This is a genomic window from Azospirillum sp. Sh1, from assembly GCF_008365135.1.
In the GTDB taxonomy this organism is placed as follows: Bacteria; Pseudomonadota; Alphaproteobacteria; order Azospirillales; family Azospirillaceae; genus Azospirillum; species Azospirillum oryzae.
Map to the genome: position 1 here is coordinate 1 of NZ_VTTK01000018.1, position 115,343 is coordinate 115,343.

Annotated in this window: 79 protein-coding genes, 2 tRNA genes and 2 pseudogenes (1 of these 83 running past the window's edge); 48 read left to right on the top strand and 35 right to left on the bottom strand. The window is 66.1% G+C overall.

The window, feature by feature from the left end:
- On the top strand, positions 1-250 hold a 250-nt coding region (locus tag FZ029_RS18445), incomplete at its 5' end, for an integrase core domain-containing protein (RefSeq protein ID WP_149270809.1).
- A gap of 212 nt (positions 251-462) precedes the next feature.
- On the opposite strand, the gene FZ029_RS18450 is transcribed toward FZ029_RS18445, so the two are convergent.
- The 3 genes from FZ029_RS18450 to cas5c are packed head-to-tail and all read right to left on the bottom strand — an operon-like array spanning position 463 to position 4,014.
- A complete protein-coding gene (locus tag FZ029_RS18450) occupies positions 463-1,488 on the bottom strand; it encodes a type I CRISPR-associated protein Cas7 (protein WP_149270811.1) in 1,026 nt (341 codons plus the stop codon).
- Between the two features lie 4 nt (positions 1,489-1,492).
- A complete protein-coding gene (gene cas8c, locus FZ029_RS18455) occupies positions 1,493-3,337 on the bottom strand; it encodes a type I-C CRISPR-associated protein Cas8c/Csd1 (protein ID WP_149270813.1) in 1,845 nt (614 codons plus the stop codon).
- Positions 3,334-4,014: a type I-C CRISPR-associated protein Cas5c gene (cas5c, locus tag FZ029_RS18460; RefSeq protein WP_247892379.1), complete on the bottom strand. Its 681-nt coding sequence runs from the start codon at positions 4,012-4,014 to the stop codon at positions 3,334-3,336. The genes cas8c and cas5c overlap by 4 nt, the downstream gene beginning before the upstream one ends.
- A 611-nt stretch (positions 4,015-4,625) precedes the next feature.
- On the opposite strand from cas5c, the gene FZ029_RS18465 reads away from it, so the two are divergent.
- Positions 4,626-5,525 (top strand): LysR family transcriptional regulator, encoded by a 900-nt coding sequence (locus FZ029_RS18465; protein WP_149270815.1) that lies wholly within the window; start codon positions 4,626-4,628, stop codon positions 5,523-5,525.
- Between the two features lie 346 nt (positions 5,526-5,871).
- On the opposite strand, the gene FZ029_RS18470 is transcribed toward FZ029_RS18465, so the two are convergent.
- On the bottom strand, positions 5,872-6,396 hold the full coding sequence (locus FZ029_RS18470) for a hypothetical protein (protein WP_149270817.1): 525 nt from the start codon (positions 6,394-6,396) through the stop codon (positions 5,872-5,874).
- 260 nt (positions 6,397-6,656) lie between these two features.
- Between FZ029_RS18470 and FZ029_RS18475 the strand changes: the two genes are divergently transcribed.
- Both FZ029_RS18475 and FZ029_RS18480 read left to right on the top strand, forming a co-directional pair.
- Positions 6,657-6,785 (top strand) — tRNA-OTHER (locus FZ029_RS18475).
- Complete coding sequence (locus FZ029_RS18480) at positions 6,751-10,758, top strand: NAD-glutamate dehydrogenase (RefSeq protein WP_149270819.1); 4,008 nt, start codon at positions 6,751-6,753, stop codon at positions 10,756-10,758. The genes FZ029_RS18475 and FZ029_RS18480 overlap by 35 nt, the downstream gene beginning before the upstream one ends.
- Positions 10,759-11,134: 376 nt before the next feature.
- On the opposite strand, the gene FZ029_RS18485 is transcribed toward FZ029_RS18480, so the two are convergent.
- The 3 genes from FZ029_RS18485 to FZ029_RS18495 form a co-directional block, all read right to left on the bottom strand.
- The gene (locus FZ029_RS18485) at positions 11,135-12,262 is read right to left on the bottom strand and encodes a glycosyltransferase family 9 protein (protein WP_149270821.1); all 1,128 of its coding nucleotides are present in this window, start codon (positions 12,260-12,262) and stop codon (positions 11,135-11,137) included.
- Entirely contained in the window at positions 12,259-14,958 is a 2,700-nt protein-coding gene (locus FZ029_RS18490) for a tetratricopeptide repeat protein (protein WP_247892380.1), read from the bottom strand. Before FZ029_RS18490 ends, FZ029_RS18485 begins: the two co-directional genes overlap by 4 nt.
- A 518-nt stretch (positions 14,959-15,476) precedes the next feature.
- Complete coding sequence (locus FZ029_RS18495) at positions 15,477-16,298, bottom strand: helix-turn-helix domain-containing protein (RefSeq protein WP_149270823.1); 822 nt, start codon at positions 16,296-16,298, stop codon at positions 15,477-15,479.
- 1,065 nt (positions 16,299-17,363) lie between these two features.
- Here FZ029_RS18495 and FZ029_RS18500 point away from each other — a divergent pair.
- The 4 genes from FZ029_RS18500 to FZ029_RS18520 all read left to right on the top strand — a co-directional run bounded on the left by FZ029_RS18500 (position 17,364) and on the right by FZ029_RS18520 (position 22,381).
- Positions 17,364-18,311, top strand: coding sequence for a replication initiator protein A (locus tag FZ029_RS18500; RefSeq protein WP_109153386.1), 948 nt, complete (start codon positions 17,364-17,366; stop codon positions 18,309-18,311).
- A 266-nt stretch (positions 18,312-18,577) separates the two neighbouring features.
- Positions 18,578-19,600, top strand: a complete 1,023-nt coding sequence (locus FZ029_RS18505; protein WP_109075141.1) for an AAA family ATPase — start codon at positions 18,578-18,580, stop codon at positions 19,598-19,600.
- Positions 19,590-20,444 carry a ParB/RepB/Spo0J family partition protein gene (locus tag FZ029_RS18510; protein ID WP_149270825.1) on the top strand — a complete coding sequence of 285 codons (855 nt, stop codon included), beginning with the start codon at positions 19,590-19,592 and terminating at the stop codon, positions 20,442-20,444. The genes FZ029_RS18505 and FZ029_RS18510 overlap by 11 nt, the downstream gene beginning before the upstream one ends.
- A gap of 416 nt (positions 20,445-20,860) precedes the next feature.
- On the top strand, positions 20,861-22,381 hold the full coding sequence (locus tag FZ029_RS18520; RefSeq protein ID WP_247892381.1) for an ABC transporter substrate-binding protein: 1,521 nt from the start codon (positions 20,861-20,863) through the stop codon (positions 22,379-22,381).
- An 87-nt stretch (positions 22,382-22,468) separates the two neighbouring features.
- Here the strand turns inward: FZ029_RS18520 and FZ029_RS18525 are convergent, their stop codons facing one another.
- Entirely contained in the window at positions 22,469-23,056 is a 588-nt protein-coding gene (locus FZ029_RS18525; protein ID WP_149270829.1) for a hypothetical protein, read from the bottom strand.
- 141 nt (positions 23,057-23,197) lie between these two features.
- Positions 23,198-25,138 (bottom strand): ATP-binding protein, encoded by a 1,941-nt coding sequence (locus FZ029_RS18530; RefSeq protein ID WP_149270831.1) that lies wholly within the window; start codon positions 25,136-25,138, stop codon positions 23,198-23,200.
- Between the two features lie 256 nt (positions 25,139-25,394).
- Here FZ029_RS18530 and FZ029_RS18535 point away from each other — a divergent pair, with 256 nt between their 5' ends.
- The 11 genes from FZ029_RS18535 to FZ029_RS18585 all read left to right on the top strand — a co-directional run bounded on the left by FZ029_RS18535 (position 25,395) and on the right by FZ029_RS18585 (position 42,437).
- A complete protein-coding gene (locus tag FZ029_RS18535) occupies positions 25,395-28,562 on the top strand; it encodes a response regulator (protein WP_149270833.1) in 3,168 nt (1,055 codons plus the stop codon).
- Positions 28,563-28,845: 283 nt separating this feature from the next.
- Positions 28,846-31,209, top strand: a complete 2,364-nt coding sequence (locus FZ029_RS18540) for an AAA family ATPase (protein WP_247892385.1) — start codon at positions 28,846-28,848, stop codon at positions 31,207-31,209.
- A gap of 20 nt (positions 31,210-31,229) precedes the next feature.
- On the top strand, positions 31,230-33,116 hold the full coding sequence (locus FZ029_RS18545; protein ID WP_149270835.1) for a UvrD-helicase domain-containing protein: 1,887 nt from the start codon (positions 31,230-31,232) through the stop codon (positions 33,114-33,116).
- 258 nt (positions 33,117-33,374) lie between these two features.
- Positions 33,375-34,118 carry a hypothetical protein gene (locus tag FZ029_RS33960; protein WP_149270837.1) on the top strand — a complete coding sequence of 248 codons (744 nt, stop codon included), beginning with the start codon at positions 33,375-33,377 and terminating at the stop codon, positions 34,116-34,118.
- Between the two features lie 140 nt (positions 34,119-34,258).
- Positions 34,259-35,164, top strand: a complete 906-nt coding sequence (locus FZ029_RS18555) for an SMP-30/gluconolactonase/LRE family protein (protein WP_149270839.1) — start codon at positions 34,259-34,261, stop codon at positions 35,162-35,164.
- A gap of 19 nt (positions 35,165-35,183) precedes the next feature.
- Complete coding sequence (locus FZ029_RS18560; protein ID WP_149270841.1) at positions 35,184-36,134, top strand: LysR family transcriptional regulator; 951 nt, start codon at positions 35,184-35,186, stop codon at positions 36,132-36,134.
- A gap of 194 nt (positions 36,135-36,328) precedes the next feature.
- Positions 36,329-36,859, top strand: a complete 531-nt coding sequence (locus FZ029_RS18565; protein WP_149270843.1) for a formate dehydrogenase subunit gamma — start codon at positions 36,329-36,331, stop codon at positions 36,857-36,859.
- A complete protein-coding gene (locus tag FZ029_RS18570) occupies positions 36,856-38,436 on the top strand; it encodes an NADH-quinone oxidoreductase subunit NuoF (RefSeq protein WP_149270845.1) in 1,581 nt (526 codons plus the stop codon). The genes FZ029_RS18565 and FZ029_RS18570 overlap by 4 nt, the downstream gene beginning before the upstream one ends.
- Before the next feature lie 23 nt (positions 38,437-38,459).
- Positions 38,460-41,315 carry a formate dehydrogenase subunit alpha gene (fdhF, locus tag FZ029_RS18575; RefSeq protein WP_149270847.1) on the top strand — a complete coding sequence of 952 codons (2,856 nt, stop codon included), beginning with the start codon at positions 38,460-38,462 and terminating at the stop codon, positions 41,313-41,315.
- Positions 41,316-41,350: 35 nt separating this feature from the next.
- Positions 41,351-42,178, top strand: coding sequence for a formate dehydrogenase accessory sulfurtransferase FdhD (fdhD, locus tag FZ029_RS18580; protein WP_149270849.1), 828 nt, complete (start codon positions 41,351-41,353; stop codon positions 42,176-42,178).
- A gap of 31 nt (positions 42,179-42,209) precedes the next feature.
- Positions 42,210-42,437 carry a formate dehydrogenase subunit delta gene (locus FZ029_RS18585; protein ID WP_149270851.1) on the top strand — a complete coding sequence of 76 codons (228 nt, stop codon included), beginning with the start codon at positions 42,210-42,212 and terminating at the stop codon, positions 42,435-42,437.
- A 26-nt stretch (positions 42,438-42,463) separates the two neighbouring features.
- On the opposite strand, the gene FZ029_RS18590 is transcribed toward FZ029_RS18585, so the two are convergent.
- From FZ029_RS18590 to FZ029_RS18600, 3 genes are read right to left on the bottom strand one after another with little or no spacing between them, the layout of a single operon-like run.
- Positions 42,464-43,225 (bottom strand): class I SAM-dependent methyltransferase, encoded by a 762-nt coding sequence (locus FZ029_RS18590; RefSeq protein ID WP_149270853.1) that lies wholly within the window; start codon positions 43,223-43,225, stop codon positions 42,464-42,466.
- A 39-nt stretch (positions 43,226-43,264) separates the two neighbouring features.
- A complete protein-coding gene (locus tag FZ029_RS18595) occupies positions 43,265-43,645 on the bottom strand; it encodes a VOC family protein (RefSeq protein ID WP_149270855.1) in 381 nt (126 codons plus the stop codon).
- Between the two features lie 7 nt (positions 43,646-43,652).
- Positions 43,653-45,146 (bottom strand): L,D-transpeptidase family protein, encoded by a 1,494-nt coding sequence (locus FZ029_RS18600; protein WP_149270857.1) that lies wholly within the window; start codon positions 45,144-45,146, stop codon positions 43,653-43,655.
- 412 nt (positions 45,147-45,558) lie between these two features.
- On the opposite strand from FZ029_RS18600, the gene urtA reads away from it, so the two are divergent.
- The 7 genes from urtA to FZ029_RS33050 all read left to right on the top strand — a co-directional run bounded on the left by urtA (position 45,559) and on the right by FZ029_RS33050 (position 52,039).
- A complete protein-coding gene (urtA, locus tag FZ029_RS18605; protein ID WP_246458160.1) occupies positions 45,559-46,812 on the top strand; it encodes an urea ABC transporter substrate-binding protein in 1,254 nt (417 codons plus the stop codon).
- A gap of 157 nt (positions 46,813-46,969) precedes the next feature.
- Positions 46,970-48,592, top strand: a complete 1,623-nt coding sequence (urtB, locus tag FZ029_RS18610; RefSeq protein ID WP_149270859.1) for an urea ABC transporter permease subunit UrtB — start codon at positions 46,970-46,972, stop codon at positions 48,590-48,592.
- Positions 48,593-48,596: 4 nt separating this feature from the next.
- Positions 48,597-49,748 carry an urea ABC transporter permease subunit UrtC gene (gene urtC / locus FZ029_RS18615; RefSeq protein WP_149270861.1) on the top strand — a complete coding sequence of 384 codons (1,152 nt, stop codon included), beginning with the start codon at positions 48,597-48,599 and terminating at the stop codon, positions 49,746-49,748.
- 3 nt (positions 49,749-49,751) lie between these two features.
- Positions 49,752-50,498, top strand: coding sequence for an urea ABC transporter ATP-binding protein UrtD (gene urtD / locus FZ029_RS18620; protein ID WP_085084212.1), 747 nt, complete (start codon positions 49,752-49,754; stop codon positions 50,496-50,498).
- A 14-nt stretch (positions 50,499-50,512) separates the two neighbouring features.
- A complete protein-coding gene (urtE, locus tag FZ029_RS18625; RefSeq protein WP_109075161.1) occupies positions 50,513-51,208 on the top strand; it encodes an urea ABC transporter ATP-binding subunit UrtE in 696 nt (231 codons plus the stop codon).
- A gap of 101 nt (positions 51,209-51,309) precedes the next feature.
- Positions 51,310-51,705: a hypothetical protein gene (locus tag FZ029_RS18630; RefSeq protein ID WP_149270863.1), complete on the top strand. Its 396-nt coding sequence runs from the start codon at positions 51,310-51,312 to the stop codon at positions 51,703-51,705.
- Positions 51,706-51,886: 181 nt separating this feature from the next.
- Complete coding sequence (locus FZ029_RS33050) at positions 51,887-52,039, top strand: hypothetical protein (RefSeq protein WP_174757506.1); 153 nt, start codon at positions 51,887-51,889, stop codon at positions 52,037-52,039.
- A 40-nt stretch (positions 52,040-52,079) separates the two neighbouring features.
- On the opposite strand, the gene FZ029_RS18635 is transcribed toward FZ029_RS33050, so the two are convergent.
- The 3 genes from FZ029_RS18635 to FZ029_RS18645 form a co-directional block, all read right to left on the bottom strand.
- Entirely contained in the window at positions 52,080-52,961 is an 882-nt protein-coding gene (locus FZ029_RS18635; protein WP_149270865.1) for an HAD family acid phosphatase, read from the bottom strand.
- 83 nt (positions 52,962-53,044) lie between these two features.
- The gene (locus FZ029_RS18640; RefSeq protein ID WP_149270867.1) at positions 53,045-53,956 is read right to left on the bottom strand and encodes a pyridoxamine 5'-phosphate oxidase family protein; all 912 of its coding nucleotides are present in this window, start codon (positions 53,954-53,956) and stop codon (positions 53,045-53,047) included.
- A 32-nt stretch (positions 53,957-53,988) separates the two neighbouring features.
- The gene (locus FZ029_RS18645) at positions 53,989-54,621 is read right to left on the bottom strand and encodes a glutathione S-transferase (RefSeq protein WP_149270869.1); all 633 of its coding nucleotides are present in this window, start codon (positions 54,619-54,621) and stop codon (positions 53,989-53,991) included.
- A gap of 111 nt (positions 54,622-54,732) precedes the next feature.
- Here FZ029_RS18645 and FZ029_RS18650 point away from each other — a divergent pair, with 111 nt between their 5' ends.
- Entirely contained in the window at positions 54,733-55,632 is a 900-nt protein-coding gene (locus FZ029_RS18650; protein ID WP_149270871.1) for a LysR family transcriptional regulator, read from the top strand.
- Positions 55,633-55,664: 32 nt separating this feature from the next.
- Here FZ029_RS18650 and FZ029_RS18655 read toward each other — a convergent pair whose 3' ends face one another.
- A complete protein-coding gene (locus FZ029_RS18655) occupies positions 55,665-56,615 on the bottom strand; it encodes a formylglycine-generating enzyme family protein (protein WP_149270873.1) in 951 nt (316 codons plus the stop codon).
- A 315-nt stretch (positions 56,616-56,930) separates the two neighbouring features.
- Here FZ029_RS18655 and FZ029_RS18660 point away from each other — a divergent pair, with 315 nt between their 5' ends.
- The 7 genes from FZ029_RS18660 (at position 56,931) to FZ029_RS18690 (ending at position 62,097) form a co-directional block, all read left to right on the top strand.
- Positions 56,931-57,680 (top strand): hypothetical protein, encoded by a 750-nt coding sequence (locus FZ029_RS18660; protein ID WP_149270875.1) that lies wholly within the window; start codon positions 56,931-56,933, stop codon positions 57,678-57,680.
- A gap of 75 nt (positions 57,681-57,755) precedes the next feature.
- Positions 57,756-58,268, top strand: coding sequence for a PaaI family thioesterase (locus FZ029_RS18665; protein WP_149270877.1), 513 nt, complete (start codon positions 57,756-57,758; stop codon positions 58,266-58,268).
- A 182-nt stretch (positions 58,269-58,450) separates the two neighbouring features.
- Positions 58,451-58,915, top strand: coding sequence for a 50S ribosomal protein L13 (gene rplM, locus FZ029_RS18670; RefSeq protein WP_109075170.1), 465 nt, complete (start codon positions 58,451-58,453; stop codon positions 58,913-58,915).
- 2 nt (positions 58,916-58,917) lie between these two features.
- Positions 58,918-59,406, top strand: coding sequence for a 30S ribosomal protein S9 (gene rpsI, locus FZ029_RS18675; protein WP_042698563.1), 489 nt, complete (start codon positions 58,918-58,920; stop codon positions 59,404-59,406).
- A 133-nt stretch (positions 59,407-59,539) separates the two neighbouring features.
- Complete coding sequence (argC, locus tag FZ029_RS18680) at positions 59,540-60,616, top strand: N-acetyl-gamma-glutamyl-phosphate reductase (protein WP_149270879.1); 1,077 nt, start codon at positions 59,540-59,542, stop codon at positions 60,614-60,616.
- A gap of 177 nt (positions 60,617-60,793) precedes the next feature.
- Positions 60,794-61,330: a gamma carbonic anhydrase family protein gene (locus FZ029_RS18685; protein WP_149270881.1), complete on the top strand. Its 537-nt coding sequence runs from the start codon at positions 60,794-60,796 to the stop codon at positions 61,328-61,330.
- A 170-nt stretch (positions 61,331-61,500) separates the two neighbouring features.
- Positions 61,501-62,097: an OmpA family protein gene (locus FZ029_RS18690; protein WP_149200235.1), complete on the top strand. Its 597-nt coding sequence runs from the start codon at positions 61,501-61,503 to the stop codon at positions 62,095-62,097.
- A gap of 138 nt (positions 62,098-62,235) precedes the next feature.
- Here the strand turns inward: FZ029_RS18690 and FZ029_RS18695 are convergent, their stop codons facing one another.
- Positions 62,236-62,925, bottom strand: coding sequence for a pyridoxamine 5'-phosphate oxidase family protein (locus FZ029_RS18695; RefSeq protein WP_149270883.1), 690 nt, complete (start codon positions 62,923-62,925; stop codon positions 62,236-62,238).
- Between the two features lie 121 nt (positions 62,926-63,046).
- Between FZ029_RS18695 and FZ029_RS18700 the strand changes: the two genes are divergently transcribed.
- Positions 63,047-64,555, top strand: a complete 1,509-nt coding sequence (locus tag FZ029_RS18700) for a PLP-dependent aminotransferase family protein (RefSeq protein WP_149270885.1) — start codon at positions 63,047-63,049, stop codon at positions 64,553-64,555.
- On the opposite strand, the gene FZ029_RS18705 is transcribed toward FZ029_RS18700, so the two are convergent.
- On the bottom strand, positions 64,552-65,481 hold the full coding sequence (locus FZ029_RS18705; protein ID WP_149270888.1) for a glycosyltransferase: 930 nt from the start codon (positions 65,479-65,481) through the stop codon (positions 64,552-64,554). The genes FZ029_RS18700 and FZ029_RS18705 overlap by 4 nt on opposite strands.
- A gap of 292 nt (positions 65,482-65,773) precedes the next feature.
- Between FZ029_RS18705 and treS the strand changes: the two genes are divergently transcribed.
- The 9 genes and pseudogenes from treS to FZ029_RS18750 all read left to right on the top strand — a co-directional run.
- On the top strand, positions 65,774-69,124 hold the full coding sequence (gene treS, locus FZ029_RS18710) for a maltose alpha-D-glucosyltransferase (protein WP_149270890.1): 3,351 nt from the start codon (positions 65,774-65,776) through the stop codon (positions 69,122-69,124).
- Between the two features lie 342 nt (positions 69,125-69,466).
- On the top strand, positions 69,467-71,671 hold the full coding sequence (glgB, locus tag FZ029_RS18715; protein ID WP_211104176.1) for a 1,4-alpha-glucan branching protein GlgB: 2,205 nt from the start codon (positions 69,467-69,469) through the stop codon (positions 71,669-71,671).
- A 276-nt stretch (positions 71,672-71,947) separates the two neighbouring features.
- Positions 71,948-73,408 carry a hypothetical protein gene (locus FZ029_RS18720; RefSeq protein WP_149270894.1) on the top strand — a complete coding sequence of 487 codons (1,461 nt, stop codon included), beginning with the start codon at positions 71,948-71,950 and terminating at the stop codon, positions 73,406-73,408.
- Positions 73,409-73,546: 138 nt separating this feature from the next.
- Positions 73,547-75,685, top strand: coding sequence for a glycogen debranching protein GlgX (glgX, locus tag FZ029_RS18725; protein WP_149270896.1), 2,139 nt, complete (start codon positions 73,547-73,549; stop codon positions 75,683-75,685).
- A gap of 154 nt (positions 75,686-75,839) precedes the next feature.
- Positions 75,840-76,937 carry a response regulator gene (locus FZ029_RS18730; RefSeq protein ID WP_149270898.1) on the top strand — a complete coding sequence of 366 codons (1,098 nt, stop codon included), beginning with the start codon at positions 75,840-75,842 and terminating at the stop codon, positions 76,935-76,937.
- A gap of 132 nt (positions 76,938-77,069) precedes the next feature.
- Positions 77,070-79,262 (top strand): 4-alpha-glucanotransferase, encoded by a 2,193-nt coding sequence (gene malQ, locus FZ029_RS18735; protein WP_149270900.1) that lies wholly within the window; start codon positions 77,070-77,072, stop codon positions 79,260-79,262.
- Between the two features lie 161 nt (positions 79,263-79,423).
- Positions 79,424-79,497, top strand: a tRNA-Gln gene (locus FZ029_RS18740).
- A 122-nt stretch (positions 79,498-79,619) separates the two neighbouring features.
- Positions 79,620-81,692 (top strand): site-specific integrase, encoded by a 2,073-nt coding sequence (locus tag FZ029_RS18745; protein ID WP_149270902.1) that lies wholly within the window; start codon positions 79,620-79,622, stop codon positions 81,690-81,692.
- 305 nt (positions 81,693-81,997) lie between these two features.
- Positions 81,998-82,191, top strand: a pseudogene (locus FZ029_RS18750) (IS5/IS1182 family transposase); the annotation flags it as partial.
- Here FZ029_RS18750 and FZ029_RS33645 read toward each other — a convergent pair.
- The 5 genes from FZ029_RS33645 to FZ029_RS18770 form a co-directional block, all read right to left on the bottom strand.
- Complete coding sequence (locus FZ029_RS33645; RefSeq protein ID WP_247892383.1) at positions 82,172-82,354, bottom strand: hypothetical protein; 183 nt, start codon at positions 82,352-82,354, stop codon at positions 82,172-82,174. The pseudogene FZ029_RS18750 and the gene FZ029_RS33645 overlap by 20 nt on opposite strands.
- The gene (locus tag FZ029_RS33650) at positions 82,351-82,521 is read right to left on the bottom strand and encodes a hypothetical protein (RefSeq protein ID WP_247892384.1); all 171 of its coding nucleotides are present in this window, start codon (positions 82,519-82,521) and stop codon (positions 82,351-82,353) included. Before FZ029_RS33650 ends, FZ029_RS33645 begins: the two co-directional genes overlap by 4 nt.
- A 1,820-nt stretch (positions 82,522-84,341) precedes the next feature.
- Positions 84,342-86,369 (bottom strand): MobA/MobL family protein, encoded by a 2,028-nt coding sequence (locus FZ029_RS18760; RefSeq protein WP_188051977.1) that lies wholly within the window; start codon positions 86,367-86,369, stop codon positions 84,342-84,344.
- 672 nt (positions 86,370-87,041) lie between these two features.
- Positions 87,042-87,821: a hypothetical protein gene (locus tag FZ029_RS18765; RefSeq protein WP_149270908.1), complete on the bottom strand. Its 780-nt coding sequence runs from the start codon at positions 87,819-87,821 to the stop codon at positions 87,042-87,044.
- Positions 87,814-88,218: a hypothetical protein gene (locus tag FZ029_RS18770; protein WP_149270910.1), complete on the bottom strand. Its 405-nt coding sequence runs from the start codon at positions 88,216-88,218 to the stop codon at positions 87,814-87,816. Before FZ029_RS18770 ends, FZ029_RS18765 begins: the two co-directional genes overlap by 8 nt.
- Positions 88,219-88,520: 302 nt before the next feature.
- Between FZ029_RS18770 and FZ029_RS18775 the strand changes: the two genes are divergently transcribed.
- The 3 genes from FZ029_RS18775 to FZ029_RS18785 all read left to right on the top strand — a co-directional run bounded on the left by FZ029_RS18775 (position 88,521) and on the right by FZ029_RS18785 (position 91,456).
- The gene (locus FZ029_RS18775; RefSeq protein ID WP_188051978.1) at positions 88,521-90,233 is read left to right on the top strand and encodes a virulence-associated E family protein; all 1,713 of its coding nucleotides are present in this window, start codon (positions 88,521-88,523) and stop codon (positions 90,231-90,233) included.
- Positions 90,234-90,350: 117 nt separating this feature from the next.
- Positions 90,351-91,238 (top strand): hypothetical protein, encoded by an 888-nt coding sequence (locus tag FZ029_RS18780; RefSeq protein ID WP_149270914.1) that lies wholly within the window; start codon positions 90,351-90,353, stop codon positions 91,236-91,238.
- Between the two features lie 11 nt (positions 91,239-91,249).
- Positions 91,250-91,456, top strand: coding sequence for a hypothetical protein (locus tag FZ029_RS18785; protein WP_149270916.1), 207 nt, complete (start codon positions 91,250-91,252; stop codon positions 91,454-91,456).
- A gap of 654 nt (positions 91,457-92,110) precedes the next feature.
- Here FZ029_RS18785 and FZ029_RS18790 read toward each other — a convergent pair.
- A pseudogene (locus FZ029_RS18790) lies at positions 92,111-93,598 on the bottom strand (IS3 family transposase).
- 239 nt (positions 93,599-93,837) lie between these two features.
- On the opposite strand from FZ029_RS18790, the gene FZ029_RS18800 reads away from it, so the two are divergent.
- Positions 93,838-95,010, top strand: coding sequence for a DNA-binding protein (locus FZ029_RS18800; protein ID WP_149270918.1), 1,173 nt, complete (start codon positions 93,838-93,840; stop codon positions 95,008-95,010).
- Between the two features lie 77 nt (positions 95,011-95,087).
- Here FZ029_RS18800 and FZ029_RS18805 read toward each other — a convergent pair whose 3' ends face one another.
- From FZ029_RS18805 to brxC, 11 genes are all read right to left on the bottom strand, one after another.
- A complete protein-coding gene (locus FZ029_RS18805) occupies positions 95,088-95,819 on the bottom strand; it encodes a response regulator transcription factor (protein ID WP_149270920.1) in 732 nt (243 codons plus the stop codon).
- A gap of 77 nt (positions 95,820-95,896) precedes the next feature.
- On the bottom strand, positions 95,897-96,268 hold the full coding sequence (locus FZ029_RS18810) for a hypothetical protein (RefSeq protein WP_149270922.1): 372 nt from the start codon (positions 96,266-96,268) through the stop codon (positions 95,897-95,899).
- A gap of 388 nt (positions 96,269-96,656) precedes the next feature.
- Positions 96,657-98,285 (bottom strand): nuclease domain-containing protein, encoded by a 1,629-nt coding sequence (locus FZ029_RS18815; RefSeq protein ID WP_149270924.1) that lies wholly within the window; start codon positions 98,283-98,285, stop codon positions 96,657-96,659.
- A gap of 1 nt (position 98,286) precedes the next feature.
- A complete protein-coding gene (locus FZ029_RS18820; protein WP_149270926.1) occupies positions 98,287-100,602 on the bottom strand; it encodes a hypothetical protein in 2,316 nt (771 codons plus the stop codon).
- A gap of 216 nt (positions 100,603-100,818) precedes the next feature.
- Positions 100,819-102,942 (bottom strand): DEAD/DEAH box helicase, encoded by a 2,124-nt coding sequence (locus FZ029_RS18825; RefSeq protein WP_211104173.1) that lies wholly within the window; start codon positions 102,940-102,942, stop codon positions 100,819-100,821.
- Between the two features lie 3 nt (positions 102,943-102,945).
- On the bottom strand, positions 102,946-104,262 hold the full coding sequence (gene brxD / locus FZ029_RS18830; RefSeq protein WP_149270930.1) for a BREX system ATP-binding protein BrxD: 1,317 nt from the start codon (positions 104,260-104,262) through the stop codon (positions 102,946-102,948).
- A gap of 3 nt (positions 104,263-104,265) precedes the next feature.
- A complete protein-coding gene (gene pglZ, locus FZ029_RS18835; RefSeq protein ID WP_188051979.1) occupies positions 104,266-107,136 on the bottom strand; it encodes a BREX-6 system phosphatase PglZ in 2,871 nt (956 codons plus the stop codon).
- 22 nt (positions 107,137-107,158) lie between these two features.
- On the bottom strand, positions 107,159-108,514 hold the full coding sequence (locus FZ029_RS18840; protein WP_188051980.1) for an MBL fold metallo-hydrolase: 1,356 nt from the start codon (positions 108,512-108,514) through the stop codon (positions 107,159-107,161).
- Between the two features lie 47 nt (positions 108,515-108,561).
- A complete protein-coding gene (gene pglX / locus FZ029_RS18845; RefSeq protein ID WP_149270936.1) occupies positions 108,562-112,431 on the bottom strand; it encodes a BREX-6 system adenine-specific DNA-methyltransferase PglX in 3,870 nt (1,289 codons plus the stop codon).
- 4 nt (positions 112,432-112,435) lie between these two features.
- A complete protein-coding gene (locus FZ029_RS18850) occupies positions 112,436-113,356 on the bottom strand; it encodes a hypothetical protein (protein WP_149270938.1) in 921 nt (306 codons plus the stop codon).
- Positions 113,357-113,383: 27 nt separating this feature from the next.
- Positions 113,384-115,343, bottom strand: the 3' portion of a protein-coding gene (brxC, locus tag FZ029_RS18855) for a BREX system P-loop protein BrxC (protein ID WP_149270940.1). Its footprint extends 1,667 nt past the window's final position; only the last 1,960 of its 3,627 coding nucleotides appear in the window; the start codon falls outside the window, past its right edge — the gene reads right to left on this strand; it ends in the stop codon at positions 113,384-113,386.

Consider the following 115,343-nt stretch of genomic DNA (forward strand, 5'->3'; position numbering starts at 1 on the left):
GGCCGGCATCCGGGTATCGATGGACGGGCGCGGCCGTTGGATGGACAACGTCTTCATCGAACGGCTGTGGCGATCGATGAAGTACGAGTGCGTCTATCTCCACGCCTTTGAGACCGGTAGCGAGGCCAGAGCCGGGATCGACCGCTGGATCGATTACTACAACGCCGACCGCCCCCACTCGGCGCTCGGCGGCAGAACCCCGGCAGAGGCCTACGAGCGCTCTCCGGACCAAATCAGAATGGCGGCATAACACGAACCGGAACCAAGCTTATTTTAGCCGCAAATCTGTCCGGGAAATGGGGACCAGCTCAGAGGACTCGGCGCCTAGAAGTCCAATCGCTTCATGACATCCCTTAAAACACAGATGTTCAGCACTTTCGACCATTTACGAACCTTCTGACATTCGGTTGTGCGCATAAGGTTCGCGCGGAAGAAAGACAAGCGGCTAAACTACTTTCTTCGTCAAAGCCGGACGATCGTTTCTACACCGGCCGGCATGTTGGTGAGATCAAGGTCGATCTCGTAATCCTCGAACCTGCGGGCCGGCGGTAGAGTATCCAGTTCGGAGGCGGCAAGGTCATACGATACCCCCTTTCCCCGGCGCCGAACTGTGACACGCTGAAATAGGCTGGCGGGAGATGCATTGCCGAGGGCGCTATCGTGACGGAAGACGATCAACCGCCGGCTGGCCATTTCCCCACGCGCAGCCGAGTGGTCATGGTCGAACATCCGCTCCAACGCCGTCCACAGCAACTCGAGGTCACTCTCGTCGAAACCGATGCACTCTGCTTGTTTGGCCGAGATATAGCCATGGACACGATAAAGCGCATAAGGCACCCGGTACTTGCGTCCCATTGTCCGGTTTTCAATGCGCTCGTCGTCAGAAGCCACCTCTCCCTCCTGCAGCGGCATGAGGCTATTCAAGGTGGTGTTTTGGCCGTGATTGGGCCGCTTTGCTCTCTGCGCTTTCCGGCTTCGCTCCTCCGGTTCTACGGTGGCCGCCATGCGGGTGATCGTGATCTCTTGCGGCAGGATCGGCTCGACCGATTCGGCGAAGCACAGCTGTACCGGGCCGAGAACCTGACCGCAGTTCACCCCGAAGCCCATCACAGCGCCAAAGGTGCGCACGTCGAAGAAGTGATCGCACATAAACCGACGCAGAGCTGCCGCCTCGTCGTCGTCCCGCGGCGACAGCCGGGCGGCCGTTGCCACCGCTGCTTCGCCGGGACGCACCGCCCGATAGGCGTCACGGTGCGTCCGATTGAGAATGGCACCATCGCGCAGGTAGATGCCGAAGCGAGGATCATCGCCATGGAACAGGCTGACATAATTGCGGGTTTTGCGCTTCAGGCAAACATCGGTCACCAGCCCATGACTGGTTTCCGGATCAAGGCGCGGCTGGTTGCCAAGGTCAGGGTCGCCGTTGGGGTTGCCGTTCTTCACCTCGAAAAACAGGACGCACTCGTAGCGGTTTGAGACAGCAGGCATGGGCTCATTCCTCCGGTTGGGCAACCGTATCGGTGCCCTCTGAATCGGGTTTGCGAGCGTGGCGTTGGTGGTAATAGCCGACAGCGAAGCGGCCCTGTGCCATGGGCTGCAGTTGGCGCGGAAGATGCATGTCCAGATCGCGCATGATCTCGTCGATTTCGCGCTCGAACCAGACAGCGAGGCCGCGGGTCACGCGCTCCCTGTGCAGCACCTTCAAATGATGGGGAGTGGTGCGCAGCAGCAGAGGAAAGACGCTGGCCGGCGTGGCCGAGGCCGCACCGTAATAGCGATCGCGGACACTGGCGTTGAGCCGCCCCAAGGCGGCGCGCTGGACGTTCTCAAGAACAGCGAACAGCCGTCCGAGCCGGTAGGCTTGGTCGAACTCCGTACGATCGAGGCTCACTGGCACCTCCATGGCCGGATCGGTGTGTTGATTGGCGCTGCCACGCCGGTGCCGGTGGGCAGCACGCAGAAGGATCGCTTTGCACAGGGCAGCACGCGGGCCATCGACCGGTTCGCCGGCACGCAAACGCTGAAGGACCGCCGCCAAAAGGGTCAATGGATAACGCTCTCCCGTCAGGATCGCCCGCATCAGGTCGCCGGCGAGTTGCTGCGGAACCGACCCGGAGCGTCCCTGCCGTGCCATGGCATAGAGCAGCGCCGCCGGTGAGGGAGGTATTTTCCAAGCTGGTGGCTCGATCCGCAGATCGTGCCAGTGAGTGGTCAGTCGCTCGATCAGCGCCCCCGCCGTCACCTCCTGCCAGAACCGTACCGACAGGCGCGGGCCGTTCGGCATGAGGCCGAGGATAGACACGCGGACGCTGGGCTCTACGCCAAGAGCGGTGGCTTGCGCAGCGGCAGGCTTATCCAGCCATTCCCAGCTACGGCGAAAAACCGGGCACCCCTCTTCATTGATGGCATGATCGGGTGATCCGGTCGGCGCCAACAGGCTGCCCACCAGTGCCTCGGTCCGACGAGCCGCCGCCTCACCATGGACGGCGGCGTCAGCCCAGAATACCATGGTGATGTCCCCGACCCGGAGTTTGGATCGGCTGCCCGGTGTCAGCAGCGCGTTGAGCGCCGCGCCGTACTGAAAGGCTGCGGCCTCAGAAACAGGAGCGTTGTCACCCTGGACCTTGCCATGGGATCTGAAAGCAGGCTGGTGGAAAGACACCAGTGATGCGCCGGTCGTCGGGGCTCCCCACACACCCTTGATCGCAGGGTGCAGGCGAGCAACCGGGGCAACCTGGCCAGTGACCAAGCACACTGCCTTGGGTCGGTCACCCTCGATGGCATGGGGTTCCCACGCGGCCTGGGCCGCCGGCCGATCATGCAGAAAGCGCGGCCGACCGGCGGCATCGACATCGTCGAGCAGGCGAAAAACAAGTGTGCGATCGAGCAGCGCCGGCGAGAATGGCGCTCGCCGGAAGCGACTTGGCGTCCAGCTGCGCAGAAAGCGCAAAAACGCGAGGAGGCCAGGATCCTCTGTGCCATCCAGCAGCCGCTCGTGCCAATCACGGAAGGCATCGGCACGGGCGGGGTGAGCGGATGGTTCCGTGCCCTCCGGCGGGCTGCCGAGTCCGAGAACGAAGTGACTGTTGTCCCAGAGGAAGAAGGGCCGGGGCTTGATGCCGGATCGCGTGAACGACCGCGGAACCGCCATCGACTGCCCACCGCCGCGGTTCCGTCCGTCAGTGGAAAGGCGGAGGTCGTCACAGGCGACGGGCTCGCCGTCTGCCGACAGCACCAGCCCGAAGGCAATGCGCTCACGCGTGAAACCGAAGGACGGGACATCGCGGCGACGTTCCAGCCGACCATAATGGGAGGTGAGAGCGGCGAGGACCGTCATGGCCGCACCGCCGTAACAAGGGGTGGAACGCTGATGACGCCGTCGCGCAGAATGGCGTGGAAAAACCGGGCGGCGTGATTGTCGGCATAGTCGATATCGAGCAGCATCGGACCGAGATCGCGGTCGCGCTGGTCATCGGGCAATTGATGCTCAGGCACCCGCCCCTCCCACAGCACAACATCGGCTGGAAATTCGCGTGTGCCAAGATAAGGTGAGCGGAAATACTGGCCACGCCGGGCTCTGCGACGAAAGATGGTAAGGGGTTCATCGAGCCTGTCACCGCTTGGCGCATCATCCGTCAGACGAAGGCGAGCGGAAATCAAGTAGTCTACATCGACCAGAATGGTGGCCGCGCGGCGCTGCCGCATGTCGGCAGCATTCCGTGACAGGCGTTGAAGGTCGCCGTCTCGCATGGCATGGCGTACGGAGGTAGCCGAGATACGATCACCGATCTCGTTGCGCGTCAGGGATTGGAAGCGAATAGGCTTGAGCACGTGGATTTGGTGGATGACCCAACGCAGGCGAGGGCGCCAATAAACAGCTTCGAAAATTCCACGCGCTGCAGATGGAGTGATGACCGGATAGGAGGCGCGTTCAGTTTTGAACTCCACGGACGAGAAACAGGCCCGAGCACCAGAGACACGTATTGTTACATCATGCCTCATAGGATTCTCCATCAATAACCATTCATCGCCAGGTTACTGGTTTTCCGCCTATGGGATTTTATCTTACATAAATTTTTTGATCAAAAACACCATTTTATGAGAACGAGTTTTCTCTCGAAAAGGAAACCATGCTTTCCTTTTTTAGGCATCATAGAATAACATCCAAATATAATAAAAAAAGAAAATAACTTATTGTTTTCGCGTATTACACTATTATGAATATACGTATTAAATTTAGAGATTTAATTTGACGTATGAGATTCGACCGATAATATTCTCCAAATAAATCTCCGAATATTTCCACCATCTTTTGCGCCGATTAATACAGCAGCACACGGAGATCATAGATCATTCGGTCATTTCCAAACGCGGTTGTGACGAAGCATTTTATGTTTCCTGCGTGTGCAGTATATGGGTGCTCTCACAACACTTTATGGTTGCATTAATATGGGATATCGGTTGATTTTCACTGCTCTTGTATGTTAATTTAATGTTTAATCACATAGAGGTTATCGCTTGGTCAGCCATTTTCAAACACGGTTGTGGCGAACCATTTTATGGTTCCCGCGAGTGCAGTATATGGGTGCTGTCGTAACACTTTATGGTTCCTTCCAGAAATCGCCATGCGCTTCGACCTGACCGACCTGCGGCTGTTCCTGCACATCGTGGAGACCGGCAGCATCACCGCCGGGGCGGAGCGCAGCGCCATGGCGCTCGCGTCGGCCAGCGCGCGGGTGCGAGGGATGGAGGATGCACTGGGCGTCCCGCTGCTGGAACGCTTCCGCCGCGGCGTCCGCCCCACCCCGGCCGGCCGCGCGGTGGTGCATCACGCCCGCCTCGTCCTGCACCAGCTGGAGCGGATGCGCGGCGAGCTGGCGGAATACGCCAAGGGACTGAAGGGCCATGTCCGGCTGCTGTCCAACACCGCGGCGATCAATGAATTCCTTCCCGACGCGCTCGCCGGCTTCCTGGCCGACAATCCCAGCATCGACATAGACCTCGAAGAACGGCCCAGCCACGCCATCGTCGAGGCGGTGGCCGCCGGGCTGGCAGACCTGGGCGTGGTCGCCGACATGGTCGATCTCGGCGGGCTGGAAACCCGGCCCTTCCGCAGCGACCGGCTGGTCGCCGTGCTGCCGCTGTCCCACCGGCTGGCCGGGCGCGACGGCGTCGCCTTCGCCGAGCTGCTGGACGAGCCCTTCGTCGGCCTCAGCGCCGGCAGCGCCTTGCAGGAGTATCTGAACAGCCACGCCACCCGCGCCGGGCGCAGCCTGTCCTTCCGCGTGCGGGTGCGTGGCCCGGTGGCGCTGTGCCGGCTGGTCGAACGGGGCGTCGGGGTCGGCATTGTGCCGGAAACGGCGGCACTGCGCGCGCTCGACAGCGGGGGCCTGCGCGTCATGCCGCTGACCGACCCGTGGGCGCCCCGTCTGCTGGTGCTGTGCGCCCGCAATTTTGCCGATCTTTCCGCCCATGCCCGCCGGCTTGTCGATAGCTTGTCCGAAAACACCCCGACGCCGATCTGAAACGCCGTTCGGTCAGTAGGACTTACCCAATCTCGCGGCCGATTTCCTGAATTTCCGTTGATTTGCCGGCGCGGTGGCCATCCCGCCGAATCGAGTCGGCCTTCCCCCGCCCCGCCCTGCCGCCGGACCACCGCCGGACCACCGCCGGATGCGGCGGATGGGCGCTGTGCGCCTTTGCCGCGGTATCTCCTGTGCCGGGGATGTGAACGCGCTATGGATAAATTTGGCGGACATGTCACTGGATTGTCCGAATCTTTGGAGAAATACCCCGAAAGGGGGGCAGATCGCCGCTTGGTCAGAACTCCTGCCGTTTATTTGCCGTCGAAATGTTGTTTGTGGGGTGGTACTACCAATCCAAAGAAAATCCCGACCAATGAAAACCCAAGAGGAGACATCCACCATCATGCGGACGGCGACGAAGGATCTGGCGGGCGACTTGCGGCAACAGCTGGCCGAGCTGGTGCGCAGCCGGGTTCCGAACGCGCGGGCTGAACGCTTCGTGAAGCGCTTCTATGCCAACGTGCCCCCCGACGACCTGCTGCGCGGTACGCCGGAACAGCTTTACGGCGCCGCTCTCGCCATGTGGCAGTGGGGCCAGCAGCGTGTGCCCGGCCTGCCCAAGGTGCGTGTCTATGCCCCGCGGCTGGACGAGCATGGCTGGCAGACCGAACGCTCGGTGGTGGAGATCGTCAACGACGACATGCCTTTCCTGGTCGATTCCGTCACGGCGGAGCTGAACCGGCAGGGCGTAACCGTCCACCTCATCATCCATCCCGTCACCCGCGTCGTCCGCGATGCCGAGGGCCGCATCGTCGAGCTTCTCGAACCGGGTGAAGAGAAGGACGGCGCCCGCGACGAATCCTTCATGCACTGCTCGATCGACCCGCTGTCGGACCCGGCCGCCCAGGCCCGTCTGCGCGAGGGGATCGAGCGGGTGCTGGCCGACGTCCGCGCCGCGGTGGAGGACTGGACGCCGATGCGCGAGCGCGTGCGCAGCGCCCGCACCGACATCGCAAACGCCCCCGACGCCGAGGAATCGAAGGAGGCAGCCGACTTCCTGAGCTGGGTCGACGACGGCAACATGACCCTGCTGGGCAGCCGCCTCTACATCGCCACCATCGGCGAGGAGGGGCAGGAGCCGTGGCTGGAGCTGGTGGACGGCAGCGGCCTGGGCGTGCTGCGCAACCCCGAGATCACCGTGTTCGACGAGCATGGCCACGCCGCCGTGCTGCCGGAGGAAATCCGCGCCTTCCTGCGCCAACCGCGCGCGCTGCTGGTGACCAAGGGCACCCGGCACGCCACCGTGCACCGCTCGGTGCCGCTGGACGCCATCCTGGTCAAGCGTTTCGACGACCAGGGCAAGGTGGTCGGCGTCACGCTGGCGGTCGGCCTGTTCACCTCCGTCGCCTACAACCGCAGCCCGCGCGAGATCCCGTTCCTGCGCCGCAAGGTCGCCCGCGTCATGGCCCGCGCCGGCTTCGACCCGGCCGGCCACGATGGCAAGGCGCTGCTGAACATCCTGGAGACCTACCCGCGCGACGAACTGTTCCAGACCCCGTCGGACGAGCTGTTCGAAACGGCGGTCGGCATCCTGCACCTGCAGGAACGCCAGCGGCTCGCCCTGTTCGTCCGCCGCGACCCGTTCGAACGCTTCGTCTCCGCCCTGGTCTTCGTGCCGCGCGACCGCTACGACACCGCGCTGCGCCGCAAGATCCAGTCGGTGCTGGAAACCGCCTTCCACGGCACCTGCGCTTCCTACTTCACCCAGCTGTCGGACAGCGCGCTCGCCCGCCTGCACCTGATGGTGAAGACGGAGCCGGGCAAGATCCCCGCCGTCGACATCAGCGAGATCGAATCGCGGCTGGTCCAGGTCTCCCGCAGCTGGGCCGACCGGCTGCGCGACGCGCTGGTCGAAGCGATGGGCGAGGAGACCGGCAACGCCCGGCTGCGCCGCTACGCCGACGCCTTCCCGGTCGGCTACCGCGAGACCTTCACGGCGGAAACCGCCGTCCACGACATCGACCGCATCGAACGCGCGCTTTCCGAACAGCGGCTGGGCATCGTGCTGTTCCACCCGCTGGAGGCCGACGGCGACGAGCTGCACGTCAAGATCTACCACCAGGGCCGGCCGGTGCCGCTGTCCGACGTGCTGCCGATGCTGGAGCACATGGACCTGAAGGTCATCACCGAACAGCCCTACGAGGTGCGGCCCGCCGGCGGCGCCCCGTCGGTCTGGATCCATGATTTCGCCGCCCGCACCCAGACCGGCCAGCCGGTCGACTGCGTCAAGGTCAAGCAGACCTTCCAGGATGCCTTCGCCGACGTCTGGGACGGCCGGATGGAGGATGACGGCTTCAACCGCCTGGTCCTGCGCGCCGGGCTGGCGGGCCGCGAGGTCACGGTGCTGCGCGCCTATGCCAAGTACCTGAAGCAGGCCCGCTTCGCCTACGCCCAGGACACCATCGAGGCGACGCTGTCGGCCCATCCGCAGACCGCCCGCCTGCTGGCCCGGCTGTTCGCCGCCCGCTTCGACCCGAAGAACCTGTCCGCCCCCGATCAAACGGACGAAACGCCGATCATGGAGCAGATCGAGGATGCGCTGGACGCCGTCACCAATCTGGACGACGACCGCATCCTGCGCCGCTTCGTCAACCTGATCCGCGCCACGCTGCGCACCAACGCCTACCAGACCGCCCCGGACGGCACGCCGAAGCCGCATCTGTCCTTCAAGCTGGACAGCGGCTCCATCGAGGAGCTGCCGCTGCCGCGTCCGTGGGTGGAGGTCTTCGTCTACAGCCCGCGCATGGAAGGCGTCCATCTGCGCGGCGGCAAGGTCGCCCGCGGCGGCATCCGCTGGTCCGACCGCCGCGAGGATTTCCGCACCGAGATCCTGGGCCTGATGAAGGCGCAGATGGTGAAGAACACCGTCATCGTGCCCGTCGGGTCCAAGGGCGGTTTCGTCGTCAAGCGTCCCCCCGCCCCCAGCGCCGGCCGTGAAGCCGCTCTGGCCGAAGGCATCGAGTGCTACAAGACGCTGATGCGCGGCCTGCTGGACATCACCGACAATCTGGCCGCCGACGGCTCCGTCGTGCCACCGAAGGACGTGGTGCGCCATGACGCCGACGATCCCTATCTGGTGGTCGCCGCCGACAAGGGCACGGCCACCTTCTCCGACATCGCCAACGGCGTGTCGGTCGATCATGGCTTCTGGCTGGGCGACGCCTTCGCCTCGGGCGGCTCGGCCGGCTACGACCACAAGGTGATGGGCATCACCGCCCGCGGCGCCTGGGAATCGGTGAAGCGCCATTTCCGCGAAATGGGCACCGACATCCAGACCACCGACTTCACCGTGGTCGGCGTCGGCGACATGTCGGGCGACGTGTTCGGCAACGGCATGCTGCTGTCTCGCCACATCCGCCTGCTGGCCGCCTTCGACCACCGCCACATCTTCCTCGACCCCGATCCCGACCCCGCGATCAGCTGGGAGGAGCGCAACCGGCTGTTCGCCCTGCCCCGCTCCTCCTGGGCCGATTACGACCGCTCCAAGCTGTCGAAGGGCGCCATGATCGTCGAGCGCAGCGCCAAGACGGTGGAGCTGACGCCGGAGGTCCGCACCCGCTTCGGCATCGAACCGGCCCACCTGTCGCCGGTGGAGCTGATGCGCCGCCTGCTGACGGCGGAGGTCGACCTGCTGTGGTTCGGCGGCATCGGCACCTACATCAAGGCGTCGACCGAGACGAACGCCGAGGCCGGCGACAAGGCCAACGACGCGCTGCGCGTCGATGGCGGCCAGATCCGCGCCAAGGTGGTCGGCGAGGGCGCCAACCTGGGCGTCACCCAGCGCGGCCGCATCGAAGCCGCCCAAAAGGGTGTCAAGCTGAACACCGACGCCATCGACAATTCCGCCGGCGTCGACACCTCCGACCATGAGGTGAACATCAAGATCCTGCTGGGCGACGTCATGGCGCGGGGCGACATGACCCTGAAGCAGCGCGACACCCTGTTGGCCGCCATGACCGACGAGGTGGCGGGGCTGGTGCTGGCCGACAACTACCGCCAGACCCAGGCCCTGACCATCGCCGAGGCGCAAGGGCCGGCCCTGCTGGAGGCGCAGTCGCGCTTCATCCGCAACCTGGAGCGCAGCGGCCGGCTGAACCGCGCCATCGAGTATCTGCCGACCGACGAGGAACTGGCCCAGCGCATGGCCGAACGGCGCGGCCTGACCCGGCCGGAGCTGGCGGTGCTGCTGGCCTACGCCAAGATCACGCTGTACGACGAGTTGCTGGCGTCGGAGCTGCCGGACGATCCGGCGACGGTCGAGGATCTGCTGCGCTACTTCCCGCAGCCGCTGCGCGAGGGCCAGCGCGAGGCGATCTTCCGCCACCGCCTGCGCCGCGAGATCGTGGCGTCGGCGGTCACCAACAGCCTGGTCAACCGCGTCGGCGCCACCTTCGTCCGCGACATGGTGGAAAAGACCGGCCTCGGCCCGGCGGACGTCGCCCGCGCCTATGCCATCGCCCGCGACGTGTTCCAGCTGCGCCCCCTGTGGGACGCCATCGACGCGCTCGACAATGTGGTGCCGGCGGCGCTGCAGACGGCGCTGATGCTGGAGATCGTCCATCTGCTGGACCGCACGGTGGCGTGGTTCCTGGCCCACAGCCCGCACCCGCTGGATCTGGGCCGCGAGTCCGCCGCCTTCCGTCCGGGGGTCGAGGCTTTGGCCGCCGGTCTGGACCGCTTCCTCGACGAGGAGGAATCCTCCCGCCTCGCCACCCGCATCGCCGACGCCATCGCCCAGGGCGTGCCGGAGGATCTGGCCCGCCGGATCGCCGCCTTGCCGGTGCTGGCCGCCGCCCCCGATCTGGTGCGCATCGCCGAGCGCACCGGCCGCGCGGTGGAAGGCGTCGCCTCGGTCTATTTCGGGCTGGGCCGCCGCTTCGGCCTGGAATGGCTGCGCGACCGCGCCGCCGGCGCCAAGGTCGACAACCACTGGCAACGTCAGGCGGTCGCCGCCATCGTCGACGACCTGTTCGCCCACCAGAGCGCGCTCACCGTGCGCGTTCTGGAAAGCGAGGGCGACGAGTCCGCCGCGGTCGATGCCTGGATCGCCAGCCGCAATCTGGTGGTGGAGCGCGTCGAACAGCTTCTGGCCGAACTGCGCGCCCAGCCGGCGGTCGATCTCGCCATGCTGGCCGTCGCAAATCGGCAGCTGCGCGGCCTGATTGCCGGGTAATCGGGGGGTAACGGTGTCACAGGAATAGGAGACCCTCGGTTCGGACGGCCCGGCTGCACTGTCCTGCGCAGCCGGGCTTCCGGAACGCCGGTGCCTTTTCAGGCACGTTCAGGCACCGGCTTTCAGTCTCCTCGCCTCGGGCGGATCCACGTACCCCGTGGATCCGCCCACTTTCTTTTTCGAAAGCAACTTTTGCGATTTGCGGTCCGGGGAAGGACTCAACCTCTATTGCCCTCTCCCCAGGAAGCCTCTGGAACAAAAGGAACTTTGCGTCATCCCCGCGAAGGCGGGGATCCAGGAAACTCCGCAGATCAGCGGCGGATGTGGTTGGATTCCCGCCTTCGCGGGAATGTCGGCCGATAAGGCGTCTTTCGACTCAACCGCAACCGCCCTTCCCCACCAGCGCCAGAATGCGTCGGGCAGCTTCACCCGGTTCGATGGCGGCGATGCAGTGCGCCTCGGCCGCCAGACAGGACACCGTGCAGGGCGGCACCGCCGCCTCCGGCCGCAGCACCAGCGCCCGCTCCTCCCGTCCGCCGGTCCAGGGACGGAAGCGTTCCGGCGCGTGGAAATGGTTGGGATCGCCGCCGATGGGATGGCAGGAGAACACCGCCACCGGCACCCCCATCGCCGCCGCCAGATGGGCCGGGGCGGAATCCATGGTGACCGCCAGCGCCGCTTCCGCCATCACCGCGGCGGCGACGCGCAATGGCGTGGCGCCGGTCAGGTCGGTGGTCCGTCCCGGCAGCACCGCCGCGATCACGCCAGCCGCCGGCCGCTCCTCCTCGGTGCCCAGCACGGCGACCCGCGCATCGAGCGCGCCGGCCACGGCGGAAACCACCGCGGCCAACCGGTCGGCCGGGTAGACCCGACGCGGACTGGCGGCCCCCGGCGCCACCGCGATCAGCGGGCATCCATCGGGAGCCGCGAGAAGCCGCTGCGCCTGTTCGCGATCCTCCGCCGTCAGCGTCAACTCCAGCGGCCCCAAATCCGGCCGCGCCCCCAGCGCCTCCAGCAGGGCGGCGTTCTGCTCCACCTCATGCCGCCCCGGCGGCGGGTTCAGCGCCAGCCCATAGGCGCGGTCGAAGCCCTGGTTGCCCTCCGCCTTCCACGGCGTCACCCGCTCCGAAAAGCCGGCGACCAGCCGCGCCCGGCTGTTGGCGGCGAGCGTCGTCGCGCCATGGCGGTCGAAATCGTAGCGCGGCACCAGCGCCAGATCGAAACCGGCGCGATAGCACTCGGCGAACAGCTTCAGCCCGCCGGGGGTGATGCCGCGGAAATCGATGCCGCCGCCTTCCTTCGGCCGGGGGGCGATCACCCCATCGACCCAAGTGCAGGTCAGCGCCAGCTCCGCCACCGCCTCGCGCACCGCCAGCAGGATGCGCGCCTGCGGCGCGGCGGCGCGCAGGCCGCGCAGGAAGGGGGTGGCCATCACGAAGTCGCCGGCCTCGTCCAGCTTGACGACCAGGATGCTGCGGACGGTCGCCAGATCGCAGACGCTCATGCCCGCCCCTCCCCGTCCACCACATCAAACGCCATCGGCGGAAGCCCGGCGCACCAGCGGCGCCACGCGGTGCGATAGCCGGCCTCCACCGCGCGGGCATAGCCGGCCTCATCCATCAGCGCCGACCGCCGCATCCGCTCGCGCAGACCCTCGCGTTGCGCGTCGAGGAAGCCACGGTCGGTCGCCAGCCGCACGCCCTGCGCCAGATAGCCGTCATCGTCCCGCGTCACCAGTTCCGCCATCCCGACCGCGCCCAGCATGGTCGCCCCCCAGCGGCCGATCTTGGTCGGCCCGCTCTGGTTCAGCACCGGCACGCCCATCCACAGCGCATCGCAGATCGTGGTTCCGCCATTGGCGAAGACCGGGTCCAGCGCCACGTCGATGGTGACGTAATCCTGGTACGGATCGGGGGTGATGCCGCGCAGTTCCAGCCGCTCCGCCCCGATGCCGTGCCGGGCGAAGGCGGCCAGCAGGCGCCGGTCGGCACCGCCGCCGCTGCCCAACCCCCGCCATTTCAGCACCAGCCGCGCCGTCGGCACCGCCGCCAGCAGCCGCGCCCACAGGGCGATGGTCGCGGCGTTCACCTTGGTGATGTTGTTGAAGGACCCGAAGGTGATGTGGCCGTTGCGCTCCAGCGGCGGCCGGTCCGGCGGCGCGAAGCCGGACTCCGCCGGCCGGTAGCACAGCACGCACCCCGGCAACCGGATCAGCTTCTCCGCATGCAGCGCATCCGCTTCCGGCGGCGCCACGCGGGGATCGGCGATCTGGTAATCGACTGCGCCGAGGCCCGTCGTGTTGGGATAGAGCGGCAGGCTGACCTGCAGCGGTGCCGGACGGCGCGCCACCAGCGGCATGCGGTTGCGCGACATGTGGCCGCCGGCATCGACCAGGATGTCGATGCGGTCCTGCCGGATCCGGCGGTCGAGGTCCTCGTCCGACAGAGCCGCCACATCCCGCCAGCGGTCGGCCGCCGCCTGGAAACGCTCCGTCGTCGCGTCGCGGCTGCGGTCGTTGTGGTAGCAGGTGACCTCCACCGCCCGGCGGTCGTGCCCCTCGATCAGCGGCAGCAGGAAATGGTAGCCCGGCCCCGGATAGCGCTGGAAGTCCGGCGACAGATAGCCGATGCGCAAGATCCGTTCCGGATCGCGGCTCTCCACCGCATGGGGCGCCGCCGGAACCGCCGGCAGATACCGCTCGAAGGCGCGATGCTCGCGGAAGACCTCCACCGGATCGGCGCGGTCGTCGAAGCACAGGCAGAACAGCATGTTGGAGCGGATCGTCGCATCGTCCGGCGCCCGGTCCAGCGCGGCGCGGAAGGCGGCCACCGCCTCGCCATGCAGCCCCAGCGCCATCCAGGCAACCCCAAGGTTGGAGTTGGCGAGCGACAGCTGCGCCCCATCCCACTCCAGTTCCGCCAGCCGCCTTGCGCGCTCCAGCGGCGGAATCGCCTCCTCCGCCGCGTTGGCATCCAGCAGCAAGGTGCCGATGTTGACCCAGGCCGCCGTGTCGCCGGGCATCAGCGCCAGTGCCCGCCGGTGCCAGGACAGCGCCGCCTCCGGCTGCAAGGCCAGCTGGAAGGCGGAACCGGCATTGGCCGCCAGCGCCGCGTCGCCGGGCGCCACGCGCACCGCGCGCAGGCTCCACCGCGTCGCCCCCGCCATCCCCAGCGTCGCCAGCGCCAGCCCAAGCCCCGACAGCGCCAGCCCGGAGGCCGGCGCCAAGGCCAGCGCATGGCGGTATGCCCGCTCCGCCGCCGCGGTCCGCCGGCCATAGAGCCGCCCGGCCAGCGCCAGCACCGGCTCGTCTGCCAGCGGATCCAGCCTCACCAGCCGCGCCAGCCACACCGGATCGCTTTCGGAAACGCCCAGGCTCCGCACCGCCGCCGGACGCCCCGGATCCAGCGCCAGCAGCCGGCGCGCCGCCGCCAGGGCCCCCGCCCCGTCGCCAACCTGCTGCCGGATCTGCATGCATTGTTCCAGCGGCTCCACCATCTGCGGCGCCAGCCCGGCCAGCGCGCGGAAGACCGTCTCCGCCCGATCCGGCCGGCCGGCGTCGCGCAGGGCCGCTCCACAATTGAAGGCGGCCAGCACCCGGTGCGGCTCCAGCCTCGCCGCCCGCCCGTACCAGTCCGCGGCATGCAGGAAGCGCCCGCAATCGTACAGCGCGTCGCCCAGATCCGCGGCGCTCCCGGCGTCCGCCGGCTCCATCGCCATCGCGCGCAGCAGCGCCTGCGCCGCCGGTCCCTGCTGGCCCAGCCGCGTCTGCGCCGCCGCCTCCATCCGCGCCGGCGTCGGATCGAGCGGCGCCAGACGGGCCGCACTGCGGAAGGCCGTCGCCGCCTCCTCCCACCGCTCCGCCGCCTCCAGCAGCCGGCCCAGATTGGCATGGAAGACCGGCTGCTTGGGATCGGCCCTCATCGCCTGCCGGATCCGCTCGATCCCCTCCGCCAGCGCACCGGTCTGCGCCTTGATCAGGCCCGACAGGTGCAGGGCGTCCGCCTGCCTCGGCAGCCGCTTCAGCACCTGCTCGTAGAGCGTCGCCGCCTCGGCCAGCTGCCCGTTCTGGTGATGGGTGACGGCACGGGTCAGCAGCGCCTGTGCGTCGGCGGTGCCCGACGGGCGATGCGGCGGGCGATGGTTCGGTTTCATCCGCTGGCGGTACTCTCTGGTGGTCCGGCGGATAATGCTGGCCGCCATGGGGCGAATGCAACATTGGCGATTGATCACCCGGCGGCGGGACAAGCGCCAGTTCGCGCTGCCGCTCGGCCAGGGCCGCTTCGCGGGCGCGGGTCCGGCGGCGCTGCTCCTCGGTGCGGGCGCGCAAGTGCTGCTCCTGGCGCAGCCGGCCGGCCAGCCGGCGCAGATCGTCGGCGGCGCGGCTTTCCGCCGCCGGCGGCAGGGCGCCCAGCGCCTCGCGGAAGTCGCCCAGCGTCGGAAAGCGGCTCCAGCCGCTGCGGAACCCCGCCCACACCGCTTCGAAGGCCGCCATCCAGCGGTCGGCCGGCCAGCCCGCCATCGCCCGCACGTCGGCCTCCAGCAGGTCGGCGTCGGGCAGCTCCAGCGCGAAGCGCTCGGCCAGCTTCTCCAGGCCGATCAGCACATTCTCGATGCCGATCGCCGGCGTCAGGGCGCCGATGGCCTGCTCCACCCGGTCGGCGAGCGCGCCGATCTCCTCGGGCGACAGATCCTGCGTCTCGAACCGCAGATCCGCCGCCTCAAGCTTGGCCAGCGAGGCGAAGGCGCAGGGCTGCGAGGGTTTCCCGGTTGCGGCCGGCGGCATCGGACATGGAGTTTGCGTGTGGGGGGCCGGCACGCAAGGAAGACGAGCGGCGGTCATGGCGGGGCTCCCGGCGGAACTGAGGGGCGGAGGGCTGGGGGGAAGGCTTGGAGACTGGTGCGGTCGGCTCTTCGGTCGGCGCCACCAGCTCGCGGGCGATCCAGCGGCGCCAGGCGGCTCCCGGATCCGGCGGGCGGTAGCCGTTGCGGCGGTGCGCCTTGCGGCACCAGGACACGAACTTGGCCGTCACCCGGCCGGCATCGACCTCCGGACGCTCCAGTGCCGCCCAGGCCAGATCGCCGGCATCCGGCTGCCAGTCCGCCGGCAAAGCCTCGTTCCGCCGATCCATGTCCCCACGATCCATGCTCCCACCCGAGGGGGAGGAGGAGGATTCAGGATTCTGGGAATCCAAGGAAATGCCGGCCGGCGAACCGCTGCTGTCAGCCGGCTGACAGGACATGCCGGCGGTAAAGCCCTCCATCCCGGCCAGCTGATAGGCGAACCCGCGCAGGCCCCGACGCGGCTTGGCGCAGACCAGCGCCGCCGCCGTTTCCCGCGACGCCTTCTCCTGCAGGCCCTTCAGCACGGCATTGAACCAGGCGCGGCTTTGTCCCAGCTCCTCGGCCAGCTCCCCTTGCGTGGCGGTGCAGACACCGTCGCGGTCGGCATGGGCATAGAGCGCGGACAACACCGCGATGTCGGCGGCCTGGATGCCGGGCACAGCGATCCAGCGCCTGTACATGTCGATGTATGGCTTCATTGCGTTACCCGTCTGTCGGTCGATCCGTGGACGGGCGGAGACAAGGGAATGGCGTCAACGGACTCGCTCTTGAATCCGCTTGGCTTTGCGGGCCTGCCCTGCCATCATGGAGTCGCCAAACCGCCAGATGTGGGGTGCCCGGGTTTCCCTCGGTCTCCTCCGTCCGACACGAAGGGCCCGGAGCAATCCGGGCCTTTTGTGTTTGCGGAGGTCGGTTCTCCGTTACCTCATGTTGCTCGGTCCTTCAGAAAACACGGATGCAAGCACCCGTGGCGCCGGCCAGCATCTGGCAAGGGCGCATGTCGATGGCGTAAGGGCGGTTTTCGCCCGTTTTTTGAAATGTGTACGTGCCGTCGCGCATCTGTCCACGGTCTTGGAAAAATCGCCCGCCGGCGGCATTTCGCGGACGCTCGACGGGATTCTTACGGAGGAATCAACCACTTGGGCTGGAGTCGCCGCGGCCGGCCGCCTGCAAGTGTCGCCGTTGTGCCGAAAGATTCGGGTCCAAACGTCGCCGTTGTGCCGAAAGATTCTTGGACATCGGCAGTGTGCGGCGGCCGGATCGCGACGTCGAACGTCGCCGTTCTGCCGAATGATGGAGCGGATCTCACCCCTCCCCCACCCTGCCCGGGATGGAATCGGCGGGGAATCGGGCGGGAATCGGCCCTCAGGCGGATCGTCCGAACGTCGCCGTTCTGCCAGTCAAAGGCCATCCAGGGGGGCAATCGAGCGCCATCGCGGGGTGGAGCGGCTGCAATAATTCAATGAAATCAGTATCTTGCCTGCCAGCCTCCCCTCCCCTCCCCCCTTCGGCACGGCAGAACGCAGACGTTGGCGCCGCCATCGGCCGGCGGAAGCCGCTCCGCCGCCGCGGCATCGCCAGCGTCCGCCCCCCCGACCGGCAAAACTGGCAGAACGGCGACGTTCGGCCGGCCAATCCGCCCCGATCACGGGAATCTTTCGGCAGAACGGCGACGTTTGTGCCGGCAGTGTGGAACAGGGCGGCAGGCTTGTGGATTATGGCTTGGACCCCTTCAAGCCGCACGGGACCCGCGGAGAGATCGCATGACCCAGACCACCAACGCCGAGCTGCTCGACCGGCCGCTGCAATTGGCTCTGCGGCTCGATTCCCCGCTGACCGGCGATGTCCAGAACGACCGCCACATGATGGTCTACAGCCTGTTCGGCCTGTCGAAGGACAAGGCGGAATCGCTGCCGACCTATGATGACGGCAAGGTGCGGATCGAGGTGCGGGCGCCGAAGAACGTCGGCGTTGCGACGATCTGGGACAAGGCGGTGCTGCTCTACGCCATCTCGCTGCTGCGCGAGAAGATGGAATCGGGCAAGGGGCCGTCCAAGCTGGGCGAGCTTCACTTCACCACCAGCGACCTCCAGCGCATCGTCGGCAAGACCGCCGGCGGCAGCGCCTACGACAAGATCGAAGGGGCGCTGGAGCGGCTGCAGGGCACGCAGATCAAGACCAACCTGGAAACCGGCGGGGAGGGCGAAAGCGGCGCCTTCTCGTGGATTTCCGACTACAAGCTGCTCTACCAGCGCAAGAAGGACGGCGAGCGGGCGGTGCGCGGGCTGAAGCTGACGCTGTCGGGCTGGGTCACCCGCGCGGCGCTGGGCCACAATCTGCTGAGCTATGACGACCAGTATTTCGCGCTGAAGCCGGTGGAAAAGCGCCTCTACGAGATCGCCCGCGCCCACCTCGCCCGCGGCCACGCCTTCTGGATGGCGCTGGAACCGTTGCGCAAGCGCGTCGGCTCCGACAACGATTTGCGCAAGTTCAAGAACGCGCTCGGCCCCGTGCTGGCCGCCGACCGCATCCCCGGCTATGGCGTCCGCATCGTCGAGACGGCGGAATACAAGGAAACGATGAAGGCGCGCGGCGCGGTTCAGGGCCGCGTGCTGAACGCCGAGTTGCCGGTCCTGTTCTGGAAGAAGGATCAGGGCCAGCCGGAAAACTGGATCGACGTTCCCAAGGTGGAATACGACGAAACGGTGTGAATTCCTGTAGGTTCGGGTTGCCGCATGGACGTCTTGATGCCATTGCAAGAACCTCCGTCATCCCCGCGAAGGCGGGGATCCAGGAAACTCCGCAGATAGCGCCGGATGTGGCTGGATTCCCGCCTTCGCGGGAATGACCGGCTGCCATGGATGGGATCCGATCTGCCAAGCATGGCCGCCCCACCCGTTTGGTAGACACCCGTTGCCGGAGTCGCGACGACTTGCTAGGGTCGCTGCCAACCGGTGCCGGGGCAGGAGGACGGGGCGTGACAGGGGAACAGTTGAAGGCGTTGCGGGAACGGCGCGGCCTGACCCAGACGCAGATGGCGGCATACGTCAATGAATTGACCGGCCGCAAGTATGACAAGCAAAGGTTGAGCAAGTGGGAAACCGGCAAGGAGGCCCTGCCCCGCGACCTGCTGGGACGGCTTCTGCTGCTGGATCTCGAACGGCCGGAAAGCGCCCTGCCCCGCCGCGGAACCACCGTCGCCGTCGGCCTGCAGAAGGGCGGCACCGCCAAGACCGCGACCTCGATCAACCTCGCCTTCATCCTGGCGCGCGCCGGCAACCGCGTTCTGCTGGTCGATGCCGATCCGCAGGGTAACGCCACCGTCCATGTCGGCGTGCCGCAGACCGACGTGGTGGCGCTGACCGAGGCGGGGAAGGTTCTCTATCACGCGCTGATGGGCAAGACGCCGCTCGACGCGGTGATCCGCCCCACCAGCGTCGAGGGGCTGGACGTCGTCCCCTCCAGCATCGCGCTGGCCAGTGCCGATACCGAACTTCCCGGCAACCTGACCAACGCCCAGACCGCGCTGGCCGAAATGCTGGACGGCGTGCGCGAGCGCTATGACGTGATCGTCATCGACTGCGCCCCGAACCTCGGCGCTGTGACCATCAATGCGCTGACCGCCGCCGATTACGTCCTGGTGCCCTGCCAGGCGGAGCCGCACGCAATCCTCGGCGTCAGCGCCTTCCTCGACACCGTCGCCAAGATCCAGCGGCGGCTGAATCCGCGGCTGGAGGTGCTGGGCATCCTGCCGACCATGGTCAATCCGCGCCAGACCCAGGACCGCTCGTCGCTCGACGACATCCAGCGTCTGTGGGGTGACAGCCGCCGCGTGTTCCCGCCGGTGCCGCGCGCCACCATCTACGCCCAGGCGGCGGGCGCCAACGTCATCACGCTGGATGCCGACATCGGTGCGCCGGGTGTGGAGAGCTATGCCGCCATCGCCTCGGCTCTGCTGACCGCCATGGGCCGCCTGCAGGAGACTGTCGATGCCGCCTAAGAAGCTGACCCGGCAGACCGCCGCCACCGTGCTCCAGGCCAAGGAAGCGGGCTTCGCCGCCGAGACCGACCGCATGTTCGGGTTGAGCGGCGTACTGCCCCGGCTGGTCGAGGTCGATCTGGACGCCGTGGAGACCAATCCCGGCCAGCCGCGCACGGTGTTCGACGACGAGTCCCTGCGCTCGCTGGCCGACTCCATCGCCCGCCACGGGTTGCAGCAACCCGTGCTGGTGCAGGAGGGGGCGGAGAAGGGCCGCTACCGGCTGGTGGCCGGCGAACGGCGGCTGCGCGCCCACCGTCTGCTCGGCCGCGGCACCATCGCCGCCATCATCACCAAGGGCCGGCCCGAAGAGATCGCGCTGATCGAGAATGTCCAGCGCGTGGACCTCGACGCCATTGACCTTGCCCGTGGCCTGTCGCAGCTGATCGAGGCGCATGGCTACACCCAGACCGAGGTGGCGGCGGCCGTCGGCTGTTCGGAGGCCGAGGTGTCGAAGCGCCTGAAGGTGCTGCGCCTGCCCGACGACATACTGGCCGATTACCGCGCCAACCCCGACGCGGTGTCGCGCTCCGCCCTTGTCGAACTGGCCTTCGTCGAGGACGAGGCGGAGCTTCGCCGGCTGTGGCAGACGGCGCGCACCGGTGGGCTGACCGTCGGTGCGGTGCGGGCGGCCCGTCCGGCGGCGTCCAGCACGGCGGAGCCGCTGCGGGTGCTGGGCAAGGCGATCAATCGGATGGACAAGGATCTGGCCGCCATCGACACCGTCGCCCAAGCCCTGCAACGCGAACACCGCGAGCGGCTGCAGGCTTTGCGCGACCGCATCGACGCCCTGCTGAACGGCTGATCGCGCCGGCTTGGGCTTTCGAATGCGAAAGCCCGCCATGGTTGTTCTATATCTCCAATGCCTGCAATGGTTGCTTTCGATCGCGAAAGCCTCTGACGCTGGACCAGATGGTAATCGCATATAGTTCCCTCTCCCGCCCCGGGAGAGGGAGGGGACCCACGAAGTGGGGAGGGTGAGGGGGAATCCAAGAATCCTGAACCGCATGGCTTCGTGCCTAGCCCCTCACCCTTCCCACCGCTTCGCGGCGGGCCCCTTCCCTCTCCCGAGGCGGGAGAGGGCGATTGCTTCCAAACCCGAAAGCCTCTGGCGGTCGGCCAGGGTGACCGCCTGCCCTGCCCCATGCTAAGGATCAGTGACGAGACCATCGACCTTACGGATCAGCGATGCCGGCGGTGCAGAGACGACAGTTCCTGGGATTGCTCGGAAGCCTCCTTGGCGCGGCCGGTCTGGCCGGTGCTCTGCCGTGGCCGGCGATGGCCGCCGCCCCCGCCCTGCGGATCGGGCTGAAATCCCTGCCCGGCGCGATCAACCCGCTGACCGTCAACGATCTGGTCGCGCGTCAGGTCCTCGGCTCGATGTATGAGAGCCTGACCACGGTCGATCCCCAGGGCCGCATTCTCCCCGGCCTTGCCACCGCCTGGGAGGGGTCGGAGGATGCCCGCCGCTGGCGGCTGACCATCCGCGACAACGTCACCTTCCACACCGGCCGTCCCCTGACCGCTGCCGACGTCAAGCGCAGCTTCGAGGCGGCCCTGGCCGGCGACGGCGCCAACTTCGCGGTTCTGGCCCTGTCCAAGGTGCGGGGCTTTCGTGAGCTGCGGGCGAAGACCGCCACCGGGCTGTCGGGCATCACCGTGGTCGACGACCGGACGCTGGAGGTGGTCTGCGACGAACCCTGCGCCGTCTTCCCCTTTGCCCGGCTGAACATCGTCGATGTGGAGGCGGCGGAAAAGGCCGGCCCCAACTGGTTCCGCACCATGTCGGCCGGAACCGGCCCTTATCGGCTGCTGCAATCGAACGACGGCATCCGCATGGATGTCGAGGCCAATCCCGGCTGGCGCGGCGGTGCTGTGCCGTTCGAACGGGTGTCCTTCCTCGCCACCGGCATCGGCAATGACGGCATCACCCTGTTCAACGACAGCCAGATCGACTTCACCTTCGTCGATACCGACGCGCTGCGCGGGGTGATGGACGATCCCGGCTTCAAACGCTGGCTGTCGAGTGTGCCGCGCATGCAGATGCGGGTGATCGCGCTCGATCCCCGCCGGGTGAAGGCCTTCGCCGATCTGCGCGTGCGCCGGGCGATGTCGCTGCTGATCGACCGCCCCGCGATGGCGGAGCGTTTCTTCCGCGGGGTGGCGGCCGTCCACAAAGGCATCGTTCCACCGGCGTTGCTGTCGAACGAAAAGCTGGAGCCGCTGGCCTACGATCCGATGCTGGCGAAGCGGCTGCTGGAAGAGGCGGGATATCCGGAGGGCCGCGGCATCGACCCCTTCCAGGTCGCGGTCATTCCGGAATACCGGCGGGAGTTCGTCTATTACGTCTCGCAATGGAACAATGCCGGCATTCCGGCGAAGCTGGTGATCTCCCCCCGCCAGGAGTTCATTTCGCGATCCCGCCGGCGCGACTATGATTCCTTCCTGTTCGGCTGGACCGCCACCTATCCCGATCCGATGAACTTCCTGGACGAGCTGTTCAGCAGCCGCAGCCGCTTCAACCCGGTCGGCTGGTCGAATGCGAAGTTCGACGATCTGATCGAACAGGCGATGGCCATCCCCGATCCCGGCCGCCGTGCCGAGGTCTACAAGGACGCCGAATGTCTGGTGATGAACGACCTGCCGGTGATTCCGCTGGTGGTGCCGGACTATGTCGCGCTGCGCGGCAATGTGCTGAGCGAGAATTTCATCACCCCGTTCGGCGGCCTGAACTTCGGCTGAGCCGGCGTGGGGCAGGGCAGGGTGACCGCATGAAAAAAGCCCCTGTCCGCTGCCGGACAGGGGCTTTTTGCTGAAGTCTGTGGCGGGTCAGGCGGTGCCCTGCGACCGCGCTTCGCGGAGACAATCGGCCGGCTTGGCCTCACGGAGACAATCGGCCTTCGCAGCTTCGCGCAGGCAATCCGCAGTCTTCGCTTCGCGCAGGCAGTCGGCTTGCGCAGCCTCCCTCAGACAATCCGCGGCCTTGGCCTCACGCAGGCAATCGGCCTTTGCAGTCTCACGCAGGCAGTCCGCCTTCGCGGCTTCGCGCAGGCAATCCGCGTTGGCGAACAGCCCGGCGTTGTCGGTGCGGGCGGCGGCCATGCGTTCGGCCGGAACGGCGACGCCGTTGTGGTGCAGGTATTCGCCATAGACCGCTTCGCAGAAGCGGAAATAGGCGCGGGTGTCGGCAACGATGAACTCGTGCCACAGATCGTCGCAAGCGGCGGATTGCGGGACGATGTCGCGGTCCGGATGCTCGGCGCAGGCCAGCAGGAAGTCCTTCAGCTGGGCCAGGGCGATCTCGGACGTGCTGCGGGTCATGCCTGAGGCGACGGCGCGTTCGACCACATAGCCGAAGTCGAAGCCGGCGATGATGTCACGGGCACGGGTGGTGTCGGTCGTGGTGGCGCCGCGCATGGAATCCTCCGAGGTTGCTTTTTTTCGCCCTTGGACAGGGTTGCAGGACCGTCCGCGGGCACAGCCCGATTGTTGTGCCACAGCACAGCGGGATATGTGAGATAATTTTGGTACTAAACATCCGGCTCCCGGCCGATGCCGTCATTCGCTCAGGGTCTTATGCGGAGAGGCGATGTCGAGCGGAATCGCCGCCACCGGCCGTCCGGCCGTCATCTGCTCCACCAGAGTCGACAGCCGGTCCGGCATGATCGGCTTGGCGGCGACGGTGACGCCCATCGCCGCCGCGCGCGCCGTCACCGCACCATCCAGCCGTCCGGAGATCAGCACCGCCGGAATGCGCAGTCCCAGCCGCCGCCAAACCGTGTCGATAAAGTCCAGGCCATTCTCGGTGGCCGACAGGTGGTAATCGGCGATCATCGCGTCGGGCCGGACGGTGCCGTCTTCGACCGCGCGCAGACCCTGGGCGACCGTGGAGGCGCCGACGACGCGGTGCCCGGCCGTGGTGAGGAACATCGAGATGGCGGACAGCACGAACTGGTCGTCGTCGATCACCAGGATCGCGATTTCGCCGTCCTTCGCTGGCGCATCGGCCAACGTCGCGACCGCCGCGCCATTGGCGGCGGCCAGGACAGGAGCGGGAGCCGGGGACAGGGCAGGGGGCGCCGGCTCGTCCGCCGTCCTGTCCGGACCGGCAAGTTCCACCGGCGCCAGCGGCACGGTGACCGAGAAGACCGAGCCTTTCCCCGGCGTGGAGCGCACCTTGACCGGGTGGTCCAGCACGGTGGCCAGCCGCTGGACGATCGACAGGCCGAGCCCGATGCCGTTGTCGCGGTTGCGCTCCGGGTTGCCGATCTGGTGGAACTCTTCCCAGATGGCGTCCAGCCGGTCCTCCGGAATGCCGATGCCGGTGTCCCGCACCTCGATGATCAGGCAGCCGCCGGATTCCAGGCAGGCGACCTGCACCTGGCCGGAGTTCGTGTAGCGGATCGCGTTGTCGATCAGGTTGCCCAGCAGCCGCAGCAGCAGCACCCGGTCGGTCAGCACCGCCGCGCGGTATTGCGGCACGGCGAATGCCAGTCCCTTGCCGCGTGCGACCGGGCCATATTGCGAATCCAGCGCCTCGAACAGGTCGGCGACCTCATGCACCGCCTTGTTGGCGGTGACGCCGCCGGCATCCAGCCGCGACACCTCCAGCAACTCGTCCAGCAGCTGCTTCAGCGTCATCACCACCTGTTCGATCTTGCGCGCGGACTCCTCCACCTTCGGATTGGGGGCGGTGGCGCGCAGCATGGCGGTCAGCATCAGCAGCGACTGGGCGGGCTGGCGCAGGTCGTGGCTGGCGGCGGCCATGAACTTGGCCTTCGACGCCACCGCCTGCTCCGCCCGCTCCTTGGCGGCGCGCAGGTCGATGGCGTTCTGGCGAAAGGTGCCGAGCGCCTTTGCCATCCGTCCGATCTCGTCGTCGCGGTGGCGCACCGGCACGGTCACCGTCACGTCGCCGGCCGCCAGATCGTCCATGGCGCGGGTCATGCCGGCGATGGGCAGCGTCATGCCGCGCGTCGCCCAGATCACGCCCAGCACCACCAGCAGAAGCGTGACGGCGCCGATCCCGCCCAGCACCAGCACATGGTGGCGGATGGCGTCGTCGGTCGGCCCGGTGTCCAGCCTGACCAGCAGGGTGCCGATGCTGCGGGCGGCGCCGCTGCGGTCCTGGTGGATCAGCGGCACCGCGGCCACCGTGGCCGCATCCCCTGCGCCGATGACGGCGCCCGGCTTGCGGTAGACGGCGAAGCGCTCGCCATGCGTACCCAGGATCACCGCCTCGGCGAAGCTGTCGATCGAGCGCAGCGGGTTCAGCGCCGTCGCCGCCTCTTCGGGGTCGAGGTCCCATAGCGCGTTCGTCACGTCGTCCAGCACGATGCGGGTCGCCATCTCCGCCCGGATGGCCAGTTCGGCCCGGGTGTTGCGCACGTCGGCCTGGATCAACACGATCATCGGCACGGCGACCAGCACCGACACCAGCAACACCGCCGATGCCGTCGTCCGGGCGACCAGGCTCCGTGAGAAGATCTTCAAGAACATGCCGAAGCCACCGAGACAAAGACGACCACGAACAACTCGCCGCGCCATCCTAGCCGAACCGCCGGGCAAACTCGACAGCCACGTAATGCCGCCCGTCAAGCCGCCATCAACGGTAGTAGTAGGAAAAAAGGCGGTATGACTGTTTCGATTCGTTTCTTCTTCTTGTTTGATTGCCTGTATAAAAGTTCGCGTCGGGCTTCGGGGGTGTAGGGCCGGAAGCGGGACCGGGATCACCGCTTGGGGGGAGGGCGGAAGCATGGGAACGGGCATCGTCATCGCCCTGACACACGGCGTCGGCCTGCTGGCGCTGGTTCTGCTGGCCTACCGCCATGTGCTGCGGCGGTTCGGCACCCGGCGCCGGGCCTTCGCCCTGCTGTCCGGCCTGCTGTTCGGTGTGGCGGCCGCCATTTCCATGTTGGACGCCTACCCGGTGGCGGGCGGGGTGCTGATCGACCTGCGCAACGCGATGATCGGGCTGGCCGGTCTGTTTGGCGGCCTGCCGGCGGCCCTGCTGTCGGCGGCTATCGCCGGCGCGGTGCGGCTGTGGCTGGGCGGCGTCGGCTCGCTGACCGGAATCCTCGGCATCCTGCTGACCGCCCTGGCGGCGCCGCTGCTCGCCAAACCGATGGAGCGCCGCGCCGCCGGGCAGGGCGGAAGCGGCCAGGGAAGGGGGAAGGGAGGGGGCCATGGAAGGGGGAAGGGTGCCTTCGGCTTCGGCCTGCTGGCGCTGTTCGGGCTGGCGATCACGCCGCTGACCCTGCTGGCCTTCCTGCTGCTGCCCGACCTCGACCTCGCCATGCGGGTGATGGAGGAGGCGGCGCTGCCGCTGGCCGCCTTCACCACGCTGGGCATCGGCCTGCTCGGCACCATGCTGGCGCGCGAGCACCGCCGCGTCGCCGACGAAGGCGCGCTGGACGAGAGCGCCGCCCTGTTCCGCGCCGTCTTCGACAGCTCCGCCGACTGCCTTGCCGTCCTCCGCGTCAACGCCGACGGCACCTTCACCCTGCATTGCGCCAACGCCGCCGCCCAGCGCCTGATGGGCGACCGCGCCGCGCAGGCGGAGGGCCAGCCGCTCGACCGCCTGCTGCCGCCGGACCTCGCCGCCAAGGCGATGGCCGACCTGCAATCCTGCATCGACGCCGGCGCCCCCACCCGCTTCGAGGAGCAGCACACCCACAACGGCGTCACCCGCTGGTGGGAGGTGTCGCAGGTGCCGATCCGCGACGACAGCGGCGCCATCGTCATGCTGTCGGTCGGCGCCCGCGACATCACCCGTCGGCACGAGGCCGAACGCGCCATCCGCGCCAGCGAGGCGCGCTATCGCCTGCTGGCCCGCGGCGTCACCGACATCATCGGCCGCATCGGCCTGGACGGGGTGCGCCGCTTCTGTTCGGAGGCGACCCGCGACAGCCTGGGCAGCCCGCCGGCCGAGCTGATCGGCCGTCCGCTGGTGGAGCGCGTCCATCCCGACGACCGCGACGCCCTGGCCGCCGGCCTCGCCCGCCTGACCCCCGACCGCCCGACCCTGAAGACCACCTATCGGCTGCGCCATGCCGACGGCCGCTGGGTGTGGATCGAGGCGGCGGTGCGGCTGGTCACCGACGACTGGGGCGCACCGCAGGATTACGTCAGCGTCGAGCGCGACGTCACCGCCCGCAAGATCATGGAGGCGGAGCTGCAGGACGCCCGCCACGCCGCGGAATCGGCCAGCCGCAGCAAGACCGAGTTCCTGGCGAGCCTGAGCCACGAGCTGCGCACGCCGATGAACGCCGTCATCGGCTTCGCCGACCTGATCGCGCGGGAGTCGGAGGGGCCGGTCGGCACCGCCCATTACCGCGACTTCGCCGTCAACATCCGCGACAGCGGCCAGCATCTGCTGGAGCTGATCAACGAGATCCTCGACCATGTCCGCGCCGAATCCGGCCAGCTGACCCTCGACGACGATCCGGTCGACCTCGACGCCGCCGCCACCTTCGCCATCCGCCTGCTGACCCCGCGCGCCGCCCGCGCCGGCATCGCCCTCTCGGCAAGTGTGGAGCCCGCCGCCCGCCACCTGCGCGGCGACGAGCGGCGCATCCGCCAGATTCTGCTGAACCTGCTGTCGAACGCGGTGAAATACACCCCCTCCGGCGGCACGGTGTCGCTGACCGCCTCCCCGGCCCCGGACGGCGGCCTGCTGCTGGAGGTGCGCGACAACGGTGTCGGCATCCCCGAACAGGATCTGGGCCGCGTCCTGCTGGCCTACGCCCGCGTCGCCAGCCCGGAGAACCGCCAGACCGAGGGCGCCGGTCTCGGCCTGCCGCTGACCCGCCGTCTGGTGGAGCTGCATGGTGGCACGCTGACCCTGGCCAGCCGGGTGGGGCAGGGCACCACCGTCACCATCCATTTCCCGCCCGACCGCGTGGCCGGGGAGACTGCCGACGACCGCACCGACGCCGCCGCCCGCCCCGCCCGGCTTCCCGCCGCCCGGCCGAGCCTGTCGATCCTGATGGTGGAGGACGACCACAACATCCGGGAGAACGGCTGCGCCCTGCTGCGCAGCTGGGGCCACCGGGTGACCGCCGCGTCGGGCGCCGGCGAGGCCCTGCTGGTGCTGCGCGGCCCGGAGCCGCTGGACCTGCTGTTCAGCGACATCGTGATGCCGCCGGGCATGAACGGCGCCGAGCTGGCGCGCGAGGCGCGCCGCCTGCGCCCCGACCTGCCGGTCCTGCTGGCCTCGGGCTTCGCCGCCCATGCGGTGGTGGCCGACGACGTGGCGATGGGTGGCTACGACCTGATCGCCAAGCCCTATGACCCGGCGGAGCTGCGCGAGCGCCTGGACCGCCTGCGCCCGCCGCTCCCGCCCGCCACCCTCCCGTCCCCCGCCCCGGCGCCGGCCCCGGAGTTGCCGGCGGAGTTGCCCGCCCGCCCGGCCGCCCGCTCGGCAGCCGAGCCGCCCCCGCCCCCCGTCGCCGCACCGCCTCTCCCGCCGCCCGCCGAGTCCGCCCCGCCCGCGCCGTCACCCGCGGCCCCGGCTGCCCCGGCGACGGAGTCCCTGCGCATCCTGGTGGTGGAGGATGTGGAGATGAACCGCCTTCTGGCCGTCACCCTGCTGAGGCAGGCCGGCCACAGCGTCGCGGCGGTGGCGGACGGCGCCCAGGCGGTGGAGGCGGTTGGCCGCGAGCGGTTCGACGCCATCCTGATGGACATCAACATGCCGGTGATGGACGGTCTGGAGGCGACGCGCGCCATCCGCGCCATGCCCGGCCCGGAGTCCCGCGTCGCCATCGTGGCGCTGACCGCCAACACCTTCCCGGACGACATCGCCCAATGCTACGAGGCCGGCATGGACTGCCATGTGCCGAAGCCGATCGACCGCGTGCAACTGCTGACCGAAGTCAGCCGCTGTGTGGCGTCGCGCAGGGCGGTGGAGGCGATGGGGTAGGGGGTGGGGGTAATGGGCGAACCTATGGCAGATTGGAAAATGCCGGTTGCCGTACCGGGGGAAGTCTGTTTGGTGCCAGGAGCCGAATCGGCTTGTTTGACCACAATAGGGTGACGAAAATTACAGATTTTCGCTGACCACCATGAGGCGAAAGAGCCCGAGTCCAAAGTTTTGGAACGTTGTGTATCCGGCAATTCCCGCTCAAAAAGAAGGTATTTTACCTTTGTGATAGCGCTTTGCGCCAGCTATAGTGGAGGCAAAGCTGGAGCAGCCACGTTTGCCCATGGCAAAGGGAAAAGCGCGTAAAATGATCATTAAATTTGCAGAAATTCAGAACTTTCGCAAACTTAAATCGATCCGCATTGACTTCTCTCCGCGAACAACATTGTTCGTTGGTGCAAACAATAGCGGGAAAACTGCAGCAATGGTCTCTTTGGGGCATTTTCTTGTCGATAACAGCCGATTTACAATGAATGATGTGACTCTTTCAAATTGGAAGCACATCAATAAAATCGGTGAAGACTGGTGGAGTGGCCACATCTCAAAAAGTCCGTTAGGAGATCTGTCGGAAATCGATTGGGAGTCTGCTTTCCCGGTTTTGGACTTGTGGCTAGAAGTAGATAGGAGCCAAGTCCATCATGTAAGCCATCTTCTTCCAACTCTGGATTGGGATGGCGGGGCATTGGGTATTCGAATGCGCCTGGAACCGAAAGATCCCGAAATTCTATATAAGGGATATATTGCAGCCCGCTCGGCTGCTGAAGAAGTTTTTAAGAAAGCAAATGGAGAAAGGAAACCAGATCAGAAAAACTATACGGTGAAGCTCTGGCCAGACTCCTTGGTTTCTTTTCTTGAGAAAGATAGAAAGTTGGGGTCATATTTCTCGGTAAGAATATACTGTCTGGATCCCATCAAACTTCAGCGCCCAGATAAGGGAGTGGCACGCCCACAAAAATTGGTAAACGGTAAGCCGGTTGAAGGTAATCCTTTTGCCAAACTGATTCGCGTTGATGAGATCAATGCTCAACGCGGCTTTTCCGATGCAGGTCCTCGCCGTAATCGTGTCGACGGCGGTGCCGAAGAGAAGGCCGAACGAAGTGAGACTAAGCGACTTTCTAATCAACTAAGATCGTATTATTCGCGCCACCTTGATCCTACTGATGCTCCCGACGCATCAGATTTAGACGCATTGCAGGCGATTGACGATGCCCAACAGCAATTTGATGGCAAATTAGAAGACGGTTTTTCCGATGCATTGAAGGAAATTGAGGAGTTGGGATATCCAGGATTATCGGATCCAAAATTAAAGATATGCACTCGCATCCACCCTGTTGATGGGCTTGATCATGCTTCTGCTGTTCAGTACGAGGTTATTCAGCAAAGCGGCCAGGAGGCCGGCCTGTCTTTGCGTCTAACTGAACAGTATAATGGACTCGGGTACCAGAATCTTATTTCTATGGTATTCCGGTTGATGTCCTTCCGCGATGATTGGATGCGCGTTGGAAAGGCTGCGAAGACAATAGAGGTTAGCAATAACGAGTTGCATTTTCAGCCCATCCACTTGGTCCTACTTGAAGAGCCGGAGGCGCATCTTCATGCGCAAGTTCAACAGGTATTTATCAACAAGGCATACGACATACTGCGCAATCACAAAAATCTTGGGGAAAACTCCTATTTTTCTACCCAGATGGTGATCAGCACGCATTCCAGTCATATAGCGCATGAATGTGAGTTTTCGTGCTTGCGATATTTTAGACGGAGGCCCGCTGCTGGAGCGGGAGAGGTGCCGACTTCTACCGTGGTAAACTTGTCTGAGGTGTTTGGAAAGCACGGAAGTACGGAGCGGTTTGTTACCCGCTATCTCAAGGCAACTCATTGCGACCTATTTTTCGCCGATGCGGCTATTCTTGTAGAAGGTCCGGCAGAGCGGATGATGGTTCCTTATTTCATTAGAAATCACTTCAAAGAGTTGAATCAGAGATATATCACGTTGCTTGAGGTTGGGGGCAGTCATGCTCACCGATTTCGGCCTTTAATTGAGCATCTCGGACTTGTGACGTTACTGATCGCAGATGTAGATCCGGCTAAGAGTGAAGAGAAGTGGCCGGTTGCGCCGCCAAAGCGGAGGCAAAATATGATTTCTCGTAATACTGTGATAAGGCAGTGGGTACCGGAGAAAAATAAGTTAGATGATCTGCTAGATCTAAGTCAGGAAGAAAAGATTAAGGTCTATGATCGATTCTTTTCGGTGTGTGTAGCCTATCAAACGCCAGTTAAAGTAGTAATAGATGATGCCGTTGGATATGAGGAAGCCCTTTCCAGTACTTTTGAAGATGCACTTGTGTTTGAAAATCTTGAATTCTTTCGCCCTAAGCTTGGAAAGCGCCTTCAGAAGACTCGCTGCGGGCTTATGAAAAGTTTTCGCGAAGCTGTCGCTACTAAACGCAGTGCGGAAACTCTAGGCGCAGCGATGTTTGATGCTCTTAAGAAAGGCGATAAAGCAGCACTTTCGTTGGATCTATTGTACCCTGAGGATCGACATGCGCTTACAGCTCCCGCGTATATCCGCGAAGGTTTGGAATGGCTTCAATTGCAACTCCGGCGGAAGCAGCTTGAGGTAATTGGACCACACGATGTCGCGTCATAGCCCAGGGAGGAGATTGTCTTATGGCTGCCGAACAAATAAATATCAATGATCACATTGATGACGATGTTGATAATGAAATTCGCACATGCCTCAGCTTGGAGCGGCCGACTAGCTTCTTTCTATTCGCAGGAGCGGGTTCAGGAAAGACAAGATCCTTAGTAACAGCTCTGAAGCATGTACGCGAGACTGCGGGCGCATATTTGCAGCTACATGGAAAGAGAGTGGGTGTAATCACATATACTAATGCTGCATGTGAAGAAATTATTAGTCGAGTAGAATTTGATCCACTGGTTGACGTGAAGACCATTCATAGCTTTGTTTGGTCTCTGATTGAGGGATTTGACAACGATATAAAAGAATGGCTTAGAGAAAAGCTTGAAAGCGACATCGCTGAAATGGACATAAAGCAGTTAAAAGCTCGGAAAAAAGAAGGAAAGACTTATCTGAAGCGTGAAGGAGATATAGAGGCAAAACGTCGACGTCTCGAAATACTACCGTCAGTGAAGAGATTTACCTATAGCGCCACCGGAGGCAATAAAGGAAAAGACTCTTTGAATCATGGAGAGGTTATTCAAGTTGCCGCTTTTTTCATAAAAAATAAACCATCTATGCAAGATATTCTTGTTGGAAAATATCCAATTTTGCTAATTGATGAGAGTCAGGATACGAATAAGCGACTTGTCGAGGCATTGCTTGTTGTACAGCAGAGACATCGAGATCGCTTCGTACTAGGGCTAATCGGCGACACGATGCAGAGAATTTACAATGATGGGGACGCTAATTTGGGCCTAAACCTTCCGGATGGTTGGGCTAAGCCTGCAAAGAAAATGAATCATCGTTGCCCGAAACGCATAGTAGAACTAATCAACAAGATTCGGGCGGCTGTTGATACTCAAGAGCAGCAAGCACGGTCAGACAAAGAAGCGGGAATTGTTCGGCTCTTCTTAGTAGAAGACAATGCGAGAGATAAGGCAGTCCTGGAAAGTAACGTTGCACGGAAGATGGCAGAAATTTCCGGCGATCCCCTTTGGCACGGAGATGGCGCTGATGTGAAGCGCCTTATTCTAGAACACCATATGGCTGCCGCACGTATGGGGTTTTTGGATATGTTTGAGCCGCTTTATCGGCAGGACAGGTATAAAACGCCATTGCGTGATGGCACATTGTCTGAAGTTTGTCTTTTTTCCGAACGAGTTCTACCTCTACTGGAGGCGAAGCGAAACGGGGATGAGTTTACGGCGATGTCGATTCTGCGTGAATACTCGCCGTTGCTGAGTAAAGAGGCATTCAAAAATGCCGGCGATGATCAACTCACTCAATTAGGGACCGCTCGAGAGGCCGTAAAAGGCCTTCTGAATCTTTGGCATGATGGCGCCTCTCCCACATTCCTTGCAGTACTTCGCGAGGTGGCGAAAAGCGGACTGTTTGAGATTCCGGGGGAGCTTCGTTCTATCGTTGCAAGAGAACAGATGCACGGGCTGGTGTCTGAAATCTTTTCCGAACTTCAGCTAGACGAAACGCTTGATAGCACAGAGCCCAGTGATGAAGATCCATGGGACCAGTTTTTGTCTGTGCCATTTTCTCAGATAGAACCCTATGCAAAGTACGTGCAAGGCATGGCGCCGTTTGACACTCATCAGGGTGTTAAGGGAAGAGAATTTCCCAGAGTTCAGGTGATTATTGATGACAATGAGGCTAGAGGCGTCATCTTTTCCTACGAAAGGCTTTTTGGTGTTAATGGGGAGGCAGGCCCCAATGATGTGACAAGGCGTCTGTTTTATGTGACCTGTAGCCGAGCAATGAAAAGCTTAGCTGTTGTCGCCTATACCGCTGATCCGGCCAAGGTGCGCATGCATGTGGTAAATGAGGGGTGGTTTGACGAGACAGAAGTCGTTCTACTCGCCTGATTTATGACATTGTTGATCCGCGACCTAACTGATGACTAAAATGGGCGAATTTCGCCCATTCTCTTCCAGTGCAATGTCAGCAGCATTTCAGTTCGACTGTAGTACCCGACGGCGAGGCGCAATGCCTGCGCAACATGGTCTTAGCCGAACTGCGCTCCGAGTATAAGTCGCCCACCCCCCTTTTCCCAAAACCTCCCCGCCACAGGACCAAAATCCCATATCCTCTCCGCAATGCCCACTCATTCGCGGAGCCGCCCCATGCCCCTCGACAGCCGCACCCTCGCCCCCAACGCTTTTGGCGACCGTTTCCCCTGCTGGGCGGAGGAGCCGCCGGTGCCCTCCGAAGGCTCGCTGGTGCCTGGGTCGCAGTTCCACGAGGAGCAATGGATCATGGCCGCCGGCATGCTGGCGCGCGGCAGCAGCTTCCTCCATGTCTCCCGCGCCATGGGCTGCAGCCGCACCACGCTCTGGCGTGCCTATTACGGCTCCAAGGATTTCCGTCACAGGGTGTGGTGGGAACGGCAGGCGTTGAACCGCGAGGCCGAGCTGCGCCTCTCCTCGCTGCGCATCCTGGTCGCCGAGCAGATCGAGCGGCTGGTCTCCTCCGGCGATCCGGCGACGGTGCGCTGGCTGGCCGAACGGCTCGGCCTCTTCGCCGGCCTCGACATGCAGGCACCCAAGCGGCAAGCCCCGCAAGCCGCCCCCCGGCCCGATCCCCGGCCCGCCCCCAATCCTGCCCACGAACCCGCGCCCAATCCCGCCCCCAAACCTGAAGATCCCCCCGCCGTCACCGTCCCCGAACTGGACGACGACCTCCCCGGCGCGCCTCGCGAGCGCATGCCCTCCGACCCGCGCGCCGTCGCCGCCATCCTGGCCCGGCCGGAGGGCGAGGGGCCGAAGGGCGTCTTCCCCTGGACCGTCAACCAGTTTGAGCCTTACCCCAACCTCACCCCCGGCCCGGAAAGCCGCCGCGCCGCCGGTCCCGTCTCCCCGCGCCGGTAGCGGCCCCGCCGGCCGATGAAACACCCGCCGAATCCTGTTCCACTCTGTTCCATCCCCGCTGGCGCGGCCCACCAGCGCCCTTGATCGGGCGGCCGATCTGTCCGACCCTGCGGGTCCGTTGGAACACTGAGGATCACGCGATGACCGCCGGCCCAGCCGTCACCCCCGCCTTCACCTGCGTGCTCGACGCCCGTGCCAAGCTGGGGGAGGGGCCGGTCTGGTCGGTGGACGAACAGGCGCTCTATTGGGTCGACATCAAGGGCAAGGCGCTGAACCGCTTCGATCCCTCCACCGGCGCAGCCCGTGCGATGGCCCTGCCGGAGGAGATCGGCTGCGTCGCCCCGCGCAAGGGCGGCGGCTTCATCGCCGGCCTGCGCTCCGGCCTGTGGCAGCTGGACGGGGAGGGGCGGCCGGTGACCCGTCTCGCCGCCAATCCGGAGGACCAGGGCGCCAGCCGCTTCAACGACGGCAAAACCGATCCGGCCGGCCGCTATCTCGCCGGCACGCTGGACGAGCCGAAGGCCGGCGGCAAGGCGCATCTCTACCGCTATGACCGGCGCGGGCTGGCGGTGCTGGCCGGCGGGCTGCTGACCTCCAACGGCCTCGCCTTCAGCCCGGACGGGCGGACGCTCTACCACGCCGACACGCCGACCTTCACCGTCCGCCGCTACCGCTACGACCCGGCCACCGGCGCGATCTCCGACGGCGAGATCTTCATCCGGCTGGAGCCGAAGGACGGCGATCGCGGCCGGCCGGACGGCGCGGCGGTGGATGCGGAGGGCTGCTATTGGACGGCGCTCTATGAGGGCGGGCGGGTCGCGCGCTTCTCCCCCGATGGCCGCTTGCTGTCGGAACACCCGCTGCCGGCGCGCTGCCCGACCATGGTCGCCTTCGGCGGTCCCGACCTGCGCACCCTCTACGTCACCACCGCCAGCGCCGGCCGCCCGGCCGACGAGCTGGAACGCTTCCCGCAGTCCGGCGGTCTGTTCGCCATGGCGGTGGAGGTGCCGGGCCTGCCGGTGCCTCCCTTCGACCCGGCGGCCTGAGAGGGGAGGGGGGCCGGCGATGTTCCGCAAGTTCGTCTATCTGCTGGCTCTGTCCCGCGAAAAGCATTTCGGCCGCGCGGCGGAAAGCTGCCACGTCTCGCAGCCCACCCTCTCCAACGCCATCCGCCAGCTGGAGGAGGAGCTTCAGGTCCCCATCGTCGAGCGCGGCCAGAAGTTCGAAGGCTTCACGCCGGAGGGGATGAAGGTGCTGGAATATGCCCGCCGCATCGTCGGCGAGCGCGACAACCTGCGCCACGAGCTGCTGGCGCTGGCCCAGGGCGTCACCGGCCATCTGCGGGTGGGCGCCATCCCCACGGCGCTGCCGGTGGTGCCGCATGTGCTGACGCCCTTCACCACGCGCTTCCCGCACATCCGCTCCAGCATCGTGTCGCTCAGTTCGCGCGAGATCCAGCGTGGCCTCGACGAGTTCGAACTGGACGCCGCCATCACCTATCTCGACAACGAACCGCTGAACAACGTCCGCACCCTGCCGCTCTACACCGAGCGCTACCATCTGCTGGCCCGACGCGACGACTTGGCCGACGAGCTGGTCGCCCAGGGCGCGGTCGCCTGGGAGAAGGCCGCCGAGCTTCGGCTCTGCCTGCTGACTCCCGACATGCAGAACCGCCGCATCGCCGACACCGCCTTCCGCATGACCGGGCGGACGGTGCAGGCGGCGATGGAGACCAACTCCATCGTCACCCTCTACACCATCGTCCGCGCCGGCACCTGCGCCAGCATCGTCCCCGGCCAGCTGCTGACCTTCGTTCCGCCGCATCCCGACATCGTCGCCCTGCCGCTGGTCGACCCGGAGCTGAGCCACGTCGTCGGCCTCGCCTACGCCGACCGCGACCCGCCGCCGCCGCTGGCCAGGGCGCTGGCGGTGGCGGCATCCGATGCCGACATCGCCCATCGCGTGGCGATCAGCATCGCCGAGGCGATGATCCCCTGGCGGGTGGCGATCCGCTGACGGGCCGTTCTTGATAGCCAAAAGCTATCAGCCCATCGGAAAATACAATTTGCTGGCATACCGTATCCTCCGCCACTCTGACGGTGCCGGGCGCTGAGAGACGTCCGGAAAAAGCCAACAGAGCCAAGCCAGAACGACGCCGACCCAAGGGGCGAACCCAAGACCGGCGCGGACGATCGCAAGGAGGGACACCCGTGAACGCTTGCCATCCGTGGAGCGCTGAGCGCGCCATGACGATTGTCGAAGACAATCGGCATCTGCGCGGCGCCCTGCTGCCGATCCTTCACGCGCTGCAGGAAGAGTTCGGCTATATCGACGAACAGGCGATCCCCCTGCTGGCGACAGAGCTGAACCTCTCGCGCGCCGATGTGCATGGCGTCGTCTCCTTCTATCACGAATTCCGCCGCGAAAAGCCCGGCCGCCACATCATCAAGGTCTGCCGGGCCGAGGCCTGCCAGTCGATGGGCGCCAACGCGCTGGTCGACCACATCAAGAAGCGGCTGCAGGTCGATTTCCACGGCACCACCGCCGACGGCGCCTTCACCCTGGAACCGGTCTTCTGCCTCGGCAACTGCGCCCTCTCGCCCGCCGTCATGATCGACGAGAACCTGCACGGCCGGGTCTCGCCCGACCGCTTCGACGAGCTGGCGGCCGAGACGCGGGCCAACCCGCAGGCCCACAACCAGATCCCCCGCGCCCTCAGCCATAAGGGTCACGCGCAATGAGCGGCCATCTGATCACCGTCTTCGTCCCGCGCGATTCCGCCGCCCTGTCCGTCGGCGCCGACGCCGTGGCCGCCGCCATCCGGGCCGAGGCCGCCAGGCGCGACCTGCCGCTGCGCATCGTCCGCAACGGCTCGCGCGGCATGCTCTATCTGGAACCGCTGGTCGAGGTGGAAACCCCGGAAGGCCGCGTCGCCTACGGCCCGGTCACCGCCGCCGACGTCCCCGGCCTGTTCGACGCCGGCTTCCTGACCGGCGGCGCCCATGCGCTGGCCCACGGCCTGACCGAGGAAATCCCCTATTTCAAGAAGCAGGAGCGGCTGACCTTCGCCCGCTGCGGCATCATCGATCCGCTGTCGGTCGAGGATTACCGCGCCCATGGCGGCTTCCGCGGGCTGGAGAACGCGCTGGCGATGTCCCAGGCGGAGATCGTCAAGGTCGTCACCGACAGCGGCCTGCGCGGCCGCGGCGGCGCCGGCTTCCCCACCGGCATCAAGTGGAACACGGTGATGCAGGCCAAGGCGGACGAGAAGTTCGTCTGCTGCAACGCCGACGAGGGCGACAGCGGCACCTTCGCCGACCGCATGATCATCGAAGGCGACCCCTTCTGCCTGATCGAGGGCATGACCATCGCCGCCATCGCGGTGGGGGCGACCTCCGGCTATGTCTACATGCGCTCGGAATATCCGCACGCCACCGCGATCCTTCGCCATGCCATCAAGCTCGCATACGACGAGGGCTGGCTCGGCGACAACATCCACGGCACCGACCGCACCTTCCATCTGGACGTCCGCGTCGGCGCCGGCGCCTACATCTGCGGCGAAGAGACCGCGATGCTGGAAAGCCTGGAGGGCAAGCGCGGCATGGTCCGCGCCAAGCCGCCGCTTCCGGCGCTGGAGGGCCTGTTCGGCAAGCCGACCGTGGTCAACAACGTGCTGTCGCTCTGCTCGGTGCCGATCATCCTCGACAAGGGCGGCGAGTATTACCGTGACTTCGGCGTCGGCCGGTCGCGCGGCACGCTGCCCTTCCAGCTCGCCGGCAACATCAAGAACGGCGGCATCGTCGAGAAGGCCTTCGGCATCACCCTGCATGAACTGCTGTACGAGTATGGCGGCGGCACCATCACCGGCCGGCCGATCCGCGCCGTGCAGGTCGGCGGTCCGCTCGGCGCCTACCTGCCGCCCTCCCAGTTCGACCTTCCCAAGGATTACGAGGCCTTCGCGGCGCAGGAGGCGATGGTCGGCCATGGCGGCATCGTCGTCTTCGACGACACGGTGGACATGGCCCAGCAGGCCCGCTTCGCCATGGAGTTCTGCGTCGCCGAATCCTGCGGCAAATGCACCCCCTGCCGCATCGGCTCCACCCGCGGGATGGAGACGCTGGACAAGATCATCGCCGGCAAGAACGTCGATGCGAACCTGACCCTGCTCGCCGACCTCTGCGACGTGATGGTGGACGGCTCGCTCTGCGCCATGGGCGGCATGACGCCCTACCCGGTGCGCAGCGCGGTGAAGCACTTCCCGGAAGACTTCCGCAAGAAGCAGCACGCCGTCCGCGTCACCCACATCGCCGCCGAATAACGAGCGACCCAGGAGCACCCGAGATGACCCTCATCCACGAGACCGACTACGGCACCCCGGCCCGCGTCTCCGAGACCCTGGTGACGCTGGAGATCGACGGCCGCGCGATCACCGTTCCCGAAGGCACCTCCGTGATGCGCGCCGCGATGGACGCCGGCATCACCGTGCCCAAGCTGTGCGCCACCGACAGCCTGGAACCCTTCGGCTCCTGCCGCCTCTGCGCGGTGGAGATCGAGGGGCGCCGCGGCACCCCGGCGTCCTGCACCACCCCCGTCGCCCCCGGCATGAAGGTCCACACCCAGACCGACAAGCTGGCCAAGCTGCGCCGCGGCGTGATGGAGCTGTACATCTCCGACCATCCGCTCGACTGCCTGACCTGTGCCGCCAACGGTGACTGCGAGTTGCAGGACATGGCCGGTGCTGTGGGGCTGCGCAACGTGCGGTACGGTTTCGAAGGCGAAAACCACCGCGCCGCCGCGAAGGACGAGAGCAACCCCTACTTCACCTTCGACGCCTCCAAGTGCATCGTCTGCTCGCGCTGCGTCCGCGCCTGCCAGGAGACCCAGGGCACCTTCGCGCTGACCATCGACGGGCGCGGCTTCGCCTCCTCGGTGTCGCCGGGCGCCAACGAGAGCTTCATGGACAGCGAGTGCGTGTCCTGCGGCGCCTGCGTCCAGGCCTGCCCGACCGCGACCCTGACCGAGAAGTCGATCATCGAGCACGGCCAGCCCGAGCACAGCGTCATCACCACCTGCGCCTATTGCGGCGTCGGCTGCTCCTTCAAGGCCGAGTTGCAGGGCACCACGGTGGTCCGCATGACGCCCTGGAAGGACGGCGGCGCCAACGAGGGCCATTCCTGCGTCAAGGGCCGCTTCGCCTGGGGCTACGCCACCCACAAGGACCGCATCATGAAGCCCATGGTGCGCGAGAAGATCACCGACCCGTGGCGTGAAGTGTCGTGGGAGGAGGCGGTCGCCTACGCCGCCGAGCGGCTGAAGGCGGTGCAGGCCAAATATGGCCGGGGCTCCATCGGCGGCATCACCTCGTCGCGCTGCACGAACGAGGAGGTCTATGTCGTCCAGAAGATGATCCGGGCCGCCTTCGGCACCAACAACATCGACACCTGCGCCCGCGTCTGCCATTCGCCGACCGGCTACGGCCTGTCGCAGACCTTCGGCACTTCCGCCGGCACCCAGGATTTCCGCAGCGTCGACAAGTCCGACGTCATCCTGGTCATCGGCGCCAACCCGACAGACGGCCACCCGGTGTTCGGCTCGCGCATGAAGAAGCGCCTGCGCGCCGGGGCCAAGCTGATCGTCGTCGATCCGCGCCGCATCGATCTGGTGCGCAGCCCGCACGTCCAGGCCGAATACCACCTCCAGCTCCAGCCCGGCACCAACGTCGCCGTGGTGAACGCCATCGCCCACGTCATCGTCACCGAAGGGCTGGTCAACCGCTCCTTCGTCGAAGGGCGCTGCGATCCCAAGGAGTTCGCGAAGTGGGAGGCGTTCATCGCCGAGCACCGCAACTCGCCGGAATATCTGGAATCGCGCACCGGCGTCCCGGCCGATCAGGTTCGTGCCGCCGCCCGTCTCTATGCCACCGGCGGCAACGCCGCGATCTACTACGGCCTGGGCGTGACCGAGCACAGCCAGGGTTCCAGCACGGTGATGGCGATCGCCAACCTCGCGATGGCGACCGGCAACATCGGCCGCGAGGGCGTCGGCGTGAATCCGCTGCGCGGCCAGAACAACGTGCAGGGCTCCTGCGACATGGGTTCCTTCCCGCACGAGCTGCCGGGCTACCGCCATGTGTCGGACGACATCGTCCGCCAGGAGTTCGAGACCGCCTGGGGCGTCACGCTGGATCCGGAACCCGGCCTGCGCATCCCCAACATGTTCGACAGCGCGCATGACGGCAGCTTCCGCGGCCTGTTCGTGCAGGGCGAGGACATCGTCCAGTCCGATCCCAACACCAACCACGTCACCTCGGCGCTGGAATCGCTGGACATCGTCATCGTCCAGGATCTGTTCCTGAACGAGACGGCGGCCTTCGCCCACGTCTTCTTCCCCGGCACCTCCTTCCTGGAGAAGGACGGCACCTTCACCAACGCCGAGCGCCGCATCAACCGTGTCCGCAAGGCGATGCCGTCCAAGGTCGGCAAGGACGAGCATTGGGTCGCCTGCGCGCTGGCGACGGCGATGGGCTACCCGATGCATTACGAGACCACGTCGGAGATCATGGACGAGATCGCCCGGCTGACCCCGACCTTCCGTGGCGTCAGCTTCGAGAAGCTCGACCGCGTCGGCAGCGTCCAGTGGCCCTGCACCGGCTTCGAGGACGACGACACCGGCATGGCGATCATGCATGGCGAGACCTTCGCCCGCGGTCTCGGCCGCTTCATGATCACCGAGTATGTGCCGACCGACGAGCGGACCACGCGGATGTATCCGCTGGTGCTGACCACCGGCCGCATCCTCGCCCACTACAATGTCGGCGCCCAGACCCGCCGCACCGCCAACGTCGCCTGGCATCCGGAGGACGTGCTGGAGATCAACGCGGTGGACGCCGAGATCCGCGGCGTCAAGGACGGCGACATGGTGTCGCTCGCCAGCCGCATGGGGGCCACCACACTGCGCGCCGTCATCTCCGACCGCATGCCGGCCGGCGTCGTCTACACCACCTTCCACCACCCGGTAACCGGCGCCAACGTCATCACCACCGAAAATTCGGACTGGGCGACCAACTGCCCCGAATACAAGGTGACGGCGGTACAGGTCGCCCGCAGCAACCAACCGTCGGACTGGCAGGTCGACTACGCGAAGAACGACGTCGAGCGCAAGCGCATCGCCGCCGCCAACGTCATCGCCGCCGAGTAATGCGCCGCCGAATAACGGCCTGAGGAGTGGGAAGCATGACCGCGATGCCTTCTGGTTCCATCCGTCCCGACGACAGCCTCATGTGCTCCATCGCCGTCACCGGCACCGGCTTTGCCGCCGGTGTTGGGGTGGAGGAGGGCGCCGACGTCGAATGGCAGGTGCCGGAGGAAACCGCGGTCGCTTTCGAATACAACGGCCGGTCCCATGCCGTGATGATGGCGACGCCTGCCGATCTGGAAGACTTCGCGCTGGGCTTCAGCCTTGCCGAGGAGATCGTCGGGACCGCCGCCGATATCGAGAAAGTCTCCGTGCGGGAAACGCCGCTGGGCTTCGTCCTCAACCTGACGGTCGACCCGTTGCGTCTCCTGCGCGGAAGTCTGCGCAGCCGCTCCATGGAGGGGCGGAGCGGCTGTGGCCTGTGCGGCGTGGACAGTCTTGTCCACGCCGTTCGGGAGCCCCGCAAGATCGAAACCGCGCTGGAGGTGGACCCGGCCGCCGTGGCCGCCGCTTTCCGCGCCTTGCCGGATCACCAGCCGATGAACCGGGCCAACCGCTCGGTCCACGCCGCGGCGTGGTGTGCACCGGACGGCACCGTCCGTCTGGCCCGTGAGGATGTCGGCCGCCACAACGCGCTGGACAAGCTGATCGGGGCCGTCGTCCGCTCTGGTGCCGACCCGGCTACCGGCTTCGTGGTGATGACCAGCCGCTGCAGCTTCGAACTGGTGCAGAAGACCGCCGCGGTGGGCATCCCGCTGCTGGCGACCATCTCGGCGCCGACGGCGCTGGCGCTGGAGCTGGCACGCAACGCCAACCTGACCCTGGGCGCACTGTCGCGTCGCGACACCGTGATCCTGTTCCGCTGAACTCAACATCGCTTCGCCAATGGAGACACCGATGAGCCACACGAACCATGCCAAGGATCTGGTCCGGATGGCCAACCAGATCGCCGTCCATTTCGCCTCCTACCCGCGGGAAGAGGCGGTGACCGAGACGGCGACCCACATCCGCAAGTTCTGGGATCCGCGCATGCGCGCCGGCCTGTTCGCCCATGTCCAGTCCGGCGGCGAAACCGACCTGCACGAAATCGCGCGCGGCGCGGTGGGGATGCTGCAGGCGCGCTGAGGCGAAGCGGTCGCGACCGGGTTCCGTCAGGCCTTGCGGAAGGCGAACATGACCGTTTCGTAGGGAAAGGCAATCTCGGCGCGATCCGCCAGTTCGGGCGTACGGGCGACCAGCCCGCGGGTTGCGCGCTCGACCTCCGCCTGCCGTTCCGGAGGCAAAGCCGAAATGAAGCTGACCGACAGCGTGCGCTTGACGATGACATCCTCCGGGCTTCCGACATGGGCATGCCGGACATGGCGCTCGTCGATAGGCTCGAAGCCCGGTGCGGGGAAGACCCGGCGCCAGTTGCCGGTCCGAAAGCGCGGGGTATCGCCCTCCCAAGGGTCTGTGATGGCCGTCAACGCCGCCACCCAGGGCTTGCTCTCATCCCGTACGTTCCAGATCAGCCCCAACGCGCCGCCCGGTGCCAGGACTCTGTGAAATTCCTGCAAGGCGGCCGCTGTGGCGAACCAGTGAAAGGCCTGGGCGCAGACCACGGCATCGACGGAACCGTCCGGCAGCGGAATGGACTCCGCGGTTCCCGCCATGACGGTGATGTCTGGAAAGGCCCCGACCAGTTGCTCGCGCATGCCGGCGACCGGTTCGACGGCGGCGATCTCTCCTCCGCACTCCTTCAGCATGGCCACGAACTTGCCGGTGCCGGCGCCGACCTCCAGGACCTTCCGTCCGGGGCCGACGCCCAGCACGTCGCGAAGCCATTCGGCGGTCTCGGGCGGGTAGCTCGGCCGGCCTCTGACATAGGCCGTGGCACCGGTCTCGTAACCTCTGGAAGAGTGATGAATCGGCATGGCGACCTCGGTCCTTCCAGTGTCCCTCGAAGCGGACCCTCAGACGTAATTGGCGATCTCGACCAGATTGTCGTCGGGGTCGCGGAAATAGACGGAACGGATCGGCCCGGTGGCGCCCGTGCGGTTCACCGGGCCTTCTTCTATGGCGATGCCGCGGACCTGGAGATGGGCGATCACCTCCTCCAGCGGCGTGTCGGCGATCAGGCAGAAATCGCCGCTGCCGGCGGTGGGCCGGGCGGCCTTCGGTTCGAACTCCCGCCCGACCTCGTGCAGGTTGATCTTCTGCGCGCCGAAGGACAGGGCGCGGCGGCCGCCGGCGAAGGTAACGACCTCCATCCCCAGCACGTCGCTGTAGAAGGCGCAGGTCGCCTCGATGGAGGCGACCGTCAGCACGAGATGGTCGATCCGGGCGATCCGCATCCCGGCCTCACATGCCGGTGGCCGTCGGCAGCGGCTTGGCCGGAGCGGGGGTGGAGGCGGAGGACAGCGGCGTCGGCGCATGGGCGGCCGGGACCGGCAGCGGCGCCGGCTTCGACAGCGGGCGCGGCGCCGAGACCGGCGTCACGGGATTGGCCGCCGCCGGATTGGCCGACATCGCCGCGCCCGACTGGCCGGACGGCGTCGCCAGCGTGGGCGGATCCTCGTAGATGTCGGGGTGGACGCGCACCACGCCGGCGGTGTCGACCGAGGCGTTCCAGTAGACGAAGCGCACGGGGATGGCGTTCGGCAGCCGGATCGTCCTGGTCTCCCCGGTGTCGAGCTGCTGGCCGATGCTGGCCGGCGTCATCTTCGCGGCGCCCAGCAGCGTCTCGGCCATCATCCGGGCATCCTCCAGCCGCACGCAGCCGGAGCTGGCGGCGCGCAGGTCGCGGCTGAACAGCTTGGGATCGTTGGTGCCGTGCAGGAAGATGCCGTCGCCGTTGGTCAGGTTGAAGCGGAAGCGGCCCAGCGCGTTGTCGTCGCCCGGCTTCTGGACGATGCGCACGCGGCCGGGATCGACCGACCACCAGTTGACCGACTGGGTGTTGGCGACCTCCGACCCGTCCAGATAGACGGCGGCGTTCTTGATGCCGGTGGTGCCCTTCTTGCGCAGGGCCGGCAGCTTGTCCTCGCTCAGCACCGTCGGCGGGACGGTCCAGGTCGGGTTGATGGTGACGCTGGTCACCTTGTCCTGCAGCAGCGGCGTCTTGCGCGACGGCCGGCCGACCACCGCCCGCATGGTGAAGCTGGGCCGTCCATGCTCGATGAGGGTGACGGACTGGCCGGGCAGGTTGACCAGGATGGTGGTGTCGGGGATGGAGGCCTGCTGCGCCCGCATCGCCGCGGCGGCGCGGCGCAGAAGCGCCACGGTCTGCGCCGGGGTGCGGTCCAACGCCTGGCGCGTCACCTCGCCCACCTTGCCGTCGGGCTGCAGCCCCTCGGCGAGTTGGAAGGCGCGCACGGCCACCTCGACATCGTCGTTGAAGCTGTCGGTCCACTTGTCGGCGTGCAGATAGCCCAGCTCGATCAGGCGGCGCGACACCTTGCCGACGCGGTCGGCCAGCGGCGAGCGCACGGTGATCACCACCGGCGGCGCCGGCTCGACCGGGGCGAGGCCGGGCAGGGTGGGGGCCTGCGCCTGCACGTCGGCGGGGGGCACGTCCATCGCCGGGGCGACGCCCTCGACCATGCCGCCGTCGCCCTTCTTGACGACGGCGCCGTAGCCGATGCGGGTGGCCGGCGCCTTGGGCGCGTTCTGGATTTCCTGCGCGCGCTGTTCCAGCGCCGCAGCCCAGCCGGCGACCAGCGGCGGCTTGGCGGCGTGCGCCGCCTCCTTCGCCGCTGCGGCCAGCGCCGGACCGCTCAGGACGACGCCGACCAATCCGCCGACCAGGCAGAGGGCGGCGGAGCGGCGGGACATCGGGCGGCGGAGATCATGCATGGCGATGGGACCGGAACGTGAACGGAAAGGATCGAGCGTTGTATCCTTCGATGAGCCTTCCACGATCCGCAAGCGACATTTGGTGTCGGCAGCTCTGCTGTTCACACTGTTGCTCCCGTGCATCGCCCTGTCACTCGGGGGCGGCCATGGCCGTTACACGCCCTGATTACGACGGTTGGACGCCGCGGCGCCGGTTTTATTCCGAACCTTCGTCCGATGTAGGACCGGAAAGGCCGGAGCGTGGCCGTATGTGTCATTTGACGTAGATACCGCCTTTCGCATGCGCGGTAACTTTTCCCCGACGATGTGGCGAAGCCCCGGAGCAACCGGGGCGCCAAAGGAAGGGGGCAACTTCATGCGGACCAAGCAACTGACGTCCAGCTTCGGGATCAGCGCGCTGGCCGGTCTGGCCATGGGCGCGATGGCGTCCTTCGCGATGCCGGCCCAGGCGGCGGACGACACCATCAAGGTGGGCATCCTGCATTCCCTGTCCGGCACGATGGCGATCAGCGAGACGACGTTGAAGGACGTCATGCTGATGCTGATCGACGAGCAGAACAAGAAGGGCGGCCTGCTGGGCAAGAAGCTGGAGCCGGTGGTGGTCGATCCGGCCTCCAACTGGCCGCTGTTCGCCGAGAAGGCGCGCGAGCTGATCAGCAAGGACAAGGTGTCGGCCGTGTTCGGCTGCTGGACTTCGGTCAGCCGCAAGTCGGTGCTGCCGGTGTTCGAGGAACTGAACAACATCCTCTTCTACCCGGTCCAGTATGAGGGCGAGGAGTCCTCGCGCAACGTCTTCTACACCGGCGCCGCGCCGAACCAGCAGGCGATCCCGGCCGTCGACTACCTGATGCAGAAGGAGAAGGTCCAGCGCTGGGTGCTGGCCGGCACCGACTACGTCTATCCGCGCACGACCAACAAGATCCTCGAAGCCTACCTGAAGGGCAAGGGCGTCAAGCCCGAGGACATCATGATCAACTACACGCCGTTCGGTCATTCCGACTGGCAGTCGATCGTGGCGGACATCAAGAAGTTCGGCTCGGCCGGCAAGAAGACCGCCGTCGTCTCCACCATCAACGGCGACGCCAACGTTCCCTTCTACAAGGAACTGGGCAACCAGGGCGTGAAGGCGCAGGACATCCCGGTCGTCGCCTTCTCGGTCGGCGAGGAAGAGCTGGCCGGCATCGACACCAAGCCGCTGCTGGGCCATCTGGCCGCCTGGAACTACTTCCAGTCGGTCGAGACGCCGGCCAACAGCGACTTCATCAAGGCCTGGAAGACCTACACCAAGAACGACAAGCGCGTCACCAACGACCCGATGGAAGCCCACTATATCGGCTTCAACATGTGGGTGAAGGCGGTCGAGGCGGCCGGCACCACCGAGCCGGACAAGGTCATCGACGCCATGGTCGGCGTGTCGGTCCCCAACCTGACCGGCGGTTATTCGGCGATGCTGCCGAACCACCACATCACCAAGCCGGTCCTGATCGGCGAAGTGCAGGAGAACGGCCAGTTCGACGTCGTCTCCAAGACCTCGGGCCTCGTCCCGGGCGACGAGTGGTCGGACTATCTGCCGGACAGCAAGGACCTGATCGCCGACTGGCGCAAGCCGATGTCCTGCGGCAACTTCAACGTGAAGACCGGCAAGTGCGGCGGCAAGGGGTCGTGAGGGCTGGTGTCCGTCCTCTGATCTGAGTGGTCGCGACGCTTGCCCCCACCCTAACTCTCCCTCTCCCGCGTCAGCGGGGGAGGGTCGGGGAGGGGGCAAGCGTCAGCGCTTTTTGAACTCCCCCGACAACATCCGCCCCCGCACCGAAGGACCCGCGATGCGACGCGCTCTCCGCTGGCTGATGGCCGTCTGTGTGGTGGTCGCCACATCGACCGCCGCCCTTGCCGCCGACCTCCGTCCCCTCGTCCAGGCCCTGGGCAGCGGCGGCTATTCCGGAACCGAAAAGGCCCTGGCGCAATTGTCGGAGGCCGGCGACCCGGCGGCCGTGCCGGTGATCGAGGCGCTCCAGGCCGGCGACCTCTATGTGCGCAAGGCCGACGGCACCGTGGTCGTCGCCCGCAAGGCCGGCGACGCGTTCACCCTGACCGACCCGCTGACCCGCGCCGCGCTCGGCGATGCGCCGGCCGCCGCGGTCGAGAAAATCCGCATCAACAATTCGCTGCGCCGCGCCATCAGCGCCTCGCTGGGTGCCCTCACCCTGATGAGCCCCGATGCCGGTGTCCGCCGCTCCGCCGCCGATGCGGTGTTCAAGAGCCGCGACGCCCAGGCGCTGGAGACGCTGAACGCCGCCATCGCCAAGGAGCAGGACAAGGGCGTCCGCGCCGCCATGGAGCAGGCGCGCGCCGCCATCCTGCTGACCGGCGAGGCCGCGTCGAAAATGAGCGATGCCGAAATCCAGTCGGCGACCGACACGCTGGCCGCCCGCGGCGACCGCGATGCGCTGGTGCTGCTGAACATGGTCGCCGGTTCCGGCGCGTCCGACGTCACCAAGCGCTCGGCCGCCGCCGCCGTGTCCACCCTGGAACAGAAGCTGGCCTTCTGGGCCGCGCTGCAGAATCTCTGGTACGGGCTGTCGCTGGGTTCGGTGCTGCTGCTGGCCGCCATCGGGCTGGCCGTCACCTTCGGCGTGATGGGCGTCATCAACATGGCCCATGGCGAGATGGTGATGATCGGCGCCTACACCACCTTCCTGGTGCAGGAGTTCTTCCGCGCCCATGCCCCCGGCCTGTTCGACCTGTCGATCCTGGTGGCGCTGCCCGCCGCCTTCATCGTGTCCGGTGGCGTCGGCATCATCATCGAGCGCAGCGTGATCCGCTGGCTCTACGGCCGTCCGCTGGAAACGCTGCTTGCCACCTGGGGCCTGTCGCTGGCGCTCCAGCAGGCGGTCCGTTCGATCTTCGGCCCGACCAACCGCGAGGTCGGCGCGCCGAGTTGGATGTCCGGCGCCTTCGAACTGGGCGGCCTGACCATCACCTACGGCCGGCTGTGGATCGTCATCTTCGCCTTCGCCGTCTTCGCCGCGCTGTTGGTGGCGCTGAAGCGCACCTGGTTCGGCCTGTCGATCCGCGCGGTGACGCAGAACCGGCCGATGGCCAACGCCATGGGCATCCGCACCGCGCGGGTGGACGCGCTGACCTTCGGTCTCGGTTCCGGCATCGCCGGGCTGGCCGGGGTGGCGCTGAGCCAGATCGACAATGTCAGCCCGAACCTGGGCCAGGGCTACATCATCGACAGCTTCATGGTCGTGGTGTTCGGCGGCGTCGGCAACCTGTGGGGCACGCTGGTCGGCGCGCTGACGCTTGGCTCCATCAACAAGTTCCTGGAACCCTATGCCGGTGCGGTGCTGGGCAAGATCCTGGTGCTGATCTTCATCATCCTGTTCATCCAACGGCGTCCGCGCGGCCTGTTCGCGCTGAAGGGCCGCGCGGTGGAGGCCTGATCCGATGCTGCTGCGCTTTTTCCTGATGGGTCTGGACCGCAAGGCCGGGATCGTGCTGACGATCCTAGCATTCCTTGCGGTGGCGGTCCCGGTGATGACGCTGTGGGTGCCGGCGGACTCGCCCTTCCACCTGTCGGTCTTCACCGTCTCGCTGTTGGGCAAATACCTGTGCTTCGCGCTGCTGGCGCTGGCGCTCGATCTGGTCTGGGGCTATTGCGGCATCCTGTCGCTCGGCCATGCCGCCTTCTTCGCGCTCGGCGGCTACGCCATGGGCATGTACCTGATGCGGCAGATCGGCCCGCGCGGCGTCTACGGCAACCCGGTCCTGCCCGACTTCATGGTCTTCCTGAACTGGAAGGAGCTGCCCTGGTACTGGCTGGGCTTCGACCAGTTCTGGTTCGCCGCCTTGATGGTGCTGGTGGTGCCGGGGGCGCTGGCCTTCGCCTTCGGCTGGTTCGCCTTCCGCAGCCGCGTCACCGGCGTCTACCTGTCGATCATCACCCAGGCGCTGACCTTCGCCCTGCTGCTGGCCTTCTTCCGCAACGACATGGGCTTCGGCGGCAACAACGGCCTGACCGACTTCAAGGACATCCTCGGCTACGACATCCAGGCCGACACCACCCGCGTCGCCCTGTTCGTGGCGACGGTGGCAGCCCTGGCACTCTCCTACATGATCGCCTCGGGCGTCATCGGGTCGAAGCTGGGCAAGGTGCTGGTGGCGCTGCGCGACGCCGAAAGCCGCGTCCGCTTCATGGGCTACGACACCGAAAGCTACAAGCTGTTCGCCTGGACCCTGTCGGCCTGCATGGCTGGCGTCGCGGGCGCCCTCTACGTCCCGCAGGTCGGCATCATCAACCCGTCCGAATTCGCCCCGGCCAGCTCGATCGAGGCGGTGATCTGGGTCGCCGTCGGCGGGCGGGGCACGCTGGCCGGCGGCATCCTCGGCGCGGTGCTGGTCAACATGGGCAAGAGCTATTTCACCGGCGCCCTGCCGGAGCTGTGGCTGTTCGCGCTGGGCGGCCTGTTCGTGGCGGTCACCCTGTTCCTGCCCAAGGGTCTGCTGGGGTTGGGCGCACAGCTGAAGGCCAAGCTGCCCGGCCGCAACAAGACCTCGCCCCTTCCCAATGCCAAAACAGCCGACCAGAAGGGAGCCTGACCCATGAGCGCGGAATCGACCCTTCTCTATCTCGACGGCGTGTCGGTCAGCTTCGACGGCTTCAAGGCGCTGAACAGCCTGTCGCTGGTGATGATGCCCGGCGAGATGCGGGCGATCATCGGCCCCAACGGCGCCGGCAAGACGACGATGATGGATGTCATCACCGGCAAGACCCGCCCCGACACCGGCACCATCCTGTTCGAGGGCGACACCGACCTGACCCGCCTGCGCGAGGCGGCGATCGCCAATCTCGGCATCGGCCGCAAGTTCCAGCGCCCGACCGTGTTCGAGCCGCACACGGTGTGGGACAATCTGGAACTGGCGCTGAAGGCGCCGCGCCGGCCGCTGAAGACGCTGACCTACGCCATCAGCCGCGACGACCGCAGCCGGATCGAGGAAATCCTCGACATCACCCGCCTGTCGGCCCTGCGCAACCGTCAGGCCGGCAGCCTGTCGCACGGGCAGAAGCAGTGGCTGGAGATCGGCATGCTGCTGGCCCAGGACCCCAAGCTTCTGCTGGTAGACGAGCCGGTTGCCGGCATGACCGACGCCGAGACCGAACAGACGGCGGAACTGCTGTGCAGCATCGCCGGCAAGCATTCGGTGATCGTGGTGGAGCATGACATGAGCTTCGTCCGCGCGCTGGGCGTCAAGGTGACGGTGCTGGCGGAAGGCTCGGTCCTGGCCGAAGGCTCGCTGGACGCGGTGAGTTCGAATCAACAGGTCATCGACACCTATCTCGGCCGCTGACGGGAGACCCTATGATGCTGGACGTTCGCTCCCTCGATCTGCATTACGGCGCCGCACAGGCCCTGCGCAGCGTTTCCATGAAGGCCGAAATCGGCAAGGTCACCTGTCTGGTCGGTCGCAACGGCGTCGGCAAATCCAGCCTGCTGCGCGCCATCGTCGGGCTGAAGCCGGTGTCCGGCGGCTCCATCGGCTGGGACGGCGCCGACGTGACGAAGATGGCGCCGGCCGACCGGGCGCGCCGCGGCATCGCCTATGTGCCGCAGGGGCGCGAGATTTTCCCGCTGTTGACGGTGCGGGAAAATCTGCTGACCGGCTACGCCCCGCTGCCGCGCTCGCAACGTTCGATTCCCGACGAGGTGTTCGAGCTGTTCCCGGTGCTGAAATCCATGCTGGAGCGCCGCGGTGGCGACCTGTCCGGCGGCCAGCAGCAGCAGCTCGCCATCGGCCGCGCGCTGGTGACCCGCCCGCGCCTGCTGGTGCTGGACGAGCCGACCGAGGGCATCCAGCCCTCCATCATCAAGGACATCGGCCGCGCCATCTCCTACCTGCGCGACAAGGGCACCATGGCGATCCTGCTGGTGGAGCAGTATTTCGACTTCGCCCGCGACCTTGCCGACGACTGGGTGGTGATGGAACGCGGCGAGGTGATGCTGTCCGGTCCCCGCAGCGGCCTCGACGAGCAGGAGGTGCGTAAATACCTGACGGTGTGATGCCAGTGGAGTGATGCCTGCGGAATAACTGCGCTTGCCGTGCGTCCTTCATCCATCGGGTCCGCCGTCCGGCGGGCCGGTTTTGGGGAGGAACCGCAACAATGACGTCCGCACTCCGTATCACCGCCGCCGCCATCGGCCTGGGAGCCGTCCTGTTCGGCGCGCCCGCCTTCGCTCAGGACAAGGAACCGGCCATGATGGGGAAAACCGCCATGGGTCCCGTCCTGACCGACGCGAAGGGCATGACGCTCTACGTCTTCGACAAGGACAGCGCCGGCAAGTCGGCCTGCAACGGGCCTTGCGCGACCAACTGGCCGCCGCTGATGGCTCCCGCCTCCGCCAAGCCGATGGGCAAATACACGGTGGTCACCCGCGACGACGGCAGCCACCAGTGGGCCTACAACGGCAAGCCGCTCTACACCTGGGCCAAGGACATGAAGCCCGGCGACGCCACCGGCGACGGCGTGAACAATGTCTGGCATGTGGCGAAGCCGTAAGGCCCGTCCCGCGGTGTCGTGGTGGTCAATCCGCCCCACGGCGCCGCGCTCTTTCGGAGTATTCTTAGCCTGTCGAGGTAATTCGCAAACATCGGCTTCGCAGCCGGCGCTCTTTAATGGTCGTTAAGGATCGAAACCGCAAGATGACCTCACCGTCATCTTGCTCATGGAGCAGCAGGCCATGTCGATCTACAACGCCGCCTCGTTCGAAGCCGCCCCTTCCGCCGAACCGAAGGTCCGCAAGATGCAGGGTCTGCCGCGACTGGCGGTGTGGGCGGTGATGATCGGTACGCCCTGGGTGGTGATCGTGCAGGCGGTGCGCCTGATCTTTTGAGGTTTTAACCTTCAGGCCTGGCGCACCTCCCTTCACACCCTCACTGGGCCGGCGCCACCCAGGGTTCCAGCGCGCCGATCTTCCTGGCCCGCTTCTCGTCCGCCGACAGTTTGAAATTATGCCCATAGGGCGCGCTCTCGAACGAGCCGTATCCGGGATTGGCCAGCATCAGCCAGTCGCGCCCGAAATGCTCCTTCACCGTCTCATAGGCCTTCATCCGCTCCGCCTCGCTGCCGTTGGCGGCGTCGGCGAAGTCGCCGAAATTGTCGCCGAACAGCAGGACGATCCGGTAATCCTTGGCGATATAGGCGCGGCGCGCGCTCTTCGCCGAACCCCATTCCGGCTTTTCCTTCGACATCAGGAAGGTATCGACGTTCCCGCCCATCGGGAAGCCCAGCGCCTGCGCGTTGCGGCGGGTCGGCTCCTCCTGGTCGGCGCTGCGGTTGGTGACGTAGAAGACCTTGACGCCCTTCGACTCGGCATATTGGGTGAACTCGACCGCACCCGGCACCGCCGTCGCCTTCTCCGCCTTCACCCAGGCGTCCCAGGTCTTCGGCGAGAAGTCGGTGCCGCTGGTCACCAGACCGGTCTGATAGGCGGAGTTGTCCATCGCCGTCTCATCCAGGTCCAGCACCACGGCCGGCGGCAGCTCCTGGTAATTGCCGGCCTGCTCGGTCGCCGCGGTCCAGTTTTTGTCGGCCAGCGCTTTGTCCAGCTGGACCCTGCCCAGCGCATAGACCGCCAGCGCATTGGCCTTGTATTCGACCGACCGCTGCATCCACAGCTCGGCGTTCAGCAGATCGCTCTGGGGCACCGGGCTTTGGGGCGCTGGATCGGCCGCCAGGGCGGGGCCGGCGAGAAGCGAGAGGACAACCGCACCGGACAGCAGCGACCAGCGCCCGGAACAGGCGGAATTGCGCATCGACACACCCATCCATCAAGTGTCATGGAACTGTCATCGAAGCACAGATCCGGACGCTTGGCGATGGTCGCGTGACCCATGCGTCACGGTATCCCGATACGCCCATCCGGTTCGTTCCCCGGTTCCTTCCAACGCAGCGGGATCGCGGCCTTCCGCCGCCATCCGCGCTCCACCTGCAGGCTCCAGCTCCGTTGGGCGTTGGGCAGGGCAGGGTCGGGCTCCCAATCGATCCCGACCGCCCCGGTCAGATGCAGAACGTCACCGCTGGCGACATCGACCAGCAGCAACCCGGCCCGCGGGTTCAGCAGCATGTTGCCCAGCGTGTTGAAATAGCGGTTGCCGGAATAGTCGGGTACGATCAGCCGGTCGCCCTCGATCCGGATGAAGCCCGCCGGCCCGCCCCGGTGCGACACGTCCAGCCGGCCGTCGCGCCCCGCCGACGAGGCGGAGGCGACGAAGGCGGTGTCGGCCGCACCGATCAGGCGCCGGGCCTCGCCGTCCAGTCCGGCCAGCGCTTCCACGGCTCCGGCGGGGGAGGTGGGCTTCTCCTCCGCCCGGCGCACATGGATGTATTGCGGGCAGTTGCCGAAGCTCTCCTCCACCGCCATGGCGAAGGCCACCCCGTCGCGTTCCGCCACCCGGCCGTTCACCCGGTTGCGTCGCCGGGTGGCGAGGTCGATGCCCAGCGCCGCCACCGGCTCCCCCACCGCCGGTCCGGCCGGCCAGGGCTGCCACGCGCCATGGTCGGGCCGCACCCACAGCGTCCGCGGGTCGGCGGCGGAGACGAAGCCGGGGGTGCCGGTCAGCACCCCGGCCGCCGGGTCGCCGGCCTCGTCACGCGCGGCGACCAGCAGCCAGGGCAGCAGCGGATAGAAAGCCTGATGCTGGGGGATCAGCCGGTCGCGGATCGGCGCCGACGGCACGCGGAACCCGGCCCGCGCCTGCGCCTCCCGCTCGCCGGGATGGAAGGGTTCGGGGATGCGGTCCTGGTCCATGGCCGTGCTCCTGCCATCAAGGGTGAAAGCGTTCAGGCGGTCTGCGGAATCGCACTCTGGGGCATCGGGGTCAGCGCCGGGATCGCCTCCACCCGCTCCAGCCAGCGGCGGACCGCCGGATAGGGATCGAGCGGGATGCGGCCTTCCGGCGCGCGGGCGACATAGGCGTAGCAGGCGATGTCGGCGATGGTCGGCCGTTCCGCCGCCAGCCAGTCGCGGCTTGCCAGATGACCGTCCATGAAGCTCAGGACGCGCCCGGCGACCGCCTGCGCGTCGGTCAGCGACGCGGCTCCGCCCCACAGCGTCAGGATGCGCGCCAGGGCCGGCCCGAAGCGCAGGTCGCCGGCCGCGATCGACAGCCAGCGCTGCACCCGCGCCGCGTCCTCCGGCGCCTTCGGGTTCCACAGGCCGGAGGCGTCATAGCGGTCGGCGAGATAGACCAGGATGGCGACGGAGTCCGGCAGGACGAGGTCGCCGTCGACCAGCACCGGAATTTGTCCGAAGGGGTTCAGGGCGAGGAAGCTCTCCGACCGCCGCAGCTCGGCGCCGGCCTCGACATAGCGGTAAGGCAGGCCGAGGATGTTCAGAAACGCTTCGACCCGATGGGTGTGCCCCGACAGCGGCGTTCCGTAGAGCGTGATGGCGGGTTCGGTGGTGGTGCTCATCGGACAAGTCCCCTCGATGTTTGCTTTGCGGATGCCCATAGCCAACCACTTGCGCGCTTCGGCAGGAATGCGCTTTCATCAAAAAGGACTCTTTCAGAAAGCGGAAGAATTGTGGACCGGCTGGACGAACTGGCGATCTTCGTGGCGATCCTGGAGGCCGGCAGCCTTGCCGGTGCGGCCAAGCGGCTGCGGCGGTCGGCGCCCGCGGTCACCCGCGCGCTGTCCGGGCTGGAGGAGCGGCTGGGCCTGCGGCTGATTGAGCGGACCACCCGCAACCTCGCACCCACCGACGCCGGCCGGCGGTTGGCCGAGCAGGCGCGCCGGCTTCTCGCCGACTATGACGAGGCGCTGGCCGCCACCGGCACCGACCGGCCCTTGCGCGGACGGCTGCGCGTCACCGCGCCGGTGATGTTCGGACGCAAGCATGTGACGCCGCTGGTCCTCGACTTCATGCGGGCCTTTCCCGACATCCGGGTCGAGCTGGTGCTGTCCGACGGCAACCTGGACCTGATCGAGGAGGAGCTGGACGTGGCGATCCGTATCGGTCCATTGCCCGATTCCGGCCTCGTCGCCCGGCGGGTCGGGCAGGTCGGGCGCTATCTGGTCGCCGGCCCCGGCTATCTGGCGCGGCGCGGCACGCCGACGACTCCGGAGGAACTGGCCGGCCACGACATCATCCTGTCGACCGCCCGGCCCCGGCCGCCCGACTGGCGCTTCCTGGTCGACGGGCGGGAGCGGGTGGTCCGGGTCACCCCACGGCTTTCGGTCAGCCACATCGAGCCGGCGCTGCTGGCCGCCCGCGACGGGCATGGCATCGCCCGGCCGCTGTCCTATCAGGCGGCCGACGATCTCGCCGCCGGCACGCTGGTGCGCCTGATGCCGCACACCGAGCCGGCGCCGCTGCCCGTCCATGTCGTGGTGCCGACGGCGCGGCTGATGCCGGGCCGGGTTCGCGCCTTTCTCGACCATGCGGTGGACGGGCTGTCGGCGCTGGCCGTCCTGCGTGGCTGATTCTGCGTGGCTGAAGCGGCCGGAGCAGGGCCTCAGGGATCGCGGGCGACGCGGATGCCGTAGGCGGCATAGCCGATCTCCGCCCCGTCGATCCGGCGGACGGCCGACCGGACATAGCGTGGATGGCTGTGCCACGATCCGCCCCGCATCACCCGTTGCGGGCATTTGCCGCCGCCATCCGTCGCGCAGTCCTCCACCCACTGCCAGACATTGCCGAGCATGTCGTAGAGGCCGAAGCCGTTGGGCCGGTAACTGCCGACCGGCGCGGTGAACAGGGCGCCGTCGCGGCAGTTCGCGACCTCCCAGTCGGTGAAGCGGTCCTTGGCGCTCAGGTCGGCGCCGTTCGCCGCGTCGCACCCCTTGGCCGGATCGTCGCCCCACCAGCGGGCGGTCCGGGTGCCGGCGCGGGCCGCATATTCCCACTCCGCCTCCGTCGGCAGGCGGTAGGGCTTGCCGGTCCGCCGGCTGAGCCAGTCCACATAGGCCTTGGCGTCGTACCAGCTGATGCAGACCGCCGGGTCCCGGTTCGTCTGGTCGAAGCCCGGCCGGCGCCATGAGAAATGCCAGCGCGGCAGCAGGTCCGTCTCGCCGGCATAGCCGCGGCAGATCGTCCGCGGCTTGTAACCGCTGTCCTGGATGAACCGAGCGTACTCGCCGCGGGTCACCGGGTACTTGCCGATGGCGACGGGGTGCCGGATCGACACCGGCTGTTGCAATGGTTCGTCGGGAAAGCGCTCCCGTTCCGAGTCGGGCGAGCCCTGGAGAAAGCTGCCGGCGGGGAGCGCCACCAGGATCGGGGCGTCGGGATGGTCCCAGATCTCGCGGGCCGGGTCGCCTGCCTGCCAGAGCTGGAAGGCCGCCAGCCGTTCGGCGCGCCAGCCGGACAGATCCTCCGGCTCCGCCCGGCGCCAGCCGGCGAGGGCGGCCAGCACGAGGATGAGGACGACCACCGCGCCCACGGTTCCGGGCAGGGTGACTGGCATGGCGGGGATGCCTCTTGCGGGGGCGCCTTTGGTGGGGATGCGGATCATGCCCACCATTTCCCCGCGATAGCGCGCGTCCGGCAACCGCGCGTCCGTGTCCCGGTCGTGGCACTTCCCTGCCGGTGCCGGTCACGGGTGGCCCAAGCTCTGCCCCTTTGAATTATGGCGGAAGCGGTAAGCGTGGTTGGCGAGCCCCAGGCCGGCCATCGCTGCACTGCAACGCAGCCTTCCGGCCGTGTCCGGATTTTGCCCGGTGACGAGCCGGGGGGCTTTGCCGTAAGAAACTCGGCGGGTTTCAAAACGGATGGCTACCCCGTGCTCCGATCGGTCTCTCTCTGCCTGTTCATCGCCGCGGCCGGCGGTCTTGCGGGCTGCACCTCCGACTATTCCCCCAACACCTACGCCTCCAACGCGGTCCAGCAGGCCAACAAGGTGGAGCCGGGCGTCGTCGTCGGATTCCGTCAGGTGGCGATCAGCGCCAACGGCACGGTCGGCGCGGTCAGCGGCGGGGCGGCCGGCGGCATCCTGGGTGCGCAGGTGGGGACGGGCGGCATGAACGCCGCGTTGGGCACCGTCGGCGGCACGGCGATCGGCGGCCTGCTGGGCACGGCGATGGAACACATCGCCGGCGACACCACCGGATGGGAATACATCGTCCGCAAATCGAACGGCGATCTGCTGTCGCTGACCCAAAAGGAACCGCAGCCGCTGCCGATCGGCCAGAAGGTTCTGGTCATCACCGGCAGCCAGGCCCGCATCGTTCCCGACTATTCCACCCCGGCCGATCCCACGCCCGCCAAGGCCGATCCGTCCAAGGCGGACGCACCCAGGCCCGATGTACCGAAATCGGAAACGCCGAAATCGGAAATCAAGGCGGTACCGCTCGCCCCGCCCGCCGAACCGGCCGCTCCGGCGGAGCAGTCCGCCGCCGAACCGGCGCCGCCCGCCAGCGGCGGCGGCCCGATCCGCCTGACCGCCCCCACCGACGCCGCCCCCGCTCCCGCTCCCGCGGCAGCTCCGGAGCCCGCAAACCCGACCCCGGCAGAACCGAAGCCGGCGGAATAGCAGCACCATACTTGTCCGAATGGCCGGGATGGCGCACAGTCCGGTGGTCCAGCAGAGATCACCGGCCGAGGGTCCATGTCCGCCGTCGATACCGTACAGAACGCCGCTCCCGCTCCGTCCCCCACTCCAGCCATGACCAGGGAGGAGCTGGAGGAGCTGATCCGCGAGGGGGTTCCCCTGGTCGGAAATTTCGGCATCGTCGTGGAAAGCCTGGGCGCCGGGACGATTCGCCTGCGCCTGCCCTACAAGGACGATTTCGTCCGGCCCGGCGGCACCGTCACCGGCCCGGCGATGTTCGGGCTGGCCGACGTGGCGCTCTATGGCGCGGTGCTGAGCCTGATCGGCCGGGTCGAGCTGGCGGTCACCACCAGCATGACCATCAACTTCCTGCGCCGTCCGCCGCCCGTCGCCATCATCGCCGAGGCGCGCGTCCTGAAGCTGGGCAAGCGGCTGGCCTATGGCGAGATCCTGCTGTTCTCCGAAGGCGATCCGGAGCCGGTCGCCCACGTCACCGGAACCTACTCCATCCCGCCGCACGCCCCCGTCACCCTTGCGGTATCCCATTACCGCTTGGATGAGGCGCCATAAAAAATCGTTCAATATCAATGGGTTTGCTTGAGAGGTATCTTATTACCGCGCCCGCAAATCATTGAAAGGAAACGGAAATTTTTCCGTTGACAGAGGCATGCTCCGGCCCGTAGAAAGCCGTCCGCTTCGGCGCCCCGGAATCGGCGGCCTGCCGATCCGTATTCGAAGAAACGAGTGTGGCGATGAAGACCTTCAATCTGAAGCCGACCGAAATCGAGAAGAAGTGGTACGTCGTTGACGCCGACGGCCTCGTTCTCGGGCGGCTTGCCAGCATCCTGGCGAACATCCTGCGTGGCAAGAACAAGCCGACCTACACCCCCCACATGGATTGCGGCGACAACATCGTCGTGATCAACGCGGAGAAGGTGAAGCTGACCGGCAACAAGCGCGACGCCGACATCTTCTACTGGCACACCGGTTATCCGGGCGGGATCAAGGGCCGTTCCAAGGGCCAGATCCTGGACGGCAAGTATCCGGAGCGTGTGATCGAGAAGGCCGTGGAGCGCATGGTTCCGCGCGGTCCGCTCGGCCGCCAGCAGATGACCCACCTCAAGGTCTACAAGGGCGCCACGCATCCGCACGATGCGCAGCAGCCGGTCGCCCTCGACATCGGCGCCCTGAACCCGAAGAATAAGCGGAGCGCGTAAGCATGGCTCAGGTCACCACCACCCTCTCCAGCCTCAAGGAACTGACGGGCGCCGCCGCCACCGCGACCGTCACCGAGGAGCTTGCCGCTCCGAAGCTGGACGCCCAGGGCCGCGCCTATGCCACCGGCAAGCGCAAGGACGCCGTCGCCCGCGTGTGGATCAAGCCGGGCACCGGCAAGGTCACCGTGAACGGCCGCGACCAGTCGGTCTACTTCGCCCGTCCGGTTCTGCGCATGATGATCGCCCAGCCGTTCGGCGTGACCGAGCGTTCGGAGCAGTTCGACGTGGTCGCCACCGTTGCCGGTGGTGGTCTGTCGGGCCAGGCCGGTGCCGTCCGTCACGGCATCTCCAAGGCGCTGACCTACTTCGAGCCGGCCCTGCGCCCGCCGCTGAAGGCCGCCGGCTTCCTGACCCGCGACGCCCGTACGGTCGAGCGTAAGAAGTACGGCCGCGCCAAGGCCCGCCGCAGCTTCCAGTTCTCGAAGCGCTAATCCCTACACGGGCCCGCGGCTTTACGGTACAAGCGAGGGGCGTCCCGAAAGGGGCGCCCCTTTCTTTTTGCCTTTACCCTCACGCCTACCCAAGCCTCAACGTTCCTCCCGTCAAGCGAAGGACATCGGTTCCATGGCCTCCATCAGCATTCCGGGCACCACTCCCGGCGGTTCGAAAATCCGCGTCGGCATCCTGGGCGCTTCCGGTTACACCGGCGCCGAACTGGTGCGCATGCTGCTGCGCCACCCGAATGTGGAGATCGCCGCGCTGACCGCCGAACGACAGGCCGGCAAGCCGATGGCGGAGGTGTTCCCGCATCTGGGCGGCTATGGCCTGCCCGATCTGGTGAAGATCGAAGAGCTGAAGTGGGACAACCTGGACTTCATCTTCTGCGCCCTGCCGCACGGCACGACGCAGGAGGTGGTCGCCGGACTGCCCAGCGGCCTGAAGGTGGTCGACCTGTCGGCCGATTTCCGCCTGAGCGACCCGGCCGAATACGCCACCTGGTACGGGCATGAGCATCGCGCCGTCGACCTGCAGAAAGAGGTCGCCTACGGCCTGACCGAGTTCAACCGCCAGGGTGTGCGCAAGGCGCGGGTGGTGGCGAATCCGGGCTGCTACCCGACCTGCTCGCTGCTGCCGCTGCTGCCGCTGCTGATGGAGAACCAGATCGAGCCGGGCGGCATCATCATCGACGCCAAGTCCGGCGTGTCGGGCGCCGGCCGCGACGCCAAGCAGGCCAACCTGTTCACCGAAGTGTCGGAAGGCTTCAACGCCTATGGCGTCGGCCACCACCGCCACATGCCGGAGATCGAGCAGGAGCTGCGGCTGGCCGCCGGCCGTCCGGTCATCGTCTCCTTCACCCCGCATCTGGTGCCGATGAACCGCGGCATGATGGCGACCATCTATGTCCGCATGGCCGACGGCGTCACCGCCGACGACCTGCGGGCGACGCTGGCCGCCCGCTATGCCGACGAGCCCTTCGTCGGCGTGACCCCGGCCGGCGTGGTGCCGGCGACGCGCCATGTCCGCGCCTCCAACCACAACCTGATCGGCGTGGTCGCCGACCGCACCCCGCGCGGCGCCATCATCGTGTCGGTGATCGACAATCTGGTGAAGGGCGCGTCGGGTCAGGCGATCCAGAACATGAACGTCATGATGGGGCTGGGCGAGACCACCGGCATCGATCAGGCGCCGCTTTTCCCGTAATCGGGACCCGCGACGGGATAGGGCGGGGGCTGTGACAGCGTTGTGGCCCCCTGTCCGCACTGTTGCACAGAGGCACCAATCGGGATTTGCTTTGGCCTGTCAATGCGAAATCAGGTGGTGCCTTAAGCCTTCCGGTGCTTCAATCCCGCCCGTCATGCACGACTTCGGTACGACCTGATGACCGGCCTTGTCCGCGCCTTCAACGGCATCCTGCCCACCGTCGACCCGACCGCGTTCATCGCGGAAACGGCGGCGGTGATCGGTGATGTCGTGGTCGGGGCGAACAGCAGCATCTGGTACGGCTGCACCGTGCGTGGAGACGTCAACGAGGTCCGAATCGGCGCTCGCACCAACATTCAGGACGGCACCGTGATCCACGTGGCCTCCGAAGGGCAGGGCACCTACATCGGCGACGACATCACCGTCGGCCACATGGCGTTGCTGCACGCCTGCACGCTGGAAGACGGCTGCTTCATCGGCATGAAGGCCTGCATCCTGGATGGGGCCTATGTCGAGTCGCGGGCGATGGTCGCGGCCGGTGCTCTGGTGACGCCCGGAAAGCGGGTGACGTCCGGATTCTTGTGGGCCGGCAGCCCTGCTAGACCGGTTCGCGAGCTTACGGAAAAAGATCTCGCGGTTTTTCCTGTGCTCAGCCACCGTTATACGGATTTGGCGGAAACCTACCGGAAAAGCTGCTATGGAAGTGGAGCATAGGTCAAGGTTCAGGTAGGGTTCGGCCGAACGGCTGAGGTGTCGGAACATTGCCGCACACCACATGTTGGGAAGGTCGATACCGCGCTTGCACGTGGGCAGATGCTTCGATTGATAGGTTCATCCCCCGCAGGCACTCTGATGGGGAAGGGTTCTGGAAGGGAGTGAAGACAATGAAGACTATTGTTCGCGCGGGTCTGGCTGCCATCCCGGCCGCCATCGTCGCTTTCGGTCTGTCGGCGGCCGCCAATGCCCAGGACGCGAGCCTGGTCGGCAAGGGCACCGAGTGGTGCAACCCGGTCATCGGCTGGGGCAACGTCGCCGCTCGTACCGGTGACGGCGGTTACGTCATCCATCAGGGCAGCTATCCGTGCCCGCCGGCCGCTGCCGCTCCGGCTCCGGCCGCCGTCGCCGCGGTCCAGAGCGAATATCTGGTGTTCTTCGACTGGGATAAGTCGAACATCACCCCGGCCGCCGATCGCGTGATCGGTGACGCGGTGTCGGCCATCCTGAAGAACGGTGGCGCCAAGATCAACGTCGTCGGCCACACCGATACCTCGGGGTCGCCGGCTTACAACCAGAAGCTGTCGGTGCGTCGTGCCGACGCGGTCAAGAAGGCCCTGGTCGCCAAGGGCATCCCGGCCGCCAACATCACGACCCAGGGCAAGGGCGAGAGCCAGCTGCTGGTTCAGACCGGTCCGAACGTCCGCGAGCCGTCCAACCGTCGTGCGCAGATCCTGCCGCGCCTGCTGAACGCTCCGTCGTCCTAAAGGACGGTTGGCAGGGGGCCGTTCCGGGGGTATCGGACCGGCCATCCCGCCAGCGGGAGAAACCGCAGGAAAAAGGCCGCGCCGGGCTTCCCGGTCGCGGCCTTTTTCCGTTTCGGACTGCTGTCAGCCAGCGGTGTCTCAGCCCTTGATCTGGGCCGGGTCCTGTTCCGGCTCGCCGGCGGTCAGCCGCAGCGGCAGCACGCCCGCCCAGACCGGGTGGTCCATATCCTCCGGATCGTCGCCGGGCGGGCCGGATCGCCGCTTGGCCGACGCCTCGGCGATGGGGAAGGCCAGCACGGATGTGGCCTTCAGCTCCTGCGCATTGGGCGCCCGCACCTTGGCGCTGCGGCCGGGTTCGATCTTCTCCATCAGCGCGTCGAGCGCCGCGCGCTTCTCCGCCTCCTCCGACACCAGCCGCGGCCGGCCGAACAGCATGACCGAACGGTAGTTGACGGAGTGATGGAAGGCCGAGCGCGCCAGCACCCACCCGTCGATCAGCGACAGCGTGATGCAGGCCTCGCCCCCCTCCTGCAGCCGCCGGATCATCCGGCTGGAGGACGCGCCGTGGATCATCAACTCGTCCCCCACCCGCCAGGGAACCGTCGGGATCACCATGGGGGAGGGCTGGCCATGGCCCTTGATGGCGTCGTCGACGAAGCCGACGTGGCAGATCGGCGCCTCGTCGATGATGGAATGGATCAGGGCGACGTCATGGCTGCCGCGGTCGCCCAGCCGCACCGGCCGGGTGCGCGGGGTCTGGGCCAAGGCGGCGGGGGAATCGGCCGTAGGGGAATCGGCCATCGCGGAATCGGTGAGAAGGCTGGTCATGGTCGTGCTCAAGGCCGGAACTGTTGCGATGGCCCAGAATGACCGGCAGAATGGTTCCTTCGAAAGGTCCGGAATGTCGATTCCATAGGGACCAATTCTCCACATTCCTGGAAGGCTCGCCATGGCCCGTCCGGCGCGTCCGGTTCTGTCCAGCCTCGGGCCGGTAGCGCTCGACCGTGACGGGGCGGAGCCGCTGCACCGCCAGCTCTACCGCGCGCTGCGTCAGGCGGTGCTGGACGGCCGGCTGCGTCCGGGCGAGCGTCTGCCCCCCAGCCGGGCGCTCGCCACCGAGTGGGGGCTGTCGCGCAACACGGTGGTCACCGCCTATGACACGCTGCTGGCGGAGGGCTATGTCAGCGGCCGGGTCGGGGCCGGCACCTTCGTCGCGCCTTCGCTTCCCGATGCCGCGCCCGGCGGCGTTCCGGTCCGCGACGAGGCCCGGCGCGGTGTCGGCCTGTCCGCCCGTGGCCGGGCGCTGGCGGAGGCGCCGGCCATCGCCCGCGACCGGGCTGGACGGCCCTTCGCGCTCGGCACGCCGGACCTCGGCGCCTTTCCCGTCGAGTTATGGGCACAACTGCTCGGCCGTTGCTGGCGTCACGGCGGACGGACGCTGGCGACCGATCCGGACCCGCTCGGCTATGCTCCGTTGCGGGCGGAGATCGCCGCCTATCTGCGTGCGGTCCGCGCCGTGCGCTGCGAGGCGGAGCAGGTGGTCATCGTCTCCGGCGCGCAGCAGGGTTTGGCGCTGATGGCGCAACTGCTTCTCGACCCCGGCGACGAGGCCTGGGTGGAGGAGCCCGGCTGGCCCGGCAACCGCGCCGCCCTGCTGGGGGCCGGGGCGCGGCTGGTCACGGTGCCGGTGGACGGCGAGGGCATCGACGTCGCCGCCGGCATGGCCCGTGGGGCCGGCGCCCGTCTGGCTCTGGTCACCCCCTCCCACCAGTTCCCCCTGGGCGTGACCATGAGCCTGGCGCGCCGCCTGCGTCTGCTCGACTGGGCGGCGGCCCGCGACGCCTGGATCGTCGAGGACGATTACGACAGCGAGTTCCGCTATGCCGGCCCGCCGCCGGCCGCCCTCCAGGGTCTGGACGGCGCCGGCCGCGTCATCTATGTCGGCAGCTTCAGCAAGGTGATGTTCCCGGCGCTGCGGCTCGGCTATGTCGTGGTTCCGCCCGATCTGGTCGATCCGGTGCGCGCCGCCCGCCGCCATTTCGACGGCGGGACCAGCGTGGTGCCGCAGGCGGCGCTGCACCGTTTCCTGGCCGACGGCCATTTCGCCTCGCACCTGCGGGCGATGCGCTCCCTCTACGCCGTCAAGCGCGCCGCCATCCTGGAGTCGATCACCGACGCCTTCGCCGGCTTCGCCAGTGCCGAGGCCGGGGAGGCCGGCATGCATGTCCTGCTCCGCTTGCCGCCTGACTGCCCCGATCATCTCCTGGCCGAACGCGCCGCCCGCATCGGCCTGACCACGCCGTGCCTGTCCAGCTACCACCGCGCCGCCGATCTGGCTGCCGACGCCGGGACCGCCGGCAACGGCCTCCTCCTCGGCTTCGCCGCCCACGACCCGGCAACGCTCGACCGCGCGGTGAGGGATCTGGCGCGGCTGGCGGCCGATGTGGCGAACCGCTAAACCGCCTCCGCCACCCGCTCGACCGCCGGCACTTCCCAGGCCGGATAGCGCAGGCTCAGCTGGTGCGGGCGGTCCCGCATGTCCAGCACCGGGCGCAGCACCGACGGGTCGGCGCGCATGGCGTCCTCGCCGGCCATGTGGACGATGCCCAGGCGGCGGTTGGGCAGGTAATACTCCACCAGCTCCCGCCGCTCCGGGTCGAAGCGCCACGGGCCGATGTAGTTGCACCATTCCGGCAGAAGCTCGACCGGCAGCCCGTCCAGATAGATCGCCCCCGCCATCGCCAACTGGTCGGAGGTGAACAGCCGGCCCTTGCGCAGCACCCGCTTCTGCCAGCGCTGGAACGCCTCCCAATGCGGCGCATCGGACTTCAGCGCATAGGCGCCGGCATTCAGCGTCGGGCGGGTCGCCAGCGCCCGGCATTCCGCCGTGGTCAGCCCGGCGCGGCTGGAGTTCTTATAAAGGATCGACCGCACCCGCGCGAAGCGGCCGAACAGCCAGTCCAGCCGCAGCTCGGTCTCCGAAAAGCGGCCGAACTGGGCAACGATGGCGAAGCGGTTCAGCGCCGCCCCCCGCCGCAGCATCTCCACCGCCTCCCAGTCCTGCACCCAGGCATCGGCATCGATCCAGATCACCGTGTCGTAGCCGGGGAAATATGTCGGCAGGTGCAGCTTGGCGAGGTTGGCCTTCAGGTGGATGCGGTTGCGCAGCTTGTGCGCCGGAATGCTGACCGGCCAGGGCGGCGTCACCACCGCCGCGCCCTGCGCCTTCAACTCCGCGATCTGGCCGTCCGTCAGGCCCGCGTCGATCACGCCGATGGGGCAGTCGGCCGCCGGCCTCAACGCCCGCAGCGACGCGATCAGCTCGCGGATCAGCGGATGGTAGCGGCTGTCGCCACCGGTGACGACGATGAAGGAGCCCAACATGATTTATCCGATACGCCATAGGCGTAAGGTTGTGCGTAGAGCCACCCTGCCTGGATAACCCTTCGGCGTCAATCGATGTCCGGTTCTGATTGCTGCGCTCTCGAACGGTCGAGCGGAACCTCCGGCCGGCCCCTCTGAACGTGGTACGCCCTGGTTCTCGCCGTCCTGCCTATCCGGAAGTCAGGGGTTGTCTGACAGGCCTTCGGGTGAAACCTTCGCCCCTGTGTCTTGTTTCCGTCCCGTGTTCCCGCGACACGTGTTCCGTCAAACGCTTCTCGAAAGTGCTCGACCCATGATCGATCGGCAGGACCGGCTCTGGTACAAGGACGCCGTCATTTACCAATTGCACATCAAGGCGTTCTTCGACGCCGACAATGACGGCATCGGCGATTTCGCCGGCCTGACCCAGAAGCTGGATTATATCCAGGAACTGGGGGTGACGGCGGTGTGGCTTCTGCCTTTCTATCCATCGCCGCTGCGCGACGACGGCTATGACATCGCCGACTACACCTCGGTCAACCCGACCTACGGGAACCTGGATGACTTCCGGCGCTTCATGGAGGAATGCCACAACCGCGGCCTGCGGGTGATCACCGAACTGGTCATCAACCACACCTCCGACCAGCATCCCTGGTTCCAGCGCGCGCGGGAGGCGCCTCCGGGGTCGAACCACCGCGACTATTATGTCTGGTCCGACAGCGACCAGAAATACCAGGGCACGCGGATCATCTTCTGCGACACGGAAAAGTCCAACTGGACCTGGGATCCGGTCGCCAACGCCTATTACTGGCACCGCTTCTATTCGCACCAGCCCGACCTGAACTTCGACAATCCCGAGGTTCTGGAGGAGGTGCTGAAGGTGATGCGCTTCTGGCTGGACATCGGGGTGGACGGGCTGCGGCTCGACGCCATCCCCTATCTGAAGGAGCGCGAGGGCACCAACAACGAGAACCTGCCGGAAACCCACGATGTCCTGAAGGCGATCCGCGCCGCGCTCGACGCCGAATATCCCGACCGCATGCTGCTGGCCGAGGCCAACCAGTGGCCGGAGGACGTGCTGCCCTATTTCGGCGATCCGGAAAAGGGCGGCGACGAATGCCACATGTCCTTCCACTTCCCGCTGATGCCGCGCATCTACATGGCGGTGGCGATGGAGGACCGGCATCCCATCGCCGACATCATGCGTCAGACGCCCGACATCCCGGCCGACTGCCAGTGGGCCATCTTCCTGCGCAACCACGATGAGCTGACGCTGGAGATGGTCACCGACAGCGAGCGCGACTATCTCTGGAACTTCTACGCCGCCGACCGGCGCATGCGGATCAACCTCGGCATCCGCCGCCGCCTCGCCCCGCTGCTGGAAAACGACCGCCGCAAGATCGAGCTGCTGAACAGCCTCTTGATGTCGATGCCAGGCACGCCGGTGCTCTATTACGGCGACGAGATCGGCATGGGTGACAACATCTACCTCGGCGACCGCGACGGCGTGCGCACGCCGATGCAATGGTCGATCGACCGCAACGGGGGCTTCTCGCGTGCCGACCCGGCGCGGCTCTATCTTCCGGCGGTGCTCGATCCGATCTATGGCTTCATGGCCGTCAATGTCGAGGCGCAGGCGCGCAACCCGTCCTCGCTGCTGAACTGGATGAAGCGGCTGGTGGCGGTGCGCAAGCAGCGCCAGAGCTTCGGCCGCGGCAGCTTCTCGCTGCTCTATCCCGGCAACCGCAAGGTCCTGGCCTATGTCCGCTGCCTGGAGACGGAGAGCGGGTCTGAGATCGCGCTGTGCGTCGCCAACCTGTCGCGCTCTGCCCAGGCGGTGGAGCTGGACCTGAAGACCTGGAAGGGCCGCATCCCGGTCGAACTGCTGGGCCGCACCGTCTTCCCGCCGATCGGCGACCTTCCCTATCTGCTGACCTTGCCGGCCTACGGCTTCTACTGGTTCGCCCTGACGGCGGAGGCGGAGCTGCCGACCTGGCACGAGACCCCGCCGGAGCCGGTGCCGGACCTGCTGACCATCGTCATGCGCGACGGCTGGCACAGCCTGACCACCGGCAAGGCGGCAGACGAGCTGGGCCGCGACATCCTGCAGGCCTTCCTGCCCCAGCAGCGCTGGTTCTCCGCCAAGGACCGCCGCATCACCCGGTCGCACGTCACCATGGCCGCCCAGCTTCCGGGCCCCGGCGACGGCTTCATGCTGGTCCGGGCGCAGGTTGGGCTGAGCGGAATGGGATCGGACGGCGCCGCCGCCGACCAGAGCTATTTCCTGCCGCTGGCGATGAGCTGGGAGAGCGGGGCGGGCGGCACCGGCTGGCCGCTGCTGCCCTACACGCTGGGCAAGGTGCGGCGCGGTCCCAGGACCGGCGCCATCTATGACGCCGTGCAGGCCGACGGCTTCGCCCTGGCGCTGATCGAGGCGCTGCGCCGCGGCGACACGCTGAAGGCCAACGCCGGTGACGACGTCGTCCGCTTCACCGCGACCGAGGCGTTGGACGCCATCGAACTGTCGGAAGAGGCCGAGGTGCGGCGCCTGGGCGTCGAGCAGAGCAACACCTCCGTCCTGGTCGACAGCCAGATCGTGCTGAAGGTGCTGCGCCGTCTGGTGGAAGGCGAGCATCCCGAGGTCGAGATGGGCCGCTTCCTGACCGAGGTCGGCTTCGCCAACACGCCCGCCCTGCTGGGCACGGTGGAGCAGGTCGCCGCCGACGGCACGCCGACGGCGCTGGCGGTGGCGCAGGCCTTCGTCCGCAACCAGGGCGACGGCTGGGCCAGCACGGTCGAGGAGTTGGAACGCCAGCTGGAGGACATCCGTCTGGGCGTCGCCGGCACCACCGAGGACGCCGCCGAATCGGGCGAGCCCTTCGGCATGCATCTGGTGATGATGACCACGCTGGGGCAGCGCACCGCCGAACTGCACCGGGCGCTGGCGCAAGGCTCCGGCAATCCAGCCTTCGAACCGGAGCCGATCACCGCCGAGGATCTGGCGCGCTGGGCCGATGCCGCCCGCGTCCAGGCGGAGGCGGCCTTCGCCGCCCTGCCGGGAACGCTGGACCGCCTGCCGGCCGACGTGCGCGCCGATGCCGAACAGCTTCTGGCCCGCCGGGCAGAGGCGATGGACCGGCTGGCGGCGCTGGCGTCGATGCCCGCCGACGGCGTCAAGACCCGCATCCATGGCGACTATCATTTGGGCCAGGTCGTGCGGGCGCAGAACGACTGGTACATCCTCGACTTCGAAGGGGAGCCGGCCAAGACGCTGGAGGAACGCCGCGCCAAATCCAGCCCGTTGCGCGACGTGGCCGGCATGCTGCGCTCCTTCAACTATGCCGCCTGGGCGGCGCTGTTCCGCCTGGACAGCGCGGGCGAGGGTTCCAACAGCGGCGACAGCCCGGCACTGGCCGCCGCCCGCGACTGGGAGCGCCGCAGCGTCGAGTCCTTCCTCGACGGCTACCGCACGGTGATCGAGGGCTGCCCGGCCTGGCCGTCCGCAGCCGGCACCGCACGCGGCCTGCTGACCCTGTTCCTGCTGGATAAGGCCTTCTACGAGATCGGCTACGAGGCGGCGAACCGGCCCAACTGGATCGGCATCCCGGTCAAGGGCGTGCTGGGCCTTCTCGACGATGCCAACGAGGCGGGCGCGAAGGGGTGACCGGGCGAATCCGCGGCGGGAATGGTGTGACGAAACCGCCGCGGGTATGTTCACCTCCGGAGTAAGGCGTTCCCTCCGTCGGCCGTCATTCCCGCGAAGGCGGGAATCCAGGGCTCCCCAAAACGGGGTTTAGCGCGTAAGCCTGGATCCCCGCCTTCGCGGGGATGACGGGGATGGAACGGTTGTGGTCCACAGGACGTTGGGGCCTCCACGAAGAAGGGCACTTGGCCAATGGCGAGCGACATGACGACGGACACCCGCAAGGATCAGGCGCAGACCGGCGTCTCCGAAAGCCGTAACAGCGCCACCGATCACCGGCCCGATCACCGGCCCGATCACCGGATGGAGGCCCTGCGCGCGGCGGCGGACGCCATCGCGCGGGCCGACCATGGCGATCCCTTCGCCGTGCTGGGCATGCAGCAGGAGGCCGCCGGCCGCCCGGTGGAGGTCCGCGCCTTCGTGCCCGGCGCCGAGCGGCTGTGGGTGATCGACAGCGCCACCGGCGAACCGGCGGGCGAGGCCGAGCGCATCCACCCGGACGGCTTCTACCTCGCGGTGATGCCCGACCGGACGGAGCGCTTCCGCTACCGCCTGCGCGCGCAATACCCGCTGGCGACCCAGGAGTTCGAGGACGCCTACCGCTTCGGCAACATGCTGGGCGAACTCGATGTCCATCTGCTGGCCGAAGGCACCCACCTGCGCACCTACGAGAAGCTGGGTGCCCATCCGCGGGAGGTCGACGGCGTCACCGGCGTGTCCTTCGCCGTCTGGGCGCCGAGCGCCCGCAGCGTCAGCGTGGTCGGCGACTTCAACAACTGGGACGGCCGCCGCCTGCCGATGCGCCGGCGTGTCGAGGTCGGGGTATGGGAGATCTTCGTTCCCGGCGCCCGTCCCGGCCAGCGCTACAAGTTCGAGATCCGGGGACCCAACGGCAACCTGATGCCGGCCAAGGCCGACCCCTACGCCTTCCAGGCGGAGATGCGCCCGGCCACCGCCTCGGTCGTCCATGGCCTGCCGCCCTACGAGTGGCGCGACCAGGAGTGGCAGAGCCGCAAGGTCGCCACCTCCGACCGCACCGCGCCGATCTCGATCTACGAGGTGCATCTCGGCTCCTGGGCGCGGGTGCCGGAGGAGGACAACCGCTTCCTGACCTACCAGGAACTGGCGGAGCGGCTGATCCCCTACGCCAAGGACATGGGCTTCACCCATATCGAGCTTCTGCCGATCACCGAGCATCCGTTCGACGGCTCCTGGGGTTACCAGCCGATCGGCCTCTATGCGCCGACCGCCCGCCACGGCTCGCCGGAGGACTTCAAGGACTTCGTTAACGCCTGCCACCGCGCCGGGCTGGGCGTGCTGCTCGATTGGGTGCCCGGACATTTCCCGACCGACCCGCACGGGCTGGGCGATTTCGACGGCACGCATCTCTACGAGCATGCCGACCCGCGCCAGGGCTTCCACCAGGACTGGAACACCCTGATCTACAATTTCGGCCGGACGGAGGTGCAGAACTTCCTGCTCGGCAACGCGTTGTTCTGGCTCGACCAGTACAAGCTGGACGGCCTGCGCGTCGATGCCGTCGCCTCCATGCTCTATCTCGACTACAGCCGCAAGGAGGGGGAGTGGGTCCCCAACAAGTTCGGCGGGCGCGAGAACCTGGAATCCATCGCCTTCCTGAAGCGGATGAACGAGCTGGTCTATGGCCAGCAGCCGGGCGCCATGACGGTGGCGGAGGAATCGACCTCCTGGCCGATGGTGTCGAAGCCGACCTATCTCGGCGGTCTCGGCTTCGGCTACAAATGGAACATGGGGTGGATGCACGACACGCTGCATTACATGCAGAACGACCCGATCCACCGCCGCTATCATCACCACCAGATGACCTTCGGGCTGATCTATCAGTTCTCCGAGAACTTCGTGCTGCCGCTCAGCCATGACGAGGTGGTGCACGGCAAGGGCTCGCTCATCAACAAGATGCCGGGCGACGACTGGCAGAAGTTCGCCAATTTGCGCGCCTATTACGGCTTCATGTTCGCCCATCCCGGCAAGAAGCTGCTGTTCATGGGCGGCGAGTTCGCCCAGTGGAACGAATGGAGCGAGGCGCGGAGCCTGGACTGGCACCTGCTGGACCAGCCGATGCACCGCGGCATGCGCGACCTCGTCCGCGACCTGAACGGCCTCTACCGCGAGTTGGAGCCGCTGCACAAGACCGACTGCGACCCGTCCGGCTTCGAGTGGATCGAATCGAACGACAACGAGAACTCGGTCTACAGCTTCCTGCGCAAGGCCGACGATCCCGAGCACATCGTCATCGCCGTCTGCAACTTCACCCCCGTCCCGCGCCAGGGCTACCGCGTCGGCGTCCCGCTGCCCGGCCGCTATGTCGAGCGGATGAACACCGACGAGGGCAAATACGGCGGCAGCGGCCTCGGCAACCCCGGCGGCGGCGTCTATGCCGAGGAGATGCCCTGGCACGGCCGCACCCATTCGCTCGACCTGACCATCCCGCCGCTGTCCACGCTGATTTTGGAGCGCAAGGCGGAGTAGGGGAGAGGAGGCGCAGGGCGCACGCCCGGTCGGATTGCCGTGCCGGGCTTACCGCCGCCGCCCATCCGTGATAGGAAGAGTCTCCGATGGGACGAGTCCATTCCCGGATGAAGGAGGCCTGCGCATGTCCGCCCCGATGACCGATTGCCGGATGCGCCGTTTTCCCGACGGGACGACGGATGGAACAGTGGAACAGGTGCCGGGAAACTGTTCCATCCTGTTCCAAACGCCCATCGCGACTCCATCGACCCAAACCGACGGATCACGGCGGCGCCCATGAACGACTATTGCATCGCAAGCGGTTACCGCCACCGGCTCGACCCCGCCTACACCGAGGATACCGACGGCAGCAGGGTGGTCTGGCAGCCCGACGTCTACGCGGCGGCGGCGGTGCTGGCCGACCGCTATGGTGCCCGCACCATCATCGATATCGGCTGCGGCGGTGCGAAGAAGCTGGGGCTGCTCGCCGGACGGTTTTCGGTGGTCGGCATCGATTACGGCAGCAATATCGAATATTGCCGCGCCACCTATCCGTTCGGCCGCTGGTTGACCGTCGACCTGGATGGGGAGGAGGCGCCGGCGCTTGCCGAAGCCCTGCGGTCGCTGGGACCGGAAACCCTGGCCGACGCCGTCGTCGTCTGTTCCGACGTGATCGAGCATCTGGTCCGGCCCGACGGGCTGCTGAAGGTTCTGGCCGGCATCGCGCCCGCGGTGCGGGCCTGTCTGATTTCGACCCCGGAGCGCGAGCGCACCCATCACCCCGGCCATGCCGGGCCGCCGCCCAATCCCTGCCATGTGCGGGAATGGACCCTGGCGGAGTTCCGTGCCCTGCTGGACCGTTTCGGCCTGCCGGTGATGCATGCCGGGCTGACCGCTTCGCACAACCGCGGCCGACCGAAGAGCACCATTCTGGCGGTGATCGACCGCAATGCCCGGCCGGCCGCGCTGGCCCGGCAGGAACGCCCGGTGACTGCGCTGCTGGTGACCCGCGACGATGCCGAGCATGTCGAGGGGCTGGTCGGCCGGCTGCATGCCGACGGCATCCGTATCCATGCCATCGACCTGGGATCGACCGACGGCACCCATGAGCTGCTGGGCGGCCAGTCGGCAAAGCTGGCGGCGTTGGAACGCATCGCCACCCCGCTGGTCGCCGATGACGGCAAGTTCGACAGTTTCTGGCACCATGTGGAGGATGTGGCGGCGTCCTGTCCGGGCCATTGGATGCTGCTGCTGGAAGGCAACCAGCGGGCTGCACCGACCGTCTTCGGGCCATCCCTGCGGTCGGCGCTGGCTGGGGTGGAAGCCAGCGGGTTCAACGCGGTGAGCTTCACCGGGCTCGATTTCCATCCCGTCGATGGCGGCTATGGCAGGGCGCTCGATGCCGAGGCCTATTTCGGCATCTGTTCCTTCGCCCGTTCGACGGCCTCCCGCCACCTGACGCGCGCCTGGATCCAGCCGGATTCCCATTCGGTGGGGTTGGCCGACACCGCCGGCTGCGCGCCGCTGTTCATCGGCCGGCGCGATTTCCCATACCGTTTCCTGATGAAGTCCTATCCGAAACGCCGGTTCCTGCCGGAGGATCCCTGGCTTCCCGCCCGCGTCGCACACAATGCCGCCTGGGGCTTCCCGCCCGGCGGACTGGACCTGATGGATTTCCATCAGCCCGATTTCCTGGACCGCAATTTTACGGAATGCGTCTTCGGCGTCGGGGTGCTCCGCCATGACTTCGGTCTCTAGCCAGGGTCGGCCTATCCGGTCCGCAGGCGCCCTGGACTGCGGAATTTGCACGACCGGCCCGTGCCGGGTCGCGTATCGGCTTGATCCGGCTGTGGTTTTCCCGCCATCCTCTTTCGTCTTCCCCCACCGGTAGTCCGCATGCCCTCCACCCCCGCCCGCACCCCGGTCTGGCCCGGCAAGCCCCATCCGCTCGGCGCCACCTGGGACGGGTTCGGCGTCAATTTCGCGCTCTTCTCCGCCAATGCCGAGCGGGTGGAGCTTTGCCTGTTCGACAAGACCGGCCAGCGCGAGGTCGAACGGATCACCCTGCCGGAGCACACCGACGAGGTCTGGCACGGCTATCTGCCCGACGCGCGTCCCGGCCTGCTCTACGGCTACCGCGTCCACGGGCCGTACGAGCCGGAGGAGGGGCACCGCTTCAACCCGAACAAGCTGCTGATCGACCCCTATGCGCGGGCGCTGTTCGGCGGCTTCAAATGGTCGGATGCCCATTACGGCTACCGGGTCGGCTCGACGAAGGAGGACTTATCCTTCGACCGGCGCGACAACGCCCGCGGCATGCCGAAATGCCGGGTGGTGGACGGCGCCTTCACCTGGGGCCATGACCGCCACCGCCGGGTGCCCTGGACCGACACGGTCCTCTACGAGACCCATGTCCGCGGCTTCACCATGCGCCACCCGGAGGTGCCGGCCCATCTGCGCGGCACCTTCGCCGGCATGTCGACCCAGAGCGTGATCGAGTATCTGCGCGCGCTCGGCATCACCTCGGTGGAGTTCCTGCCGGTCCAGGCCATCGCCGACGAGCAGCATCTCGTCACCCGCGGCCTGACCAACTACTGGGGCTACAACACCATCGGCTTCTTCGCGCCGGAGCCGCGCTACATGAACACCGGCGTCCTGTCGGAGTTCAAGACGATGGTCGCCCGCCTGCACGAGGCGGGGATCGAGGTCATCCTCGACGTCGTCTACAACCACACGGCCGAAGGCAACCATCTTGGGCCGACCCTGTCCTTCAAGGGCATCGACAATCTCAGCTACTACCGGCTGATGCCGGACAGCCCGCGCTACTACATCAACGACACCGGCACCGGCAATACACTGGATTTCAGCCATCCGCGCGTGGTCCAGATGGTGATGGACAGCCTCCGCTACTGGGTGACGGAGATGCATGTCGACGGCTTCCGTTTCGACCTCGCCACCGTGCTGGCGCGGGAGCCCTACGGCTACGACCCCGGCTCCGGCTTCCTCGACGCCGTGCGGCAGGATCCGGTGCTGGCCGACGTCAAGCTGATCGCCGAGCCGTGGGACGTCGGTCCCGGCGGCTATCAGGTCGGCAACTTTCCGCCGGGCTGGGCGGAGTGGAACGACCGCTACCGCGACACCGTGCGGCGCTACTGGCGCGGCGACGACGGCATGCTGCCGGAACTGGCCGGCCGCATCGCCGGCTCCGCCGACCTGTTCGAGAAGCGCGGGCGCCGCCCCTGGGCCAGCGTGAACTTCATCACCGCCCATGACGGCTTCACCCTGCACGATCTCGTCTCCTACAACGACAAGCACAACTGGGCGAACGGCGAGGAGAACCGCGACGGCCATTCCTCCAACTGCTCCTGGAACCATGGGGTGGAGGGGCCGACCGACGATCCCGCGGTGACGGAACTGCGGGCACGGCAGAAACGCAACATGCTGGCGACGCTGATGCTGTCGCAGGGCACGCCGATGATGCTGGCCGGCGACGAACTGGACCACAGCCAGGACGGCAACAACAACGCCTACTGCCAGGACAACGACATCACCTGGCTCGACTGGTCCAGGCGCGACGGGTCGCTGGTGTCCTTCGTCCGCCGGCTGGTCGCACTGCGCCGCGCCCATCCGGTTCTGCGCCGCCCCCTCTTCCTGCATGGGCGGGAGGTGGCGGCCAACGGGCTGAAGGATATCGTCTGGTACAACGCCCAGGGGGTGGAAAAGACGGCGGAGCATTGGCGCAATACCCAGGCGCGCTGCATCGTCCTGCTGCTGAACGGCCGCGCCGGCACCCATGTCGGCCCGGACGGGCAGCCACTGTCCGACGGGGTCCTGCTGATCGTGCTGAACGCCCATGCCGACATCCTGACCGTGACCCTGCCCGACGTGCCGGGCGGCCGGGGGTGGCGCTGCGTGCTCGACACCCGCGTCGCCGATGGGGCGGGGGACGAGCGCATCCATCTGGCCGGGCGCTCGGCCCTGGTCGACGGACGGACCGTCCTGGTCTTCACCCTGGTGGAGCAGCCGGGCATGTGAGGGGCGGGCATGAAACCGGTGGCGCATCGCCCTGCGATCCTTTGCCCACTGTCCATCCCCCCGGCGGAGATGCTACCGCGACGGGCGAAGACAAAGCGTGTTACGCTACGCCGCGCGTTCCCGTCACAGCGGCAGCGGAGCTTCGGGTAGGACGATGCCGGATTACGATTTCTCGCAGGTCGACGCCGCGATCATCGACAGCCAGCTCAACACCGCGCGCGTGTTCCGCGACGTGCTGATCCGGCTGGGCTTCCGCCGGGTGGAGCTGTTCGATTCGGTGAAGGCCGCTACCGGTCTCTTGGCTGCCGCCATGCCCGATCTGGTGCTGGTCGATGCCGACGGCGAGGATTCGGAAGCCTTCCGCTTCATCCGCTCCCTGCGCAACGAACCGGCGGTGCCCAACCCCTTCGCCTGCGTCATCGTCACCACCTGGGCGCCGACCCCGGCGCTGCTGACCCGCGTCACCAATGCCGGCGGCGACGATCTGCTGATGAAGCCGGTGTCGCCCAAGCAGGTGCGCGAGCGCATCGTCAGCCTGATCGAGGCGCGCAAGGGCTTCGTCGTCACCGCCGACTACACCGGCCCCGACCGCCGCAAATCCCCGCGCGAGGGCGCGCAGGTGCCGGTGCTGGACGCGCCCAACACGCTGCGGCTGAAGGCGACCGGCCAATGGTCCCAGTCCGGCGCACGCATGCGGCTGAACGAGGCGATCGCCACCGTCACCACCCAGAAGCGGCTGCGCGCCAGCATCCAGGTCGCCTTCCTGGTCGAATTCGCCCTGGCCGGACTGGCGCGGCCGGTTCCGGACCGCATGTCCATCGACCATGTCGGCCGCATCGGCGGCTTCCTCGACGATCTGCTGCGCCGGCTGGGCGACGACGGCGACCATGCCCCGGTGGAGGCGGTCGCCCGCGCCATCAAATCCCTGGCCGACAAGGTGCGGACCTCCGCCGAAGCCGGTCCGGTTTCCGCCGATGACCGCGACCAGTTGCAGGCGCTGTCCCGCGCCCTGATGCAGGCCGTCGATCCCGACCGCCCGCTCGAGGCGATGACGCGAGAGGTTGCCGCCGCCGTCGACGGTTATCGCAGCCGGCTGGAGCAGATCGCCCAAGCCAAGGCCGCCGCTGCGGCATCGGCGCTGGCGGCGTCATCCGCCGATGCGGCGGGCGAGACCGCGAACGAGTCCATCGCTTCCTCCGCTCCGCCGCCGGCCAAGGCCGGGCCGGCGGGCACCGCCCTGTCGGCTGGCTGATGGGGCCAGTCAATGGGGCCGGTCAATGGGGGAGTGCCGATGGCATAGGCCGCCGGGCGGCATTGACGCCGCGGGCCGCGACCCCAATCCCTAAGCCCCACCCTCTTTCCGTACAACCCGCGGGGACCCTGCATGAGTGATCTCGACCGGCTGGCCGATCTGCTTGGACTAGAACCCCACTATCACGACATCTGGGGCAACCGGCGGGAGACCTCCACCGCCACCAAACGGGCACTGATCGCCGCCATGGGGTTGCCGGCCGCCACCGACGACCAGGTCGCCGACAGCCTCCACACGGTCGAACGCCGGTCCTGGAGTCGCCCGCTGCCGCCGGTGCTGGTGATCGGGGAAGGGCAGGGGATCGATCTGGGCGTCGCCCTGCCGGCCGGCCTGGACGATGCCACCCTGGCGTGGGACCTGACGCCGGAGGGCGGCACGGCCCAGGGTGGCCGCATTGCCATCCGCGACCTGCCCGTCACCGACCGCGCCACCCTGGACGGCACGGCCTACGAGCGCCGCGCGCTGGGCGCCCAGCTGCCCGTATCGCTGCCCATCGGTTACCACCGGCTGGACCTGCATGTGGAGACCGCCGGGGGGACGGCTGGGCCGTCCGGCTCCACCACCCTGATCGTGGCGCCGGACCGCTGCGTGACGGTGGAGGAGATGGTGCCGGCCGGCCGCAGCTGGGGCATCGGCCTGCAGGTCTATTCGCTGCGGTCGGAGCATGACTGGGGCATGGGCGATTTCGGCGACCTCGCCGGCTTCGCGGAAGTTGCCGGGCGCCTTGGCGCCGGGCTTGTCGGCCTGAACCCGCTGCACGCCCTGTTCCCGGCCGACCCCAACCACATCGGTCCCTATTCGCCGTCCAGCCGCCAGTTCCTGAACATCCTCTACATCGACCCGGCTTCCGTTCCCGAATTCGCCGGCGCCGACGATCTGCGCGCCCGGATCGAGGCGCCCGCATTCCAGTCCGCACTGGCCGCCGCCCGGCAGGCGGAACTGGTCGATTACCCCGCCGTCGCCGCACTGAAGCTGCCGCTGCTGGAGGCTCTGCACGCCCGTTTCCGTGCTCTCCCCGACGACCACCCGCGCAAGGCCGCCTATGCCGCCTTCCGGCAGGACATGGGGCCCGCGCTCGACCGCCATGCCCTGTTCGATGCCCTCCACGAGCATTTCTTCCGCCAGGATTCCGCGCAGTGGATGTGGCGGAGCTGGCCGGCCGCCTTCCAGGACCCGCAGAGCGCCGAGGTTGCCGCCTTCGCCCGCGAGCATGCCGACCGCGTCGATTTCTTCGCCTGGGCGCAGTTCGAGGCTGATCGCCAACTGGGCGAGGCCGCGACGCGCGGGCGCTCGGCCGGGCTTGCCATGGGCTTCTATCGCGACCTCGCCGTCGCCGCCCATCCCGGTGGCGGCTCCGCCTGGGCCGACCCGTTGATGCTTGTGCAGGGCGCCAATGTCGGGGCGCCGCCCGACCAGTTCAACATGAACGGGCAGAACTGGGGCCTTGCCCCTCTGTCGCCGCTGGGCCTGCGCGAGTCCGCCTACCGCCCCTTCATCGAGCTTCTGCGCGCCAACATGCGCCATGCCGCGGCGCTCCGTATCGACCATGTGATGGCGCTGCAGCATCTGTTCTGGATTGCGGAGGACGGCAGCCCCGGCGCCTATGTCGCCTATCCCTTCCACGATCTGCTGCGCATTGTGGCGCTGGAGAGCCGGCGCAACCGCTGTGTCGTGATCGGCGAGGACCTGGGCACCGTACCGGAGGGCTTCGGCCCGGCGCTGGAGCAGGCCGGCATCCTCAGCTACCGTGTGCTCTATTTCGAGCGCACCGCCGACGGCGGCTTCAAGTCCCCTGGCGACTATCCCGCCGGGTCGATGGCGACGGTCAGCACCCATGATCTGGCGCCTTTCAAAGGCTTCTGGACCGGCCGCGACCTGGACTGGCGCCGGCGCCTCGGCCTTTATCCAGACGATGCCAGCCGCGACAAGGACGTTTGGGATCGTGGAGTCGACCGCTGGCGCCTGCTGCAAGCACTGTCGCGCGAGGGGCTGCGCCCGGACAGCTATCTGACGGAGGACGGTGATCAGCCTTTCCGCGTCGAACTGTCCGCCGCCGTCCACGCTTATCTGGCGCGCACCCCGTCCCGCATCGTGATGGTGCAGATCGAGGACGCGTTGGCCGACGACGAGCAACCCAACCTGCCCGGCACCGTGGACCAGCACCCCAACTGGCGCCGCCGCCTTCCTCGCAAGCTGGAGGAGTTGGAGTCCGACGACGACCTCCGCCGCATCATCGCCCCGATCGCCGCCATCGCCCCGCGCTGACCGCAGTCCGCCACCGGCGGCCCTGGGGGAATCCGGGCCGCCGGTGGCCATTGGAAAAAAATGCATCCCAAGCGAAAAAAGCTCTTCACAGCCCGGCACATGGTCGCTATAAACCCGCCCACACCACGGGGCACGGCAAACGAGCCGCCCCGGTGACGGTCTGGGGGATCGTCTAGCGGTAGGACAGCGGACTCTGACTCCGCCAGCCTAGGTTCGAATCCTAGTCCCCCAACCACCCTCTCCAAACGGCCAGCACTTTCAAGAGCTTACGGGCGGCGCGCACCCCGCAACGCTGTCGCTGTGTCGCACTGCTACACCAAGCTGTGACACCGCGATGGCCGACGAGGAGTCCGCACCGTGGCCCGTCATTCGCACTTGCACCTACGCAATGGGGCTTGGTACTGGCGCCGCCGTCTGCCGCGCGATCTTTCTTCTTCCGGACAGAAGGCCATATTCGGGCTGTCGCTGGGTACCAGTGATCGGCGCCTCGCGGTCTACCGTGGGATCGCGCTGGACTTTGCACTGGAAGAGATTCGCGCGATGACCAACCCTCCTGGCGATCAGACAATCCGCGGGCTTTTGGCCAGGCTTCGTAATGACATGCTCCTTCAGGCTGAAACCGAACGGGCGCACCGCGCTCCGCCCCAGAGGTCTGGGCTGCCACCGCTGCGTTCCGGTACCAACCATTCCGTTCTGGTACAGAGTTCCCTCGAGGAGATCCTGCGTGAACCGATCTCCGCGATGCCGACCATTGATGACGTTGATCTTGTCGAAGAGCAACCGCTTGGGCGCATGCCAAAAGGCCCCCGTAGAGTGACTGATGGAAATTCATCTGGGGATTGTGGCGGCGACGACGGCGTCGAGCGCTTGAGTCATGGCGGGCTACCAGACGACTTGGCCAAACCGAAGGACCGAGCAGCGTTCTACCAAGGACTGTCTCGCTTCTTGGAGCGCGCTGCACGAGACAACGATCTCGAACTGGCGCAGGACATGGCGAAGAGCCTGCTCAATCGTTGCGCGCCTACACTGGCGCCGTCGGACGCAGACTTTCGGTTACTTCAACGAGGCTGCCTCCGGACGGCCGCCGAAGCTCACCGGATCAATGCACAGCGAGAGCTTGGGAATTATGAGTCCGTCCTAGATGATGCATCACTGGACATACTGATGAATGCTGGGGCTGTCCGACCAGATGCACCCCCTCTGCCCGTCGAAACGACCGTACCCGCAAATGCCGCGCCCAGCCAGCCCAGCATTGCCTTGTCGGAAGCACTTAAATACTGCGTCAAAGAGAAGAAGGATGCGTCGTGGGATGACAAGTCGATACGGGATGCCGGCACTGCGGTAAGATTGTTTGTAAGCTTTTTGGGCCGCGATCCTCTGCTGCACGAAATCAGTGAACATGACGCAATGCAGTTCAAATTGGCTCTTCGCGATGTTCCTCGTTTGCATGGCAAGGGACGGTTCGCGGGGAAGTCGTTGCAAGAGGCTATTGCTCTGGCCGATGAACTGGAAACAGCCATCAACAATGGCGTCGTGTGTCCTGACAACATTTATGGTCTTGAGCGAGCCGGCGATTTCGATGATGAGGATGCGGCGTATCGGGTAGAGCGCCTAGCGCTCAAGAGCGTCAATAAGCATCTCACATTTCTGCGCGTCATCCTCGACAAATGCCGTGCCTATCGGGGTGGTAACAAAGTAACACCTTTCGATGATCTTTTGTATTCGAAAGCCGATGTCGAGCGGAACCGGCGAATTGTTCGCGTCGCCTTCACAGAGGAGGAACTGCACAGCCTATTCGCCACCCCTGTTTGGACTGGCTGTGAATCGGCAGCGGCACGCCATCGACCGGGCTCGTTGATCCTGAAAGACAGCCTCTATTGGGTACCGTTGATTGGCACCTACAGCGGCGCCCGCATGGAGGAGATCCTGCAGCTTTGGGTCGAAGACGTGAAAGAGATCGAAGGAGTTCCGTTCCTCGACATCCGTTCCGGCACGGGCCGGCGGCTCAAGCGTCCATGGTGCGCACGTCCCGTGCCGGTACACTCTCGGCTTCAGAAGCTGGGCTTCCTGGAGTACGTTGAAGAGCAGCGCCAGCGTGGCGTCCAGCGTTTGTTCCCGGATGTAAAGCGTGGCGGTTCGTTCGACACGCTCTCCCACCATTTTACCATGGATTGGACAAAATACAGACGGGACGTCGGTGTGTACGACAAGGGAAAAGATTTTCATTGTTTCCGGACAACTATGAACACGAACCTGTTGAACAAACGGGTCAACGACGGGCTCATTAAAGCATTGCTTGGTCATAAACCTGAGGGAATGACTGACAAGGTTTATATGTCCGGATATTGGCTGAACACTCTTCAATCCGCTCTGGAGGAGTTCGATGTCGGGATCGGGCTGAACCGCGCTGGGCTCGCCCAAGGGCGGTGAGTTCTGAGCGATGACGCCGCGGCTATGCCCTGGATTTGGGCAGGCGCATCAACCTGCGCATGGCATCCATGAAGGCATAGATAGCGTTTTCCGTGAGATGTCGGGGACTGATGGCCGAGGGTGGCAGGAATGCGAGACGGCCGTGCCGCCGCATCGTGCGCAGAGGCATGTTCTTGATGATCGGTATCATCAGGCGCCTTCTCAGCCGTGCCGCGAGGCGTCTACCGAAGGCGAGATCGAGATGATAGACGACATCGTCGAGCCGTGCCGTTCGCCGGGCTCATGGGTTCAGAGCATCGGGGTCAAAATTCGGCTGGCAGACGGCGGCCCAGTACAGCCGCCGCTCCCTGGCCGAGGTGGCCTCAGGTACAACGTTCTTATCGGACGCAGCCTGCGCGCTTGGACTCTGCCCACGCAGCAGGTTGAAGCGGTTGTCGGCTGCAAGGTCATGAACGTCATGACCAGTTTGGGCATGCCGGTCACCCGCAAGGTCGGCTGATCACCGCGCCTTCCCGGTGGTATCCGCCGTCATGCCCCGCCTCGGCCAGCGGCAACCCCAACGTCTCCGGGACAAGGTCGCCGCGGTCGAGCCGGGCCACCCCGTGAACCTCCCGCTCTCCATTCTCCGCGATGAACATTACCTGCACCGCCATCAGGATCATTCCGGGCTCCGCTCCACGGTGAACGCCTGCCGCAGAGCGGCGTTGACCGCGGCACGCTTGAAGGCGCCGGGTGGAGAGGGCCGGCGCACCTCCAGCCGGGTCACCACCCGTTCGAAGGCGTGACACGCGTCGGGATCGTCGAGGGCGGAACGGTCTCCCTCCGCCAAACGGCGGCGACGGTGTCCAGATCCTCGGCCACGTCCAGCCGGCCGTCGTCCGCCGCCGGTCGGCGAAGTCCTGAGGGCCACCGCACGCGTCCGGCAGACTGGTCTCCCGCCCGGTCAAGCAGACCGGATGCGGCGGCCGGGGCACAGCTGCCAGAACCTTTTCAACGCGGATGTCGATCCGCCAGTCGGCGCGGAAATCGTACCCGTAGAGGAAGCTCTCGGTGGGTCGGAACCGGAAGCGCGCCAGCGGCACCGCCTCGGCGTCCTCACCAAGGTGCAGCGCGCCGATGGCCGAAATTCCATCGCTCCGTCCATCGATACGGAAGCGGTGCAGGTGTTCGTCCTTCCAGCCCCTCAGCATCTGGCGACAGGCGGTCCGCCCCCCGCACTTGGCGCCACATCGCCGAGCGAACGTCGTGCAGCTACACCTTCTGGTGCAACGTCTGAGGCGGAGGCGTGTCGGACAACGCGCCAGCTATACCTCAGCCGAGACGCGGTTGCCCCCGTTTTATGATGGGCTCAGAACTGACGGGCGCCTCGGTTCCTACACCACGGTCAGGAACAGGATCCCCGGCCCCTAGTCGCACGTTCACCGATTAGGCTGGCGCCTTGGTGCGTGTCGGTGGGCGCAACATGACGCTCGCCGAGGATCTGCTGGATTTCTCGCTGGACGGACGGCCGTGAGGCGCGGTTCCGCCCCGTCCGGGGCGCCGGAGTGTCACGCAGACCCGTGACAAACCAGCCTTAAACCCGTGACACTCCGCATATCCATAACACATTAAACCCCTGATAATGCTCGATTTTTATACATTTGTCACGGGTGTCACAGGTGTTCCCATGATATAAGGGACAGGAAAGTTATATATTTTGGGGTAAGGTTGGGGTGGTGGAAAAGAAAATGTTCTTTGTCGCAAGGGAGCTTTGAAAGTCGCTGAGACGCCCGTGACAGATGACTGATGACATGGGTTAAGTCTTTGATAATTCTATGTATTTTGATGTCACGAGTCTGCGCGGTGTCACACGGATTGGCTCCAAAACAGCCCCAGTGTCACGGGTCTGCATGTCAGCACCCGTGCGGTACCACAGGCCGGCGTGGCGCCGGGTGCCAACACGCCTCCACCTCTGAGAGGATCTGCGACCGCTTCCGAGAGTGCTAACGTCGGAATCCGCGTCGGCCATATCCGTCTCTGTTGCCACCTGAGACCGATGAGCGGCAAGCCTGAGCTATCGGCGCCACAGCGGAGCAGATCGCAACGGTGCTGACACAGGATTGGTACGCGGACAAGGTGTCAGAAGCTGTGGGCGCGTCAGCCGCCGATGTTCACCATGCCACTCACTCGGCAGCCCGATTTTCTGGAGCTGGGCGCGCCGACGAAGAGTGTGATCTGGACGGTGTGGGCTGAATTCGTGCCGGGCACCCACACACGCCGTTCGGTCGGGCATGGGAACAGCGATCAGCGACCGCGGCGCTCCCGCCTGGCCTCGTGCCGTTGATTGATGAGCGCCCGGTCCTGCAGCTGCCAGTGCGGCGTTCCAAGGCTGGTGATTTCGCCCGTTGCGGCGCCGCAGGGGCATCCCCGCCAGCCGGCCCATCCGGTCGATGTTGCCTGAAATTCGCCGCACGGACACAAGGGCCATGGGCTCCCGTCCGGCCCGAGGCGCACTGGGTGAGGGGTGGGTTCAAACAGGGCTTTCGGGTCCATGTGTGATCCTCCTGAAGGTATGATCGGTGATCAAGCAGGCGTTGTCACGCTTAGCAAGTGATGGCTGAGGCTCCCACCCCGACCACTACAGAAATACAGACATACAGATATCCAGGCTCACCGTTCGCCATGGTCTGAGTGCGGGCGTGTGAGTGATGCCGACGGCATCGGTATCCGCATCATCTCAGGTAGATCGACCAGTTCCGGGTCAGGTCGGATCGCGTCCATGATCGCGCGGCCCGCCGTATGGATCAACCTAGTCTTCCCGCTCACCGGCACGGACCTGCGGACGCGTTCGGCAACCGGCGGCATCGACTCTGCATGCACTGGGTTCGCCTTGCCTGTGCCGCCGTTGCTGGTCGTTTTGAGCACGTTGGCAAGCGCTTCAAGCTTGTCGTCGAGATCGGCGGGCATCTTGCTCTGGTCGTCCGGCAGGATGGCGCGGATGGCCTGGACGATGGGCTTGGCCCACTCCCACCGGTCCAAGCCGTTGGCGATGATGGTGAGGCCGGACGACAGGGCGGAGTGCTCGCCGAGCAGCCGCTGCAGGGTGCGCTGAAGCTTCTCGACCGCGCCCTCGGCCTCCTCGCGCTTGGCCGTTTCGACCTTGAGCGCCCTCTTAGCGGCGGCCTGCTCGGTGCTGGCATGCTGCCATTTCAGGTACATCTCGTTATAGCGACGGTCGGCCTCCTTGACCTGCCGCTCCATCTCGGCACGATGCTCGGTTTGGATTTGGTCGTGCATGGCCTTCGCCCGTTGCGCCGGCGTGTAGTCCATCCGCTCCCACAGATTGTCGACTTCGCAGTTGACGTGCTCGCACAGGATCCGAACCGTCTGCTGAAGGCCGTCGAGGTGGGTCTCACGATCACGCACCGACTGCTCGTCCTCACCAGCCTTGCGGCGCAGCTCGATCCGTTCGCGCACCAAGGCGCCGGCGTCGTCGGTGGCCTGACGGCGCACGCGCTCCAGTTCGGCAACGGCGGCGTTGGCGATGCGCTCCAGCTCGGCGGCGCGCTCGCGGGCATCTTTGGCGGCGGCGTGAGCCTCGTCGGCATCCTTCTCCGCGGCGGCGCGGGCCCGGTCGGCGGTGAGGCGCGCCAGACGGTCCTCCTGCGCTTGTCCACGGATCACCGCCGCTTCAGTCAGCGCCGCCTCAGCTTCGCGCTTGCGCTCGTTCGCTCGCTTGATCACGGGGTTCGCCACGAGCGGATCGTCGTCGGAGTGCTGCCGGCGATACTGGGCCTTGAGCCTGCGGTAGGTATCCTGGCCAGGGTGCGCAAACTCGCCGCGGTCGATTGCCGCTGCCATCTCCTGCTTTTCGACGACGGCCTTGCGGCGGCTGCCGATATGCTTCGTGGCCTCCTGGTCAATCCCAATATCCTCGTACCGGCGGACTTCGATGCGGTGACCGCTGTCGAAGGATTCCAAGAACGCGTTGCCGACCTCCATGTAGCGCTGACGCAGCCGCATGTGAGCGTCGGTATCGCTCAGCGACAGCACGAACTCGCGGCGGGCCCGCTTGCCGCCACGCTCCGCCTTGCGGCGCTCTGCCGACGCCCTGGTCTCCATCCGGTCGTAGAAGACGATGTGTGAATGCGGGTTTCCGGGCTTGTCTCTGTGTATACAGGCATACGCAATTGCGCGACCACCGGCGGTGATCTCATGCAGCACGGTCGCCAGGAGTTCGCGCTGCTGCTCCTCGCTGATCCACGCGGGGAGGGGGAGCATCCACTTGTCGATGCGGGCTTTGCGGGGGTCATCCTTGGTGCGCTTCTTGGCGGCTTGCCAGGCGGCCAGATCCTCCTCATCGTCCGGCGCCTCGTCGTCCGGATCGGCGAACTCCTCGCGCACCAGCCTCTGCGCGGTGTCGATCATGGCGAGGCGATGGGCGTAGAGCTGCGCATCGACGGCGCCAGCGATGCCCGTGTCGGTGTCCGGATCTGGTCCCAGGTAGCGGTAGACGCCGGACCGGTTCACGCCGTCCACGGTCACGTCGCCAACGAAGATCATATCCTCGGCGTAGCGCACGGCGTTCGGGCGCGAAACATATTTAATATGAGCGAGCGCCTTATCCTTCTCGCGGACGAAGCGATGAACAGGTGAAAGGTGCGTGAAGTCGCGTTCTGCGCCGAAAGTGTTGCTCATGTCCCAATACCTCCGAAGGACGAAGCACTGAGGGGCGATAAGCAATAAGGGCCGCAGGTACGTTTGCTTATCGTCTTCCAGTGCGCCTTCCATTTTTGTGGCTTCCGATAAAAAGCACTGGGCAGACGTATTGGGAAATGTAGAATTCCACCATAGTGAAAGGATTTATTTTGAAACAACTTCCATTTTGGTGGAGGCTGACTACACAGGTCTGCTGCCGAGGCGCCGCTCCGAGGTCAAAGTCGCAAGATGGTCGCCCCTTGGTCGGCGAGCAACGTCTGTGGGCTGGCTCAGGGGTGGTTAGGTCGGCCTGCGCAGGGATTATGCGCCGCCGCAGTCGAGGTCGTCGAGCAGGTCCGGTCGAGCCCCAAGGCCGGCGAGGGTGCGGGCCAACTCGGGGCTGGAAAGATCTTCGCTAAGCGTTGGAGGCGGTGTCGATGTGGCGCACCCCAGACCTCACCATGACTAAATGTTGCCTCCGCTACAGCATCGGCGGCCTTCCCCAGCGGCACGTTGCGGTCACGCGGGGGGAAGCCGCTCAAGGAAGCTGCGTGATCGACTTCCCCTGGGATAAGAATGACCTGGGCTCAAGAAAGCCGAATAAGGCCATGGCGACCGCCGGACTCCCCCAACGAGGTGTCGGGCGTGCTTCCGTGGGCTTAATCCGTGCCGTCACATCGGCAGCGGTATATTCATATATCCGTTCTCATCACGCCCGTCGGCCTGGACCAGAGCGGAGGTCTTTGCCTTCGCCTTGGGCTTGGGGTCTACTTTGGCTGGTTGCGCCGAACTCGGCGACTTGAGTGCCAGCAGGTTCCACCTGGCGAAGGCGATGACGGCCCTCGCCTGCTCTTGGCACAATTTGCTCAGGCGGTAGTCGATCGGCACGGCCTCGCGGTCCAAGCGCCGCGCTGCCGAGCGGAACGGGATGGGCGGCAGCAGCGCGCCGTGCAGGTCAGCTGGGATGTAGGCCTGCAGCTCGGCGGTCGCCGCATCCTCGGTGACGCCCGAGGGCCAAGCGGAGCGCTGGATGGCCAAGTCGCCGACGCGCTTGATCTTCGCCGGGTTGGTCAAATAGGAGAGGTCGGCCTTGAGCTGGCGGAAGTCGCCTTCCGAGTGCATCGTCGGCACGATCACCAGGTCGGCACGCGGCACGATGAGGCTGTCGATGTCCGCGCGGTTGGCCGCGCCGTCAACGATCACCACGCCCGGTCGGCTGGCGAGCCTGCGAATTGCCGGCCCCAGGACCTTCGGATCCCGCCCGTCCAGCCACGCGTACGGTCGGCCTTCGCTTGCATTCGGCGGTACCAGGCTCTCGCCCTCGCGAGTTTGGTCGGTGGAGAAAAGCCAGCAGTCCACGTCCAGCAGACCGAAGCCATTGGCCAGCAGGTGGGCGGAGGTCGAAGCGCCGGCACCGCCCTTCGTCTTGTTGAATGAGATGACTTTAAGCACTGTGTTTCCTCCCCTTCAGCGCGAGCTTGACGAAGAGCTCCGGATCCTCGCATGCGGCCGAGACAATCCAGCGCGCGACATCCTGAATCGTGGGCGTTACCTCGAACTCCTCGAACGCGCCGCCGTCCACGGATTCCTTCTTGATGCGTTCGCGGATGCGGTTGCGAAACGTCACCGGCATCCGCCAACTCAGAGTCACGCCGTGTTCACCGGCCATCAGCGGCTTGCCGACACGCGGTTTGCGATGTGTCGTCGTATCGGTTTCGGCGGCTGGCGCGGCGTTCGGGGTGAATGTCTTGGCAGCCGCGGCGTCGAAGTCAGCGCCGAATCGCTCATCGACTGGCGGAGTGATCTCTTCCGCAAGATGGGCGGCGCTGCGACGAACGGTGCGGGCCATGTTTGCGTCCTCCTGTCGTTTGGGTAGATGGTCAGGCATCTGTATTTCTGTATGTACGTAAGTGTAGACGCCGACCATCGTTGCGGCAAGCGGCCGCCCAAAATTTTGTGCTGACACGCCGACTTTGTGGGGAGTGGGTTTTGGCGCTAAAAAAATTTAGTCAGCATCCACCGATGCACAACGGCACCATGAGACTCACCCGCTCCCCAAATATATACTCGCAATTGCCACGGCGCTGAATGCGCTGCCTCCGATGCCCACGGGAATGGAAGAAGCGACCCCGGCGGGTAAGGATCGACAATATGGACTCGCTGCACGCTACCGTCGAAAGCGACGGTGACGATACCCTTTCGTCTGCGATCGAAGCCGGCTCTGCCGCCTGGTTTGTCAAATTTGCTCAGGGCAACCCTGAGCGCCTAGCTTCCGGCATGGCGTTGGATTCGCTGGTGTCGATCTGCCGCAGCAACCGGATCAGATACGATACGCTCGTCGATGAGATCGCTCGCACGCTCAAGATCCGGGCCGCATCGATCAATCGCTCCGTGCGTGACAAGATGCGGGCTGACGAGGCCGACCAGGCGGAGGTTGAGGCGAATGCCGCCGTGCGCAGGCGCAATCTGGCCGAGGCCAACAAGAAGGACTGGCAGAAGGCGTTGGTCGTCTCCGACCGCGGCACCCCGGTCGGCAATGTGCACAACGCGCTGCAGATCCTGCGAGGCCATGAGCTGATGCGGGGCGTGCTGCAGTACGATGAGATCGCCCGCAAGACAATGATGTCAAAGCGCGCACCCTGGATTGCTTCTGAGGCGGACGAAGACGGCAAGGAACGCCCGTTCCAGCGCCGCCACTGGAACGACCGTGACGACACGCTGTGCACCGCCTGGGTGCAGAAGCAAGGCATCCCTGTCAACCGCGAGACCGTCGGCTCCGCGGTCGAGGTGATCGCGCATGAGCACCGTGTCAACCCGGTCCAGGAATACCTTGAGGCGTGCCATGCCAAGTGGATCGCCGATGGTCGTAAGGCGCGTTTGGACAAGTGGCTGAGCATCATCTACGGGACACCCTGCGATCACTATCACGCTGAGGTCGGCAAGCGGTGGCTGACGGCGGCTGCGGCGCGTGCGCTGCGCCCCGGCTGCAAGGCCGACAACATGCTGGTCATCCAGGGCGCGCAGGGGCTCCTCAAGTCCACATCGATCCGTGATCTCATGCCGGTCGAAGATTGGTTCACCGACCACTTGGGCGACTTGGGCTCCAAGGACGCGGCGATGCAACTGGAGGGCAGGTGGATCATCGAGATCGCCGAACTCGACGCGCTCAGCAAGAAGGAAGTCAGCACCGTCAAAGCGTTCGTTACGACTCGCATTGACAAGATCCGGCGCCCGTATAACCAGCGTGTCGAGGATCTGCCGCGCACCTGCCTGTTCGCGGGCACCGTCAACAACGCTCAGTATCTGCGCGATGAGACTGGCAACCGCCGATTTTGGCCGATCACCGCAAGGAAGGTCGAGATCGGCCTCCTACAGCGCGACCGCGATCTGCTGTGGGGCGAGGCGGTCGAAGTGTACCTGACTGAGAAGCGTTGGTGGCTGGACAAGAAGACCGAGGCAATGGCCGGTGAAGCGCAGCGCGAGCGCCACATTGGCGACGTGTGGGATGAGAAGTTGGACAGCTATATTGAAGACAAGGAGCGCGAAGCCACAGCGGCCGCCACAACGATTGAATGGCAGGAAAAGCTGATCGTTCAGAAGAAGGCAGAGCGCGCCGCGGACAAGAAGCTCAACTCGGCCCTCGACCTGGAGATCACCAATCTTGAGACGGCGCTCAAGGCAAAGCGCGCCGCTCTCGAGGTTCGCATCTCGGTCTCTGCATTCCTGGCGCACATTGGCATTGAGACGAAGGGGCAGACGCAGCGTGACGCCAACCGGGTCGCGGGGATGCTGACCCACCGCGGGTTCACGCTTAGGCAGATCCGCGAAGGCGGTGATCGGGTAAGGCGCTATGTCCGTGCCTGATCTGTCAGCAAGAAATAAGAAACGGCCGGGGGCTTGCCACCCCCAGCTATCTGTACATATGTACATAGGGAAGTATGGATAGACAGATATCCGAACATTCCAACAGAGGCACAGAACATGGCCAACCAGACCATCATCTCGCCGCTGTGCGGCGCCCTGGCACCGGGCAATCCGAACCGCGGTATCATCCGCCACGAGATGGAGGTGCGTCCCATCCCGTTCGATGATTTCCAGTTTGAGCCATACCCCGTCAACGCCCAGATCTTCGTAGGCGTACAGCGCAAGGATCTCACGGTCGAAGAACGTTGGGCCGCGATGCACGCAGCCTGGGGCGATCGCCGGTTCTTCAAAACCGACAATCGCGCCCGCGATCTCATCCGTAATGCACTCTTCGTCTACGGGCTCAGCATCCTGTCCGGCGAGTTGGTGCATGAGTGGGTCACCGACGATGAGGGCGACTACACCGCTGACGGTTGGCAGGATGCAGCGGTCGATCTTCTGACGCGCTGGTACGAGGGCAGCGTCTGCCTGCCGCAGTCGGCGATCCGCGCGATGGCAATGCGGATGCCGCTGATCGCCATGGCGTATGAGCGGCTCGGCGTTCGCCTGTTCGACGATCTCAACGGCGACGCCGCGGCGGTGCGTGTGGCTGACCGGGACGTGCCGGTCCGCATCCGCGTTCGTGCAAATAAGATCCTGGCCCTGTTCCCGCGTGATGACGAAGAGGCCGCCCTCGAAATGCGTTTGCTCTTCATCGCATCTGCGGCCGAAGGCTGGTTCGTCGATCTTATCGGTACGCCGACGGGCGCCGCTTGGCGTGTACACCGGGCGATCGGCGAAACCGACATGTACCGCGACCGCTTCCAGGAATGGTTCGATGCGGCGACAGGACATGAACGGGCACGGCTGACGACCCGGTTTCCCGCGGCTGTCCAGGTGCTGCGCGATCACGAGTTCCTGCGCCAGCCGCCAAATGTGCGCTTCATCGCGCGGCAGTTGGTTTGAAGGGGCAAGGCATGAGCTGGCACAGCAGGGGTTTCATCACCACGGCGCTGCACGATGGCATGTGCGATCTGGCAGCGGCTGTCGATTGCATTCTCGCCGCCAGCAACGGCGCCTCCGGCGATGTTGATCCGGCGCTCGTCCGCCTGTACCGGATGGTCCAGGCAGCCCGCGCGGATGCGGTGGCGATGTGTCAGGAGATTGAGCAGCCCGAAGAATAGCTCATTTGCGGCGCTGCAAGTCCCTGGCGCGAAGAATTATACCAATGACTTGATCAACGCGATGCCGTAGCACGCATCTCTAGGCATCCAACGGCGAACTTTGCAGGGGAACCAGCCGTTCCAACAATTGGGCGCATTTGAAAGCCCGCACGCTGCGAGACAGGACCGGCATCATCCTGGAGAAACACAAGGCATCGGGGATGCACGCGGTCGTAAAGGGACCGTGCAGCTACGGCTCGGTCAGGAAGGAAGTCCCGGAGCACAAACAGAGCAAGCCTGGGTAAACACCAAGGCTTCCCGCAGTCTGCAGCGCCGGTCACGCAATCCCTCTCGCTGCGGAAGGCGATCCAAGATGGCGATCTGTTGAACCCACCTGCACCGGCAATGCAGACGGGCCAGTATCAAGTCGGTTCTGGCACTCGTTGAAGGCAATACTGAGCGCGCCGTAAGCCGGACATGTCCGTGACCTGCTCAGCAGGCGTTAGGGCGCCCGCGACATTGGGATCGCATCCAACATCGACACGCGTATTCCCGAAGTCCGGCTCCGCCAGTTCATCCGGGAAAGCAAGTTCTCCGATCCTGTCGATTATTGGGAGTAGGGGAGGCAGGGGTGCCGGAACGTGTCAATGATTGTGAGACAGCCCGAGTTGTGAATTAGACTTGGATGCTGTCCGGTTTCTTGGGCGGATTGATCCAGGCTTCGATTGGCTTGGCGGGCGGTTCGGGCCTTTTGCGGACGAAGCGTTCTGGATTGATACGAAAGGCGTGATCGAGGGTTTCTTGCCGGGCGGCATGAACGGCGTCGGCTTGCCCGTGATGGACCTGATCCGGGGTCATCAGACCGATCCCGGCGTGATGGTGGTCCTGGTTGTACCAGGTGAAGAAATCGCGGCAGAAGACCTTGGCGTCCTCGATGCAGCCGAAGCGCTTGGGGAATTCCGGCTGGTATTTCAGCGTCTTGAAATGAGCCTCCGAGAAGGGGTTTTCGTTGGAGGTGTGGGGCCGGCTGTGCGATTTGGTGACGCCGAGGTCGGCGAGCAGGAGGGCTGGCCTTGGCCTTCATCGGTCCGCCGCGATCGGCATGCAGGGTCAACTGTCCGGGCGGAATGACCTGTTTGGCGATGGTGTCGTCGAACAACGCCTTGAACAGGGTGGCGCTTTCGGCGTCGGCAACGCACCAGCCCACCACTCGGCGGCTGAAGATGTCGAGAATGACGTAGAGGTAATAGTAGGACCATTTCATCGGTCCCATCAGCTTGGTGATGTCCCAGGACCAGACTTGGTTGGGGGCTTGCGCCAGCAATTCAGGTTTCTGGTAGACCGGATGACGGAGTTGATCACGCCGTTCCCGGACTTCACCATGTTCGGCCAGAAGGCGGTACATGGTGCGGATCGAGCAGCGGTAGACGCCTTCGTCGAGCAGCGTGGCGTAGACTTCCGCCGGGGCCAGATCGGCAAAGCGCGGCTCGCGCAACAGATCGAGCACCCTCTGGCGCTCGAAGGCCGCAAGCGCACGAGGTGGACGCGACCGGGGGCGCGGCGCCGGACACCGACCAGCCAACCGGACCCGACGCCGATGGACGCTGGAGCGCGAGACGCCCAAGGCGGTGCAGGCCGCGCTCCGTAGACCGCTACCCGTCGGCAAGGCGGCAACCGCGGTCATCGCGGCGTCTCGTCGCTGTCGATCGGCGGCAGGGCAATCCCCAGAAGGGTCGAGAGTTTTTTTTGGACGTCGATGATCGCCTCGGCCCGTTCCAAGCGGCGTTCAAGGCAGGCGATGTTGCAACGCGCGTTCGCCAGTTCCACCTCCAGAGGATGGGCGACCGGCGCCTTCGGTCCCCGCTTGAGCGGCTTCAGCGCCTCGAAGGCACCGGCGTCCCGCTGGCGACGCCAGTCCGTCAGCGCCGACGAGTACAGACCTTCCCGCCGCAGGATCGCGGCGATCCCGCCCGTGTCCGCCGCCCGATCCGTCTCGGCCAGGATCCGCAGCTTCTCAGCCGCCGTGAAGGTCCGGCGTTTCGGACGGGCGGACAGTTCCGGGGAGGCGGCCGCAGGCGCGGCGACAATCCTCGGCTGGCTGCCAACGTCAGGGGCGGCGACAACTCCAGCGGCTGGCAGGGGCGTCTTATTGGGCATGACCATGCAATGAGTTTCCTACGCCCTCGAGCCTAAACTTCAGGGGGGCCGGTGTCTCACATTCATTGGCACGGAGGGTGCCGCGCTGCGACCGAGGGAGGCCGCAACTGTTCAAGTCACTCCGCGAACTAGGCCGTAACAAATTCGTTATTGATCGTGCTGTTATTTGAAGTTCGTAACAATAACGTGGACGAGCGTAACGGCTACGTGTTATCCTCCCGCTACGAATCTGATGGGAGGGCGAAATGGCCGACACGCGCGACGAGACCGCCGAGGAGCGGGGCGAGCCGTTGGTCACCCTAGAGAGTGTGCGGGCCGCCGTCGGGCGGCTGGGCGCCGAGGGCAAGAAGCCGACCACCCGCGCGGTGCGTGACGAGCTCGGTGGCGGCAGCCACACCGACATCCTGCGGCGTCTACGCGACCTGCGCGGCGAACGGGTGGATACGGCCGCGGCGACGAAGGGTGAGCCCGTTCAGCCCCGCCGGCCGGACACCGACGACGTGACGGCCGAGTTCGACGTCGATCCGGCAGTGCGGGCGGTCATGGCTCAGCTCGCCGAGGTGGTGAAAGGCAAGCTTGCGGCAGTCGTGAACGCCGAGCGCGATATCGCCCGCAGCCGGATCGATACCATCAAGCGCGACGAGAAGGAGCGCGCCGATCGCGTCGAGACGGCGGCATCGGACCGCATCCGCCGAATCACCGAGGAGAGTGAGGCCGTTGTCGCGGAGGCGTCGGGCAATGAGGCCGAGATGGCGACGGCCCTGGACGCCGCCGAGGAGCGCGCGGTGAAGGCGGAGCGCGAGCTTGAAACCGTGCGGGAGCGACTGCGGGTCGCGCTGGCCGACGTCGGCACGCTCACCGACCAGATCGGTACTCTGCAGGGCGAGGTCTCTAATCTCAATCATCAGCTTCGAGACATGCACGTTCGCGCCGAAAAAGCAGAGAGCGAGCGCGACACCGCGCGGAGCGCCGCGATCGAAGCGCGACGCGACGCGGAGACCCTGCGGCAGGAGATGACCGCCGCCCGACAGGACCACGCCGCCGAGATTGAACGCCTCGGCCGGGAACTCGCCGATCTGCGTCAGCAGCGCGACAGCGAGCGGGCACGGAACGACAAGCTCCAGGAGGAGCGCGTGGCCGCCGAGCGCGCCGCCGCCGAAGCGCGGTCTGAGGCCAAGATTGCTGTTGCTGACGTGGCGCGGCTGCGGCAGGCCTACGATGATGAGCAGGGCAAGCGCATTGAGGCCGACCGGACGGTCGTCCGTCTCACCGCGGAACGCGACGCCGCCGTGTGCGAGGGGCCGAACGGCGGAGAAGCGGCCGTGCATCCACCCTCCCTCGCTTCGGCATCCGCCGCGGCAGTCGGGCGCCGGAAGTCAACGAGGCCGCGGGGTGGCGCGGCTACCGCTCCGGCGTAGGACACCGACACCGCCTTCCATAGAGGCGCCGGCAAAACGGTGACGGCAACGCCGCCTTGAGGGCCGCGCATCGGTTCTCAGGGCAGGCCTCCCTCGCCTCCCGTCGTCCCGGCAAGTCGTGGGATCGAGCGCAGCAGACGGCACGCCAGCTCGGTGCGGCTCCGCACCTTTGTGCCACGGAAAATTGCGGTGTTGTGCACTTTCACCGTCCCTTCGCTGATGTGGAGCCGTCTGGCGATCGCCGCGTTGGGCAATCCCTGGGCGATCAACGCGGCGATGGTCCGCTGCTGTGGAGTGAGGCTCCCAAGAGGGCCGGACGCCGGGTCGATCGTCGCCTGCTCGTCGCCGCCCACGATCGGCGGCAGCACAAGTGCCCGCGTGAAGCTTTTCGATACCGCCCCGAAGCCGACGCCCACGCTCGCCATGGCGGCGCGCAGCGCCTCCGGTGTCTCGGTGCCGGCGAGAAGGATGTCGGCGCCGGCGGCGAGCACCGCGGCAAGGTTCCCACCCTGGTCCGGCGGCATAACGACCGCGACCACTGGAGTGCTGTGGAGTGACCGCGCCTGCGCGACATCAACCAGAGAGTCGGTGTCGACGCTCGGCGCATGTAGCACCACGATGCCGTGCCCAACCGCGGGGTCGAGCCCCCGCAGAGACTCACAGACGTCGACAGCGCTGGCCAGTGCGGTCCGTTCGACGAGGCGGGCAATCCCTTGCCCGATTAGAGTATTGGCACTCACCACCGCCGCCGGAGGCAGCGGCGCGGCCACATCGGCCGCTACTATGCGGACGGGTGCGGTATTCGGCATAATCCTGTCCCTCTGAAAATGCGGGAGGCCGGCGTGGGGTGGCTTCGTAGGACCTCTCCCCGCGGTTTGGGGCGCTCTCACGGTCCGCTGAACGCAACGCGCATCGGGGTGAAGTGGACGACGGGACGGGGCAGGGTCGGATGGGCACAAATGGTCCCCTGCGTGATCAGCGCGTCGACATCTCGCTCGAAAGCGTCCCGGAGTTCGATCTGAAGCGTGTACGCATGCCGGCCCAACACCTCGAGCAGGGCCTGTATGTGTTCAAGGTGGCGCGCGGAATGGCCGTGGCGTGCCCAGCGGTGGCAATGGAGCACGATGGCATCGATCGTATCGTTGATCGCGGTGTCGGTGGGCGTGACGACTGGCAGCGGCGAGGCCTGCAGCACGGCGTCCTCATCAAGGTAGTCGGTGAGTTGCTGGACGCGGGCGACGGTGAAACGGATCGGCATGACGGCTGCTCCTTGCAAACGGACGTGCCGCCGATCCCGTCCGTGGGGCCGGCGGTCCACAGGCCGCCGCCGGTCCCACGGACGGGGAGGCCGACGTGCCGCTCGCGATGCGGCTGTTCCACACCCAATCGGCCACTTTGCGTACGTGGGGCAAAAGTCCTAGCAAACTGGCAACGATCGATTGTTTACTGCGATGATGAAGGTGACCCGCACCGTGACGGGCGGGACCGGATCGGCCGCGCCGGTACGCACACGATGCAGCAGCGTCATGCGGCTGATCGGCACGCCAATGGTGGTGGCATGGCGGGAGCTGGGATTGCCGCCCAACACCAAGCCGCTGCCCAACCGCAGCACCCCCAAACCGCACGACATCGCCAAGCGTGTAGAATTAAACGGCGCTCGCCTGCGAACCCGTCACACAGTTGCAGTGGACGCGCAGGCAGGATTCCAAGCTATCTCCATCAGCACCGCTCAACACGGCGCCGAACGCGTGCTCCGCAACGTAATCGGCTGTGGCATAGGCCGAGGCGTCCTGGTCCAGCGCAGGGACGATGATGAACGCGGCATGGGCTTTGCGGTCGCGATGGCGCAGGGCATCCCGGTAGACGTGCAGGTCGCGCAGCGCGTCATGCACGGCGCCGCGGCTGGCGCGGTATTTGGCGTCGAGAATCACCCACCCGTGGCAGTCGCCGTCCGTCTCGAACACGATGACGTAGTCGGGACGGAGCTCCCCGCTCAGGCTGCGCCATAGGTTGGGCTTGCCGGAATGCGCCCGGAACGTCTGCTGGTACAGCAGACGCACGGACGCGGCCGGCTGGCCATTCCGCTGCCATTCAACAGCGGCATGGGGTTTTTCCTCGTGCGCATCGCCGGCCGGTTCGGACCAGCGCGCCGTCCAACCCGGGCCGAGCGCCGCCTGCACCGCGTCGGCCAACCTGTAGAAGACCACCGACTCGTACAGGTCGTAGGTCCGCTTTACGCTGGCCTCCAGCGCAGACTCAGCATCGAGCTGCAGGCCGGCGCCGAGCAGCCGGTGCGCCAGACGCTGGACCGCGGCCGCGGCGGGCAGGTCCGCCAGCGCCTGCAAGGCGCCCTCCCGTGCCGGTTCGGGCGGCGACTGTCGGAAGGCAGGGGCGGACAATGCGTCGGCCAGCGCGGCGCGATGCTGACGGCATTGCTCGGCAACCCGCGCGGCATACCCACGAACAAACGGATCGATGCGCCAGTTGCCGCTGCCGGCCAATGTCTCGAACCGGCGCGCCGTGGCATCCACCATCTGGCGCACCCGCAAGAGCTGGAAGTGGAGATGGCGGGTGACCGGGTGGTCGTGGTTGGTCACGGTGATCGGCTGCTCCACGCTGGGCAGCACGGCCAGCTGCTCCCCGGTGCCCCGGTCACCTGGGCGCAGAGCCAGCAGGGTCCGCGGATGGTTGGCGAGCCAGCGTACCGTCTGGGTGTCGGGGCGCCGCGCCATGGACAGCGGCGCCAAGTCGCGCCGCCGCCGCACCGCGATCGGCGGGTCGCGCAGGAAGCGGCGGAGGTGGCGCAGCAGTTCCGGCATGAGCGCGTCCAGCACCGCCGGGAAGATCGCTGCCGCCGTCGGACCGGCGATGCGCCCACCCTGCTGCCCCGGCGACATGCCCCAGGGCAGGGCGGCGGAGCGCTCCGACAGCTCATTCAGCATGGCTGCGAAGGCTTCGATGCCAAGCTTCCCAGGGTGTGGCTGCACATCGAGGATCAGCCGGCGCCGACGCTCGCCCATGGCAACGTGCAGGCTCGTGCGTCCCGCCCAGCTGTCGATGACGAACTCGTAGGCGGCTTCCACTTGCCCTTCCACCATGCCTAACCGGGCCGGTGCGAGGTCGTCGCCCCCCATATGGACCGTCGGCGCCTCCGCCGCCCTCACCCGCAGCTGCAGCCGGTCTCCCTCGGCGCAGGCAACGATGGCGTCCTCGTCCGGCGGGGTCGCGTCCTGCCAGCCATTGCTCTTCCGGTACAGGGAAAGCGTGATGTCCACATCAGCTCCAGAAGCGGACGACGCCCTGCGCCCGCAGCTGCTCGGCCATGCGGGCAAGCCGGTCGGCGGAGGTCTTCAGTGCGTGGGTGGAGCAAACGGCGCGAGCCTCCTCCAGCGCCTTCGGCAGGGCGCCGCCGTCGTCGCCGCGGATTTTCGGCAGCACCTTCGCCAGTACGGCCGCGTCCAGCGCCACCGCCGGGTCGGGGCCGGCGAAGGCTTGGCAGAAGGCCAGCACCTCGTCGCAGGCGCGGTAGCCGAAGTGCCGGCGCGCCGGGTAGAGTGCGGCGTAAAGCGCCTCCAGCGCATCGCCGACGCGGCCGACCAGTTCCGGGGCGGCACCCTTGGCGAGCGCCCGTTTGCGCCAGCCGGGCAAATCGACGTCCCAGAACTCGAAGGTAAAGGCGCGGTCGAGCACCTTGTCGGAGAAGGGGTGCGTCGTCTCGTCCATGTTCACTGTGCCGACGATCACCAGGTTGCGCGGCCAGGGAACGGTGGTCGGCACATTCTCCACTACGTCGCCAGCGGCGTGGATGGACAGGCGGGTGGACCGCCCCTCCATCGCCGACAGGAAGGGGGCGAAATAATGCTCGACGCGGGCGAGGTTCATCTCGTCCAGGCACAGGAAGAAGGGCTGGTCGCGCTGGCTGTCGGCGGCCATCAGGAAGCGCAGCGTCTCGGTTTCCTGGTAGGCCGGCGGGTTGGCGAGCGGGTTGACGAAACCCAGCAGCCCCGTCGGGTCGGTCCAGTCCGGCAGCACGGCGGTCTCCTGATAGTGCCGCTTCACCGGCAGCCCCAGGATGTCGCAGCAGGCCCGCGCATAGGCCCGCGCCAGCGAGGTCTTTCCGGTGCCGGACAGGCCGGCCAGCAGGACGAAGCGCTTGCCCTCCAGCGCGGTCAGCGCGGCGTGGAACAGGCGGATCTGATCGTCGGTGAAGACCAGCGAGCGCAGCTCCGGATCCTCGGCGAAGCGGGCCAGGATGGCGTCGATCGGCGGCAGGGCGGGTGCCGGCACGTCGCTTTCCGCATCCAGGTCCGCCGGCGATCCGGCCTCCGCGTCGCCGTCGAGCGCGGCTGTCCCGCGCATCGCCTCCAACGCCGCCGGATCGTCGGGAAGGCCGCTCGCCCAATAGTCGCCGTCTTCGGTCAGCTCGATGCCGCCGCCTTCCGGTTCGCGGATGAGGCCGAGCGTGCTGGCCCACTTGATCAGCATGTTGGGCGCGCGCTCGCTGGTCCAGCTCGGCCGGCAGGCGCGCACCACATCGATCATCGCCGACTTGGTCACCGGCCCTTCGGCGCGGCGCAGCTCGTCCAGCAGGATGGCAAAGCCGTAGATGTTGCGTAGGAAGACCTTGGCCAGGATGTTGGCCGGGTTCTCACCCTCCAGCAGAGCCGTGCCGGCCTCCGTAGGGCGGTAGGTGCCGCTGTCCACCGTCAGCAGGCCCAGGGTCACCGCCTGAGACAACACCTGCCCGGCGGAGTTGGCCTTGAGTTGCGGCGCTTCCGCCATGATGGCCGCGATCATCTCGTCACGGCCGACGCCGCCCTCGGCGGCGCGTAGGATCGACAGCAGCAGAGACAGGTTGTCGGCGACGAAGAACATGCCCTTGCGCTGCTGGGCGGGCGGCAGCAGGACGACATGCGGCCGGTCGGTGGCCGTGCGTTCCGGCGGCGGAGCCGTTGCCGCGGGCGGTACTACCGCCGAATCTGCGGCCGCCTTGGGTTCGATGACCTGCTCCCACAGATACCAAGCGAACATGCTGTGGCGGATGTCGGTCGCCAGATCGGTGTTCGTTCCGATTTCGCGGCGGAGTTCATCCCGGATCATAACGTGATTGCCGATCAGGCTCAGGCCCCGTTGGACCGGCATTTTCAGATAGCGACGCAGCGCCTGGATCCGCCGGTCATCCAGCAGACACAGGACATCACGGGGGAACAGGACCGCAAAGATGCGCACCAGCCGCGCCGACGGGCGCCGGACATTGTGCTTCGGGTGGACCAACCGCATGATCCGGTCGAAGGCAAGATCAAGCTGTTTCGCCCGCAGCTCCGCGACGATTGGCAGGTCGAGAGTTTTCACCTCCCACAGCGCATCGATCACTGCGGGATCGGAGGCGGCGCTGGATACGTTCACCGAGCGGCCCAGGCCGATGTTGGCCACCTCGTCGATGTCCCACAGACGCATCTGGAAATCTGGACGCTTCCATGCCGCTTCCGGCAAAGTATGCACATCTTCCACCGCGCGGTAGTAGTTCGCGTGCCACTCCTTACTGAAGTTCGCCGCGAATCCGGCCTCGTATAGTGCCTTGAGATCGTCCACCGCACCGCTCTCCCACAACGTAACGGCGCGCAAGATAGGACACGTTAATGTCGAGATCCATCATAGGAATGCACCGGTCAGCACGGGATTGCAGATTCCTTCAGGCGATTCAGCGGTATGAGAGTGAATTGTCCGCTTGCACCTCATTTCCGACCATATGGGTAGGGCTGGCGCCAACCAACTCCAGAACTCGCGGCACAAAGAAGAAGCGATCACCTACTGCCCTTGATTGGCAGCGCGGAGCACGGCAATCGTGGTGTCGATGTCAAGCACATAGCGCTCTACGATCTCCGCGGCGCAGCGCGGCGGCAGAACATCCTGAAACTTGCTCAGGCGGTAGTTGGGTAGGCCCGCAAGCATGCGTTCCAGATTGTCGGAATGTCGCCACCATTCATCATCGGCCATCGCTCTGAATGCTGAGAGGACGGCCTCGGCGCTCGCTTCTGAATGCGCAAAGCGGATGGCCAGATTGTCGGCGCTGACGCGCAGCCCCCAACATGTCTGCAGGGCGAGTCGGAGCGTGGCATTGACCCGCCCTCCAGCAAAGGTCCAGAGGGTGCTGCCCGCTTCATCGCCGATTATCGGAATTTCGACGCGCCGCAGAGAGTCACCAAGCTCAGCGCGGTAGCCTTCTATGGCGGTCGAGGCAGCGGTGTCGGCGTAGGGCAGAACCTCTCCGTTGGTGAGGATCATCCGCATTCGCCGACACAGGGCATGACCGAGATACTGCGGGATGAAGCCGCCCCACGTCGGCTTGCGCCCCTTTGGCGCCTCTCGGACGATGATCATCTTGTCCGCGTGGCGGATCGCTTCCACGACCCATGCGCGTCCAGCTAGCAGAAAGGACGTCATTCCCTCGGCCAAACGATCGACGAAGCCCTGCTCCAGCGAACCAAGGTCGCGACCGGAAGCGGTGCGGACACGGTAGAGCACGGGGCTGGAGAACACGGCATAGAGTTCGGAGAAATCGCGGCGGCCGAACTCGCGCTCTGCCCGCTCCCCGAACGAGAGAAGCCCTCCCGCCTGAAAGAGATGTCCGTCGGCCACCATCACGCCGATAAGGACGTCGAACTCCTTGCGGGCGATGCCCGTGAAGTCCGGTATCCGGGAGAGGAACTGCCAGCACCGCTCCGCGCTGATGGCACCGAACTGTAAGGTCAGGGCGAAGAGCTGATGCACCAGGACCGGCCAGCAGCGATCCTGACGTTCGACGGGCTCCACCCAGCCCTCGCGGGCCAGTTCGACGATCGCCGCCGCCTGCAGAACAGCTTCCGGCGTTTCGCACAAGAATGTGGTGTTCGCCGCCTGCCCCTCCCGACGCCCGGTTCGTCCCATCCGCTGCAGGAAGGAGGACACGGTGCTCGGCGCGTTGGCCTGGAACACGAGGTCGAGATCGCCGACGTCGATGCCAAGCTCCAAAGTCGAGGTGCAGACGATGCACGCGTTGCTGCCGTGATGAAAGCGTTCCTCCGCCGCTTGGCGCTCGGCAAAGGCAACCGAGCTGTGGTGGACGAACACCTCCGTCCCCTGGCCGCGCAGCCGCTCCGCCACCGTTTCGGACAGTGCGCGGCTTTGGCAGAAGAACAGGCTCTTGCGGCCGGCGGCGCGGGCTGCCGCGGCACGCGCCAGTTCATGCACCGTCGGCTTCAGACTCACGAGGATTTCGCGGCGGCGCGGCTGACGGGGCGGGTCGACGACCCGGCCTGGACGGTGGGAGGCGCCCGCCAGCCAAGTCAGGATCTCCTCGGGGTTGCCGACGGTGGCGCTGAGCCCGATGCGCTGCACGTCACCGCCGGCCATCGCGGCGATGCGTTCCAGCACGCTCATCAGGTGGGCGCCGCGATCCGTGCCTGCGAAGGCGTGCACCTCGTCGATGATGACCGCGCGCAGATCGGCGAACAGCTCCTCTGCCGGGATACGCTGCGAAAGCAGCATCACCTCCAGCGACTCCGGCGTGGTCATGAGCAGTTCGGCCGGCTCCTTCAGGAATGCCGCCTTCGCTGCAGTCCGCGCATCGCCGTGCCAGACGAAGCGGCGCATGCCGACCATCTCCGTATAGGTACCGAGGCGCTCCTCCTGATTGTTCAGCAACGCCTTGATGGGCGCGATGTAGAGCGCCCCGACGGCGCGCGGCGGCTGTTCCATCAGCCGGGCGACCACCGGGAAGACGGACGCCTCGGTCTTGCCGCCGGCGGTCGGCGCCAGCACGACGGCATTCTCGCCGTCAAGGATCGCGTGCGCCGCCATCTCCTGGACAGGCCGGAGACTGGACCAGCCAAGCCGGGAAACGATGGCCTCCTGAAGCCGAACCGGAAAGCGGGAGAAGGCCGAGGGCGCCACCCGTCAGAACTCCAGTGCTGCCGGGGCGTAGCCCTGCTCGTCGCCTGGCTCGGGATCGAAGGGATAGCGGTTCTCGATGAGGAGCTGCTCGTTCTCGTTCAGGGAGGATTGATCGACCCCTGCCACTTCGGCATCAAGCCCCTCGTCGATCAGATCGAGCATGGTGACCAGCTGCCGCAGGAATTGCCGCGGAACTACGCCCACATCACCGCGGAAGCCGTCGCTCACCTCGTCGACGAGACGCTCGACGACCTGCGGCGTGGCCTTGCGCTCGACATCGGCGCGGTCCTGTGCTGGATAAAGCTCGCGCAGGCGCAACGCAACGTCGCGCAGACGTGCCTTGTCGAAGGGCCTCAGTTCCAACTGGGCCTGCCGCAGGCTGGCAACGCCGCCATGGGTGAGGAAGGCGATGCGGTCGTGCAGCGGCTGCAACCCGGCGACGCCGCGCCGGGTGTCGAAGAACTCCGGTGTTCCGGTGAACACCCAGAACAGGCCGGGGAAGGCGGAGGCCGCGTCGATGATCTGGCGGATGCCGTTCAGCGACTTGCCGCGCACGTCCTGCCGCATGCGCAGGATCGTCTCCACCTCGTCGATGACGATGACGAGGCCCTTGTAGCCGGCGGCCTTCACCACCTCCAGGATGCCGTGCAGGTAGTCCATGGCGTCACGGCTCTCGATGTCGCCCTTGATGCCCGCCAGCTTCTTGACCGCCGCCCCGACATTGCCGCTGCCCGCCAGCCAGGACAGCAGCGCCCCCGCCTCGGCCAGGTTGCCCTTCTGCTTCTGCTGGAAGACGGCGCGCAGCACGCGGACCAGATCCTCCGGCGCCTTGCCCCCGGTCAGCGACGCCAGTTCCTCGCCCAGCCGCTCCTCGACACGAGCGTCGAAGTCGGGCGCCGTCTCGTCGGCACCGCCTTCGATCACCGCATCCTCGACCTTGGCGATCCAGCGGTCGATGATGTCGGGAAGGGCGCCGCGCGGGCAGGAGCTGGTCGACAGCTCCTGAAGCACCTTGCGGTAGACGTCGTCGAACTTGTGGAAGTGCAGGTCGTTGTCCGACACCACGACGAAGCTGGTGGCGAAGCCCTTCGCCTGGGCATCGAGGACGGCGAGACGCGCCATGAAGGTCTTGCCGCAGCCGTAGCCGCCACGCAGAAACTTGAACACCCCCTCACCGTCACCGGCCATACCCAGCAGGCGGCCGATCTCGGCGCGAGGCCGCTCGATGCCGACGGCGAAGGCGTCCAGCCCGCGCTCCGGCACCAGCCCGTCGCGCAGGCGCTGGAACACATGTTCGGCGTCGCGGCGCGTCAGCGTCATGGCCTAGATCTCCCGTTCCTTGACATAGCGCTTGCCCCGTTCCGTAGTCTCGACCCGCACCAGGAAGGGAAGCTGCCGCTTCATGTCGTCGAATGCAGCGGCAAACCGGCGCGCGGCGCGCGGGCTGCCCAGAAGGCGCACGGCTTCCTCCTCGGTGATGGCGCCGTGGCGGGCGATGTGCAGGAATACCTGCCGCGCCCCCTCGTCGGCAATAGCCAAGGCCCAGTCGTCGCTCGCAGGGGCCGCCGGTGGCTCCGACAATCCGGGGCGTCCGGTCCCGGCCACATCGAACCAACCTTCCAGGATGCGGACCTCGACTGTCTGGCTGCCATCGGGATGGAAGACCTCCACTTGCACGCGCTCGTCGCGCGGTCCTTCCAGCGCGAAGAACACCTCGGCGGCGGACGTGCCCGGCGCCAGCACGACGCGCCCGCCGTCCAGCGCGGCACCCTGCGCTTCCTTGACCAGCACCCGGACATCGTCGCGCCCGACCGCGCGCAGCATCAGGCCGATGCGGGACGGCGACACGAAGGCCAGTCCCTGCTCCTGCCCGACCGCCGGCTGAAGGCGCAGCCGCACCCGCGCATGATTGAGCACCGCGGGCAGCACGACGGCCTCGATCTCGTAGGCGGTGCGCGACGCGGCGGCCTCGCGCCGGCGCTTGATGATCAGCACGGGGACGATTCGTTCCTGGGGGCTGTTGCCTCCATGGGCGAACAGCACACCGGAAGCACCCGTGCGGAACAGCGCCGTGTCCTCGCGGAACAGGACGTAACCGTCCGCCCCCTCATAGCCCAGCGAGGACAGCGCCACCGGCACCAGCCCGCCGTCGGCCCGCGGCTCGGCGGCGTAGACATGCCGGCGGTCCGGTTCGGTCTTGCTGCCGAAGGGGTGCGTCTCGACCGTGGAGTCGAGCAGCAGGAAGCCATGGTCGGCGGTCACCACGACGGAGCGCACGCCGGCCGCCTGCAGATGCACGCAGGCGGCGCGGATCTGCCGCAGAGTCGTTTCGAAGCTGGCCGGACCCAGGTTGGCCTCGCCGGCATCGTCGATCTCGCGGCTGGCGACGACGATCAGGCGGGCATTCGCCACCTGGCGCTTCAGCCGATCGGGCGGCGCGTCCCACACCTCCGCCAGCAGCAGCAGCAGGGCGGCACGGCCGACGCTGCGCTCGCCCATGGCGCGGGCACGGTCGGCGGGGCCGCGGACGGTGTATTCGCCGGACCGGAACCCGGCCACCTCGCCGCCGGCGAACACCGGCGTCAGCCGCCCGCCGCCCGCGACCGGAGCCAGGACATTCATACCCACCGCCGTCAGCGTCGGCAACTCGGCGAGGCGGGCGCGCAGGTCCACCGTGATCCCCGGCCCCCTCAGCTCCTCGGCAAGGTCGGCGGCCATCTCGTAGCGCAGGGCGTCCACCACGATCACCGCCACCCGGTCGCCGTCGATGGTCGTCAGCGGGTGGATGACCTGTTCGTAGAGCGTGCGCTGCTGCAAATCGGCCGGCGGCAGGAAGCCGTGGGTGCGGCACAGCGCGCTGAAGTCGCGCGCGATGTCGTCGGCCCAGCGGCGGTAGCGGCGGCGCAGATCCTCCACCACCTCCTTCAGCTCGGCGAAGTGGGGCAGGCGGGGTTCCAGATAGAGCGAGCGCGCCTGTTCGAAGCGGCGGTGTTCGCGGTCCACCGGAGCGGCGGCTTCGGCATAGAGTGCCAGCGCCTCCTCATGCCCGGCGGCCTTGGCGAGTGGACGCGGCGCCTCGGCGATGCGCCGGCCGAAGGATGCCGCCTGCCCGACGAGCTGCCACGCCCAGCGGCGCGCCTGATCGCGGGTGAGCCAGAAGGCGTTGGCGCCCTCGCGCGCCGCCACCTTGCCCGCCGCCTCGGCCCACCGTCCGGCGATCAGATCGGCGATGGCGGCCTCCAGCACGCGCATCTCCTCGACCCGGAAGGTGTCGATGTGGCCCAGATCCTCCGCCCGGATGCGGGTCACCTCGTCGGCCAGCCGCGGTTCCACCTCGTCGGCCAGCGCGGCATAGCGTTCCGGCTGTTCGCGGCGCAGCCTGTCGACCAGGGCGCAGCAGCGTTCCACCAGCGGCTTGGACAGCGCCTTCAATGGTTGGAGTTGCGGCAGGTGCGGCGTGCGGCGCAGATCATGGACATACTCCACGCACAGCAGCCACGCCGCCAGCGCCTCGGCCAGCGGATCCAGCCGGTCCGGCGCGGGTGCGCCGTCCCCACTGGTGCCGCCGCCGATGAAGGCGCGCCATGCCGCATCCATGCCGGTGTGGCGCTCCAGGAAAGCGGCGACGTCGGCCACATCCTCGGCCGAGCGGACCTTGGCGCGCAGCATGGTGTCGGCCACCAGCAGTTCCGCCGCGACCACGTCCGCCGAGATCTGGTCGAGAAAGGCGGCCAGCCCCTCGCGCGCCGCCGCGGTGCGCGCCGTCAGCCAGGCGTCGGCCCCGGCCAGAGACAGCCCCGGCGTCGCCAGGAACTCCTCCAGGTCGGACGGCGGCACCCGCCCGGCGGCGGCATCGCGCACCAGCGTATCGAGCGCCTTGCGGTAGCGCGTCCCCAGCGCCCACAGTTCGAGCAGGGGCGTGTCGAGGATGCTCTCCTCCGTCTGGCCCGGCAGATGGACGAGCAGCGCCTCGTTGGCGCTGCCCCCCGCATGGTGTTCCAGGGCGAAGATCAGGTCGAGGAAGCTGCCGCGGAACGCCACCACCGGCACCGCCACCTCGCCGCTCCGGTACCGCTCGGCGAGGCCATCCACGAACGCGATGTAGTGCGCATCCTTGTCCAGCCACAGCGTCACGCCGTGCCGGCGGGTGAAGCTCAGCACGTCGTGTTCGAGGGTGGTGGAGACGGGAGGCACGGATGGAGAATCCGTCGCGTGCTTAAACACAATTGCAGACCCGTTTCGGATTAAGCTGGCACCAGGAACCACACGATGATTTCAGTTGTATAAAACCGATCGCCGTTGGCGGAAAGTTATTTGGAGCACGCCGACAATTGGTACAGGCGCGTTCCGGCGGCAGGAAAAACTGGAACTCACCATCGGGATGCAGCCGCTCTCCACCGCTCCTAACCAGAATCATGCGCTCATCACGTTTCCAAGAAAGCAGGTGACGATAAGCAATGTCATTTGACGAGGATCCGTGGTGAGGCGCTGTTACCAAAATATCCCGATGCGGCACTTCAATCATCGGAAACGGCACTGAGTAATTGACATCGAGGCCAAGTGGCGAGTCGCCGCAGAATAGAACAGCAGAATTCCTATCGGTTTCAGGCGCATAAAAGACGAGGCTTTGTTCATTGATTCTTGTTAACTGTAACATCGCATACAATGCAATTCTTGGCGGCATCGGCGCAGATTCTACTGCGTTTATCGGCTTTAGTAATCTATTGATTCCTCCAACGGCAACTCTTCTGATGGAGAATTCCTCAAAATCGAACCAACGGACGCGACTTCCGTGCCTCAACGCTTGGTGCGCGATCAGCCTTATTTCGTCCACGGTGTCGATAAGAGAAATCCAATATTCACCGAACCCTTCTCCGATACTACCGCTTTCTTTTAATGAGAACACCTTCTCCCTGGAATTTTTAGAGGAAATCGTTCCTTTTCTTCTATCTGCCGCTAATTTACGAAGATCGACCTCTTCAGGCATGACAAACTCGTCGCCGTCGTAAACGTTTTTGTCGCCAATTTCCGCCTTTTTGACTTGTTCTGAAATGAGCTCTTCGATTTTTGTGGCGTCCAAGTTACGCCAATCGGGATTTCTCTGCCGAAGGTCGTCCATTTCGACCATCAATCCCTCGAATACGGAGCGAGGGTCCTCCAGAAGCGCCTTGACAACGCCGACCCACCGACCGGGCAGCCAGAACTCGCCCACAGCGCCGCGAGGATTTGCCCCTTTCCGGGGACGGTGGCCCCAGCGGTCAAGAAAGGTTCCTAGCCCGCCGGAGTGATCGCTATCCCCATGCGTGCAGACAACGATGTCCAAATATTGAACGCCGGCGGCATGAAGGTTCAATTGCTTTCGGAGTCGTTCGCCAGAACCGCCTCCATCGACCAATATAAGCCAGTCTTTATACGTTCCATCATCCGACTGGACGTCCGCACGCCGGTAAAGGAACGCATCGCCATAGACACCAAGCGCAACCAGTCCATCGCAAATCATATTTTTCCGAAACAATGCCGGAAAACACGAGCTCTTCCCACGACCGCCACTATTTATCGATTTCAGCTGCACAATCATCTCCCAATAAAAGGACAAACGATCCTAACGCTGAGCAATGCCTAATCCTTCATCTGAAAAATCGCCCCGCTGTTTGACTTTTTCTCCCGGCGCTTCCTCTCCTTCTCCCGAATTTCCGCAGCCAGCTTCGGCTCCTCGGCGAGGAAGCGGTCCCGCGCTTCGCGCGAGCCGGGTTCGTCGATGGTGAAGTCGGGGCGGAGTTCGTCTTGCAGGCGGAGTTCCCAGGCGTAGGCGCGCGCGGGATGGTACTTCCAGAAGCATCCATGTGCAACCGCAAGAGACGGATCCTTGCGGCAGGCCTCGTCGACGCGGGCGGGCCAGTAGCGGGCGGCGAGGTGGGACCAGTCGTAGTTCTTTTTGCCCTTGGCCTCCGACAGCTCCTTCCACCAGCCGGCGGGGTCCTTCCATTGCGGGGCGAGCAGGGGCCACAGGGCGGCGGCGTTCACCATCACGCCGTCGTCCAGATCCATGCGGAAGCGGGCGTCGGCGGCGCGGGCGCGGCAGCCGTCCACCGGCGGGGCGCCGTGCTCGGCCAGCTGCTCCACCGCGGCGATGAAGGCGTCCAACTCGTCCAGCCACTTGCGCAACTCGTCATAGCGCTTTTCGGCGGTGGCGCGCGCCTTGCCCTCGGCACGAGCGCGGGCGGCCTGGACGTCGGCCAGCTCGCCCTGGAGCGCGGTGCGCGCCGGGATCAGATGGTCGGCGCGCAGCACGTCCAGCGTGTCGTCGGCCCAGCGGTGGATCGACACCCAGGCGACGAAACTCTTCTTCGCCGACGACAAGGGCAGCCAGATCGGCCGGTTCTCGTACAGCGCCTTGTGGTGCTTGAAGAAGTCGGCGCGCAGCCAGTCGCGCAGCTCCGCCCCCGGCTTCACCGCGCCGCCATGCTCCCGCCATGCTGCGCGCAGCCCGGCGGTGGCCGGATCGGCCAGCGAGTCCGTGGCCGGCGGCGGCGCCAGGAACAGGATGCCGTGCGGCAGCGCGTCGGCCGGGGCGGCGTCGAGGATCCCCTCTCCGCCCGCGCCGAAGCGGCCGAGCGCTACTCCGACGGCGAAGGAGACGTGATCGACCGGCTTGGCCTCCTCATGCTCCGGCTGCCACGGCGGCAGCGGCTCCCCGGCCGCGCGGTCCACCGCCCGCTGCGCCCAGTCCTGAGCCCAGTTCCAGGCCGAGCGGCCGGGCCGCTTGAACTCCACGGAGTTCTCGCGGGCGGCTTCATGCTCGGTGAAGGCTTCGTCCAATTTCAACAATATACTTTCACTACTAGAGACAAGGGAAATAGGCAGTCTTTTAATATCGCCCACCTCGTAACCAATTCCTGGATTCAGAGAGTCCAAAATTCTCTTGGATTTCTCCGAATTCAAGAGACAAAGAATTTCCGCCGGATCTCCTCCATAAACTGACGACCCCTTGTTCTGGCATATGCTTTCATAGCGATGGATTCTTGCGCGGAAATCAGTTCCGCGCATTGTAAACGCTACCCCCTTTTTAAAGAACTTATCCGGGTTGCGCAGAACGGCCCCACCCATTGTCCGGATACCAAGGCCATTGTTTTCCCAGCTAATAAGATGGCGAAGCGGTTCAATCCAAGCACTCTCATTCCCCAACTGTAAGCTGTCTCCTGGACCTTTGATACAAGGAACCCAAGAAGCTCGCTCACAGATCTCCCATTGCGACCTTATGAAGCGAGGATCACAGCCCGTTGATATACCCTGACAGACCTCACTTACCTGACCAACAAGCATTGCTTCATCAAACTGAGCAAAGTCGTCTTCATTCCACCAATACACCAATGGCTTTCCTGGCACGCGGCGCAAATCGTTTTGCTTAACTGAGAAAACCTGATGCTGGCATATCAAACCGGCAATATTTCGATGCACTTGGAGCGCATCACGTACTCTTTTTCCTCCATCCGTTGGGCGAAGCGCGACGGTTTCTACAGAATTTTGAGAATTTCCCAAAATTGACAGCGAAACCACAATATCAACTTGCTCATCGAAGGCACGCCACTGAAGGTCTCCCACAATAAAAATTGTCTTTTCGTCAACAATTTCCTCCCGGAGCTCGCGGCACGCAGCCCCAAACAGCCACTCCTTCTTTGTGATCATGGCTGCCCGCCCAGATGATCCAAGCAGCGTCAAACTACGATTAAGGAAAATAGAATATAGATCGGATACTGCCTTAGTGCTGGAGAACTTTATTTTAATCGGGGCGTTAACGTTGTCGGTATCGAGGTACGGCGGATTCGCCACCACCACATGGTACGTCCCCGGCTTGACCATGCGCATAAAGCGCACCCCAGCAGCCAGCTGTTCGCCATCCAGACGCAAGCCGAGATCGGCCGCGGCGGTGTGCTTGGCGAGGAAGCTCTCCAGCCGCGCCAGGATCACGTCTTCCGGTGGGAAGGCGGTCAGATCCTTGACCTGCCCATTGGCCCAGGCGTCCAGCGTCGGTTCGCGGTCGCCGGTGGCGAGCTGGTGGGCGAGCAATGCCTCCTTCACCGCGTCTTCCACCTTCAGCAGCGTGCCCAAATGGTCGGCGCCGGCCAGGGCGCGGACCAAGCCGAGGGTCAGGGGTTCCGGCAGGCCGGTGTCGCGGTGCAACTCGTCGATCAGGCGGCGCAGCGCCGGGTCGTCGTCGGGCAGGCCGGCGAGGTTGAAGGCGGGGGCGACGAGGTTGAGGGTGCGCGGGCGGGCGTCGCGGCACAGGGTGCGCGCCTTCAGATACAGTGCGGCGGCGGCGATTTGCACGGCGCGCGGGTCGATGTCGATGCCGTGCAGGTTGTTCCCGACGATCCAGTCGACGATGTCGGCATCGGTCCACGCCTCGCCACGGTGGCGCGCCTCCTCCCGGTAGAGCGCGAACAGCAGGTCGCAGGCGATGACCAGGAAATGGCCGGAACCGCAGGCGGGGTCGAGCAGCTTCAGCGCGCGCAGGGACTCCGGCGCGGCCGTCACTGCATCCTCCGGGATCTCCTGGGCGACGTAGTATTTCCAGTGCTCCTCCAACTCGCCATCGATGGGCATGAGGGCGTCGAGCGGCACCTCGCCCCGTGCGCGCCTCTCCCGCCACTCGGCCCGGCGCGCCTCCAGCGCCGGGAAGATGCGCGCGGCGTCGGGCGTCCATCCCTGCTTCCGGCACATCGCCAGCCAGGTGACGCCCAGCGAGTTCTGGAGCAGCCACTCGACCATGTAGCGCTCGGTGAACATCTGGGTCTTGGAGGCGATCTCGTGCGGCTCGATCTTGCCGCCGTCCTTGATCTTGCCGTCGAGCCGCTCGCGCTCCGGGTCGTTCCAGTACTGGTAGATCCAGCCCAGCGTGGTGTCGTCGGTCCAGGCGCTGTCCAGCTCCGGCTTGTCGAGTTCCTCCACCACCCGGCGCAGGGCGGCCACCGGGACCGGTATCAGATCGGTCAGCCCGACGCGGCCATAGAGGCCCGGCAGATCGACCGCGAGGTCGTCGAACACGAGGTCGAGCAGCGTGGCGTAGCCCTCGCTGCCGTCCTCCAGCAGCGGGCCGGCGTATCCGCGGAACTCGCGGTAACCGCGGCTGTTCCACCCGCCGGTGACGATGCGCGCCTTGCGCAGCCCCATGGCCTCCATCAGGCGCAGCAGCACCAGCCGGTTGAGCAGCGTCGCCGCCGCCTCCTTCACCGCGTCTTCGAGGAAGCGCGGACGCGCCTTATCCAAGTCCGCGCGTGTCTTGGCCCCGCTGGCGCGCGCGCGTTCGTCCAGCCACGCCTCCAACCGCCCCCGCCGCACCGCCTCCGCCTCGCCCAGCCCCGCCTTGTCGGCGGTCACGGCAAGCCGGTAGACGGCGGCGGCGTTGTCCTCCAGCGCCTGCAACAGATAAGCGCGCAGGCCACGAATGGTTGCGGAGAGCTTGGATTTCGCGTCGGGAGTCAGGGGCATGTCTTCATCGCAACAACATAAGGGGAATCTTCTTCAAGGCAGATTTGCTTTCCGCTTCTTGAAGCTCAGATTCACGAAGATTTTCGGACTGACCCATTTTCACTCGCGCTTTTTTCTTCGGTCGCGATGGGCGAGGCGATTTTTTCGGTTCCGGACCTGGATCCGGATCAGGATCGGGTTTATCGCCAATTTCAATGGCCAGACCATGCTTTACATGTGTCTCGCTTAACAATTTTTTGAATTCTGGAATGGTGCAAGCCTGAAAACTGCGATCGCCATTGCTGCAGTCAAGGAAGCTCTGCATGAATGCGCCCACATTGCTTGGAGTGTTTTTAGGGATCGACCAATCTCCATCAATCACATCCTTTGCCGGAATGACAGTTACCCCAGAGGGGCTATACAAGAACACATAAGAATCTTTTGTGACTCGCAACATATCGCTACATTGTTGCTTCAGTCGCTCCATTTCTCTTCTATCTTTTAACTTCTCAATAATCTTTGCCTGCGCGAGTAAGCCTTTGGAAACAGAATCGTCAACATCACCATCCACCTTGTAGGACATCAAAATATCGGCGCCGGACAAGTTCTCTTCAGAACCAATAAAGCCGCATTCAGTGGACCGCAATGTCAACTCAACACCCGAATCGGATTCTCCAGATGGAGCGTACTCACACCTTAATCGAATGGGTTGGTTCAATTCCGTTAATCCAGACACAGGCGTCGCCGCAATCCTCCTGTAGTTCAAATCCCTGCCGTCCAAAAAGTTTGACATTTTTTCCAGTAATTTGGCAGTGAAGATATTTTCATTGGCTATTACCTTGCGAACATAATATCCATTTGATTGCGCTCTTGCCAACGTGTTTATATCAGCCTGCAATTGATCCAGTTTTTTGTCAAAAATGCCGCCACCGAAAAAGAAAAACATAATCAGTGCCTTCTCTTTTTTTTATTATTACAGCACCCGAACCCGCACGCCCTGATCCACCAGGGGGCCGAGTTCGTCTTCGATTTCCCGCAGGAAGGTCTTGAGCTGGTCGCGGGTTTCCAGCTCGCGGCCCTGCACCTTCAGGCGCACGGGCTTGACCGGCTTGGCGAGGATCTTCTCCAGCTCCTCGTCCAGGCGGGCGTCGGCGTCCTCCACCGCGCGGTGGAGGCGGGCGGGGAACTGGGCCACCATGTCGGCCAGCACCGGTTGCACGGCGTCCTCGGTGCTGACGAACAGCGCCTCGGCGACGGGGCGCAGCACGCGGTGCGACGCGTCGGGCGCGAGCCTGGCGAAGCCGTCGCGCGCCTTGATGCGCTCGCGTGCCGCCTCCGCCTCCGTCTCCTGGCGGGCGAGGATGGCACGGCGGACCTTGCGGTAGCGGTCGCGCACGGTGCCGGCGGCGGCCTCGGCACCCGCCCGCTCGCGCCAGGGGCGATCCTGGGCCAACTGCGCTTCCAGGGCCTTGCCGGCGGCCTCGGTCCCGTCGTCAATGCCGTCGGGCGCGGCGCGGAGCTGGGCGAACTGCACGTCACGCACTTCGGCAAGGGCGCGCACCGCCTCCACCGCCTCGTCGGTCAGCTCGGAGCGGACGATGCCCAGCAGTTCCAGCCCGTCGCGCAGCCGGTCCAGATTGGCCTTCACCGCCTTGACGATGGCCTCGACGTGGCGGTCGACGACCGAGTCCTCCAGCGCCCTGGTCAGGGCGGCCAGCGCCGGGGGCAGCTCGGGACGGCCGGGCAGGCGTTCGTACCGTGCCTCCACCTCGCGCAGCTCGGCGCGCTTGTTGGGGAAGTGCTTGAAGGCGGCGTCGGCGATGGCGTCACGGTCGCGGTCCACCGGCTCGCCCAGCGCGCTGTCGAAGAACTTGCCGATGGCGTTGAGGTCGCGCTGGGTGATGTCGCCCTCGCGTCCCGGATAGTATTCCGCCTGCCGCAGGTTGCGGTCGCCGGCGAACAGCTCCTTCACGCCGGGGTCGTTGCAGGAGGTGACATGGGTGCCGCCGCCCTCCGGCCGGATGCGGATCTTGCCGGCGCGCAGCAGGCCGATGAGGCAGGCACGCACCACGTCCACGGGATAGCCGTAGGGCGGGCGGCCGAAATGCTGGATGATGGTGCTGCCCGAGGCGCCGTTGTTCTCCTCGATGTGCTGGAGGATGCGCATGGGAATGGTGCCGCTGCAGGCCGGCACGGTCTTGCCGGCGTCGAGCGCCAGGATGCCCAGCCCCTCCTCGTAGAATTTGCGCGAGGCGCCGCCGAGGTCGCGTTCCAGCAACTGCGGCCATTCGCGGTCGCCGACCGACAGTTCGGTGAAGTAGGTGTACAGCTCCGGCAGGAAGCGCTCGGCCGCCTTGACGATGGCGCTGTCGAAGCCGTTGCCGAAGTCGGACGGCTTCAGCTCGCGCCCGCGGAAATACAGGCGGCCGTCGAGGAAGGCGCGGGCCGCCGCCCGATCAACCTGTCCCTCCAGCCCGTCGCGGCGCGTCTGCTCCTCGATCAGCAGACGCAGGCGGTCGCGGTTCAGCGCCTCGCGCCGTGGTTCGTAGGTCTCCAGCATGCGGCGTGACCGCACCAGATCGCGTACGGTATTCCGTAACTCGCTGAGGTCGCCGCCGACAAGCCAGACCAGGCGGTCGCGCAGGTGCTGCTGGTCGCTCTGCCGCACCCATTCGTCGGACCGGCGCTGGCTCTGGTCGGTAAGGAAGCGGAAATCGACGGCGAAGGTGGTGTCTTCGCGCCCTGATGTCAGTCGCACGTCCGGACGGAAGCGGTCGGTGAAGAACAGCGCCCAGGGGAAGGGGCGCCCCTTCCAGCGCGGCCGGTCCGGCCGGCCCATGAGGACGCCCAGCTTCTCCCGCACAACGTCGTGCACCACCTCGTCCGGGATGTGCGGATCATCGCGTTCCTTCATCCACTCCTGGCCGGCGGAA

Coding starts and splice junctions, on each gene's coding strand:
- FZ029_RS18450 (WP_149270811.1), bottom strand. CDS start 1,488: ATGCCTGCTGTCTCAAACCGCTACGAGTGCGTCCTGTTTTTCGAGGTG.
- cas8c (WP_149270813.1), bottom strand. CDS start 3,337: ATGACGGTCCTCGCCGCTCTCACCTCCCATTATGGTCGGCTGGAACGT.
- cas5c (WP_247892379.1), bottom strand. CDS start 4,014: ATGGAGAATCCTATGAGGCATGATGTAACAATACGTGTCTCTGGTGCT.
- FZ029_RS18465 (WP_149270815.1), top strand. CDS start 4,626: ATGCGCTTCGACCTGACCGACCTGCGGCTGTTCCTGCACATCGTGGAG.
- FZ029_RS18485 (WP_149270821.1), bottom strand. CDS start 12,262: ATGAGCGTCTGCGATCTGGCGACCGTCCGCAGCATCCTGGTCGTCAAG.
- FZ029_RS18490 (WP_247892380.1), bottom strand. CDS start 14,958: ATGGCGGCCAGCATTATCCGCCGGACCACCAGAGAGTACCGCCAGCGG.
- FZ029_RS18495 (WP_149270823.1), bottom strand. CDS start 16,298: ATGAAGCCATACATCGACATGTACAGGCGCTGGATCGCTGTGCCCGGC.
- FZ029_RS18500 (WP_109153386.1), top strand. CDS start 17,364: ATGACCCAGACCACCAACGCCGAGCTGCTCGACCGGCCGCTGCAATTG.
- FZ029_RS18510 (WP_149270825.1), top strand. CDS start 19,590: ATGCCGCCTAAGAAGCTGACCCGGCAGACCGCCGCCACCGTGCTCCAG.
- FZ029_RS18525 (WP_149270829.1), bottom strand. CDS start 23,056: ATGCGCGGCGCCACCACGACCGACACCACCCGTGCCCGTGACATCATC.
- FZ029_RS18530 (WP_149270831.1), bottom strand. CDS start 25,138: ATGTTCTTGAAGATCTTCTCACGGAGCCTGGTCGCCCGGACGACGGCA.
- FZ029_RS18535 (WP_149270833.1), top strand. CDS start 25,395: ATGGGAACGGGCATCGTCATCGCCCTGACACACGGCGTCGGCCTGCTG.
- FZ029_RS18540 (WP_247892385.1), top strand. CDS start 28,846: ATGGCAAAGGGAAAAGCGCGTAAAATGATCATTAAATTTGCAGAAATT.
- FZ029_RS18545 (WP_149270835.1), top strand. CDS start 31,230: ATGGCTGCCGAACAAATAAATATCAATGATCACATTGATGACGATGTT.
- FZ029_RS33960 (WP_149270837.1), top strand. CDS start 33,375: ATGCCCCTCGACAGCCGCACCCTCGCCCCCAACGCTTTTGGCGACCGT.
- FZ029_RS18555 (WP_149270839.1), top strand. CDS start 34,259: ATGACCGCCGGCCCAGCCGTCACCCCCGCCTTCACCTGCGTGCTCGAC.
- FZ029_RS18560 (WP_149270841.1), top strand. CDS start 35,184: ATGTTCCGCAAGTTCGTCTATCTGCTGGCTCTGTCCCGCGAAAAGCAT.
- FZ029_RS18570 (WP_149270845.1), top strand. CDS start 36,856: ATGAGCGGCCATCTGATCACCGTCTTCGTCCCGCGCGATTCCGCCGCC.
- fdhF (WP_149270847.1), top strand. CDS start 38,460: ATGACCCTCATCCACGAGACCGACTACGGCACCCCGGCCCGCGTCTCC.
- fdhD (WP_149270849.1), top strand. CDS start 41,351: ATGACCGCGATGCCTTCTGGTTCCATCCGTCCCGACGACAGCCTCATG.
- FZ029_RS18585 (WP_149270851.1), top strand. CDS start 42,210: ATGAGCCACACGAACCATGCCAAGGATCTGGTCCGGATGGCCAACCAG.
- FZ029_RS18590 (WP_149270853.1), bottom strand. CDS start 43,225: ATGCCGATTCATCACTCTTCCAGAGGTTACGAGACCGGTGCCACGGCC.
- FZ029_RS18595 (WP_149270855.1), bottom strand. CDS start 43,645: ATGCGGATCGCCCGGATCGACCATCTCGTGCTGACGGTCGCCTCCATC.
- FZ029_RS18600 (WP_149270857.1), bottom strand. CDS start 45,146: ATGCATGATCTCCGCCGCCCGATGTCCCGCCGCTCCGCCGCCCTCTGC.
- urtA (WP_246458160.1), top strand. CDS start 45,559: ATGGGCGCGATGGCGTCCTTCGCGATGCCGGCCCAGGCGGCGGACGAC.
- urtB (WP_149270859.1), top strand. CDS start 46,970: ATGCGACGCGCTCTCCGCTGGCTGATGGCCGTCTGTGTGGTGGTCGCC.
- urtC (WP_149270861.1), top strand. CDS start 48,597: ATGCTGCTGCGCTTTTTCCTGATGGGTCTGGACCGCAAGGCCGGGATC.
- urtD (WP_085084212.1), top strand. CDS start 49,752: ATGAGCGCGGAATCGACCCTTCTCTATCTCGACGGCGTGTCGGTCAGC.
- urtE (WP_109075161.1), top strand. CDS start 50,513: ATGCTGGACGTTCGCTCCCTCGATCTGCATTACGGCGCCGCACAGGCC.
- FZ029_RS18630 (WP_149270863.1), top strand. CDS start 51,310: ATGACGTCCGCACTCCGTATCACCGCCGCCGCCATCGGCCTGGGAGCC.
- FZ029_RS33050 (WP_174757506.1), top strand. CDS start 51,887: ATGTCGATCTACAACGCCGCCTCGTTCGAAGCCGCCCCTTCCGCCGAA.
- FZ029_RS18635 (WP_149270865.1), bottom strand. CDS start 52,961: ATGCGCAATTCCGCCTGTTCCGGGCGCTGGTCGCTGCTGTCCGGTGCG.
- FZ029_RS18640 (WP_149270867.1), bottom strand. CDS start 53,956: ATGGACCAGGACCGCATCCCCGAACCCTTCCATCCCGGCGAGCGGGAG.
- FZ029_RS18645 (WP_149270869.1), bottom strand. CDS start 54,621: ATGAGCACCACCACCGAACCCGCCATCACGCTCTACGGAACGCCGCTG.
- FZ029_RS18655 (WP_149270873.1), bottom strand. CDS start 56,615: ATGCCAGTCACCCTGCCCGGAACCGTGGGCGCGGTGGTCGTCCTCATC.
- FZ029_RS18665 (WP_149270877.1), top strand. CDS start 57,756: ATGTCCGCCGTCGATACCGTACAGAACGCCGCTCCCGCTCCGTCCCCC.
- rplM (WP_109075170.1), top strand. CDS start 58,451: ATGAAGACCTTCAATCTGAAGCCGACCGAAATCGAGAAGAAGTGGTAC.
- rpsI (WP_042698563.1), top strand. CDS start 58,918: ATGGCTCAGGTCACCACCACCCTCTCCAGCCTCAAGGAACTGACGGGC.
- argC (WP_149270879.1), top strand. CDS start 59,540: ATGGCCTCCATCAGCATTCCGGGCACCACTCCCGGCGGTTCGAAAATC.
- FZ029_RS18685 (WP_149270881.1), top strand. CDS start 60,794: ATGACCGGCCTTGTCCGCGCCTTCAACGGCATCCTGCCCACCGTCGAC.
- FZ029_RS18690 (WP_149200235.1), top strand. CDS start 61,501: ATGAAGACTATTGTTCGCGCGGGTCTGGCTGCCATCCCGGCCGCCATC.
- FZ029_RS18695 (WP_149270883.1), bottom strand. CDS start 62,925: ATGACCAGCCTTCTCACCGATTCCGCGATGGCCGATTCCCCTACGGCC.
- FZ029_RS18700 (WP_149270885.1), top strand. CDS start 63,047: ATGGCCCGTCCGGCGCGTCCGGTTCTGTCCAGCCTCGGGCCGGTAGCG.
- FZ029_RS18705 (WP_149270888.1), bottom strand. CDS start 65,481: ATGTTGGGCTCCTTCATCGTCGTCACCGGTGGCGACAGCCGCTACCAT.
- treS (WP_149270890.1), top strand. CDS start 65,774: ATGATCGATCGGCAGGACCGGCTCTGGTACAAGGACGCCGTCATTTAC.
- glgB (WP_211104176.1), top strand. CDS start 69,467: ATGGAGGCCCTGCGCGCGGCGGCGGACGCCATCGCGCGGGCCGACCAT.
- FZ029_RS18720 (WP_149270894.1), top strand. CDS start 71,948: ATGAACGACTATTGCATCGCAAGCGGTTACCGCCACCGGCTCGACCCC.
- glgX (WP_149270896.1), top strand. CDS start 73,547: ATGCCCTCCACCCCCGCCCGCACCCCGGTCTGGCCCGGCAAGCCCCAT.
- FZ029_RS18730 (WP_149270898.1), top strand. CDS start 75,840: ATGCCGGATTACGATTTCTCGCAGGTCGACGCCGCGATCATCGACAGC.
- malQ (WP_149270900.1), top strand. CDS start 77,070: ATGAGTGATCTCGACCGGCTGGCCGATCTGCTTGGACTAGAACCCCAC.
- FZ029_RS33645 (WP_247892383.1), bottom strand. CDS start 82,354: ATGATCCTGATGGCGGTGCAGGTAATGTTCATCGCGGAGAATGGAGAG.
- FZ029_RS18760 (WP_188051977.1), bottom strand. CDS start 86,369: ATGAGCAACACTTTCGGCGCAGAACGCGACTTCACGCACCTTTCACCT.
- FZ029_RS18770 (WP_149270910.1), bottom strand. CDS start 88,218: ATGGCCCGCACCGTTCGTCGCAGCGCCGCCCATCTTGCGGAAGAGATC.
- FZ029_RS18775 (WP_188051978.1), top strand. CDS start 88,521: ATGGACTCGCTGCACGCTACCGTCGAAAGCGACGGTGACGATACCCTT.
- FZ029_RS18780 (WP_149270914.1), top strand. CDS start 90,351: ATGGCCAACCAGACCATCATCTCGCCGCTGTGCGGCGCCCTGGCACCG.
- FZ029_RS18785 (WP_149270916.1), top strand. CDS start 91,250: ATGAGCTGGCACAGCAGGGGTTTCATCACCACGGCGCTGCACGATGGC.
- FZ029_RS18800 (WP_149270918.1), top strand. CDS start 93,838: ATGGCCGACACGCGCGACGAGACCGCCGAGGAGCGGGGCGAGCCGTTG.
- FZ029_RS18805 (WP_149270920.1), bottom strand. CDS start 95,819: ATGCCGAATACCGCACCCGTCCGCATAGTAGCGGCCGATGTGGCCGCG.
- FZ029_RS18810 (WP_149270922.1), bottom strand. CDS start 96,268: ATGCCGATCCGTTTCACCGTCGCCCGCGTCCAGCAACTCACCGACTAC.
- brxD (WP_149270930.1), bottom strand. CDS start 104,262: ATGACGCTGACGCGCCGCGACGCCGAACATGTGTTCCAGCGCCTGCGC.
- pglX (WP_149270936.1), bottom strand. CDS start 112,431: ATGCCCCTGACTCCCGACGCGAAATCCAAGCTCTCCGCAACCATTCGT.
- FZ029_RS18850 (WP_149270938.1), bottom strand. CDS start 113,356: ATGTTTTTCTTTTTCGGTGGCGGCATTTTTGACAAAAAACTGGATCAA.